At 50.8% G+C, this 83,548-nt stretch carries 74 protein-coding genes; 44 read left to right on the plus strand and 30 right to left on the minus strand.

The annotated features are described in order from the left end of the window. Positions 1-155 precede the first annotated feature (155 nt). The gene (locus JIN82_RS16680) at positions 156-815 is read right to left on the minus strand and encodes a hypothetical protein (RefSeq protein WP_200312809.1); all 660 of its coding nucleotides are present in this window, start codon (positions 813-815) and stop codon (positions 156-158) included. A 378-nt stretch (positions 816-1,193) separates the two neighbouring features. Here JIN82_RS16680 and tnpA (JIN82_RS16685) point away from each other — a divergent pair, with 378 nt between their 5' ends. Further along, the gene (tnpA, locus tag JIN82_RS16685) at positions 1,194-1,640 is read left to right on the plus strand and encodes an IS200/IS605 family transposase (protein WP_200312810.1); all 447 of its coding nucleotides are present in this window, start codon (positions 1,194-1,196) and stop codon (positions 1,638-1,640) included. Positions 1,641-2,269: 629 nt separating this feature from the next. Here tnpA (JIN82_RS16685) and leuD read toward each other — a convergent pair. The 7 genes from leuD to JIN82_RS16720 all read right to left on the minus strand — a co-directional run bounded on the left by leuD (position 2,270) and on the right by JIN82_RS16720 (position 10,840). Further along, entirely contained in the window at positions 2,270-2,869 is a 600-nt protein-coding gene (gene leuD, locus JIN82_RS16690) for a 3-isopropylmalate dehydratase small subunit (protein ID WP_200312811.1), read from the minus strand. Between the two features lie 26 nt (positions 2,870-2,895). Beyond that, complete coding sequence (locus JIN82_RS16695; RefSeq protein ID WP_200312812.1) at positions 2,896-3,858, minus strand: TraB/GumN family protein; 963 nt, start codon at positions 3,856-3,858, stop codon at positions 2,896-2,898. 27 nt (positions 3,859-3,885) lie between these two features. Then, a complete protein-coding gene (gene leuC, locus JIN82_RS16700; RefSeq protein ID WP_200312813.1) occupies positions 3,886-5,295 on the minus strand; it encodes a 3-isopropylmalate dehydratase large subunit in 1,410 nt (469 codons plus the stop codon). A gap of 299 nt (positions 5,296-5,594) precedes the next feature. Further along, positions 5,595-5,984, minus strand: coding sequence for a type II toxin-antitoxin system VapC family toxin (locus JIN82_RS16705; protein WP_200312814.1), 390 nt, complete (start codon positions 5,982-5,984; stop codon positions 5,595-5,597). A gap of 8 nt (positions 5,985-5,992) precedes the next feature. Beyond that, positions 5,993-6,277: a type II toxin-antitoxin system Phd/YefM family antitoxin gene (locus JIN82_RS16710; protein WP_200312815.1), complete on the minus strand. Its 285-nt coding sequence runs from the start codon at positions 6,275-6,277 to the stop codon at positions 5,993-5,995. 1,204 nt (positions 6,278-7,481) lie between these two features. Beyond that, positions 7,482-9,128 carry an FAD-dependent oxidoreductase gene (locus JIN82_RS16715; RefSeq protein ID WP_200312816.1) on the minus strand — a complete coding sequence of 549 codons (1,647 nt, stop codon included), beginning with the start codon at positions 9,126-9,128 and terminating at the stop codon, positions 7,482-7,484. A gap of 164 nt (positions 9,129-9,292) precedes the next feature. Beyond that, a complete protein-coding gene (locus tag JIN82_RS16720) occupies positions 9,293-10,840 on the minus strand; it encodes a sulfatase family protein (protein WP_234042134.1) in 1,548 nt (515 codons plus the stop codon). Between the two features lie 156 nt (positions 10,841-10,996). Here JIN82_RS16720 and JIN82_RS16725 point away from each other — a divergent pair, with 156 nt between their 5' ends. Both JIN82_RS16725 and JIN82_RS16730 read left to right on the plus strand, forming a co-directional pair. Then, complete coding sequence (locus JIN82_RS16725) at positions 10,997-11,941, plus strand: homocysteine S-methyltransferase family protein (protein ID WP_200312817.1); 945 nt, start codon at positions 10,997-10,999, stop codon at positions 11,939-11,941. Further along, positions 11,922-12,455: a lipocalin family protein gene (locus tag JIN82_RS16730; protein ID WP_200312818.1), complete on the plus strand. Its 534-nt coding sequence runs from the start codon at positions 11,922-11,924 to the stop codon at positions 12,453-12,455. Before JIN82_RS16725 ends, JIN82_RS16730 begins: the two co-directional genes overlap by 20 nt. 391 nt (positions 12,456-12,846) lie before the next feature. Here the strand turns inward: JIN82_RS16730 and JIN82_RS16735 are convergent, their stop codons facing one another. The 3 genes from JIN82_RS16735 to JIN82_RS16745 form a co-directional block, all read right to left on the minus strand. After that, positions 12,847-13,410 carry a hypothetical protein gene (locus tag JIN82_RS16735; protein ID WP_200312819.1) on the minus strand — a complete coding sequence of 188 codons (564 nt, stop codon included), beginning with the start codon at positions 13,408-13,410 and terminating at the stop codon, positions 12,847-12,849. Positions 13,411-13,766: 356 nt separating this feature from the next. Beyond that, on the minus strand, positions 13,767-14,906 hold the full coding sequence (locus JIN82_RS16740; protein ID WP_200312820.1) for a transposase: 1,140 nt from the start codon (positions 14,904-14,906) through the stop codon (positions 13,767-13,769). Between the two features lie 337 nt (positions 14,907-15,243). Beyond that, entirely contained in the window at positions 15,244-15,714 is a 471-nt protein-coding gene (locus tag JIN82_RS16745; protein ID WP_234042135.1) for a hypothetical protein, read from the minus strand. A gap of 756 nt (positions 15,715-16,470) precedes the next feature. Here JIN82_RS16745 and JIN82_RS16750 point away from each other — a divergent pair. From JIN82_RS16750 to JIN82_RS16760, 3 genes are all read left to right on the plus strand, one after another. Beyond that, positions 16,471-16,962, plus strand: a complete 492-nt coding sequence (locus JIN82_RS16750; protein ID WP_200312822.1) for a hypothetical protein — start codon at positions 16,471-16,473, stop codon at positions 16,960-16,962. A gap of 131 nt (positions 16,963-17,093) precedes the next feature. After that, complete coding sequence (locus tag JIN82_RS16755; RefSeq protein WP_200312823.1) at positions 17,094-18,911, plus strand: cation:proton antiporter; 1,818 nt, start codon at positions 17,094-17,096, stop codon at positions 18,909-18,911. 9 nt (positions 18,912-18,920) lie between these two features. Further along, a complete protein-coding gene (locus JIN82_RS16760) occupies positions 18,921-19,682 on the plus strand; it encodes a class I SAM-dependent methyltransferase (protein WP_200312824.1) in 762 nt (253 codons plus the stop codon). 19 nt (positions 19,683-19,701) lie between these two features. On the opposite strand, the gene JIN82_RS16765 is transcribed toward JIN82_RS16760, so the two are convergent. Genes JIN82_RS16765 through JIN82_RS16785 form a run of 5 tightly spaced genes read right to left on the minus strand, consistent with a single transcriptional unit; the run spans position 19,702 to position 25,621 of the window. Continuing rightward, positions 19,702-21,462: a transglutaminase-like domain-containing protein gene (locus JIN82_RS16765; RefSeq protein ID WP_234042136.1), complete on the minus strand. Its 1,761-nt coding sequence runs from the start codon at positions 21,460-21,462 to the stop codon at positions 19,702-19,704. Beyond that, on the minus strand, positions 21,463-22,602 hold the full coding sequence (locus tag JIN82_RS17635; protein WP_200312826.1) for a DUF58 domain-containing protein: 1,140 nt from the start codon (positions 22,600-22,602) through the stop codon (positions 21,463-21,465). A gap of 21 nt (positions 22,603-22,623) precedes the next feature. Continuing rightward, entirely contained in the window at positions 22,624-23,535 is a 912-nt protein-coding gene (locus tag JIN82_RS16775; RefSeq protein ID WP_200312827.1) for an AAA family ATPase, read from the minus strand. A gap of 1 nt (position 23,536) precedes the next feature. After that, positions 23,537-24,124 carry a phosphoribosylglycinamide formyltransferase gene (gene purN / locus JIN82_RS16780; RefSeq protein ID WP_200312828.1) on the minus strand — a complete coding sequence of 196 codons (588 nt, stop codon included), beginning with the start codon at positions 24,122-24,124 and terminating at the stop codon, positions 23,537-23,539. Between the two features lie 60 nt (positions 24,125-24,184). Next, positions 24,185-25,621: a sulfatase family protein gene (locus JIN82_RS16785; protein WP_200312829.1), complete on the minus strand. Its 1,437-nt coding sequence runs from the start codon at positions 25,619-25,621 to the stop codon at positions 24,185-24,187. Positions 25,622-25,910: 289 nt separating this feature from the next. Here JIN82_RS16785 and msrA point away from each other — a divergent pair, with 289 nt between their 5' ends. The 3 genes from msrA (at position 25,911) to JIN82_RS16800 (ending at position 28,700) form a co-directional block, all read left to right on the plus strand. Continuing rightward, a complete protein-coding gene (gene msrA / locus JIN82_RS16790) occupies positions 25,911-26,471 on the plus strand; it encodes a peptide-methionine (S)-S-oxide reductase MsrA (RefSeq protein WP_234042137.1) in 561 nt (186 codons plus the stop codon). Positions 26,472-26,718: 247 nt separating this feature from the next. Next, positions 26,719-27,780, plus strand: coding sequence for a hypothetical protein (locus JIN82_RS16795; RefSeq protein WP_200312830.1), 1,062 nt, complete (start codon positions 26,719-26,721; stop codon positions 27,778-27,780). Between the two features lie 98 nt (positions 27,781-27,878). Further along, a complete protein-coding gene (locus tag JIN82_RS16800) occupies positions 27,879-28,700 on the plus strand; it encodes an ion transporter (protein WP_200312831.1) in 822 nt (273 codons plus the stop codon). A 53-nt stretch (positions 28,701-28,753) separates the two neighbouring features. Here the strand turns inward: JIN82_RS16800 and JIN82_RS16805 are convergent, their stop codons facing one another. Continuing rightward, the gene (locus tag JIN82_RS16805) at positions 28,754-29,176 is read right to left on the minus strand and encodes an acyl-CoA thioesterase (RefSeq protein ID WP_200312832.1); all 423 of its coding nucleotides are present in this window, start codon (positions 29,174-29,176) and stop codon (positions 28,754-28,756) included. Positions 29,177-29,551: 375 nt separating this feature from the next. Here JIN82_RS16805 and tnpA (JIN82_RS16810) point away from each other — a divergent pair, with 375 nt between their 5' ends. The 11 genes from tnpA (JIN82_RS16810) to JIN82_RS16860 all read left to right on the plus strand — a co-directional run bounded on the left by tnpA (JIN82_RS16810) (position 29,552) and on the right by JIN82_RS16860 (position 38,071). After that, positions 29,552-30,001, plus strand: coding sequence for an IS200/IS605 family transposase (tnpA, locus tag JIN82_RS16810; protein ID WP_200312833.1), 450 nt, complete (start codon positions 29,552-29,554; stop codon positions 29,999-30,001). 144 nt (positions 30,002-30,145) lie between these two features. Further along, the gene (locus JIN82_RS16815) at positions 30,146-30,358 is read left to right on the plus strand and encodes a hypothetical protein (RefSeq protein ID WP_200312834.1); all 213 of its coding nucleotides are present in this window, start codon (positions 30,146-30,148) and stop codon (positions 30,356-30,358) included. 216 nt (positions 30,359-30,574) lie between these two features. Continuing rightward, positions 30,575-31,246: a MotA/TolQ/ExbB proton channel family protein gene (locus JIN82_RS16820; protein ID WP_200312835.1), complete on the plus strand. Its 672-nt coding sequence runs from the start codon at positions 30,575-30,577 to the stop codon at positions 31,244-31,246. Beyond that, positions 31,243-31,662 (plus strand): ExbD/TolR family protein, encoded by a 420-nt coding sequence (locus JIN82_RS16825; RefSeq protein WP_200312836.1) that lies wholly within the window; start codon positions 31,243-31,245, stop codon positions 31,660-31,662. The genes JIN82_RS16820 and JIN82_RS16825 overlap by 4 nt, the downstream gene beginning before the upstream one ends. Before the next feature lie 17 nt (positions 31,663-31,679). Then, a complete protein-coding gene (locus JIN82_RS16830) occupies positions 31,680-32,504 on the plus strand; it encodes a hypothetical protein (protein ID WP_200312837.1) in 825 nt (274 codons plus the stop codon). Then, positions 32,501-32,743, plus strand: a complete 243-nt coding sequence (locus tag JIN82_RS16835) for a hypothetical protein (protein ID WP_200312838.1) — start codon at positions 32,501-32,503, stop codon at positions 32,741-32,743. Before JIN82_RS16830 ends, JIN82_RS16835 begins: the two co-directional genes overlap by 4 nt. Positions 32,744-32,834: 91 nt before the next feature. Then, positions 32,835-34,082: a beta-ketoacyl-ACP synthase II gene (gene fabF / locus JIN82_RS16840; RefSeq protein WP_200312839.1), complete on the plus strand. Its 1,248-nt coding sequence runs from the start codon at positions 32,835-32,837 to the stop codon at positions 34,080-34,082. Positions 34,083-34,223: 141 nt separating this feature from the next. Beyond that, a complete protein-coding gene (locus JIN82_RS16845) occupies positions 34,224-35,381 on the plus strand; it encodes a glycoside hydrolase family 43 protein (protein ID WP_343221755.1) in 1,158 nt (385 codons plus the stop codon). Between the two features lie 277 nt (positions 35,382-35,658). Further along, a complete protein-coding gene (locus tag JIN82_RS16850; protein WP_200312841.1) occupies positions 35,659-36,027 on the plus strand; it encodes an acyl-CoA thioesterase in 369 nt (122 codons plus the stop codon). Between the two features lie 27 nt (positions 36,028-36,054). Further along, positions 36,055-36,726 (plus strand): metallophosphoesterase family protein, encoded by a 672-nt coding sequence (locus JIN82_RS16855; protein ID WP_200312842.1) that lies wholly within the window; start codon positions 36,055-36,057, stop codon positions 36,724-36,726. Between the two features lie 73 nt (positions 36,727-36,799). Then, positions 36,800-38,071: a hypothetical protein gene (locus JIN82_RS16860; protein WP_200312843.1), complete on the plus strand. Its 1,272-nt coding sequence runs from the start codon at positions 36,800-36,802 to the stop codon at positions 38,069-38,071. 745 nt (positions 38,072-38,816) lie between these two features. Here the strand turns inward: JIN82_RS16860 and JIN82_RS16865 are convergent. Then, positions 38,817-39,245 (minus strand): hypothetical protein, encoded by a 429-nt coding sequence (locus tag JIN82_RS16865; RefSeq protein WP_200312844.1) that lies wholly within the window; start codon positions 39,243-39,245, stop codon positions 38,817-38,819. Between the two features lie 231 nt (positions 39,246-39,476). On the opposite strand from JIN82_RS16865, the gene JIN82_RS16870 reads away from it, so the two are divergent. Then, on the plus strand, positions 39,477-40,079 hold the full coding sequence (locus JIN82_RS16870) for a hypothetical protein (RefSeq protein WP_234042138.1): 603 nt from the start codon (positions 39,477-39,479) through the stop codon (positions 40,077-40,079). 657 nt (positions 40,080-40,736) lie between these two features. On the opposite strand, the gene JIN82_RS16875 is transcribed toward JIN82_RS16870, so the two are convergent. Further along, complete coding sequence (locus JIN82_RS16875) at positions 40,737-41,066, minus strand: DsrE family protein (protein WP_200312846.1); 330 nt, start codon at positions 41,064-41,066, stop codon at positions 40,737-40,739. Positions 41,067-41,323: 257 nt separating this feature from the next. Between JIN82_RS16875 and JIN82_RS16880 the strand changes: the two genes are divergently transcribed. From JIN82_RS16880 to JIN82_RS16905, 6 genes are all read left to right on the plus strand, one after another. Next, positions 41,324-41,731, plus strand: a complete 408-nt coding sequence (locus tag JIN82_RS16880; RefSeq protein ID WP_200312847.1) for a BUD32 family EKC/KEOPS complex subunit — start codon at positions 41,324-41,326, stop codon at positions 41,729-41,731. A gap of 18 nt (positions 41,732-41,749) precedes the next feature. Further along, positions 41,750-42,607 (plus strand): PP2C family protein-serine/threonine phosphatase, encoded by an 858-nt coding sequence (locus JIN82_RS16885; RefSeq protein WP_200312848.1) that lies wholly within the window; start codon positions 41,750-41,752, stop codon positions 42,605-42,607. Positions 42,608-42,733: 126 nt separating this feature from the next. Continuing rightward, entirely contained in the window at positions 42,734-43,744 is a 1,011-nt protein-coding gene (locus tag JIN82_RS16890; protein WP_200312849.1) for a glutamine synthetase beta-grasp domain-containing protein, read from the plus strand. A 208-nt stretch (positions 43,745-43,952) separates the two neighbouring features. Then, positions 43,953-44,243 (plus strand): putative quinol monooxygenase, encoded by a 291-nt coding sequence (locus tag JIN82_RS16895; RefSeq protein WP_200312850.1) that lies wholly within the window; start codon positions 43,953-43,955, stop codon positions 44,241-44,243. Between the two features lie 106 nt (positions 44,244-44,349). After that, positions 44,350-46,065, plus strand: coding sequence for a hypothetical protein (locus JIN82_RS16900; RefSeq protein ID WP_200312851.1), 1,716 nt, complete (start codon positions 44,350-44,352; stop codon positions 46,063-46,065). A 259-nt stretch (positions 46,066-46,324) separates the two neighbouring features. Then, complete coding sequence (locus tag JIN82_RS16905) at positions 46,325-46,933, plus strand: PEP-CTERM sorting domain-containing protein (protein WP_200312852.1); 609 nt, start codon at positions 46,325-46,327, stop codon at positions 46,931-46,933. Positions 46,934-47,201: 268 nt separating this feature from the next. Here JIN82_RS16905 and JIN82_RS16910 read toward each other — a convergent pair whose 3' ends face one another. After that, the gene (locus tag JIN82_RS16910; protein ID WP_200312853.1) at positions 47,202-47,585 is read right to left on the minus strand and encodes an ApaG domain-containing protein; all 384 of its coding nucleotides are present in this window, start codon (positions 47,583-47,585) and stop codon (positions 47,202-47,204) included. Between the two features lie 271 nt (positions 47,586-47,856). On the opposite strand from JIN82_RS16910, the gene JIN82_RS16915 reads away from it, so the two are divergent. The 3 genes from JIN82_RS16915 (at position 47,857) to JIN82_RS16925 (ending at position 53,189) form a co-directional block, all read left to right on the plus strand. Next, the gene (locus JIN82_RS16915) at positions 47,857-49,233 is read left to right on the plus strand and encodes a sulfatase-like hydrolase/transferase (protein WP_200312854.1); all 1,377 of its coding nucleotides are present in this window, start codon (positions 47,857-47,859) and stop codon (positions 49,231-49,233) included. A gap of 250 nt (positions 49,234-49,483) precedes the next feature. Beyond that, complete coding sequence (locus JIN82_RS16920; RefSeq protein ID WP_200312855.1) at positions 49,484-51,715, plus strand: NADP-dependent isocitrate dehydrogenase; 2,232 nt, start codon at positions 49,484-49,486, stop codon at positions 51,713-51,715. A gap of 208 nt (positions 51,716-51,923) precedes the next feature. Further along, positions 51,924-53,189: a serine/threonine protein kinase gene (locus JIN82_RS16925; RefSeq protein ID WP_200312856.1), complete on the plus strand. Its 1,266-nt coding sequence runs from the start codon at positions 51,924-51,926 to the stop codon at positions 53,187-53,189. A 62-nt stretch (positions 53,190-53,251) separates the two neighbouring features. Here the strand turns inward: JIN82_RS16925 and JIN82_RS16930 are convergent, their stop codons facing one another. Beyond that, on the minus strand, positions 53,252-54,622 hold the full coding sequence (locus JIN82_RS16930) for a voltage-gated chloride channel family protein (protein ID WP_200312857.1): 1,371 nt from the start codon (positions 54,620-54,622) through the stop codon (positions 53,252-53,254). A gap of 90 nt (positions 54,623-54,712) precedes the next feature. Beyond that, positions 54,713-55,213 (minus strand): hypothetical protein, encoded by a 501-nt coding sequence (locus tag JIN82_RS16935; protein WP_200312858.1) that lies wholly within the window; start codon positions 55,211-55,213, stop codon positions 54,713-54,715. A 464-nt stretch (positions 55,214-55,677) separates the two neighbouring features. Here JIN82_RS16935 and tnpA (JIN82_RS16940) point away from each other — a divergent pair, with 464 nt between their 5' ends. Together tnpA (JIN82_RS16940) and JIN82_RS16945 are read left to right on the plus strand one after the other, a co-directional pair. Beyond that, positions 55,678-56,121 (plus strand): IS200/IS605 family transposase, encoded by a 444-nt coding sequence (tnpA, locus tag JIN82_RS16940; protein WP_200312859.1) that lies wholly within the window; start codon positions 55,678-55,680, stop codon positions 56,119-56,121. 278 nt (positions 56,122-56,399) lie between these two features. Further along, positions 56,400-56,663, plus strand: a complete 264-nt coding sequence (locus tag JIN82_RS16945; RefSeq protein ID WP_200312860.1) for a hypothetical protein — start codon at positions 56,400-56,402, stop codon at positions 56,661-56,663. Here JIN82_RS16945 and JIN82_RS16950 read toward each other — a convergent pair. Further along, positions 56,660-57,055, minus strand: coding sequence for a type II toxin-antitoxin system VapC family toxin (locus JIN82_RS16950; RefSeq protein WP_200312861.1), 396 nt, complete (start codon positions 57,053-57,055; stop codon positions 56,660-56,662). The two genes, JIN82_RS16945 and JIN82_RS16950, sit on opposite strands and share 4 nt — an antisense overlap. Next, positions 57,052-57,300: a type II toxin-antitoxin system Phd/YefM family antitoxin gene (locus tag JIN82_RS16955; RefSeq protein ID WP_234042139.1), complete on the minus strand. Its 249-nt coding sequence runs from the start codon at positions 57,298-57,300 to the stop codon at positions 57,052-57,054. The genes JIN82_RS16950 and JIN82_RS16955 overlap by 4 nt, the downstream gene beginning before the upstream one ends. Positions 57,301-57,549: 249 nt before the next feature. Here JIN82_RS16955 and JIN82_RS16960 point away from each other — a divergent pair, with 249 nt between their 5' ends. Further along, positions 57,550-58,173: a DUF2760 domain-containing protein gene (locus JIN82_RS16960; protein ID WP_200312863.1), complete on the plus strand. Its 624-nt coding sequence runs from the start codon at positions 57,550-57,552 to the stop codon at positions 58,171-58,173. Between the two features lie 20 nt (positions 58,174-58,193). Then, the gene (locus tag JIN82_RS16965; RefSeq protein ID WP_200312864.1) at positions 58,194-60,035 is read left to right on the plus strand and encodes an Hsp70 family protein; all 1,842 of its coding nucleotides are present in this window, start codon (positions 58,194-58,196) and stop codon (positions 60,033-60,035) included. 62 nt (positions 60,036-60,097) lie between these two features. On the opposite strand, the gene JIN82_RS16970 is transcribed toward JIN82_RS16965, so the two are convergent. Next, positions 60,098-60,772 (minus strand): hypothetical protein, encoded by a 675-nt coding sequence (locus tag JIN82_RS16970; RefSeq protein ID WP_200312865.1) that lies wholly within the window; start codon positions 60,770-60,772, stop codon positions 60,098-60,100. 171 nt (positions 60,773-60,943) lie between these two features. Between JIN82_RS16970 and JIN82_RS16975 the strand changes: the two genes are divergently transcribed. From JIN82_RS16975 to JIN82_RS16995, 6 genes are all read left to right on the plus strand, one after another. Continuing rightward, the gene (locus tag JIN82_RS16975; RefSeq protein WP_200312866.1) at positions 60,944-63,733 is read left to right on the plus strand and encodes a hsp70 family protein; all 2,790 of its coding nucleotides are present in this window, start codon (positions 60,944-60,946) and stop codon (positions 63,731-63,733) included. Between the two features lie 79 nt (positions 63,734-63,812). Continuing rightward, positions 63,813-64,292 carry a hypothetical protein gene (locus tag JIN82_RS16980; protein ID WP_200312867.1) on the plus strand — a complete coding sequence of 160 codons (480 nt, stop codon included), beginning with the start codon at positions 63,813-63,815 and terminating at the stop codon, positions 64,290-64,292. A gap of 99 nt (positions 64,293-64,391) precedes the next feature. Then, on the plus strand, positions 64,392-64,874 hold the full coding sequence (locus tag JIN82_RS16985) for a hypothetical protein (protein WP_200312868.1): 483 nt from the start codon (positions 64,392-64,394) through the stop codon (positions 64,872-64,874). 342 nt (positions 64,875-65,216) lie between these two features. After that, positions 65,217-66,605 (plus strand): YjiH family protein, encoded by a 1,389-nt coding sequence (locus JIN82_RS16990; protein ID WP_343221756.1) that lies wholly within the window; start codon positions 65,217-65,219, stop codon positions 66,603-66,605. A 27-nt stretch (positions 66,606-66,632) separates the two neighbouring features. Further along, positions 66,633-66,773, plus strand: a complete 141-nt coding sequence (locus tag JIN82_RS17410; RefSeq protein WP_234042141.1) for a hypothetical protein — start codon at positions 66,633-66,635, stop codon at positions 66,771-66,773. Positions 66,774-66,785: 12 nt separating this feature from the next. After that, positions 66,786-68,198 (plus strand): sulfatase-like hydrolase/transferase, encoded by a 1,413-nt coding sequence (locus JIN82_RS16995; RefSeq protein WP_200312870.1) that lies wholly within the window; start codon positions 66,786-66,788, stop codon positions 68,196-68,198. 130 nt (positions 68,199-68,328) lie between these two features. Here JIN82_RS16995 and JIN82_RS17000 read toward each other — a convergent pair whose 3' ends face one another. Beyond that, the gene (locus JIN82_RS17000; RefSeq protein ID WP_200312871.1) at positions 68,329-69,117 is read right to left on the minus strand and encodes a PEP-CTERM sorting domain-containing protein; all 789 of its coding nucleotides are present in this window, start codon (positions 69,115-69,117) and stop codon (positions 68,329-68,331) included. 658 nt (positions 69,118-69,775) lie between these two features. Here JIN82_RS17000 and JIN82_RS17005 point away from each other — a divergent pair. From JIN82_RS17005 to JIN82_RS17020, 4 genes are all read left to right on the plus strand, one after another. Beyond that, on the plus strand, positions 69,776-73,930 hold the full coding sequence (locus JIN82_RS17005) for a sulfatase-like hydrolase/transferase (protein ID WP_200312872.1): 4,155 nt from the start codon (positions 69,776-69,778) through the stop codon (positions 73,928-73,930). 126 nt (positions 73,931-74,056) lie between these two features. Further along, positions 74,057-75,403: an exodeoxyribonuclease VII large subunit gene (xseA, locus tag JIN82_RS17010; protein ID WP_200312873.1), complete on the plus strand. Its 1,347-nt coding sequence runs from the start codon at positions 74,057-74,059 to the stop codon at positions 75,401-75,403. A 64-nt stretch (positions 75,404-75,467) separates the two neighbouring features. Next, complete coding sequence (locus JIN82_RS17015; RefSeq protein ID WP_200312874.1) at positions 75,468-77,243, plus strand: 4-alpha-glucanotransferase; 1,776 nt, start codon at positions 75,468-75,470, stop codon at positions 77,241-77,243. A gap of 56 nt (positions 77,244-77,299) precedes the next feature. Continuing rightward, complete coding sequence (locus tag JIN82_RS17020; RefSeq protein WP_200312875.1) at positions 77,300-78,559, plus strand: hypothetical protein; 1,260 nt, start codon at positions 77,300-77,302, stop codon at positions 78,557-78,559. Positions 78,560-78,582: 23 nt separating this feature from the next. Here JIN82_RS17020 and JIN82_RS17025 read toward each other — a convergent pair whose 3' ends face one another. The 4 genes from JIN82_RS17025 to acs all read right to left on the minus strand — a co-directional run bounded on the left by JIN82_RS17025 (position 78,583) and on the right by acs (position 82,958). Beyond that, complete coding sequence (locus JIN82_RS17025) at positions 78,583-79,026, minus strand: GNAT family N-acetyltransferase (RefSeq protein ID WP_200312876.1); 444 nt, start codon at positions 79,024-79,026, stop codon at positions 78,583-78,585. After that, entirely contained in the window at positions 79,023-79,778 is a 756-nt protein-coding gene (locus JIN82_RS17030; protein ID WP_200312877.1) for a hypothetical protein, read from the minus strand. The genes JIN82_RS17025 and JIN82_RS17030 overlap by 4 nt, the downstream gene beginning before the upstream one ends. A gap of 302 nt (positions 79,779-80,080) precedes the next feature. Then, positions 80,081-80,953, minus strand: coding sequence for a hypothetical protein (locus JIN82_RS17035; RefSeq protein WP_200312878.1), 873 nt, complete (start codon positions 80,951-80,953; stop codon positions 80,081-80,083). A gap of 55 nt (positions 80,954-81,008) precedes the next feature. Continuing rightward, the gene (gene acs, locus JIN82_RS17040; protein WP_200312879.1) at positions 81,009-82,958 is read right to left on the minus strand and encodes an acetate--CoA ligase; all 1,950 of its coding nucleotides are present in this window, start codon (positions 82,956-82,958) and stop codon (positions 81,009-81,011) included. Between the last annotated feature and the right edge of the window lie 590 nt (positions 82,959-83,548).

Genomic DNA, 83,548 nt, shown 5'->3' on the forward strand with positions numbered 1-83,548 from the left:
AAACTAGTCATCATCGATACAACTCAACATTTACACAGCTAAAACCATGGGCTGAAAGCCCCTAAGAACAAAGCCTAGGGCTTCAGCCCTAGGTCAATGCACACGAAGAGTACGCGCCCTGAAAGGGCGCCAGAAAATCTAGCCAAGAGTAGAAATCAAAGCCATCCGAGTTCTTCTGAGCGTTCACGATAGATCACCCCTAGCAGGCGAGCACTGGTCATCAAGGCATACATCGCAACAAATGAGGAAATCACACTGCCCAATATGAAGATACCATCTAATACAGCAGACAACTGGATTTCTATCAACTTGAGCCCAACTAACATCCCTACACAACACAGGTAGACTTTACCACCTCGCCACAATGAAGGCAGAACGATATGCGGACTGGCTGCGCTCAACTGGCCAAGGATAACCACAGCCAACATAGCCATGGGAAAATAAAATGCGCCAACGACATACAGCGCGTAGACGCCAATGCTAGGTAGACTCTCAGTGTATAGCGCCCAAAAGTAGGCGCCAAACGCTAGCAAATAAACCAAGGCTAACTGGAATGCTGGAGAAATCACATCAGCCATCAAGTTAGATATATCAGCGAAGGCTGGAGCATCCAGATCCCTAGTAGCCGAGCGCTGAATGAGCTCCACGTAAGTAGCCGCTAGATAACAGGCCAACAAGAAAATGGCGATGGCTCCAAATAAGGGAGCTAATACAGCCAAATCCATCATCAGAAAAAGCCCCGCGCCGATGACAAATAAGTAACGGCCCGACGGCCTCAAAGCATAACCAAATACATCCTTAACAATCTCTATCACACCAACACAGATATGCTAACAAAGCAGCTAGAGCCATTACAAAAACATCGCAATTTCACACAACAAGTAAACCAATATGGCCACCAGATTCATCTCTCTAGGCAGTTAAGGGCTACAGCCATCAAGCCCAGTAATTAACCAAGCGCTTGCACCTCGACAGTTCTACGCTCAGAGCTGACACTGTAAAGTCATGAGCTTGCCCCCAACAACTCTGAGCTCAAAGATCGCACTAAAGTAATGGGCTGAAAGCCCCTAAGAACAAAGCCTAGGGCTTCAGCCCTAGGTCAATGTATTCGAAGAATACGTGCCCTGAAAGGGCGCCAGAACACGCAGATCTACCTTGCAGCACTCACCTTCATCTGATAGATTATACATTCTATGCCTCAGTCACTCCATCAGGCCTATGCGCACATTATCTTTTCTACTAAAGAAAGGAGACCGTGGATTCAGCCTGAGTTAGAAACTAGACTCTACGAATACCTCGGCGGAATCTGCAATCACCTCGGCGCCAGCCCAATTCAAATCAACGGCATGCCCGATCACGTCCACCTGTTGATTAGAACTTCCAAAAGCATTGCCGACACCGACTTCATGCAGCATCTAAAAGGCGATTCATCTCATTGGCTTCACCAACAGGGACAACAAATCTTCGCTTGGCAATCTGGCTATGCATGGTTCAGCGTTGCCGCCAAAGACCTAGCAATAGCCAAAGAATACATCATCAAACAAAAATCTCACCATCAGACGATCACTTTCAAAGATGAACTGAGACGATTTCTCGAACAATATAACGTCCATCATGATGAGCGCTACCTGTGGGGATAAGCTATCCTTTCTAGCTCCCTTTCAGGGCGCGGGCTCTTTCCTAACCACCACCTAGGGCTGAAGCCCTAGGCTTGGTTCTTATCGGCTTTCAGCCGGCTGGACAACTAGCCAAATCACAATCCCTAAAGTTGATTACTTGCTGTGGGGGCAATCAACTTTTCTAGCTCCCTTTCAGGGCGCGGGCTCTTTACTAACTACACCTAGGGCTGAAGCCCTAGGCTTGGTTCTTATCGGCTTTCAGCCGGATGGACAACTAGCTGAATCATAATGCCTAAAATTGAGGGCTTGCAGAAGGGGCATCAACTTTTCCAGCTCCCTTTCAGGGCGCGGGCTCTTTTCCTAACTACACCTAGGGCTGAAGCCCTAGGCTTTGTTCTTATCGGCTTTCAGCCGGATGGACAACTAGCCGAATCATAATCCCTATAATTGATTGATTGCAGTGGGGGCATCAACTTTTCTAGCTCCCTTTCAGGGCGCGGGCTCTTTCCTAACCACCACCTAGGGCTGAAGCCCTAGGCTTGGTTCTTATCGGCTTTCAGCCCGTTAAATCTCTAGCTGATGAGCTTTAACAAAAAAATCCAGCTACCTTGCGGCAGCTGGATTTTTAAATTGATAATCAGCCAGTCTGATTAGACGTATGGCAGAGCTTCAGCAACAACGTCGATCTTGGCGTCGTTTTCGAGCAGTTCAGCGATAGAATCCCAGCGGCCAGCGAGCAGCGCTTCGCGAGCTGACTCAGGCATGCTGATGTCGTAGCTAGTGTCGCCACATGTAGCCTTGAGGTTCTCTAGGTCGATGTCGATCTGCACGCTAGGGTCAGCTTCAACAGCTGCGCCCATAGCTTCGATGTCAGCGCGGCTAGCACAAACACATGGCATGCCGAGGCCGGTTGAGTTACCGAAGAAGATCTCAGCAAAGCTTTCTGCGATGATGCCTTTGAAGCCGAAGCGCAGGATGGACTGAGGTGCGTGCTCACGGGATGAGCCACAGCCGAAGTTGATACCACTGAGCAGCACGGATGCGCCCTTGAATCGCTCGTCGTCAAGCGGGTGGTTAGTTGGCTCGCCAGTTTCTGGGTCGAAGCGAACGTCGTAGAACAGACCTTCTGCGAGATCGTCGAATGTCACGCATTTGAGGTAACGAGCTGGAATGATACGGTCAGTATCGATGTCGGCTCCAGGAACGTATACGCCAGTTCCCTTTACTGCTTTGATAGGTTCAATAGCCATAATAATTGGATGTCTTATTTAGATTGTTAATGAGTGATGCGAGTCACCGTGTAACCGGCCTCGATCAGGAATTTTTGGATTTTTTGATCACCGAGGAAATGTAATGTTCCAGCGGCAATGAAGTGACTCTTGGATGGATTTTTCTCTAGCTTGTTGATAATGCTCTGCGCCATTTGCTCATTGCGTTTATCTATCATTAGCTTGAGAAATTTCTCCTCTAGCGCGCGTTCTTGCGGGCTTAGCTTTTGCTCTGACCTCTGGGTATCAATGATAGCTAACAAACCTTCTGCCGATCCAACAAGATAGGCATCTCGCAGCTCACCTAGCACTTCCACTCCTTCTTCTCTAGCTTCTTTGAGCTGAGCCACGGTAATGGACAGCCACATTTGTTGTTCAGCTAGATTGAGGCTTTTGATACCACCCAGTTGTTGCTCGATGGTTTCTAATGCCCAGAGCTCTTTACCTGAGCGTCCGGCGTGTTCCCACAGTCGTGGGTCTAGGGCAGGTTTGCCTTTGAGTTGTTCCTCGAGCATGGGCAAGGTAATGGCCAATGCCCAAACTTGGAAGGTATCAAATGGCTTGAGGTCTAGCCCAGGGTTGATCGCCTTGAGCTCCACATTGACCGCGTCATAGAGGTCTTCGCCGATGAGCGACTTGAGTGGTTTTTTATCCTGACGGACAAAAACCTGCGACATCTTCAGCTGGTTTGCTAGACTGAGGTCAATTTCTGCAGCGAAGGTGTCGGCATCATCATAGGCAGTTTTGGCTGCTGGATGAAGTTTCACCACGCGCTCGTCAGACATGTGGATGGTGCCAAATAGATAGCTGGCTTTTTCTAACTCACCACCTGTGATTTCCCACAAGAATGGCTGAACTGGATGAGCTAACTGATCTAGATCTACCGCCTCAGGCTGGCCAATGGGCGCAGATTCCTCAGCCCATAGACCAAGCCATGGGAGCAGAAATGCTATGAGGAACCAGCGCATCATTTTAGAGTCAATTGATTCAGCTAGAAATTAAGCTGAGAGAACTTCGCGAGCATCAGCGATAGTGCCTGTCACTGCAGCTGCTACCACCATCACTGGTGACATGAGTACAGTACGGCCAGTAGCTGAGCCCTGACGTCCTTTGAAGTTACGGTTAGAAGATGATGCACAGAGCTGGTCACCTACTAACTTATCTGGGTTCATAGCCAGACACATGGAGCAGCCAGCGGCGCGCCATTCGAAACCAGCTTCGGTGAACACCTTGTCGAGACCTTCTTTTTCACACATGATCGCAGTGATCTGTGAGCCAGGTACAGCGATGGCTTTCACACCTTCAGCTACCTTTTTACCTTTGAGGTATTTGGCGGCTTCGCGGAAGTCAGAGATACGACCGTTAGTACATGAGCCGATGAAGGCTACGTCGATTGGAGTACCTGCGATTGGCTGACCTTCTGGCAGCTTCATGTACTCGAGAGCTTCTTTGATAGATGCTTGCTCACCAGAATCAGCGCCGTCAGCAATGCTAGGAATGCTTTCAGAGATCGCGATGCCTTGGTCTGGAGAAATACCCCAGGTTACGGTTGGCTCGATGTCAGCTGCGTTGATGTTTACCACGTCGTCGTACTCAGCATCTTCGTCAGATGCGTAGCCGAGCCAGCGCTCAACAGCAGTGTCCCACTCAGCGTCAGCTGGTGCGTATGGACGTCCCTTAAGGAACTCAAATGTAGTTTCGTCTGGGTTTACATAACCACAGCGAGCACCACCTTCGATAGACATGTTACAAACAGTCATGCGCTCTTCCATAGTAGAGTTCTTGAACCAGCTACCATTGTATTCGTATGCATAACCGATGCCACCTTTAGCACCGAGCAGACGGATGATGTGCAGCGCTACGTCCTTGGCATAGACACCAGGGCGAAGCTCGCCGTCCACGTTGATGCGGCGCACTTTCAGTGATTCGATCGCCATGGTCTGTGTGGCCAAAACGTCGCGTACCTGTGTGGTGCCGATGCCGAAAGCAATCGCACCAAAAGCACCGTGTGTCGCTGTGTGTGAATCACCACATACAATCGTTGTGCCTGGCTGAGTGATGCCCTGCTCTGGTCCTACCACGTGAACGATGCCCTGCTTACCAGAGCTGATATCGAAGTAAGTTACTCCGAACTCATCCGCATTTTTGCGGATCTCGCGCAACATCGCGTCAGCCAGTGAATCCTTCAATGGCAGTGACTGGTCATCTGTTGGCACGATGTGATCAACCGTGGCAAAAGTACGATGTGGAAACTTCACGGTCAGATCTAGATCGCGCAGCATTCCAAATGCCTGCGGGCTAGTTACTTCGTGAATCATGTGTGTCCCAATAAACAACTGGGTGCGTCCATCAGCTAACGTGCTCACGCGGTGAGCATCCCAAACTTTTTGATAAAGATTTTTCCCCATAATTTTTCGCCTTGAAATTTTTGCGGACAGCGCTTTTAGCGCAATTTTGCGCAATGTAAACCCTATTGCAGGGCTCTTTGGCCGTACCACAGCGCTATTTGCAATGAATCGTCCACAAGGTCAAATGCTTATTATCTCCAGCAATTCAATATCAATCAGATATCAGCTATCTTTATAATCAGTACTCGTTAAGCGTCTGCCGTCCAACCACCGTTTTATCTACCGTGATCTGAATCATTTCCCACCAGCCACATCCACCCAGCCAGCTGGAAAAAAATCACCACTCATGAACCCATTTGCTACCGCCACAGCCGCTCGATGCCATAGCCGTCCAGCTTGCTATCGGCAGAAATAATGGGCAACTGGCGCAGCTGACACTCAGCTACCAGCAACCTGTCAAATGGATCTCCATGCAACCGCGGCAACGACGAAGCCCTGCGCATTGCTGGCCAGCTGATAGGTAAAATCTCAAACCCCAGCGAACTCAATAATCCCGGCAAATCCGGGTGGTCGCCGTAATCAACCTGCAATTTCCCCAAACTGAATTTTAGCGAAATCTCCCACAAGCTAGCCAGCGAGACATAATTCACAGCCTCGTCCCGCTCTATCATTTCAGCCAGCTCATTATGCAGCCGCGGCGAGTCCTGCAAAAAGAAAACCAGCGCGTTGGTATCTAGTAAATAGTCCATCTCCTCAGCTAGTCATAACGAGCCGGTCCCTCAGCCACCATGCCCACCGGCAAATCATCCGCGAGTTGCGAATAATCCGCAAAACCAACGTCGATATCATCAAAATCCTCAGCCATCGCAAATGCGCTAGATTTCAGCGCGCCACGCGTTGGTTTCACCTGAACTTTAGGCAGCGAAAGCTGCGCCACCGCCTTGCCATGCCGTGTCAGCAAAATATCACCTCCTCCTGCCTCCAGCTCTGCCACCAGCGCCGAAAGATTGGTCTTGGCTTCATATAATCCCACCTTTTTCATAGTCAGACTAGTCTAGTCCAATTTTACCATTCGTCAAGCAAACCCAAAACCCCAAACCCTTAACCATAAGGCACATAGGCGAGCCCCATCAGCAAATCTATAGCCTCAAAGGGGAAAAACAGCCCCCAACATCCCAGCTCCGAAGGAGCGAAACAGCCTAGCCTAGGGCGCAGCCCTAGGAATCAAACCACCACCAACCCAAAGCCCTGAAAGGGCGAAACAGCACCCGACATCCCAGCTCCAAAGGAGCAAAATAGCCTAGCCTAGGGCGCAGCCCTAGGAATCAAACCACCACCAACCCAAAGCCCTGAAAGGGCGAAACAGCACCATACATTCCAGCTCCGAAGGAGCAAAACAGCCTAGCCTAGGGCGCAGCCCTAGGAATCAAACCACCACCAATCCAAAGCCCTGAAAGGGCGAAACAGCCCCATACATCCCAGCTCCAAAGGAGCGAAACAGCCTAGCCTAGGGCGCAGCCCTAGGAATCAAACCACCACCAACCCAAAGCCCTGAAAGGGCGAAACAGCCCCCGACATCCCAGCTCCGAAGGAGCGAAACAGCCTAGCCTAGGGCGCAGCCCTAGGAATCAAACCACCACCAANCCAAAGCCCTGAAAGGGCGAAACAGCACCCGACATCCCAGCTCCAAAGGAGCAAAATAGCCTAGCCTAGGGCGCAGCCCTAGGAATCAAACCACCACCAATCCAAAGCCCTGAAAGGGCGAAACAGCACCCGACATCCCAGCTCCAAAGGAGCAAAACAGCCTAGCCTAGGGCGCAGCCCTAGGAACCAAACCACCACCAATCCAAAGCCCTGAAAGGGCAAAACAGCACCCGACATCCCAGCTCCAAAGGAGCAAAACAGCCTAGCCTAGGGCGCAGCCCTAGGAATCAAACCACCACCAACCCAAAGCCCTGAAAGGGCGAAACAGCACCAGACATCCCAGCTCCAAAGGAGCGAAACAGCCTAGCCTAGGGCGCAGCCCTAGGAATCAAACCACCACCAAACCAAAGCCCTGAAAGGGCAAAACAGCACCCCACAATCCAGCAAACCTATCAAGCCAACTCCAACAATCAGGCTCGAAAACTGAAAACTGAAAACTGAAAACTGAAAACTGAAAACAAAAAACAAGGGAGAAAACCATCGGCCCTCCCCCTCGCTCAATGAATGAAAAAACTCACTCTTCTCTAATCTCCATTCACTCTTCAAAGCGCCTGCGTCACGCCGCCCATGATGCTGGCGGCATCAAATCCATTCTGGCTGAGCACACGCGCCGCCATGTAGCTGGTTTTGCCAATCACACAAATCGTCGCCACCGGACGGTTGACATCTAACTCACCAAGCCGGCTTCTCAGCTCAACCATAGGGATGTTAATCGCATTCGCCACCGGTCTAGCAGCAGCCATCGCAGCCGGCCTCACGTCTACAATCTGCACACTCTCATCAGTAGGGATGCTAGCGAGAGTTTTCACATGCCCAGCCATCACATTACCTGCGGCAAATCCTGCAATGTTCACTGGATCTTTAGCACTGCCAAATGGCGGTGCGTAGGCCAGCTCCAGATGAGTGAGATCGTCAATCGTTAGCTTCCCGCGCAGCGCAGTAGCTAGCACATCCAGCCGCTTATCCACACCTTCTTTACCATACGCTTCACCACCTAGCAGACGGCCAGATTCTGGATCCCACATGATTTTCACCGTCAAGCGCTCTGCTCCTGGATAATAGCCAGCGTGATGGTCCGCGTGCACCAGCACAGATTTGAAATCCACACCCAGCTGGCTGAGACGTTTTTCAGACAGTCCTGTAATGCCAGCTGCCTGATCAAACACTCTAACGATAGCGGTGCCGATAGTTCCTGGATAAGCCTGTGCTTTTTCCCCCAGCACAATGTGATCTGCAGCTGTGCGACCTTGTCGGTTAGCTGGTCCACCAAGCGGCACCGCATTGTACGCATCAGAGCCTGCGGCATCAGCTGATAGAGGATTGGCTGACTCAATCACATCACCAACCGCGTAGATATTCGCATCGCTCGTCTGCATGTAGTCATTCACCCGGATATGTCCGCGTGGGCCTAACTCTAGCCCTGCATTTGCAGCCAGCTCACTCTCCGGACGCACACCGATAGATAGCAAAGCCAGCTCCGTGCGCACTTCTTTTCCTGAGTTCAGTTTCACAACCAACTCATTAGCTTGCGGGTCAAAGGAGGCAATCCCATCACCTAGGATCAACTCCACGCCATTCGCTAACATCGTCTCTTCAATGCCCTTGGTCATCTCACCATCCAGCAGTGGTAAGACTTGCTCCTGCAGCTCCACCACCGTCACTTTTTTACCAATGTGCACCAACTGCTCGGCCACCTCTAAGCCAATAAATCCAGCACCAATGATCGTCACGTGATCCAGCTGCGCTACATGATCAATCAGCCTGTCCATATCTTGCAGGTTGCGCAATGTTAGGACGCGAGCGTCATCTATGCCAGCTAGCGGCGGACGCAGCGGTGATGCACCCGGCGCCAGAACTAACTTATCATAGCTGAGCTCATACTCGCCTTCTAGCGTTCTCACGGTCACTGATTTTTCAGCTGGCTGCACATTCACCACCTCGCTGCCCGTGCGCACATCCAGATTCAACAGCGCTTTGAGTTTTGCTGGCGTTTGCACCGCCAGCGCATCTCTATCTTCAATCTCACCTCCCACGTGATAGGGCAATCCACAGTTTGCAAAGGACACATCTGGCCCGCGCTCAAGCATGATGATCTCTGCATCTTCCGCTAACCTGCGTGCGCGCGCTGCTACTGAAGCTCCTCCGGCGACGCCGCCAACAATCACAATTTTCTGCTTTTCTTGATTCATAATCGTTTCGTTGATGGAATGTATATATAATCAATTGCGAATACATGCAAATAAAAAAAATCCCCACCCTCGCTCAGAGAGATGAAAATCACCATTCCCTCCAAGCTGGCTGGGGCTCAAAAACAAGAACCAGAGCGCAAACTTACGCCCTAAAAACCTAGACCTTATTCTTTTTCGGCTTTGGACTTCTTACTTTTTTTGGCTTTTTTCACCGGTATGTTTTCTGCGCGCTCTTTGTAGATCACCACCTCGATATCATTAGTCAATGGCTCACCCGCCGTACTGCGGCCCGATGTGATTTGCTTCTCTATCAAATCTACCAGCTGCTTCACCACTTCTGGATTCTGGCTAACTACATTATTTTCCTCTTTGAAATCAGCCTCCATATCGTAGAGCTGAAACTCTGGCGCCCCAGCATCTGGATGCGCTGATTTTCCGTCATAAGCACACAGCGCGAGCTTCCATTTCCCTTTGCGAATCGCAAATCGCCCACTAGATGAATGGTGAATCAAATCCTGCCTGCTAGAATGACCGCCAGTTAGCGACGGCAACATGCTGATAGAATCAGGACCTGCGCCAGCTGGCATTGCCACTCCAGTGATCTCAGCGCAAGTCGCCATCAGATCGTTTAAGCCTATCAGGTCGCTAGAAGTACTTCCAGCTGCCACCTTGGCTGGCCAGCGCACGATGAACGGTACGCGGTGGCCCCCCTCCCAGATATGCCTTTTATAGCCACGGAATGGGCCGCTAGAATAATGACCAAACTCTGATTCTAACTTCGACGAGTTAGCTGGCGCAGCCGAGCAGCCATTGTCAGCAGTGAATACAACGATGGTATTTTCGCGCAGGCCATTATCGTCCACAGCCTGGATGATTCTGCCAGCCACCGCATCAGTATGCATGACAAAATCCGCATACGGAGAAATCCCTTTTTCCTGCCACACATCTGAAGGCACAATAGGCGAATGCGGCGCGCCTAAAGCCACATATAAGAAAAATGGTGTCTCTTTATCACTCCCCCTATCAGCTAAGTAACTCACCGCTTTATCAGCACAAAGATCGAGCACCTTTGCATGTGATGTTTCTTCTACCACTTTGTTATTTTCTATCAGAGTGTCCATGCTCTTGGCATGGTGGAAGCCATAAAAATAATCGAACCCACGGCTCGTCGGCCCATTAGGGATAATCGTGCCCACTGGCACGCCAAGAGAAAAAGTCGTTCTATCATCTGCGGTCCTTACAGCATTGCCTTCAGCGTCTTCATATCTAATGCCTAGGTGCCACTTACCTACCGCAGCTGTGGTATAGCCAGCTTGTTTCAACAGCTGGGGAACGGTCAGAATATCCTCTTTAATTAGGCTATCATGGCCACCTTTGTTTGAGCTAAAGACCCCAGCTTGCAGTTTTGTGCGCCAAGAATATCGCCCCGTTAGTAAGGCGTAACGTGACGGCGTGCAAACCGCAGAGGCGGAGTGAGCATCGGTAAAGGTCATGCCATTCTTAGCCAGCGCATCTACCTGCGGCGTGGCGATTTTCCCCCGCTCTGGGTTCAGGCACTGGATGTCGCCGTAGCCAAGGTCATCACACATGATGTACACAAAGTTTGGTTTATCAGCCGCCTGCGCTGCCATCGTTGCTACTGCCGCAACCATCCCGAGTGAAGATTTGAAGCGGCTCAGAGCGAAGGTCTCAACAGCTTTTTTTATTCTCATTTTCATACTGGAGTAAAACTTTTACACGATCAGTTTAATATGCAATGAATTTGCGAGCCTAGTTATACAAATTTTGGCATTACCCAAGCAAGCCGAGCAAATACATCCCCCTCAATAAATCGTTGAGAAGCTATCAATCCGTGCCATCTTCAGCCCATGCAGACATTTCTAACGAGCTATCCGCTCATCCTTGGCGAAGCCGCCATTGCCGAACGACTGCGGCGTCTTGATGGCATCCAGCTAGATCCCATGGTCTTTAATACCCCATTCATCTACGACGACAATCTCGCCGAGCTCATGGCAGACATCCATCGCCAATACTACCAGGTCGCTAGAGATTTCCTGCTGCCTATCATGAGCACCGCTCCCACCTGGCGCATCGATGCCCAGCGCATCCAGCTGGCTGGTCTGCCAGAATCCGTCAACCGCGATGCGGTTGACTTCCTCATCCAGCTGCGTGAACGCACGCGTACCGAGTTCCCTGCTCAGCCAGAAATTAAAATCGGCGCGCTGATAGGTCCGCAGAATGATTGTTATCAACCGCAAGATGCTCCCGCCGCCGCAGATGCGGAAAAATTCCACCGCTGGCAGGTTGAGCAGCTCGCCACCACTCAGGCGGACTACCTCATGGCTCAAACATTGCCCGCAGTGAGCGAGGCTCTTGGCCTTGCCCACGCCATCAGCCAGACAGACAAACCCTACATCCTCAGCTTCTGCATCGGCCCCAATGGACGCATCCTCGATGGCCATTCTTTAGCTGACGCCATCGATCAAATCGACAACTCTGTTAGCCGACCACCGCTAGCGTATTTTGTCAATTGCGCCTACCCTAGCTTTCTCCAGCAAGCCCTAGCAGACCACCAAACTGAAAACCCAAGCTCCCCGCTTTCCCACCGCCTGATAGGCATGCAGGCCAATTCATCCTCGCTAGACCAAAGCCAGCTAGATGGCGCCAAACAAACCCAACAAGACAGCCTATCAGACTGGGGTGAGCAAATGCTCGACCTCCACCGTGCTGGCCTGCGCGTCCTCGGTGGATGCTGCGGCACCACTGACGCCCACCTCAACTACATTGCCCGTCATGCAAAAAATCACTCGTAAACTCACCCTATTGTTAGCCTCAGCTATCAGCCTGACTGCCCTTAGCCAGTGCACCACCAAATCCCCAGCGGACATCCAGCCAGTCAGCCAGTTCCAGCTCGACCGCTACCTTGGCACTTGGTACGAAATCGCCCGCCTCGACCATTCATTCGAGCGTGGTTTAGAAAACATCAGCGCCAACTATAGCCAAAACCCTGACGGCACTGTCAAAGTCATCAACCGAGGGTTCAAAACCGCAACCCAACAATGGCAAGAAGCTGAAGGCAAAGCCAAGTTTGTCGCCGACCCCACCACCGGTCACCTCAAAGTTTCTTTCTTTGGCCCTTTCTACGGTTCATACATCATCTTCGAGTTAGATCACAAAGGCTACCAATACGCATTGATCAGCGGCCCCAACAAAAACTACTTCTGGCTGCTAGCTCGCACACCCGAACTCGACGCCAAGCTGCAAAGCGAACTCATCAACCTAGCCAAAGCCAAAGGGTTTGCCACCGACCAACTCATCTTCCCCTAACAAGACCAAGCAAAAGCTGACAACTAAAAACACCTAACCTCCCCCGCGCACCATCGTAATTTGAAATAAAAAAGCCCCACTCCATCCATGATGAAGTGAGGCTTGTCAGATGAACTGTGGTTTATTGACCTGAGTTAGCTAGCTCTGATCAGATCCTAACTCGTCGACATTGCTCTCCTAACTTCCGCAGGGAAAAGTCCCACTCCTCATAAGAGAAGTGGAACGGAGTCAAATGCAATGCCAAACCGCCGAGCGATGTTTTCGATATGGTGAGAGATATCTAGCTGTAGCCATAACCCCTACAGATAACTCAGGTTGAGCTATTTGCAAAAATTACTCACCACAGTTTGTATGTCTAATGATATATATCTAGTGATATAGGTGATTTACTTTATTCTTTTTGACCGTCAGCTTTAAAAATAACCGTACTCACTTTCAACTCTTGCCAATGTTCTGTTTTATCACTCGAAATCATCCACTTAATGGTTACATGGCAGAAATCTACATCATCAACTAGGTCCTTATGATCATTTTCAAACGGAACAAAATCTATTCTATAAACCAATTCTTGACCTGAACGAAGCTGTCTGTATTTCTGTGCTGAAGCAAGATTGACATCTTTCAAACTCCACCATCTATTCTGCCTGAGTTCGTAGACTCCATCTGATCCACTATACAAAGTTTTTCTAATACTGTATGTATATGGATTATGGATTACTGGACTGATCCTACCTAGTGCGTCAAATCGAAATTCACCTTTAGGGAGACGCCCTATCACATCATCACCTTCATTTTTTATTTTTATGTACAGAGCGACACTTTCCCCTATTAGGACAGGCTTTTTAGGAGGAATAGCTACAATATCAATTGAGTCCGTTATTTTCCTCTCAGCCAAAACTGAAGAGCTGTTGACAAATAAGATTAGCCCACATCCGCAAATAGGTATCAACTTCATTTTTTATAATGTTCCTGTAGTTAAAAACTAACATATCACAAGACAGATTTATCAATAGACTAGCGGCTCATGCAAGATTTAATCGCATCTATTTGTTAGCCAAAATTACTGAATTTAGATAGCAATTCAAAATTTAACATTCCAGCTGGCTGGATTACTGGCCAACTGGGCTTCAAGACGTTACTAAATTTTATAACTGGGATCATTGAACGTCATTTCAGTCAGTTTCAAGCTGACTTTGCTGCCAACAAAAACACAGTTCTCCAGCGACAGGCGGATAGAACTGCTTTTCTTAATGTCGATTTGTTGGGCCAGTCGGATTTATCAAATGAGGCTGAGAAATCCAGCTAGCTGGCTCACTCCAGTTCGTTTGGCAGTGGCGGTTCCTGCTGGAGATCGCGCATGGCGCAGACCTCTTTGGGTGATTGGCTCCAGTGCTTTGACTTCATCTTACGAGCGCCAGATTTACGTTTTTCACCGAACCATTCCTTCGTCTGTTGGAACACCTCATTGAGAAATGATTGACTCCCTATCGCCATGCCATCGCTGAAGTGGCGGACTTTGTGCCGCAGCAGATAGGCCATGTTCACCTGGCCGTTAGCTTCAGCCACTTTCTCGATTTCGTCTTTCCTGATTCCCTTTCTAACTTGAGATTTCACCCACTGGCCATCGCGGGTCATGATGTCTTTGAATGTCTGCTCAGCATCGGTATATAACAGCACGCGGTAACGTTCAGCGCAGCCATCCGTCCAGTAATGCCGGGCATTTTCTTCATCCCACGGCTGGTTTTCTGCCGCTGAGTTAGGCATTTCATCTTTCAGCCAGAGCACACGACATAACCCACGGCGCGCGCGTTTATCTCCAGCTAGAGCGGCGCCATAACTACACCATCGATAGTCCTCTGGTTTCTCTACCATGCCCGCTCTAACGGGATTAAGATCAATGTAGGTCGACATGATTCTAGCTACATAACCGGCTTGCACGAGCACGCTGGTATATCGACCGCTCCACAGGTAGCCGTCTCGGTTGTTATGCCTATTGTACCAGCGACTGAACCGCTGCTTTAGGCTCTTCATGAAGTTGCCCAAATCGTGCATCCGGTTGGTATATTGGCGCTTGAAGTTATCCGCCGCAACCCGACTAGTGTTCCCTTCAGCATCTTGGCTAGCAGTCTCTAGCAAGTTATAAAATATCTGCTTCACCTCGGCGTAGTAGCTGGGTGAATACAGCGCCTTCACGCGTCGTAAAAACTCATCATCGCTAATTTCCACCTCACCTTCCTTGGGCACTTCGACCAGCAGATGAAAATGGTTCGACATCACACAATAGCTGAGGATTTTGACGCCATAGAAGGCCTCACAATTACGCATGAGTCCAACAAATAGCTCACGCTCAGTATCACCCAAAATAAATCGCCGATCCACCACACGCGAAATGCAATGGTAAACCGCCGAGCGGTGTTTTCGATATGGAGAGAGATATCTAGCTGTAGCCATAATCCCTACAGATAACTCAAATTGAGCTATTTGCAAAAATTATTGGCCACAGTTTGTATGTCTAGTGATATGCAATAGCTGAGAATTTTGACGCCATAGAAGGTCTCACAATTACGCATGAGTCCAACAAATAGCTCACGCTCAGTATCACCTAAAATAAATCGCCGATCCACCACACGCGAAATGCAATGGTACACCGCCGATCGGTGTTTTCGATATGGAGAGAGATATCTAGCTGTAGCCATAATCCCTACAGATAACTCAAATTGAGCTATTTGCAAAAATTATCCACCACAGTTTGTATGTCTAGTGATATGCGAGTAAGCAAGCTAGATGCCTAGAATTCATAACTCCATACTCCAACTCCTTTGACCCTATCGTTATCTATTGTTACAAAAACACCTTCAAAAAGGTATAGCGGAGTACCAACATACAACTCTCCCTCAGAATCAAATCTACCTTTGCCAAATCTTTCTTTAACACTCTTAAAAGAATGGCCTATAGGGGTATAGTCGTCACTAAAATGAAACGCTTCGTTTTCCGTGTATAATGCTCTAATCATATCACGGCGGCCCACGTCTATACGGACAGACTCTTCTGTATAAAAGAAAAACTCCGTCTGGCCGGATACTTTATCCCCTAAGCAATAAGGGCCTATAGAAGTACCGGAGATTATAAGCATATCTTTATCAAGATCCTCAATAGGATTGTTCTCACACCCCTGAACAGCGATCAGGAAAATGACAAATAACACCTGTAATCCAAATTTCAACATCACCTTTATTAGATTGTCTGTCTTTATATCCACTCCTAACGATAATTCGAATTCAGATAATTGAAGGCCTTCTTAAGCGCTTTAGAACTAAGTTGATTTCCGAATTCTAGCTTTTTATCTCCTTCTTGAACATCTAGAAAACGATTACTTCTATACCCAGGACTGCAAGTAGTAACGAGCTCCACCACAGCTTGAGAAGTAAAGTTGTACTCTTTTGATATTATGAACTTCTTCTTAAGGAGAAATCCATTATCGATTTTTGTAATTTCCATCTTAAGGAAAAAAAGATAACAAGATACAGAGAGCGTCCATATCGCAACTGGCAGCATAAACATATACGGTATGATGCTTTGAGCTCGTGCCGTACCTGTATGTGTTACCTGATAAGACAGGTAGGCTATAAAAACAGACACTATAAGTACGTTTGACCAATCCATGTCAAATCGATTAAATTTCATAATATCTCTATATTCATTTATTAAAGGGTGAAGTTGAACAGCTCAGGTCCTCCCTATTGTGCCCCACTTAGTCCACCGAGTTTTCTGCAGCATATTACAAGACAGTGTTTAGCATCGGCCTAGCAGGATGGACAACATCAAATCGCATCATATTGTTAGCTTAAATAACTGAATTTTGATAGCAAATCAGGATTCAAGCTTCCGGTTCGTTTGGCGCCAGAGCTTCAGCTTTATCATGCGTCTAGCTAGATTAGACGCAGTGGTCTGAGGGAGATGGTTTTGGCTGAAATATCATCCTTGGCATTTAAAACGGTGGAACTATGCTTTGGGCATGGATCTATTTTTACAAATCATGTCTCAGCCATTTGTCTGGGGCCTATTGGTTGGCCTTGGGCTGGTGGTGATGGTTTGGCGCTTGCAGCGCAAAGACGTCAAGATGCTGAAATCTGAGCTGAAGCGTGTGGAAACCGACAATAAAGAGCTGCAGACACATCTCAATACGCAGCTGAAAATCAATGCTAAAGGCAACGAACAGCTGCAGAGCCAGCTCGACGAGATGCGCGAGCAGAATGAAACCCTAAAGTCTAACTTGAACGTCGCACAGCAGAAACCAGGCCGCGCCGAAATGCGCCAGCTGCAGCTGATAGAATCAGCACTGCGCGCGATGCGTGAAGATGCGCCGGGATTTGCTCCCGCATGGGAAAAGGCAATGCGTGAGGCTGAAAGCGAGCAAGAAGCCGCTGAAGGCGGGCTAAAAAAACTAATGCGCCGTGTGATGCCAGCAACTAGCGCGCCGAAGCTAACGGACAGTAGCGAAAGTTAATGGCTAATGCTTAATACCAGCGCGGGTGTCAGCTAGGCAATCAAACAATGCCTTGCTAGGAAGTTGACAAAATTGACACCTAACGACAGCTCACATACCAGCTGGCTAGCCAATATACTCCCACTGTAATTATGGCACCACTCACCTATCTCACGCTCATTTTGGGCATTGGCATCCTCGCTCAATGGCTAGCCTGGCGGTTTCGATTTCCGTCTATCTTGCTATTGCTCATCTCTGGCTTCGCGCTGGAGTTTTTCTCAGGGGTATCTATCGATGCCTACCTGCGCGAAGACGTGCTGCTCGCTGGCATCGGCTTGTGTGTCTCGTTGATTTTGTTTGAAGGCGGACTAACGCTGAAATTTGCCGACCTAAGGGAAAGCGGCACACCGGTACTGCGGTTGTGCACCATTGCCGTCGTCGTTAGCTTCATTCTAACGGGAGCTGTTACTCATTACATTCTCGGCTACGACTGGCGAGTTGCCGGCTTGCTAGGGGCGATCTTAGTGGTCACTGGCCCGACGGTGATAGCGCCCTTGCTGCGCCACATCAAACCCTCACGTAAGGTGGGTAACATCGTCAAATGGGAAGGCATCGTGGTGGATCCTATTGGCGCGATTCTTGCGGTTTTGATCTTCCAAGCGGCGATCGCTGGCGATGCGGACCAAGCGCAAAAAGTCATCCTCATCTCGCTAGGAAAAACCATTCTGGTAGGCGGTGTGATGGCTGTCATTTTGGCCAAACTTATCGAGCAGATGCTCAAGCGTCACTTGATCCCAGACTTCCTCCACTCGGTAGTTCTACTGGCTATAAATGCGGTGGCCTTCTCTGCATCTAATGAAATCCAGCCAGAATCTGGCCTGCTCACCAGCACCGTGTTAGGCATTGCTTTGGCCAACCAAAAATCGGTCTCGGTAAAACACATTCTCGAGTTCAAAGAGAACCTGCGTGTGCTGATTATTTCCCTGCTCTTTGTAGTTCTATCAGGGCGCATTGCTCCAGCTAGTATCTATGCCGTACTTGTCCCGGGTTTGATCCTGCTATTTTTCCTCATCGTTATCATTCGTCCAGCTTCGGTCTTTATCGCCAACATCTTTTCTAAAAAGGTCAGCTTGCCAGAAAAGGCATTTCTAGCGGCGCTGGCGCCACGCGGCATCGTCGCCGCAGCGGTGACCTCCGTATTTGCCCTCGAGATGGAGCACGCGGCTAAGGCTGGCCATCTATCACCTCACATCGCTGAGCAGGCTAACCACATGGTAGCGCTGATCTTCATCGTCATCATCGGCACCGTGACCTTCTACGGGCTACTAGCTGCGCCCATTGCTAGACGGCTTGGTTTGGCGGCGAAAAATCCACGTGGTGTTTTGTTTGCCGGCGCTGCTCACTGGACACGTTTGATAGCCAAAGCACTGCAAGACGACGGCCATTCAGTCCTCCTGCTAGATACCAACTACGATCGTGTTGCCCGTGCTCGCGTCCATGGCCTGAATGCCAAACGCGCTAACATCCTCTCCGAATACGTCGAAGAAGAACTCGACCTCACTGGCCTCGGGCAGTTGATAGCCTGTACACCTAACGACGAGGTAAACTCGCTAGCTAGCCAGGAATTTATACACATCTTTGGCAGCGAAAACATCTGGCAAGTAGCGCCACGCGATGACAACCGCAGCACCGCCACCGCTGTGGCCTCACGTATGCGCAGCCGGATTTCATTTCCTGGTAGACCCCAGCACTTGCAGCTAGAATCTCTAGCAAAAAATGGCGCAACGATTGAGAAATCGATCTTAAACGAGGCTCTGAACTACGCCAGCTATGTTGAGCAAAACCCCGAGCACATCGTTTTGTTTGTCGACAACCCCGAGAAGGGTGGGCTCAAGGCGGCGTCTGAAGATACCAAAGCTCCAGGTGCCGGCACGATAATTTACTCGCTCGTGCCCGCCACCTCAGCCTAAACTGCGGCCATGTACGCCTCACTCGAAGCCACCTTGCACGACGCCTTCTGGGCAGCCGAAGATGAAAACTCAGAGCTCGCGCTGATCGAGCAATTTCTAGCTAGCCGCCCGGGCTCGACGCTCGAGCTTGGCTGCGGGTCTGGTCGTCTGCTGCTGCCATTGATAGAGTCGGGCATCGACATCGAAGGGCTAGACTCGTCAGCTGATATGCTCAGACTGTGCAAAGCGGCGGCAAAAAAACAAAAACTCACACCAAAGCTACACCGCGGAAAAATTGAAACGTTAGATCTGAAGAAAAAGTATACTAACGTCTTGATTCCAGCGTTCACCTTGCAGCTGGTAGATTTGCCATCCATCCCTAGCGCCTTGGAAACTATCCGCGAGCACATGGAAGAAGGCGGCGGCCTCTACCTAACCACATTCATCCCTTGGGCTGAGCTCACCGATGACGTGGAAGAGGGAAAATGGTTCACCGACAAAGAAATCAACTTTGACGAAAAGCACAAAGCGACATGTCAGACGCGCCATTTCATCCAGCGCATTCCACAGATTCTCGAGCGCGAGCACCGCTACGAAATCAAAAATGACAAAGGCAAAGTGATCGAATCTCACGACAGCCTGCAAACACTAACATGGTTCTGGCAACGTGAGCTGCACCTGCTGCTAGCTAGCGCAGGATTCCGTGTTGAGGAAACCATTGGCGACTTCCAGCCAAATACGCCGCTAGACAATGACGCGTCTATCCTGACCACCATTGCCTACGCCGTGTAATACCAGACCGTTCTATCAGCTAGGATTTTGCAGCTCGTTCACGCGCCCATTTGGCGATGCGCTTGGCTAGCTGCTTTTCGTAGCTGGCATCGCGCTCGCGGCCAGCGTAATTCGTCTCATAGTGGTAGGCTAACAAATCACTGGCAAATTCAATTTTAATCCCCGCGCGTTCTATCAGCTCGAGCTGGCGGCGCAATGTGCGCCCCCGATCCATCGGCATACCGAGCTTAGCACACTCGGCGGCAAAGCGGTGAAGGTAGCTACGTTCAGCTGGTCGGCCCGAGATAAATGCTGGCATCACGGCGATTCTAATATCCTTGCGCCGGTGGATCACAATCACTAATGCCAATAGCAAAACCACCCCAGCTAACACTAGCACCAGGTCCACTGTGGGTTCGCTAGGTAGATAGTCGTCGTCAGCTGGCTCCGCATCTTCATCCGCTTCGTTATAGTCAAATTCCTCTGGTTCCGGTGCCTGCTCACCCTCTGGGGCCACCGACGGAGTGGGCACGTTTTCACTACTAACTGGCGTGGTATCAAAGCTCACCCAGCCGTATCCCTCAAACCATAACTCAGTCCACGCATGGGCATCGCGTGCGCGGAATAACCACAAATCTTGCTCTGGGTAATAAGTGCCACCAGACCAGCCGTAAGCCACTCTGCTAGGGATACCTAGACGACGGCAAATCAATGCTGTGGCTGAAGCAAAATGCTCGCAGTAACCAGATTTTTCGTAAAACAGGAAATTCTCTATCGGCTCTCTATCATCGACATTTTCGGTCCGCAGTGAGTATTGGTAATCGCGCTGCAACATCTCCTTGAGATTCATCAATGCCTCACCCAATGGCAAATGTCGCCACTGCGCGACTAGGTAGTCGATATCTTCATGAAACACTGCCGGCACCTCAGTGATCCATGGTTCAGCTGCGGCTGGCACCTTCATTTCTAGCTGAGCTTCGAGCAAATCGTCGACATCTAGCGGCTTGGCACTTTGTCTATAAGAGTAGCGGTTTTCCGTGATTGTCGGCAGCTGATAGACATCATTTGCCAGCTGGGTCAAACTAGGCAACCAGACACGTGTTAGCCCGTTCATGCTGATCATCGCATTGCGGCCCGTGTCATTCACTGAGTGGTAAATGCGGTAGTCCAGCGCGGCAAACTGGGCCCTATTTGCAGGCGTTTTATTGAGGGTAATCGACTCCCGTCCGGCCTCTGGCTGGAACTGTTTGTGATTGGCTAACGGGATCATGCTCCAGCGCCCTTCACGGTATTGTTCTAACGCGTAGCTGCGCAGGTAGATGCGTTTATCATCTGGCCACTCGGCGCCATTTTTGAAACGCAAAAATACTTCTGGGTGCCCCTTTGGGTTGATGTTGCTGCGTTTCGGAAGTTCGCGCGACACATCATCGGTTAGCAAATTAGAGCCGCCCGACTCCATCAATTCATTACTCTTTTCACCGTCCTCATTGCCCTGCAGCTGCGGCAGCATATCGCCAGCTCTGGCGTACACGACCTTGTGCATACGCATGGCAATAAACTGGCTAGGTTTTTGAAATAACAGCAGAGCCGACGCTAACAAAACACCGCCAACTAAGATGCCGTAATAACATGATGATTTAGAAATATGCCCATGGGTACGCAACTTCGACCAGACAAAGAGGCCAAATACCATGACCCAGCTGGCGACAATCACCCAGAGGCTTGACGACAAGTTGCCCGCTGATGATTTCAGGCACCAATAGCCGACCAGCAGGCTCAGGATAAAGACCATCAGGCGCATTTAGGCTGCCCCCTTTCCTGTTGATAGAAAGGCCACTTCTGGCAAATTGAATTGGCGAATATCAATAGCTAACACGTTAGACTTTTTGTCACAGACATGCTGCCAGCTAGGCAATGGCACATCTGAGATGACCACTGCTGCTGCGGCGGGTGGCAGCGCACTCAATGCCTGCTCTAGCTCGTGAAGCTCGGTGCCTTGCGGCCGCTTGGCCATGGCTAGGCGATCGAGAAAGCTAAGCAATTCGCTAGGCGACGAGCAGCTAGACACTCTCCAGCCAAACAAATCGGCACACATCTCGACCTTTACTCCGCTAGAGACTAGATGTTTCACCGCGCCGGCAAAAAGAGAGATGGCGAGTTCAAAGCGGTCGCCGCGCAATAGCTCACCGCCCACAGCGTAGCTATGGAAAATCACACGACACTTGCTAGGGTGAAATCCTGGCGGGTCGCTTTCGCGAACTCTAAGTTCACGGCCACGGGCAAGCGCACGCACACTGCTAGGCCAATGAACATCTCTAGCAAAATCACCATTTTGCCATGGACGCAGACCTCTCGGCTCGCCGGATTCGTGACCTAAACGCACGCCGATCTCAGCATAGTCACCTTGATTGTTTCCTTGGCCGAACATCTCGACAGGCACGATGAGCCGCGGGTGAACGAGGAGTCGATGGGTGACTTTCACCTGCTGGCAGCGGTCAAACAGAGCAAAAGGAAACGAGCTCTGCTGATAGAACTGAAACTCTTCTACCACCATGCGCCGCTGGATATGCATGGCTACCAATTGGCTGAATGTTGAGCTCGATGCCACCTTGATAGGATCCAGCTTGAGATGCAGCTCGAAGCTCATGGGGATGTGGCAATTGATTCCCCAGCTAGGCAGCCATTTTTTCTCATTTTGCAGGGAAATACGCAGGTCGAATGGTTTGCCCACTTCAACGCGCATGGGCACTAACATCTCCACATGAAGCCCAGCTAGATTGATGCGATTCCACAGATAGGCAAGGGCTACTAGCATCAAACCGCAGCCAGCTAAAAGGATAAACGCGCCGTCAGCTAGAAGGATACCAACCATTAACAAGGCCACCGAGCCACCTGCGACGGCAGCTCCTTTGCTTTGGATGGTTGTTTTTGCTCGGTTCACATTTATCTAACTACATGTATATTATGGTACCGGAGTTTGCTCGAGGGCTGCTTGCAGAACGGTTTCGGGCGAACTTTGCGAGTCTGTGATCAGCCGGTGGCTGAGCACGTGTGGGTAAACTAACTGGATGTGGTCTGGATGCAGCTCAGAATGGCCAGAAAACTTGGCATAAGCTTGAGCGGCGCGCATGATTGCTAGAGAGGCGCGCACTGAGACCGACTCACGCGAGCCGAGCACCACCCTAACTGACTCACACAGATCCACAATGTACTGGCTGAGTTTTCCGGCAACTGGCAGTTGCATGGTTTCAGCTTGCAGCTGGCGCCAGTCGGCTAGGCTGAGATCACTGTCGTGTAGGCTCTCGCGCGTGCTATTCGTTAGGTGTGAGCGCAAAATATTCACCTGCACTTGGGCATCTGGCAGGTGCATGGGGATGGAGAGAAGGAAGCGGTCTAGCTGGGCTTCAGGCAATGGGAAAGTTCCGGTGGACGAGCTTACGTTCTGGGTGGCCACAACCATGAATGGTGCCTCCAGCTGGCGAGTGACGCCGTCGATACTAACTTGTCCTTCATTCATCGCCTCTAGCAGAGCTGACTGAACCCGCGGTGATGTGCGGTTAATTTCATCTGCTAGAAGGAGGTTGGTAAAGATTGGTCCGGGGATGAATTCAAACTCATCTCTCTGCTGGCGGTACATTTGGTAGCCGAGAATATCTGATGGCAGCAGGTCAGGAGTGAACTGGATGCGCTTAAACACACCGCTCATGCCCGAGGCTAGCGATTGGGCTAAAGATGTTTTGCCCACACCGGGAGCGCCTTCAATCAACGCGTGACCTTTGGCCAACAGAGCTGTGATCAGCAAGGTAGCTGGCAGCTCAGATCCTAACACCACTGAGTTGAGCTCCGAGTGCAGAGATTTGAGTTTCTCTATCATCTTAGCGGAGTTGCTCGGAAATATGATTGATGGCAGCTGGATAGAGGCGGTGCTCTTCCACCTGAATGCGCTGGTGCAGTGAGCTAGCGGTGTCATCACCCATCACTGGCACCATGGCCTGCATGATGATAGGGCCAGTATCCATACCGGCATCTACGTAGTGAACGGTGCAGCCAGACTCACGCGCACCGGCTTCTACTGCCTGCACCCACGCTTCTAGTCCGGGGAAGTTAGGCAGCAATGATGGATGGATGTTGATGATGCGATTTGGAAATGCTTCTAGCAATGGCGCTTTGACTAAGCGCATGAACCCAGCGAGACAGACGAGCTCGACGCCAGCGTCTTTGAGCTGCTGGCCAATGGCTGCCTGCGCGGCATCTGGGAATTTGGTTTTAAACCCGTGGCAATCGATCACAGCGTTAGGAATGCCTGCTTTTTGGGCACGCTCGAGGATGAACCCGTCTGGATTATCCGAGAGCACGAGGGCGATTTCAGCATTCAACTCTCCACTGTCGATGGCATCGACGATGGCCTGCATGTTGGATCCTGATCCAGACCCTAAAATTCCTAGACGAATTGGTTTCGACATGCCAACAAGCTAAGCAGGATAATCTCGTGGCGCAAGCTATCATCGGGTCTGGCTAGCAGATCATTCACCGCGAACATGTTTCAACTCAGCGAGAACCTCTGATCGCCAAGCGACAAGGCCTTTTTTCATCTGAGTGGTCACTTCTGGCAAATCGTCAGCTAGGTTATTTTTTTCAGCTGGATCCGCAGGGATGTCGTAGAGGAAGAACTCACCTTGACGGTCAATGAGTTTGTATTGGTCGTCCATCCACACGGTCTCTTTGCCATCGCGGTTGAGGAAACCGATTGGCTTTGAGCGAGCTTGGGATTTCCCCTGTAGTAATGGCAGCAGGCTGATGCCGTCGTAGGTGCGGTCAGCTGGCAGATCCACGCCGATGGCATCTAGGATGGTGGGAAAATAATCTGAGGTGACACAAGGGACGTCGATGACTTGTCCGCCCTTCACGCCAGCTGGCCAGACCATCAGCCCTGGCACGCGGATACCACCCTCGTTGATAGATAATTTCACCCCTGAGAGACCTGCGGTGCGGCCTAGTTCACGCGGTGACCCTTGGCGAGCTGGGCCATTATCACTGCAGAACCACAGCATGGTATTGTCCTCCACGCCGAGGGATTTGAGCTCGGCTCTGAGGCGACCTACTTGCTCGTCCATGGCGGTGATCGATGCGTAATAATGTTGTTCATCTTCGCTGAGCTCTGGGTACATTTTGCGGTATTCAGGCCCGCCAACGATGGGCGAGTGAGGCGCGTGGAACCAAACGACAGCAAGGAATGGCTGCTCTTTAGCCACGGCGTCCTGGATGAATGGCACGGCTCGATCCATCACCACACGGGAGGCACAGCCGCTGAGGTTTTCCGTTTCTATCTGCCCGGGCCCGGTGAAAAAATCATTACCGTAAGGCTTGCCCTTCATATTGCTCGCCGCTTTGGCTTTTTTGTTTTTCCTGATCGGCCCAGGGTGCAAAGTTGGATCCCATGTCGGCACTTTCGACTCAGTGACAAAACTCACATCAACATCGCGCTCCCACGGCGGGCAGAAATACTTAGCTGGGTTCCTAGCGTATTGCCCCCAGCGGCTTTGATCACCTTTGTTTTTGGTCAATGTGCCCATGTGCCATTTGCCAAAGTGGCCGGTGGTGTAGCCATTTTCTTTGAGCACGGTGGTGATGGGAATTTCTGAATCTTCAAGCATGCCCTGCATGGCAAAGGTGATGCCAAAGCGATATGGATTGCGGCCAGTGTAACAACTCCCGCGAGTTGGCGAGCACATGGCAGCGGCTGAGTAGAAACGATTGAATGTCACGCCCTGCTGGCTAAGTGCATCGAGATGGGGAGTTTTCAGGTCTGGGTGGCCATTGTAGCCAGAGTCACCCCAGCCTTGGTCATCGGTCATCACCAGCACGATGTTGGGTTTCGCATCAGCGGCGGCAGATGGCAAAATAGCGGCTCCAGCCAGCGTGGCTGATACTGCCAACATCGGGCATAATTTAAAATTCATGACCGCAATTTATACTAAATGACCCATCCAGCAAAACCCATTTAGCTAACTGACATTCATTTACTCTATCAGCCTGCGCAGTTCCTCTAGCCTGAATGATTTCCAGCTGGCTGAAATTTCCGCCATGACGGCTGAGTAGAATTCTCGGGAATAAATAGAGCGCCCAATCAATCGTATGATAAAGTAAACCCAATGATACTACGCTATGAAACTCACCCGCATTATACCTATTTCCCTAAGCCTACTGGCTCTAACGGCCACATTAATCCACCTCACTACCTCTAACGCCATGTCTGAAGAACAAATGAAACCAGCAGCGATGCCAGAAGTTCCAGCTGGCCATGAAGTCGCCATCTTTGGCGCTGGCTGCTTCTGGTGTGTTGAGCCCGTTTTTGAACAACAAGCTGGCGTGAAATCCGTAGTTTCTGGCTACACCGGCGGGCATACTAAAAACCCAAGCTATGCAGAAATTTGCAGCAAAACCACCGGCCACGCAGAAGTGGTGCATGTGGTCTTTGATCCCAAAGTGATCAGCTACGCCAAGCTTGTCGATTGGTTCTGGAAATTGCACGATCCCACCCAAGTCAACCGCCAAGGCAATGACATTGGCCCACAATACCGCAGCTGCATCTTCTATACTAACGAAGCTCAGAAAAAAACCGCCAGCGCATCAAAAGCCAAAGCTCAGGAGAAATTCAACCGTCCTATTGCCACCGAGATCACCGCAGCTAGCACATTCTATCCAGCTGAAATTGGCCACCAAGATTATTACAAGCTGAACAAAAACCGCAATCCATACTGCCGCGCCATCATCACTCCTAAGCTGAAAAAACTCGAGCTCGACCACTAGCCGACCCCTTGGGAAGTGGTTTCGCCATGATGCCCTCAGCTCCTGCTTTTGCTAACAAGTAAGCCAGCAGGCTTGCTGAGCGCATGAATTTGCAATTATTTTTCGCTAACGAACACAGCGAAACTATAGCCTATAGAACGCTTGAATCAATATAGTTACACGATTAAACGGCCATTTATGCATATTTGAACACGTATTATTTCCTGTAAAAACCACCCAGAAAACCTATCATACGATTCATCTGGTCATGGTAAAACTACATTATCTCTTAATCGTATTATTGGCCCCCTCACTCGTCGTTATGTTCTGGGCAGCTCAATCGGGCGCGCTGGAAGATGCGGGCATGACGCACGCTTACAACAACTACCGCAAAGAAACTGCTAGACTCGTTGAAGAAAACCGTCACGACGAACTCGCTTACGCCTATCAGAAGTGGTTGAGCAAGTTTGAACAACTCATGGCGGAATCTGATCCAGACTCAGAAAAAAGGCTGCAGATCATGAGTGAAATGACGGCCCTCTATTCTGCGCTGGGCCAAGATGAACGCTCAGCCGACCTATCCATTACCGTTAGAGATGAGGCAAAAAAACGTGGTTATAGCCACTTGGCCGATGTGCATACGGTTTCCGCTGTTGGAAATATCTATTACGCCAAAGGCCGCGGCAATGCCCAAGATTTGCTAGAGCTAATTGAAAAGATCAACATAAGCATGCCCGCAGCTGAAAGGTTAGGCCCGCTAGATCACCTATGCCTGCTGCAGAACAAAATAGAAATTCAAACCAGGTCTGCTGACTACCGTGGAGCGTTAGACTCATTGGATGAATTCATTGCTCACCTCCAAAGCTATACAGAGGCAGGTTTCTCTCCTTCCATGTCGATGAGCAGCTTATGTCTAACGTGGGCGACGCAGAAACAAGCTGAACTGCAAATCGTCGCCGCAGCCAAAGACGCCTATCTGGCCACAGGCCACGGCAGCAAAGAGCAGCTCGTAGAACTGCTAGGCCAGCTAGATGCAAGCATGCAAGCGGCCCAGTGCCTAGACGCCACGGTGCCTCTCTACCTCCTGCAGGCGAAAATGGAAATCCAGATTAGAAACGGCACCTATCAGGACGCGTTAGAAACTTGTCACGAGTTGAAGAGCCGCCACCAACTTTATAATAGCCTAGTCTATTCGGAGGAAAAATGCCGCGCGCTCTTCAGCTACCAATTGGAGCCATCATGGTGGTGGCGGCAGATGCAAATTTTCCAGCCAGCTGGAGTGCTCAGTGATGCAGGAAATTCCAGCTGGCACGCGCGTCTATCCAACTAACTGCAGAGGCTCTAGAGCAAGCTGCTGACACACATAATTTCATCTTAACGAGCTGTGAGTTGACAAGCACGTGGTCTCTGCGACATGTCTGGCAAAACATGACTCACATGGAAACTATCAGCTGGAAAGATAAGCTTACTAACTGGATCAAATCTGACCGCACCGAGCGCTTTGTCATGGTGGCCATTGTCATCAATGCCGCGGTGTTAGGTCTGCAAACCTACCCTGCTATCACCGCTCGTGCTGGCGGCCTCTTGCATGCCATCGACCTCGCCTGCCTGGCGGTCTTCATCGTCGAGCTGCTAGCCAAGATGATCGTCTACGGTCGCCAGTTCTGGAAAACTGGCTGGAATTGGTTCGACTTCATCGTCGTGATGATTGCCATCGTCCCCGCAAGCGGACCATTTTCCGTCCTCCGCGCCCTGCGAGTTTTGCGTGTGCTGCGGCTGGTCTCCTCCGCACCTAGCTTGCGCCGAGTGATCGAGGCATTTTTACACGCCATCCCAGGCCTCAGCGGAGTACTCGTTATCATGACTGTCTTTTTCTACGTCATGGCCGTACTCGCCACTAACCTATTTAGCGCCACCCACCCGCAGTGGTTTGGTTCCATTGGCGACAGCCTGTATTCACTGTTCCAGATCATGACGCTGGAGAGCTGGTCGATGGGCATCGTTAGGCCGGTGATGGAAGTTCACCCGTGGGCGTGGATCTTTTTCATCAGCTTCATCGTCATCGCCACCTTCACCATTCTCAACCTGTTTATCGGCATCATCGTCTCCACCATGCAGGAGCTTGCCATGGTGCCAGATACTCACGAGCAACATTTAGAATCGCTAGAGGTGCTCGAGCGCATTGAAAATGATCTTGTCACCCTGCGACAACAGCTGGCTAACAAATCCAAAGCTGGCAAAAAATCCTAGCTAGAAGTGGGCGACCAGCTGGCGTGATTCTCCAGCTGCTAGCCCGCTATTTTTCAGTCATCAAATGTCCAGCGGTCGCGCCAGTCCGCTGGCAATCGCTGAATTTTAGCGCCAGGCATTTCCACCAGCGCTAGCGTATGCTGGCTGGTGATGAGCAAGTCGTTATTGCTCTGACGGCGCATTTCAAAATCAAAATAAAACCTCACGCGGTCCAGCTTGCTGAGCCGGCCAGTGGTGACGATAGTATCACCATACAGCGCAGACATCTTGTAGTTGACGTTAATATTGACCACCACAGGAAACAAACTCTGCTCCGCCATCGCCGCCAAATCCATGCCCATTTTCTCCGCCGCCAGCTTGGTACGGCAGCGCTCCAACATCCTCAAGTAGGCAAGGTTGTGCACGACCTGTCCGCAGTCGGTATCGTAGAACATCACTTCATCCTCGGTAATCAATGTAGGCGCTGGCTCAGACATGCACGCAGGCTAGCTAGCTAGCCGCAGAATGAAAAGAGCGAAGTCAGCGCGAGCCATGGTGGCTAGAAATTCTAGCCGTTTTTGCCCTGAAAGATGTCAGGCATTTTTCCCATCAGATGGCTAGAAATTCTAGCCGTTTTTGCCCTGAAAGATGTCAGGCATTTTTCCCATCAAATCAGCCATAACCCTTATAGTTGCGTTAACAACTAGCTATTGCCGCAGAATTTGGGGGTGCAATACGCCGAAGGCGTGCAACAGCCTAGCCTATGGTAAGGCAACCCCAAAGGGGTAACGCAACCATAGGTCAGCTCAGCCGTGAAATAGGAGCTCTGTAAGAGCGAGACAGCCGAGTGATGATGTGTTAGTATTAAGGCTATGTCTCAGTCTTTATCGCAGATATACCTGCATATTATTTTCAGCACCAAAGATAGAATGCCTCATATCAACGAGGAGACAAAAGCGCACCTCTGGGCGTATTTGGCGAAGGTTGCCAATGAACTCGATCATGACGCCGTCGAGGTTGGCGGTGTGGCTGATCATGTCCACCTTCTCTGTCATGGCTCGCGCACGATGACAGTGAGCGATTTTTTAAAGGATTTAAAAATATCTTCCAGCAAGTGGATGAAGGGCCAAGGCGGCGTGAGTCAGTTTGCGTGGCAGAGAGGCTACGGAGCATTTTCTGTCAGCGCATCCAATGCAGCAGCCGTACGCGAGTATATTTTAGGCCAAGAAAAACATCACCAGCAGCAAAGTTTCAAAGATGAATATCGTGAGTTTTTGCGCAAACATGGGGTCGGCTGGGATGAGAAGTATGTTTGGGGGTAAGCGACGCATCAGGAGCTGTATCGCTCTTTCAGAGCTAGCTGTTTGGTGGCGCCGGCACCTAGGGGTGCGTTGTGCCTTCGGCACGGCCTTCCCCTAGGCTAGGCTGTTAAACGCCTTTGGCGTAAGATCATTCGGCTGACTCACTTGGCTAAGCACATTCCAGCCACCACATTCCAGCCACCACATTCCAGCCACCACATTCCAGCCACCACATTCCAGCCACCACATTCCAGCCACCACATTCCAGCCACCACATTCCAGCCACCACATTCCAGCTACCACATTCCAGCCACCACATTCCAACCACCACATTCCAGCCACCACATTCCAGCTAAGCACATTTTGGCCACCTTCTAGCTGGGCATTTTTCTGATTCTGCGACTTCGGCTGGTGGGTGGGCTGTCTGCGTGTCGGCCTTGGCGCTAGGTGGGTATTTTTGTTCTTCTAAGTGCTTGAGCGTCGGTTGATTGATTCTAGCTGGCGGAAATGGCTGGGCTGGGTGTCGGTTACTGTTGGCAAGATTTTACAATCTGGGCTTGGGTAATTGAAAGTTCAGCGCTAGGCTGGCTGGCAATGATCGAATTGCTTCAACAAGGTGGCCCCTTTGTGATGGTCTTAGCAGCGCTGGCGTTTGTCGCGGTGTTTTTGATCTTCGAGCGAATTTTCTTTTTCCAACGCGTACGCATCAACGTTGGCGACCTGTTATTAGGTCTGGCCAATCACGTTCGCAACAAGGCCTATGCTGAGGCTCTGCACGAGGCATCTCGCGCACCTGGGCCAGTGGCTCGTGTCTGCCATGCGGTCTTGATGCGTCGTCAGGTTCCGCGCAGCGACTTACGCGACATCGCCCAAGAAGCTGGCCAGATGGAAGTACCTATCCTCGAGCGCAACTTGCGCCCGCTGTATTCGATTGCCATGGTGGCGCCACTGATTGGTATGCTGGGCACGATTAGCGGGCTGACGGAAACATTTATGCTACAGAGCATGGATGATGGATTTGCCTCTAGCTCGGAGATGAATATGGGCATTTATAAAAGCCTGATCACTTCAGCGATTGGCCTGACCATTGCGGTGCCAGCGTACCTGTTTTACATCTATTTTTATAGTAAAGTGAAGCGCATGGCTCACAGCATCGAGCGCGGAGGCATTGAAATGATCAACATCATTTGCGACGCCCGCGATCAAACTGAGATTGTATCCTTCCGCGAGGAAGCCGACGAGCTCGGCAAGAAGCAAGGTTCATGAAGCTGCAAATTACATTGCCGTCCAAACCTGGCTTGCTGCACTTCATCCCTGGGCTGGATCTGCTAGCGCTGATTTTGGTGATTCCTCTGATGGGGGCTAGCTTCAGCCAGCAGAGTGGCGTGGCGGTGAATTTGCCCGAGTCGTCATTTCGCCTGCAGCGAATCGATAACCCAGTGCTCATCACCGTGAGCGGCGGCAATCCACCGCGCATCTGGGTGAATAAAAAAAGCGTGCCTATGCACCTGCTGGAGCGTGAGCTGGAAGAAATGCGCAACAATACCCAGCAAGAACTCATCACCACAGCTCTGATTCAGGCCGACGGCGAGGTGCCGCACCGCGTCATCATGCAGCTGGAAGATCGCATCCTGCGCATAGGGCTCAACTGCGCTCGCATCGGCAGAATTTCTGGCCAATAAGCCAACTCACACCACGCATGGGTTATTTCCGTAAAAAGAAAGCAAAGCGCGACTGCTCAGCCGGTCTGGTCTTTCCGTGGCGCCGTGTACCGGGCAACAAACTTGGAGTGATTGGTGCCTTTTCCATCACCACCTTCCTCTTTGTTTTTCTCGCCACCGCGGTGAAAATTGACATCCGTCAGCCATTCAGCGTGCCCAATCGCAGCGGCGAAATCCTCATCTTGGGTGAGCGAGATCCCATCGCCGCCACCCTGCTGCAGCGCGCAGAAAACCTCTCGCCATTTCCCATCCGCTGGGATCCAGCTAGCGATCCAGATACCTGGGAGCGCATCCGCAGCCAGCAGGCACTGGCCACCACCCAGAGCGATCTGATTTACCATGGAAACCTGCAACCGCTGCCAGATTTCCGCCTCAAGCCCACCCTGTCCAACGTCTACCGCAAAGGCCAACGACCGATGCCCGAGCTCGACGCCAGCTGGAAAAATTCACCTCCAGCTAGCGCAAACGAGCCGCTGCAGATTGCCGCCAAACTGAGCGTTTCTAAAGAACTCACCGCACGCCTGCAAGACTCCACCATCCAGCTCTCTGGCGCCATCCCGCGCGAGTGGTACGGGCTGAGCTTCAACTACCTGATCAGCATCAACGCCAACGGAGACGTGGTCAATTTCCTGCCCATCGACAGCTCCATCCCAGACGCCACAGATAAAAATGCCAGCCGCGCACAAAGCGCTCTCAACCTGTGGATCCAGGCACTCAAATTCACCAGCCAGCCAGCTGAAAAATCCACCAGCCAGCCGACATTTGGCACCCTCAACGTCGAGCTCGTCGCCAGCCAGCCATGATCAACCTCACGCTAGAACAATTCTCGCTTTACGCCGTGATTCTCTCCTGCGCGGTGATTTTTCTGGGCGGCACAATCAGACGTCTGCGCCACCGCCAACTGCGTAGATCTAGGCGCAGAAAGTTCATCCGCTGCCGGATTTGTGGCCTCGCCTACACTGACTATTCAGCCGCTCGCGACCCCGAGTGCCCACACTGCGGTCGCCTCAATGACAGAGGGCGTACGCGCAGGCTGGGATAATGAACGCAGGAACAAGCTTGCACTCTAGTAATTTAGCACGATAATGCCGCGCGAAAAGTAATCCGCTTTCGCACAAGAATCAGTAACCATCATGAACGACCGCAGAGTAGTAATCACCGGAATCGGTACCGTCAGCCCGCTTGGTAATGACCTTGCCACCACTTGGGAAAACCTAAAAGCAGGCAAGAGCGGCATCGGCCGTATCACCCAGATGGACACTTCTGACTACACCGTGCACATCGCCGGTGAAGTGAAAGATTTCGACCCGAAACCATATTTCAAGAACCCTAAAGACGCGCGTCGTGCAGACCGCTACGCCCAGCTCGGGGTAGCCGCATCCGCCATGGCTATTGCAGATGCAGGCCTTGACGATGAAGGCATCGACAAAGACCGCGTAGGCGTCATGGTTGGCTCCGGCATCGGTGGCCTCGGTACCCTTGAAAAAGAACACCGCAACCTGATGCAAAAATCACCAGGTCGTGTATCACCTTTCGTCATCCCAATGATGATCGCCAACATCGCTAGTGGCATGGTCTCCATGGACTACGGATTTGGTGGACCAAACATGTCCATCGTTACCGCATGTGCCACATCCAACCACAACATCGGTGAAGCATGGCGCATGATCAAATTTGGCGATGCAGACGCATTTGTAGCTGGCGGCGCTGAAGCCACCATCCTGCCAATGGGCCTCGCTGGATTCAGCAACATGAAAGCTCTCAGCACCCGCAACGACGACCCAGAAGCTGCCTCACGTCCATTCGACACTGGCCGCGACGGATTTGTCATGGGTGAAGGCGCTGGCGTACTCGTCATCGAAGAATACGAACACGCCAAAAAGCGTGGTGCCAAAATCTACGCAGAACTCGTAGGTTACGGTGTATCAGGCGACGCCTACCACATCACCTCACCACATCCAGAAGGTGTCGGCGCTAGCCGCTGTATGGACATGGCGCTCAAGCACGCCAAGATGAACCCAGAAGACGTCGACTACGTCAACGCTCACGGTACATCCACACCACTCGGTGATATTTGTGAAACCAAAGCGATCAAGCGCAGCTTCGGCGACCACGCCAAAGACAAACTTCTCGTCAGCTCAACTAAGTCCATGACTGGTCACCTTCTCGGTGCCGCTGGTGGTATCGAAATCGCCGCCTGTATCATGTCTCTTCAGGAAGGTGTCATCGCACCAACCATCAACATCGAAGACCAAGACCCTGAGTGTGACCTCGACTACTGCGCAAACGTAGCTCGCGAAGCCAAAGTGAAATCTGCCCTCAGCAACTCATTTGGTTTTGGTGGCCACAACTCCAGCTTGCTCATCAAGACACTGGACTAAGCTTCAGTCACTTCTGTGATAGCTAGCTGAAACCATCAGCTAGCTGGCACACCATTCTCTATCTTGGCGACCGTGTTAGCACGGTCGCCTTTTTTTATTTCGTGGCTGACAAATCAAAATCTAGCTGGCCTAATCATGAATATGAAAAAGGCCATCGTCGCAATTTCCCTAGCTCTAACGTCACTATGCCTCAACGCCCAAGCCCAGCCAGCCAGCTCATTCAAGCCCGGAGAAATCTGGCCAGATAACAATGGCGTTCACATCAACGCCCACGGCGGCGGACTGCTCTATCATGACGGCAGCTACTACTGGTACGGCGAACACAAAATCGCCGGCGTCGCAGGCAACAAAGCCGAAGTAGGCGTGCACGTCTATTCGTCTAACGACCTGTACAACTGGACCGACCGCGGCATCGCCCTCAAAGTAGAAGGCGACGACAGCGACATCGCCAAAGGATGTATCCTCGAGCGGCCAAAAGTCATCTACAACCCAAAGACAAAAAAGTTTGTCATGTGGTTCCACCTCGAACTCAAAGGCAAAAAATACGACAGCGCTAGATCTGGTGTCGCCACCGCAGACACACCAGAAGGGCCATTCACCTTCATCCGCAGCCAGCGCCATAACGCCGGACATTGGCCACAAAACGTCCAGCCAGAACAAAAAGACCCAGAGTCTATCAAACTCACCCTAGCAGAGAATAACAAGTTCGGTGGCGGCCCGTCAAAAAAACACGCCAAGTTCAACATCCTCGGCTCACACTTCGAAGGTGGCCAAATGGCGCGCGACATGAACCTCTTTGTCGACGACGACGGCACCGCCTATCACATCTATTCATCTGAGCATAACAGCACACTACACATCTCCCAGCTCAGCGAGGATTTCCTCAGCCACACCGGCCACTACACACGCAACTTCCCATTCCGCTGGATGGAAGCACCAGCCGTATTCAAGCACGACGGCAAATACTACCTCATCGCCTCCGGCTGTACTGGCTGGAAACCTAACGCCGCTAGATCAGCCGTCGCCGATAACATCCTCGGACCGTGGACAGAACTCAAAAACCCATGCACCGGCACCAACCCTAGCAACAAGCTCGGAGCCGCCAAAACCTTCGGCGGACAAAGCACCTACGTGCTGCCCGTTCACGGCAAAAAAGACGCCTACATCGCCATGTTTGACCAATGGAATCCCAAAGACGCCATCGACGGTCGCTACCTCTGGCTACCTATCAACTTCACCGCCGATGGCTTCGAAATCCCATGGATAAGCGAATGGGACCTCAGCCATTTCGATAAATAATCCACCATCCTAGCAGCCAGCATCCTAGCGGGTCGGGCTCTCCCCCTAACGCTAGGATATTAAACTTTCAGCGCTCACCTCTACCTTCCAACACCTTTTTTCCTTCAATCCTCCATCGTGCCGGTCTGAAAACTGAAAACTGAAAACTTCCAACTTCTTTCCTTCTCCCCTCCATCGTGCAGGTCTGAAAACTGAAAACTTTCAACTTCTTTCCTTCTCCCCTCCATCGTGCTGGTCTGAAAACTGAACACTGAAAACTTCCCACTTCTTTCCTTCCATGCCCTCTCTAACAGTCACCCGCAAAGTCGCCTTCTCAGATACCGATGCCGCCGGCGTCGTCCACTTTAGCAAAATCCTCTGCTACGCCGAAGACGCCGAGCACGAACTGCTAGAATCACTCGGTCTCGCCGTATTCCAGAACTGCGGCTGGCCACGTGTGCATATCGACTGCGACTACCGCGCCCCGCTCGTCTTTGGCGACATCGCCAGCATCGACATCGAGCTGGCTGAAACTGGCAGAACCTCCGTCAGCTGGAAATTTTCTATCAAAAAGGGCGGCCAACTCATCGCCACCGGTACCAGCAAAAACGTCTACCTCGACGCCAAAGGCATCCCCCAGCCCATCCCCGCCGCGCTACTTAGTTAGCTAGAATAACAGATTCTTTCAGTACCCATGCGTACCTTAGTCATTGGCGACATTCATGGTTGTCTAGCAGCTCTCAAAACTCTGTGGAGGCAAGTCGACCCTCAGCTGGACGATCGCCTTATTTTCCTCGGTGACTACATCGACCGCGGCCCCGACTCCAAGGGCGTTATCGACTTCCTCATCGAAGTCAAAAAGACCTATGCAAAAGCCATCTTCCTCATGGGCAACCATGAAGAAAAACTATGCCTAGCAACTCACGGCGGCTCCGAGCTCGCCATCTGGCTGAGCAACTGGGGAGGCCAAGCCACGCTACAATCCTACACGACTGACAACCCTAACGACATCCCTGCAGCTCACTGGGAATTTCTGCGAGCCACCCGCCCGTACTACGAAACCTCCAGCCACATCTTTGTGCACGCAAATCTCTCGGCTAACATCCCTCTATCACTCCAGCTACCGTACACCCTGCTGCACAAAAAATTCGGTCAGCCCAAACCGCACATCTCTGGCAAAACCATGATCTGCGGCCACACCGCCATTGCCGATCACAAACCTATCAACCTCGGCCACGCCATCTGCATCGATACCGACCCTGGCCGCGGCGGTTGGCTCACCTGCCTACACGTCGAAACCGGCCAATACTATCAGGCTAACATGAACGGCGAATCTCGCGCTAGCCAGCTGGCACGACCTAGCTAGAACAACTGTTATTTAATCTAATTATCATTGAACTCGTCTGCGCTACTCTGAGTTGCTAGCTTTGCATTTCCTTATGGCTATCAAGATACGTCGCCCAGCACTGCAGTCATCTCCAGCTTTTTTATTTGGTTTGGCGCTGTTTGTCGGCGGCTCGGCATTGATCAGCTGGAAAATGTCGCCACCTGATAGAAGTAGTAAAAGGAATTCCAGCCAGCTAGAAAATTCTAGCAACAATGCGCGGGCGAGCAAAAGAGACCTCAGCGATCGTCTTGAGCCAGCTATGATAGATGTCGATGCCCGCTTGCTGTCTCTTTACCAAAGATACCCTAACCTACGGCCGTCACTCATCGAGGGACACCATCAATCTCTAGCAACCTACATGGAACTGATCACTCCAGCGGAAGCCGAGCGCATCAATGCTGCAGCCAAACCGATCAGAGAGATGATAGAAAACAAAGCCGATTGGGATCCCGAGCTAGCTTGGCAGTTTTTAATCAACGAACATGACTTGATAGCGAAGCTCATCCACCTAGGCACCATCCCTGATACCGATTACGAAAAATTTACTAACAAGCAAGCGATGACTGTTAACGAGTTGCTTTGTGTAGGCTTTGCCTGCCAGCTGAAATTAGGCCGACAAGAAGCAGCTGCTGTCATCCATCGCGCACTGAGAGCTAACAACCAGCACTTGGCCAATGGCAGCTTTTTCGCCCAACCCGTAGCGATTTTATCCAATCTATCACTCACAGCAACCAGCCAGCATTTAATAGCTGACAAGCCCGAGCTAATTGAACAACTCACGATAGAATCACAACTGCAGCCAAAGCTCGTCACACAAATGGTCAACGAAACATCCGCTGGCCTAACCATGTCCTACAGCATGATGAAAAAATCCGCTGATGGCACAGTTGGCCACTTCTACCCAGATGGGATAATGACCATTGACGAAACCGAAAAGTATTTCGCTGGCGTTAGGAGTGAGATCATCGATGGGCTCGAAAAACTCGAATCTACTCAAGATGACATGATTCACCCTGATCAGCTCGCCGAGATCACCAAACAAGTCGTTAATCGCTATCCAGATGACGAGCGCACGCAGGCACTTATTTCTCACGCCACGAATTCGTTAGACATTTATACTCATTATTGGCAGGCCATTGAGGAGCAGAAGTATCAACTCACAGCAATGCAAATAGCCATCGCCACAGCTCGTGGAGAAAACTTCACTGGAGAACTGCCAGTGAACACCATAACCGGTGAAGTTGCTATTTGGGATAAAGAAAATAACCAGCTCATCTATCACAATGGTGAAACCAAGCGGACAATAAAAATCCCCACGCCATAGCTGAGAGCCAGAGATAGCTGGCTCAAACTAGCAGATCGACCTCATTAAATAATAGCCACTCTCAAGTATCTGTATTATACAGATACTTTTTAAACCATCTAACTAAGCATCTGCTCTATGCACTATGCTGGCATTCTCTGGATTCCAAAACTAGCCACGCTTAGGTACCTGTATTGCACAGATACTTACCAAACCATCTAACTAAGTATAAGCATCTTCACTATGCAGACATTCTCTGGCTTTCAACACTAGTCGACCCAAGTACCTGTATTCCACAGCTACTTTTCAAACCTCCTGAGCGACCAAGCCTAAGAACCTGGATTGCACAGGTTCTCTCCAATTTCCAAAACTAACCACGACTAGATACCTGTATTGTACAGCTACTCACCAAACCATCTAACTAAGCATAAGTAGCTGCACTATGCTGGCATTCTCTGGCTTCCAAAACTAGTCGACCCAAGTACCTGTACTATACAGCTAATTTTTAGACCTCCTGAGCGGCCCAGCCCAAGAATCTGTATTGCACAGGTTCTCTCCAATTCCCAAAACTAGCCACGCCTATGTACCTGTATTATACAGATACTTACCAAGCTATCTAACTAAGGTGTAAGTATCAGTCTTGCTCTGACATTCTCAAATTTCCGCCACTGGCTGGAGATTTCCGATACGCGCACACCTAACAAAACAAAAAAATGATTAGCAGCGGCAAGGTCTTACAGGACGAGGTTATGGATGATTAACTTGCTCAGATTTCTTTACCGTCGATGTCTGTGATTTCCAGCTGCGGCTGGGTGGCTTGCAGTTTCTCGGCGATGGCGGGAAATTCTTTGGCGGGTACTTCGAAATAGATTTCATCGTCAGCCACAGTGGCGCAAAGCATGAGCGCGTCACCATTTTGACCAAATACGCTGACCGATTTCAGCTGGCTGATAGGTACTTTTTTTAGCTGGTCAGATTTGACTAACATCAAATTTCTAGTGATCAGATTGTCATCATCTAGCTGGACCTCGCTGAGATAGTTTTGAGATCTATCAGTGAGGCCGCGATAGGCGTAGGTAAATAACCAGCCGCACCAGATTAACATGATTGGATGAGCTAGAGAAATTGGCCACAGCGGCACGCTGAGTACGGCCCACAAGCCAGCCATGCCCATGAGTGAACAGATCACTGGCATGATGGCCGATTTTTCCTGCTTTTGTGAACTTCGATAGATCATTAGAAAATAATCTCGCAGGTGGATTGGATAGATGGAAGAGAAAACCGTTGGATGGTGGATAGATAGGGGCTAATTCCGTAGATAGGGGGAATTCCGGCTCTTCTATATCCACACGCATTCAGGGGCTAGTGGCTTGCGACGGTTTATAGCACACTTTCAGCGTGCGCCATTCTGGCTGACTCTCTCCCCATGGCTGAAGCCATGGGCTTTGTTCTGACGCGCTTTCAGCGCAGTTCAAATAGATCCACGTTCATGTGGAGTCTATCAACTGTGACGGTTTCTAGCACACTTTCAGCGTGCGATATTCTGGCTGACTCTCTCCCCATGGCTGAAGCCATGGGCTTTGTTCTGGTGCGCTTTCAGCGCAGTGTGGATAGATCCACGTTCATGCGAAGTCTAGCAACGGCGACGGTTTCTAGCACACTTTCAGCGTGCGATATTCTGGCTGACTCTCTCCCCATGGCTGAAGCCATGGGCTTTGTTCTGGTGCGCTTTCAGCGCAGTTCAGATAGATCCACGTTCATGCGGAGTCTAGCAACGGCGACGATTTCTAGCACACTTTCAGCGTGCGCCATTCTGGCTGACTCTCTCCCCATGGCTGAAGCTATGGGCTTCGTTCTGACGCGCTTTAAGCGCAGTGTGAATAGATCCACGTTCATGCGGAGTCTAGCAACTGTGACGGTTTCTAGCACACTTTCAGCGTGCGCCATTCTGGCTGACTCTCTCCCTATGGCTGAAGTTCTGACGCGCTTTCAGCGCAGTGTGAATGAATCCGCACGGGTAGACATGTAAATGGCTGGTTCAGCTTCGACGGCCGATAGCTCAGAGCGGTGCTAAAGCACCAGCAGTCTAGAAGTCACAGCTGAAACCTCGTCTGATAGAATTTATCTACCTTCAGGACGCAGTCCGAACCTTAGGGCGAAGCCCAACCTTAGGGCCCAGCCCGTCCCCCAGACCGGAGGCTGAACCTACAGAGCGGTGCTGAAGCACCGGCAGTCTAGAAGTCACAGCTGAAACCTCGTCTGATAGAATTTTTCTACCTTCAGGACGCAGTCCGAACCTTAGGGCGAAGTCCGAACCTTAGGGCGCAGCCCGTCCCCCAGACCGGAGGCTGAACCTACAGAGCGGTGCTGAAGCACCAGCAGTCTAGAAGTCACAGCTGAAACCTCGTCTGATAGAATTTTTCTACCCTCAGGACGAAGTCCGAACCTTAGCGCGAAGTCCGAACCTTAGCGCGAAGTCCGAACCTTAGCGCGAAGCCCGAACCTTAGGACGAAGTCCGTACCTTAGCGCGAAGTCCGTACCTTAGCGCGAAGTCCGTACCTTAGGAGGAAGCCCGAACCTTAGCGCGAAGCCCGTACCTTAGGACGAAGCCCGCACCTTAGGGCGCAGCCCGCACCTTAGCCCGCAGGGCGTACTTGCAGGGCGCAGCCCGCACCTTTTTACAGCTTAGAGGAAATCACATCGATAGGCATTCATGATGTGGCGAATGTCGTTGATGCAGGCGACGCGGCCGACATTGAGCTGTTTGGCGATGCCGTAGTATTCTAGGCAGGTGCCGCAGAAATACAGCTGGGCGCCGGCGGCTTCTAGCTGGACGAGCAGCGGCTGAATTCTGTCGTCGGTGAGCACTTGCACGCCGCGATTATAGAATGCGTAGACGATTTTGACGTCGTCATTTTCCAGTGAACTTTTCAGATATTTTTCCAGCAAGATGAGTGACAGCTCGGGCACGCCATCCCCCATTCCTAAACGCGATACAACAACAGCTCTTTCCATTGCGGTAAAATAGATTGGCGATGGCTGAGATCAACCACAGAGAAAGATCTTCTCACACTAACATGTAAACCTTTGTTCCAATTATTCTCTCAAGGCGGGTCCCGTTCTAACGATCCAAACCAGCTATGGTAGAGAATTTTTACTTTTTAGCTGCGAAATCTGAGTTCTCTGCTTTGATATTTGTATGGTTCGCTTCAGCTAGCTGGGCGGGTCTAATTAATTAACTTCATCAACTGGCGGCTAAGCGCTAAACGATCATGAGAAATCTCAAAGATGGAATTCGTTCACTGGTTCGCATTGACTACTATGGTCACGTGCACAAATACTTTCGCGGCACGGATGCTGAGGCTCGCTTCGCTAACGAAGTGAAGATTCTAAAATTGCTAGAAGAGCGCGGCTGTGACTACGTGCCAAAGATGCTAGAAGCCCATGCTGATGAGCTGCATCTGGTAACGACTAACTGCGGCAGCCCAGCGCCAAAGATTTCTAAGAAGAAGAGCGACGGCATGTTTCAGGAGCTGGAGGACGTCTATGGTGTGCGCCACGATGATCCATTCGCGCGCAATATCACCTACTCAGAGCAGCTAGGCAGGTTTTGCATTATCGACTTTGAGCTGGCTACTGAGCTACCGATGCCTGAGCACCGAGCGACGCCAGAAGGCTAACGAATGATTTCATCACCCATGTCTAATCCTTTTCTACCAGGAGCCCCGAAGGAATTTGATATGCTGCCCAAGCATACCTTTGAGTGGTCAGCCCGCTCCGTTTCCGGCAGCCGCAAAGAGATCAATGATGATTCGTGGATTGCCTTTGCCACTGGCGGCCAGCACGGCACAGTGATGCTGGCTACTGACGACGAGCGTACGATGGTCACGAGTGACCTGATCTACGCGGTGTCTGATGGTATGGGCGGCGGCAATGCTGGCAATGTGGCCTCGGCGCTGATTCTGGAATACCTCAGCGAGCACATCCCGGAGACGTTTCGAGCGGCGGCAGCTGGATTTTATCCAGACTATCTAGCGCGGCTGGAAGATATCATTACCAAGATCCACCACGCCATTAACGAAAAGGGCGAGGCTGACGAAAACCGCAAAGGCATGGCTGCCACGCTGACGCTGGCGTGGTTCACGCCGGATAACATGTATTTTGCCCACGTGGGAGACAGCCGACTGTATCGCTACCGTGACGGTGAGCTCCAGCAGCTCAGCCAGGACCATACCTTTGTGTGGAAACAATTCCAGCGCGGCGAGATCAGCGAGCTGCAGTTCCGCAACCATCCACGGCGCTCAGCGCTGTATAATGTGATGGGCGGTGGCCATTTTTCCACCACCCCGCAGGTGGATGTGGTGGACTACAAACCTGGCGATAGATTCATGCTCTGCAGCGATGGTATCGTCGACGGATTGGGACAAAAAAGCATCGCTGGGGAATTTTCAGAAAACCTAGACTCGACAAGCTCACTGGCAGACGCTTGCATCTCACGTGCTATTGAGAATGATGGCACGGACGATACGACATTGATAACAATCTGCGTAAAATAAATTGTCACACTAAGACAAAAGTTGGCACGCTAATTGCTGGATTTCGCATCATCTAAAGCTACCGATGTAGCTTGCATCAATGGCCCTACCAGCCATCACAACACTATTATCAACAAATAAGAGACCATGGCAAAATATAGACTCGATTACCTCTGGTTAGACGGTTACACACCAACTCAGAACATCCGCACAAAATGCATGCTCAAGGAGTTTGACGAATTTCCAACTCTCGAAGACCTCCCAGAATGGGGCTTTGACGGTTCATCCACTCAGCAAGCTGACGGCGGCGACTCTGACTGCGTACTTAAGCCAGTAGCTCTCTATCCTGACGGCACACGCCACAACGGCATCATCGTTATGTGTGAAGTAATGCTTCCAGACGGCACTGCACACCCAACTAACGCACGTGCCTCAATCATCGACGATCCAGACACATGGTTCGGCTTTGAGCAGGAGTACTTCCTCTACGAAGACGGTGCACCACTCGGTTTCCCGAAAGACGGATACCCAGCACCACAAGGCCCTTACTACTGTGGCGTAGGCTACAAAAACGTAGGCAGCATCGCTCGCCAGATCGTTGACGAGCACCTTGAGCTTTGCCTTGAGGCAGGCATCAACCACGAAGGCATCAACGCCGAGGTTGCTAAAGGTCAGTGGGAATTCCAAGTATTCGCCAAAGGCTCCAAGAAAGCTGCTGACGATATCTGGGTAGCTCGCTTCCTCCTTCTCCGTCTCTGCGAACAGTTCGCACTCGACGTTGAGTGGCACTGTAAGCCAGTTAAAGGTGACTGGAACGGCTCAGGCATGCACTGTAACTTCTCTACTAAGCACCTCCGTGAAGTTGGTGGTAAAGAGTACTTCGAGAAGCTCATGGCAGCATTCGAGAAATACACAGAAGAGCACATCGCTGTTTACGGTCCTTACAACGACCAGCGTCTCACAGGTCTTCACGAAACTCAGTCAATCGACATGTTCTCATGGGGCATCGCTGACCGTGGCGCATCTATCCGCGTACCACACAGCTTTCCTAAGAACGACTGGAAGGGTTACCTCGAAGATCGTCGTCCTAACTCAGAAGGCGACCCATACAAGATCGCTTCACGCGTTCTCCAGACTATCGCCACTGTGCCAGTCTAATTTCCCACTCGCTGCCTAGCGCAGCGAATGTAGATTTAGCCAGCCGCCCGCAGCTCCAGCTGCGGGCGGCTTTTGTTTGTGGGTCAGCTAGAAATATTTCACCACCCCGCTGGCACATCTCAGTGATGCGGCTATAGTGATAGATCGTCGGCTAAAAATATTCGTTAGCCACTGAGACCAAAACCAACCATCTAGCTAGAAAACCATCATGTCCAAGTTAACCATCGTGGCCAACATCCACGCCAAAGCTGATAAAATCGACTTCGTCGAAGCCGAGCTGCTCAAGCTCATCGACATCACCCGTGCCGAAAAAGGCTGCATCAACTACGACCTTCATCAAGACAATGAAAACCCAGCTCATTTCATGTTTTACGAAAACTGGAAGTCGCGCGAGCTGTGGCAAACACACATGCAAAACCAACATCTAGCAGACTACCTAGCCAATACCGAAGGCTGCGTTGATGAATTTATCCTCAACGAAATGAGCCACATCGCCTGAGTTAGCTGAAACGCTTACCAGCCTAACATCACGCTCTGTCACAACTCCGTGACACCGCCCACCTTGCGCCTACAGCCATGGCCAGCCAGCTTCTACGGCTACAACCATGAAGCTGTTTCTCATCGATGCCCTCGGCCCATTCTGTGGCCAACTTCCGCGCGGTCGCCAGAACTGGTCGAAGATTCCATTCAGCCAGCTGGCGGGCCCAGCTGACGCCCACTGCGATTCCAGCTGGCAGGCGATCACCGCGGACATGCACACCTTTGTCCAGCGCGTGCGCAGCGCTGGCTACAATGCCATCACCCTCGATGACCTCGCCCACCTAACGAATCATCCACTGCACGATGCCACCACTAACCAGCTGATAGACTTCTATCGTGAGAAATTCCGCCCACTCATCCAGCTAGCCATTGACGCTGGGCTGAAAGTTTTCCTCACCTCAGACATCATCACCTTGAGTGAATCTGCTAGGATCCAGCTAGAAAACCAGCCAGCTAGGATTGAGGAATTTTACATCGACCAGCTAGAAAGCTGCCTAGCAGATTTCCCCGAGCTCAGCGGCATCATCTTGCGCATTGGCGAGAGCGACGGGCTCGACGTCAAAGACCCGCTGAAAAGCCAGCTACATCTAAAATCCGCCAAACAGACAAACCGTTTTCTCAAAGCCATTTTGCCCAGCTTTGAAAAACATAACAAACAACTCATCCTGCGCACATGGACCGTAGGCGCCCATCGCATTGGCGACCTCATCTGGCACCGCGGCACACTCAACAAAGCGCTGCTAGGCATCAGCTCACCGCAATTCATTCTATCGATGAAATACGCTGAGAGCGACTTCTTCCGCTACCTCTCTATCAACCAAGCATTTACTCAATCACCACTAGCCAAGATCGTGGAATTTCAAGCGCGCCGCGAGTACGAAGGCGCCGGAGAATTCCCCTCATTCATCGGCTGGGACTGTCAGCGCTACCGCGAACAACTCGCCCACGTAGAAAACCTCATCGGCCTATCCGTCTGGTGCCAGACTGGTGGCTGGCACGCATTTCGCCGCCGCGCATTCCTCGAGCCAGCTGGTATTTGGACGGAAATTAACGCCAAAACCATCATCGATATCTTCCGTCATGAAAGCAGCGCAGAGGAGTCGTTAGAGCGGCAGTTTGGTCAGGAAAAATCAGCCAGCGTCATTGAGCTCATGCGGCTAACAAACCAGCTCATCCTCAAGCTCTATTACATTGAACCCTTTGCCCGCCAGCCCCTATATTTCCGTCGCGTGCGCATTCCGCCACTGCTGCACATCTACTGGGACAGCCTGCTCATCACCGTGCCCGTGCGCAAGCTCATGCGCCATTTTGTTAGCAACCACAGCGAGACACTGCGTGATGGTCAGCTAGCGTTAGAGCTGGCGGAAGAAACTCCCACCCTAGCTAACGACGCTGGCCTCCCAGCTGAAGACATCGAGTTTATGCTAGATACCTGTCGGCTCATCCAGCTAGCTAGGCAGTTCTATTTCAGTGAACTTAATGATGGCTTAAACCAACAAATCCAGCTGGCAAAAAAAGCCTACAAGAAAAAATACCCGCGCAAGCAGCGTCAGCGATTTCGCATCAATACCGACTTCTCTCCCAGCCAGCTGAAATCGCGCCACCTCGCCATGGCCTCGCGCTACCTGCTGCGTTCACAGCGCAAATACCGCTGGCTCGACCACCTGTTCACACTTCACCTGCTCTCTATCGGCTACCAATTACTCAAGCCTAGCAGTCAAGAAAAGCTACCCAAAGCACTGCGCGACTCCGCCATGGGAGTGGATAGTCTTTTCAAATAAAATAGCCCAACCAGCTATAGATAAGCAGGCAAATTGCCCCCCCACTGAAAAGTTAATCTGGGAATACGCACATCTGGCCACGCCAAAAAATAATCAAGCGTGAAACTTTTTTTTATTGATGACCCGTAAGATCTATCTTCATTATGACCCTCGTTAGGGAGCTTCCTCCTATGCTCTGCATAAAAACGTGAAGCGCCCACTAGCAAATACTACAGTAATGAAAATAAAACTCTTAACAACACTATTGACGGCAGCGGCAATGAGCGCATCTCAGGCAGCAGTCACATTTGTATCGGTCGCCGATGACCTTAGTAATGTCAGCACAACTAGCAATATTACGACCGATCGAAAAAATAACGATAATTTGTGGGCTCAACGTGATGGCTATGGCGAAGGATCTGTCACCATTTTAGAAGGCTGGGATGTTAATGAAAATGTTCCCGTGCTCACCTTAACACTCTCAGACCTAACTGTTGGTCAAACTTATGACGTCTACGTGAACTATATTCGTTTCACAAGTAATAATAATCCTCGAGGCGGTATCCGAGGATCCTTAGACGGCACAAGCTTCTCAACCTTCAATGGTGCCGGAGGAACAGAAGGGACTGTAGGCTTTGCCGAGGAAACTGGACATACAGCTAATGGTGATCAAGTAGGCCTACGAGGTTACTTGGGCACAGCTATAGCCGATGGCTCTGGCCAAATTCAAATCTTCGTTGATGATGACGGACTTGACGGCGGCATTGAGGAGCGCGTTTGGTTTGATGGAGCTTCTTATGAAGCTTCTTATGAAGCCATTCCTGAGCCTTCTGCTGTAGCCTTACTGGCTCTCGGTGGAGTTGCCCTAACTCTTCGCCGTCGTAAATAACATTCCACGATAGTTTACAGAGGGTATCGGCGATCTAGCAGGTACCCTCTTCACGCTTTATCGGCCACGCTGGGTTTCCGCTAGAACTCTAAAAGACAGCTACTGCCGTTAAATACAAATTCCCTCTACGAGATTTGCTAAGGCGTCATTACTTCTAGCAACCCGGATGTGATGATAACGGAAACCTTACTGCAAATATTATCCAGCTGGTCCACACCTTGATGATCTAGCTAGACGACAGCGGGCAGGCACTATTCCGCTGAGCGGATCACACCCAGTCAGGCACCACCATGTCGAACTTAGGAATATCGACACGAATATTGCGACCATCTTCGGTCACCCCAAAGAAGCTGCCGCTGGCTTCGCCGTCGCCAGAGAGCACATGATAGCTGTTATAGGCAAATGGCTGAGTTTTGCTAACGATGGGGGTTTGCCCCACCACACCATCGCCTTCGACGACAACTAATTCGCCTTTTTCGCGAACTACCCATTTGCGCGCGAGGATTTTCACCGGCACCTCAGATTCATTGTGAATAGTTAAGAAATAGATAAATGGGTGAGGTTTGTGGTCAGGCGCATCCAATGTGGGCATATAAACCACATCGTCTACCTCGACCCACAGGCCGCCTATCTCTTCAAAATGTTCTGACACTCGGCGAAGTTGTACATAGATGGTGCAACTGGCAAGTCGTGAGCAAAATCCAGTTACTTAATCGACTAAAAATACCAGTCTTTCGGCGGCACACAACTCAGATCATAACAAATAGCAAGCGTCGCTAGTCGGCTGAATATCAGCTATTAAAAGAAATTGTCGCAAACTATAATTTGCACCATCAACCATTACATTTTCCGCCTTTTAGCCGACTACCGAAACATTGGCTCGATCATTAGACTATTTATAGTATCAATTATTTTCATCTAAAATGAATCTCATTTCGAAATTACTACACACCACAGCCATTGGCCTGGGCCTCGTGGCAGCTGCGACCGCTGATACTCAGAAACCTAACGTTGTGCTGATTTTCACCGACGACTTGGGCTATGCGCAACTCAGCATCACTGGCAACGAAGACTACCAGACGCCGCACATTGATAGCATTGCACAGCAAGGCATGATGTTTAACAACGGCTACGTCACCGCTGCCATCTGTGGGCCCAGCCGCACCGGCATGCTCACTGGGCGATATCAGCAAAAACTCGGCCGCGAAGGTAATGGCAAGGGCACTCAGCTCGGGGTGAAAACCATTGCCAACTACCTTGGCGAGCTCGGCTACAAAAGCACTGCCATCGGCAAGTGGCACGATACTAAAGAAGACGCCTACATGCCCACTAACCGTGGCTTTGACGAGTTCTATGGATTCAATAATGGCGCGTCAAAATTCATTGGCCTCACCTCACTCACACGCGGCTTAGAAAAAGAAGAAGTTGACCCCGAGGCCTACGCCACGGAGCTATTTGGCGACGAAGCGCTGAAGTTTATCGATCGCAACCACAAGGAGCCATTTTTCCTCTACCTCGCCTTCAATGCGCCCCACGGGCCATTTCAAGCACCGCAAAAAGACCTCGATCGCGTCGCCCATCTAGACAAGGGAATCGACGGCGACATCCGCCAGGCAGTAGCAGCGATGGTGGTGAATATGGACGACCAAGTAGGCCGCGTGCTCGCCAAACTCAAAGAATACGACATCGATGACAATACGATCATTTTCTTCCTCAGCGACAATGGCGGCGTGTACGTGGATAACGATTGTGTGCCTAATGCTGAGCACAAGCGCATGAATAATGGCAAATTCAGAATGGGCAAAAGCACCCTGTATGAAGGCGGTGTGCACGTACCCTTTTTCATCCGCTGGCCAGCCAAGATCCAACCCGCCACCACTGATGTGCCCGTGATTTCGCTCGATATCATCCCCACCGTTATCGCAGCTGCAGGTGGAGAAATTCCAGCTGAAGCGCAACTCGATGGCGTCGATCTGAACACCCTCCTGAATGGCAGCGCAAGCGACCTCGCGCCGCGCTCACTATTCTGGAAAATGGACAAATACCGCTACGCCATCCGCACTCATGACGGCTGGAAACTCGGCCAAATGCCCTTCAAAAAGATTCCTCGAAACCAGCTCAATGACATCAAAGATATGCCGGCTGAACTCTACAACCTCAACGAGGACATTGGCGAAATGAACAACCTCATCGACCAACAACCAGAGCGCGCTCAGGCAATGTGGAAAGAGCTCAAAGCCTGGCTGGATACCACCGACCCGCAGCTCAGCCCAGTAATCCCAGACAGCCGCTTTAAATAAGTTAGCTAGATTTTTACCCCGTACATTTCTTCACCATGGTCGCCCAGCACAGTTCGGCGGCCATGTCATATTTGAGCATCTATCCAAGAGCACTCTTGACCTGCCTAGCCTGCTCATTTACACCCCTGTTGACAATGAAGCTAGATCTCGTTGAGCCATTGCCTGAGATCAAATTTCAACCGCGCCCAACCACCCTTGCACCATCGGCAATGGCAGGGCACCACTCTCACCTACTAGCTTTAAATTAATTATGAGTAAGGATACACCAAAAATCATCTACACCTACACAGATGAAGCACCGGCTCTCGCCACCCATTCATTTCTCCCTATCATCGAGGCATTTTCCAAGCCAGCTGAGGTAGAGATTGAAACTCGCGACATCTCACTTTCCGGCCGCCTCATTGCCAATTTCCCAGAATTTCTCAGCGAAGACCAGCGCATTGGTGACGCACTCACCGAGCTCGGTGAACTAGCCAAAACACCAGAGGCTAACATCATCAAACTGCCAAACATCTCCGCATCTATTCCTCAGCTGATCGCCGCTATCAAAGAGCTGCAATCTCAAGGGTACGCGCTGCCAGATTATCCTGAAGAGCCAGCTAACGAGCAGGAAAAAGAAATCCAAAGCCGCTACGACAAGATCAAAGGATCTGCTGTGAACCCAGTGCTGCGCGAAGGTAACTCAGATCGCCGTGCTCCTAACGCCGTTAAAGCCTACGCCAAAAATAACCCACACTCAATGGGTGCGTGGTCAGCTGACTCCAAGTCTACCGTGGCGCACATGCCAGCTGGTGATTTCTTCTCTAACGAGCAGTCAGTAACTATCGAGGAAGCCACTACATTCACCATCGAACACGAAGCGGCTGACGGCACCAAGACTGAACTCAAAGGCGCTGCACCACTGCTAGCTGGCGAGATCATCGATGCCACCGTGATGAGCAAAAATGCACTGGTTGCCTTCCTCGAAGAGCAAGTAGCTGCGGCCAAAGAACAAGACGTACTTTTCTCACTGCACATGAAAGCCACCATGATGAAGGTCTCAGACCCAATCATCTTCGGCCACGCGGTGAAGGTATTTTTCAAAGACCTCTTCAACAAATACGCCGAGCTGTTTGACTCACTCGGTGTGGATGTGAAAAATGGTTTTGGTGACGTTGTTAGCAAAATCCAATCACTGCCAGCTGAGCAGCGCGCTGAGATCGAAGCTGACATCCAAGCATGCATCGCTAACGGCCCAGCACTCGCTATGGTCGACTCCGATAAAGGCATCACCAACCTGCACGTGCCTAGTGACATCATCATCGATGCCTCCATGCCAGCCATGATCCGCAACTCTGGTAAAATGTGGAATAACGACGGCAAAACTCAGGACACCCTAGCCGTCATCCCTGACAACAGCTACGCTGGCGTCTACCAAGCCACTATCGATTTCTGTAAAGCTAATGGCGCATTCGACCCAACAACGATGGGCACCGTGCCTAACGTTGGCCTCATGGCGCAGAAAGCCGAAGAGTACGGCTCGCACGATAAGACATTCGAAGTCCCAGCTAACGGCACCGTTCGCATCGTCGACGCCGCTGGCAATGTGCTCACCGAGCACGCTGTGGAAGAAGGCGACATCTGGCGTGCCTGTCAGGTCAAAGACGCTCCAATCCGCGACTGGGTGAAACTTGCCGTTAACCGCGCTCGCGCCACTGGATCACCAGCCGTATTCTGGTTAGACGAAGACCGCGCTCACGACGCTCAGCTCATCGCTAAAGTTGGCGAATACCTCGGCGAACACGATACCGACGGCCTCGAGCTGCACATCATGTCACCAGTAGAAGCCACTCTATTCTCCATGGAGCGCATCAAGCGTGGTGAAGATACTATCTCCGTAACTGGCAACGTGCTGCGTGATTACCTCACCGATCTGTTCCCAATCCTCGAGCTTGGCACCAGCGCCAAAATGCTCTCTATCGTTCCTCTAATGAACGGTGGCGGTCTGTTCGAAACTGGTGCTGGCGGATCAGCTCCTAAGCACGTCCAACAGTTCACTAAAGAAAACCACCTGCGCTGGGATTCACTCGGTGAGTTCCTCGCCCTCGCGGTTTCCTACGAGCACCTCGCAGAAAACTTTGCTAACCCAAAAGCCAAAGTTCTCTCAGAAACACTCGACGCCGCTACTGGCCAGTTCCTGCTCAACGATAAGTCACCATCACGCAAAGTCGGCGAACTCGACAACCGCGGCAGCCACTTCTACCTGTGCCTGTACTGGGCTCAAGCGCTCGCCGCTCAAGATGCCGATGCTGACCTGAAAGCTACATTTGGCCCTATCGCTGAGAAATTGGCCGCCAACGAAGAAACTATCATCAAACAACTCAACGACGTGCAAGGCGTCGCAGTCGAGCTCAATGGCTACTACAAGCCTGACTGCTCAATCACCGACAAAGCAATGCGCCCTAGCAGCACATTAAACGATATTCTAGCAGAGCTTAGCTAGATTATAAATATCAACCAAGCCCCAAACTAAAACGATCCCGAGCTGACGCCAGCTCGGGATTTTTATTTCACCGCGAGATTTGATAGAAATATCGGTCGCCGCACACCATTGAGTTTCAGCACCTCCAAACAAAGTCTGAACATTCATTAGATTGAGAATTGCCATCGCAGAACGGCTGCCCTAGCTTATATCACAGACTCAATCTCCTATGTTCGAAACGGAAGACATTCACTTCACCCCACCAAGTCCTGAAGAACTAAACCAACACTTTCCTGGCCATGAAATCATTAGGTTCATCGCCAAAGGAGGCATGGGTGCTGTTTATCTAGCAAAGCAAACTTCATTAGACCGCAAAGTTTGCATCAAAATCCTGCCTAAGGAATTTGCTCAGGATAAAAATTACCTCGCTTCATTTGAAACCGAAGCCAAATCACTAGCTCGGCTCAACCACGGCAACCTCGTTGGCATCTACGACTTCGGTCGCATCGACGACATGCTCTTCATCATCATGGAGTATGTGCCCGGCAAAAACCTCTACGAGCTAGCCAGCGGAAAGGCCGTCGACCAACTCCAAGCTGCTAAGATCATTGCGGAAATTTGCCACGGCCTAGCACACGCCCACGAAGTAGGCACACTACACCGTGACATCAAACCAGCTAACATCCTCATCGATAGTGAGGCGCAACCCAAGGTCGTTGACTTTGGTCTAGCCAAACCCTTAGGAGAAAAGCAAACCTCCGGCGTGATCTTTGGTACCGAGCATTACACCGCGCCAGAAGTCGTCAATCACCCAGACAAAGTCGACCAACGTTCAGACATCTACTCAGTTGGCGTCATGCTCTACGAGCTCCTAACTGGCCATGTCCCAGAAGAGCCATTCATCGCCGCCTCTGAAGATAACGATACGGATAGGCGCTTTGATTCCATCATCTACAAATCAGCCCACCCAGACCCTAGCAAGCGCTACAAGAGCGCTAAAAAGATGGCTGAAGACTTGGAGGACATCCTTGTTAACTGGGACGACAAACCTACTGACAACCCGCTGGCACGGTTCAATGCGCCTATCACGCCAACAACCACCATCACCCCGCCAGCGCAGTCAGCTCAAATCACCACGCCACTAGCAGGCGCCTATCCTACATACCGACAGGCCAAACCTAGCAATGCTGGCAACATCGTCATGTGGGGCATCATGGCTGCAGGTCTAGCCATCGCTGGCTACTTCTTCATGCAAAGCCTCAACGCCCCTGACGAACATGCTCAGCGCATGAAAGACATTGCTAACGAAGATCCCATGATCTTTGCCGCACCTTCAGACGCTCCAACAGCCACCACCCCTGAAGGCTACGACAGTATGAGCAAACTCGACGCCGCGGGCCGTCCATCTAGCAAAAATCAAGAGCGCAAAGAGCGCGCTAACGAAGAAATTCGCAACTTCATGGATGCTAACGGTGGCTCCAGCTCACCCAAATAATACCATTTTACCATCGCAATAAAACTCAGCTAGCCCACTAGGCTAACAGCAAACCCTATCAATCAGCTGCGCCAGCGCTTCAGCCAGGACTTCAGCAATGAAGAATGCGTCTCGCGCAGCTCACCTAACTTGTGTGGAATTTCCGCGCCACCTCGTAGATCAAACAACTTGGGCACCGCCACCCGCTGCGAGCTGTAAATGCCCGTGTGACCGCTGAAATAATAGGCAACAAAACAAGCGACCGCAAAGTACAGCATGTGCTCGGCACCAAACAACTCCACCCCCATAATCGTACAAGCCAGCGGCGTATTGGTTGCCGCCGCAAATACCGCTAGAAAACCAATCGCCGCAAATAAATCTACCGGCGCGCCAAATACCCAAGCCAGCGTATTGCCTAAAGTCGCCCCAACAAAAAACAAGGGCGTCACCTCTCCTCCCTTGAAGCCAGCTGCTAGCGTGATCGCCGTGAGCAGCAATTTCAAAAACCAGCTATACCACTCAGCACCACCCGGCTGAAAGGCACTTAAAATACTAACACCACCATCGCGCGTGGCATACACTCCCAGGCCAATGTAGTCGCGGTTGCCTATCAGCTGGACCAATAAAATCACCAATATCCCACCTACAACCACCGTCACGTATGGGTTCTTTGTAGTTACCTTGAAGAGGTCTTTCAGCGAGTGTGTTAGCTCGCCAAATAAATATCCAGCCAGACCAAATAAAATCCCCGCCCCAGCCACCTTGCCCAGCAATAGCAAATCCACTTTCACCTCGTGGCTAAATAAAACCGCAGATTCGAGAAAATCTATCCGGTAATGGGTATGATGCGCGCCCCAAGCCGAACATACCACGTCAGCTAGAATCGCCGCTAACAGCGCTGGAATGATCGCGTTGTATTTAATCCGACCAATCGCCAAAACCTCCAGCGCAAATATCGCCCCCGTCAGAGGCGTGCCAAAAACCGCACCGAAGCCAGCCGCCACCCCAGCTGTTAGCATCAACTTCCTATCTTCGTCATGCAGCTTAAACCACCGCGCCATCGTGTCCGTCGCCGCACCACCAATCTGCACAGCCGTGCCTTCGCGACCAGCTGAACCACCAAATAAATGCGTGATCACCGTAGTTAGCAAAACTAACGGACCCATCCTAGCTGGCACTCCCGCCCCCGGCTCATGGATCTCGTCCATGATCAAATTATTGCCAGCCTCTGAGTTTTTTCCCAGCTGACGGTAAAGATAAACAATCACCAATCCCGCCACCGGCAACAAATACAATAACCATGGATGCGCCACGCGGCTCGCTGTCGCCTCAGCTAACACCCATAAAAAAAAGGCATTCAAACTACCCACAACCACCGCCACAGGCACAATCATCAAACACCAGCGAAGGATCTGGTAGAACAACTTGTGATTAGACTGAAGTGGGTGAGCCATAATAAAAAATCGCCCCGCCAGCTTACACAGCTCCCCCCAATCAACAAGCCTTGCCTCCAGCCAGCTGGATTCCACACATCTCCCTCTCGACTAGGGTTTATCTAGCACCAGCTGATATTCGACAACCGCACCAGCAGTATCCTCCACCTTCACCGTCTGCAGCACATCACCTAACTCATACGGCGAACCTTCCTTAAGAGGCCCGCTATGAGCTCGCCCCACGATCTTAAATTGGCTGGCAGACCCAGCTAGCTTTGCGCTACCAGAGCTAATCACATAGCGCTGCTGCTCGTCGGCTTGCGGAAACGAGTAAACCGCAACCTCACTCAGCGGCTCTACCATTTTTAAACAACCCACAACCAGATGGCGATCGCTACCTTTGATCAAATATAGCGCCAGACCATCGCTATGCTCTGGATCATTTTCGTCATAACGAAAATTGCCAGGAATGCTAATACGAAAATAACTTCCCCCCATCGCAGTTAGCAATTCCTCCGCGCTCAGCTCACCACCACCGTCGCTCGACTTCGCCTCATGTCGTTCACACGAAACCATCACCACACTAGCTAACAAACACACTAAAACTCTCATCCCCAACAAATAACAAAACATCAACTAGTCCACAACACCTATCAACAAAAACATCTCATCAGTAAAATTCACCTCCCATGCCGGAGGCATGAACAGAAAGTTCATGCTAGCTCCTCCCTACCATCCCATGCCGGAGGCATGAAAAGACTTTAGCCACGGGTAAGCGAGCCCAGCGAGCGCAACCCGTGGTTAGCCAGCCAGTGATAGGTCTGCCGGAGGCAGAATGGAACCATGCCGCTAATAGGATGACGCTCCCACGTAAACCCTCACCTCTCATGCCTGAGACATGAAAAGAAAGTCCATGCTAGCCCCCACGCTCCCCCTCCATGCCGGAGGCATGAAAAGACTTTAGCCGCGGGTAAGCGAGTCCAGCGAGCGCAACTCGTGGTTAGCCAGCCAGTGATAGGTCTGCCGAAGGCAGAATGGAAATTTGATAGGTGTCGAAAATGAGATAATTTAGATCTATGTCTAGCTACACAGATTTGCACTACCACCTAGTCTTCGGTACAAAAAACCGCACGCCGTGGATAGAAATTGAATGGCGAGACCGATTTCATCAATACCTAGGCGGTATGGTTCGCCAGTTGGACGGAGTAGCCGAATCGGTTGGCGGCGTAAAAGATCATGTTCATTTGTTAGTCCATCTCAAACAAAGCCACCGCATACAAGATTTTATGAGAGAGCTCAAACGTGGATCCTCGGTCTGGGTACATCAAACCATTAAGATCAGTGAATTTGAGTGGCAACAAGGATACGGAGCCTTTTCGGTTAGCTCCAGCCAGCGACCAACCATTAGCCGCTACATCCAAAACCAAGAAGATCATCATACAAAAATCAGTTTCAAAGAAGAGCTAGAACAACTGCTGAAGAAAATGGGCATCACCTACAAACCAAAATACCTTCCTTGATCCCTCAGCCATCTCACTCATCCATTCTGCCTTCGGCAGACCAAGGCGGGGCCAACCTAACCACGGGTTGCACTCGCTGAGCTCGTTGACCCGCGGCTACAATCTTTAATGCCTCCGGCATTGCCAGCCTGTTACAAGCTCGCTGCCAGATAAAAACTCATCCACTCCAGCTTCACCAATACTTAAACCCCACGCGGAATCACAAGCCTAAGCACCTCACAACACCTATCAACAAAAACCATTGCAGTCTAATGGTGAGGGAGATAATAATCTCTATCATGTCCGCAGAAAAACATTATTGGTTCAAACGCAAAACCTATGGATGGGGGTGGACTCCAGCTAACTGGCAAGGGTGGGTCAGCACCCTAACATTCATTTTTGCTATCATCGGCTACCGCCAAGTTTTCAACTTCACCGGCATTGCGCTCAGCCAAACTAACTTCCTCTGCTACGTCGCCGGCTGGACTATTGCCCTCATCGCGCTTTGTTTCCTCAAAGGTGAAAAACCAAAATGGCAATGGGGCAAAGATAAAGACAATTAGAATAGCTTTAATCCAGCTGAGGCATAACGAGAAAAGGAACGGTCTCTCGACATGAGAACAAAGTCATTCTGAATAGCTTGCCAGATTAACAACCTGTCAAAAGGATCCTTATGTTCACCACGCTCCAACTGATAGAAACTAGCGTAAATATCAGCATCCGATTCTTGAATCAGAAAACCCGCTGATTTCATCAAACCAGGTAACTGATCTGGCTGCACGCCTTGTAGCCTAAGTTTGCCCAATGAAAATTTCAGACTGATTTCAAAGAAGGAAATCGAGCTACAATACACGTTATTATCTCTATCAAGCAACGCAGCTCGCTCAGCTGAATTCAGCCTTTGACTGTCGGCCAAGACCCACAAAATAAAATGAGTATCTAGAAGAATATTCATAAGCCTAGCAGCTCATCGTCAGTCATCTTAAAATCATCATTAATTTCGACACTAGCGACCTTGTCTAGCACCCCTAGCTGGCGCTCAGCTTGGTAGTACTTGTCATAGGGGACAATCACGCCCACCTTCTCGTGCATTTTACCAAACTCAATAACAACCTCCTCACCAAGGCGCACGGCATCTAGCACTTCAGAAAACTGTGCCTTCAAATTCGCTACCGTCATCGTCTTCATAATCATAGTCATACGCCAAACATGACAACTTGTCAACTTGCCATCCAGCATACGCCCATGGCTGACTTTTAACCATAGCTAGACTTAAAGGCTAAATAGCTGATCTCCATCCACCCGCTCTATCCTATTTCTCCTAAAAATGCCGTGCTAAGGTCTTGTTTTCTGGCGATTTGAGGTTATGAAGACGCTACAGGCATCAGCCAATGTTGTCTGCTCAGCGGAGCTACCGAGCTCCGAGAATTTACTAACAACCATTTCACCATGAAAGCTTATACCAAAATCGCCGCAGTCCTTCTGCTTGTAGCCATTGCGCTTCTGTTTGTTCCAGCCCTCAGCGACCAATCCGTCGCCATTGCAGGCATCGCACTTGCGCTCGCGCTGATCACCACCGCAGGCATCTTCACTGCCAAACCAGCCGCTGCTCCAGCTGAGATCAAACCAGCTGAAGTCGAAGCCGTAAAACCTGCTGCTCCAAAAGCAGCGCCAGCTAAAGCCGACGACCACAGCGAAGTCATCACTCTGCTAGGCATCATGCAGGAAAAAGGTCGCCTGATTGATTTCCTCATGGACGACATCACCGCCTATCAGGACGGTCAAGTCGGCGCCGCCGCTCGTATCGTTCATCAGGGGTGCAAAGCCGCCCTGCACGAGCATTTTGAAATCGTACCCGTTAGCGAAACCGTCGAAGGTCAGGCGATCACGGTGCCAGCTGGCTATGCGGCCGATGAATTCCGCCTCGTTGGCAAACTCAGCGGCGAAGCACCATTCAATGGCAAGCTCGTGCACAAAGGGTGGAAGACTAACAAAGTCAAACTCCCACGCGCCCTCAATGCTGATAGCGACAAACTAGCAGCGATCACTCCAGCTGAAGTGGAAATCAACTAACACCCCATACATCCAGCACCATGGACACCAAGTTTACCCTAGGTATCGACCTCGGTACCAGCAACAGCGCCGCCGCGCTCACAGACCTCAGCAACGACCAATGCCACATTGTCGAGCTCAGCCAGATTGTTGCTCCTAACCAGATCAGCGAAAAGCTCGGTCTACCATCCGCGCTCTATATCCCCAACGCGTCTGAATTTCCAGCGGAAGCTATCCAGCTCCCGTGGCAGCAGCAAAATGCCAGCCATATTATTGGTGAGTTCGCCCACAACCACGGCGCGCTCATTCCTGATAGGCTGATCACCTCTGCAAAATCGTGGCTATCTAACGACCACATCGACGCCCGCCAGCCAGTACTGCCGTGGAACTCAGAAATCGATGAGCCTAAGCTTTCAGCCTACGACTGCACCGCGGCCTACCTCCAGCACATCAAGGAATCATTCCTGCACAGCGAAGCCTGCCTTGACCGCCACTGGAATCTAGCTGACGGCCAGGTAGTACTCACCGTGCCAGCCTCCTTTGATGAAGTAGCGCGCAACCTAACGGCCGAAGCAGCTGAGGCAGCTGGCCTGCACAACGTCACCCTGCTAGAAGAGCCGCAAGCAGCCTTCTACGCGTGGACAGCTCAATCAGGCAACGACTGGCGCAAGCAAGTTTCCGCTGGCGACATCATCCTCGTCTGCGACATCGGCGGTGGTACTGCTGACTTTTCACTCATTGCTGTTAGCGAGCACGAGGGCAACTTAGCTGTCGAACGCATCAGTGTGGGCGAGCACTTGCTGCTCGGCGGTGACAACATGGACCTCGCGCTGGCTTACACCATGCGCGCCCAGCTGGATGCCGAAGGGACTGATCTAGACGACTGGCAGTTCCTCTCGCTCATTCACGCCGCCCGTCAGGCTAAAGTTAGACTGTTTGCAGATAGCTCAGTAGACGAAGTTCCTATCAGCATTCCTTCACGTGGCTCCAGCTTGTTTGCCGGCACTATCTCCACCAGCCTCAACCGCGCTACGCTAGAGGCCGTTGTGGTCGAAGGATTCTTCCCTATCACCTCAGCTGACGATCTTCCAGCTGAAGGCAATGCCGCCGCGCTGCAAGAATTTGGTCTGCCATACGCCAGCGATCCAGTGATCAGCAAGCATATTGCTAGATTCCTAACTCGTAGCTTGCAAAACGTGCTCGCCAGCGAAGATCTGCGCCAGCTAGTTGGCTCAGACGATGCGCTAGCGGGATCATTCCTCAAGCCTAACGCCATCCTCTTTAATGGTGGTGTATTCAAAGCTGAACCCGTGCGCCGCCGCGTGCTAGAGCTACTCAGCTCATGGTCTGGTGGCAGCGAAGTTAGAGAGCTGCAAGGATACGAACCAGATCTCGCTGTGGCTCGCGGAGCCTCATACTACGGTCGCAACCGCACCACTGGCGAAGGACTGCGCATCAAATCAGGCACTGCTCGTTCCTACTACATCGGCCTCGAATCATCCATGCCAGCTGTGCCTGGATTCAAGCCGCCAGTCAAAGCACTCTGCGTCGTGCCACAAGGCATGGAAGAAGGCACCGAGGTGCTTATCGATCAAAAAGAATTTGGCCTGCTTACCGGTAAACCATCCCACTTCCGCTTCTTCTCATCGGAGATCCGCAGTGGCGACCAAGCGGGTGAGATTCTACCTAACGCCGAGCGAGAACTCGACGAAACCAGCCGCCTAGAAGCCACCCTAACGGCAGCTGAAGGGTTCCCAGAAGGTCAGCCAATTCCTGTGGTCATCAATGCCGTGGTCACCGAGCTTGGCCAGCTAGAGCTGTGGCTCAAGCATAGCAAGAGCGATCAGCGTTGGAAAGTTGAGCTGCAAGTTAGAATGGACTAAGTCAGCCACTTAAAACTCCTCCTTTTAAGCTAGGCTCACGACGGTGGGCCTAGTTTGCTCTATTAATATGAGCGGCAATAAGTATAGACTGTAGGATAAACCTTTCTGAAGGATCCTATGTATTCGCTCACGCCTTCATATGGGTCAGCTTTTGGGGCTTTATAAATCCTCACCCCATGATGCCCTACCAAACCATTCCCACGGAATATATTTAAAGCATCGTCCTCTATTTTGTATCGAACATCTTCTTGTTCGAAAGAATAGTGATCAGGAAATAGCTCACCTAGCCGTGGATATTTTTCATAAATTTCAGCTGGCATTGTTATCTCGTCATGCCTGCTTGAAGACTTATCAACAGTCTGGTCAGCTAAAAGAACTTCCTCTCTTAAGGCCTGATAAAAAGCTTGGTCATTTTCAGCGACCGCCTGCTCGATGCCATCAAAATATGTCGGCACAGGTATGTATTTCATCCCAAGAGAGATCGCTAACATCACAGTACAAATCACAGCTGGCTGGTATTTCTTTTGAGTAAAAACACGAAACAAGCCAACAAACCAGCATACTAACATAACTATAAAAAAACAGAATTTAAGTAGGTCCCCATAAATGGCATTTCCAGCAATCAAACTCTTAATTTGTAAACCTGCCTGATAATATTGATCCGCAGTATAAAAATGAAGCACTGCATATCCTATGGTAGCCAATAAGCTAACCCACACTACTTTGGGAAAGTTCATACATCAGTTTTGATGCAAGCATTTGCTAATTAACAGATTTTTCTATCCCCATTATTCATTATATTTTCGCGCCTTCTTCGGCCAATGGACCTAGATTACCAAGTCGCTATTTTCCCCATTTGACATTGCGGGCATACGGCTAGAGAATCTGGCGAATTTACTTCCTCTGACATGGCAAAATTTTCTATCGGCATCGACCTCGGCACCAGCAACTGCGCACTTTCATTTGTTCGCCTCGACGACCCCGGTGCGATCACCGAGGTCTTTGAAATTCCCCAGTGGGACAGCCTCAACGGGCTGGCATCGCTGACCACCCTGCCGTCGTTTCTCTATCTACCCACAGCAGCCGAAGCCAGCCAGCTAGGAGGAGCTGATACTAATGGTTCCGCTGATTGGATTTCAGGATTGTTAGCTCGCAAGCGCTCCGGTGAAACACCGGGTCGCGTCGCCCTATCTGCTAAGTCGTGGTTATGTCACCACAGTGTGGACCGCAATGCTGAGTTCCTCCCTTGGGGCAGTGACGAGATTGATCACGAGGAAAAAATCTCACCTATCAAAGCGTCTGCGCTGTTGCTCAACTACCTGCGCGGCGCGTGGAATAACCACTTTGCTGCCATGGGGGCAGGGTTCAGTTTTGACGAGCAGGAGATCACGGTGACCGTGCCAGCTAGCTTTGATGCCGTCGCTCAAGGGCTAACGATAGAAGCTGCTAAGCTGGCTGGATTTCCTGAATCTATGCGCCTGCTAGAAGAGCCACAAGCAGCCTTTTACCGCTGGCTGGAAAAGTACAGCCAAGATCCAAAACACCTCTGGGAGCAGCTGCCCGAGCAGCCAAAAGCGGGAGAAAACCATCACGTCTTAGTCGTCGACATCGGCGGCGGCACCTCAGATTTCAGCTTATTTGAAATCAACCGTCAGTCTGGTGCGGCACTGCCAGTGATCAAACGCCTCGCGGTGAGCGACCACATTCTGCTAGGTGGTGATAACATCGACTTAGCCATTGCTCACCTCGCTGAACCAAAGCTAGCAGGAGAAGGCCAACAGCTTTCTGGCAGTCAGTGGTCATTCCTAACATCACGCTGTCGTGAGCTGAAGGAACACGTGCTCGGCCAAGACGGCGGTGGCGAAGAAGCATTCACCGTTTCGCTGCCGGGACGAGGCTCCAGCTTGCTGGCGTCGACCATCAGCACGGAGATCTCACGCACCGAGTTAGAGACTTTGCTGCTCGACGGATTTTTCCCTGACTGTCCAGCTGACGCCAAAGTTCAACAAGCCGACGCAGGTTTAAAAGAATGGGGGCTGCCATACGCGGCTGACAGCGCCATCACCCGCCATCTAGCTGAGTTCCTAGCTGGCCGCCCCGCCATCGACGCGGTATTATTTAATGGTGGCTCGCTGTATCCAGAAAAACTACGTCTGCGCCTGCAGGGGCAAATTGCTAGCTGGCAGAATGGCTATCAGCCGACCATGCTATCTAACCCAGAGCCAGATCTAGCCGTTGCTCGCGGTGCGGCGCGCTACGGGTCTGTGCTCAACAAGCGTAGCCAGCGCATTGAAGCGGGGGCCGCGCGCTCGGTCTACCTCGAGGTGCTGAACAAAGAAAAAGACAGCACACCTCAGCTGGTTTGTATTTTACCGCGTGGCGCAGAGCCTGAGCAGGCCTACGACATTGAAAGTCTCAAGCTCGAGCTGCGCATCAACCGACCAATTGAATTTCGCAGTTACTACTCTACTCGCCACAGCAAACATACAGCTGGCGAGATGTTAGCGCTAAAGGGCAAAGATTACCACAAGCTGCCGCCACTACAGACTATTGCTAGACTGAGCAACAAACCTGAAGAGTTAGAAGGTAATAGCATTCCGGTGAAACTGCGAGCCAAGCTCAACGAGCTGGGACTGCTACAGATCGAGTGCATTTCCACCGTCGAAGAAGTGGAGCAAACGTGGCCGCTAGAATTTAACCTACGCGTTGGTGAGCTGGAAGCGGAGACTGACCATACGCCTATCGACGTCGACCCTGGGGTTGAGCAATCAGCCATCGATGAAGCCGCTAGCTACCTAGAAAGTGCGCTGCAAAAACCAGCTGGCAAAGGACGCAAAGACAAACTCACTGCGCAACGATTGCTCAAAGAGTTAGAGCAGATTTTTGGTCTAGCGAAAGCTGACTGGAACTGGGTATTGATTCGCTCACTATGGCCAAGCATGGTGAAGACGATGGACTGCCGCAGTCTATCACCTGACCACGAAGAAGCGTGGTTGATTCTAGCTGGATTTTTCTTACGTCCGGGATACGGCACCGACCTCGACCCACACCGCATCGATGAACTTTGGCCGCTATTTGACGCTGGTCTAGCTAACAAAGGTAAAGGGATCAAACTGCAGGAATACATTCTCTGGCGTCGCATTGCCGGTGGACTGAGCGCCGAGCGCCAGACCGCCATCATCGGTCGCGAGATAGAAAAACTTCGCCTGCAGAAAAACCCACCAGCTGAGCTCGTTAGGTTAGCTGGATCATTTGAGCGCATCAGCCCGAGCATCAAATCTGAGCTGGTAGAGAATTTCCTCGGCAAGGCTGAGACCTTTGCTAGAGATGGCAAATACTGCGCGCCGTATTTGGTTTCGCTCAGCTTGCTACTCAACCGTACGCCAATGTATGCTGGCCAAGAAACCGTGGTTAGCCCGGAATTTGTCGACAAAGCGTACGATGCCTTCTGCGATCTCGACTGGACAAAAACCGAGCTGATAGAATTGCAAAACCTGTTCCTCAGAGCAGCCCGTGTGGTGGACAACCGCAGCCTCGATGTGGATGAAAAAATCCGCCTGAAGATTGCTAAGCAGCTGGATAAGGCAAAAGCGACGCCGCTGAAAGTCCAACGCGTTAGAGAGTTCATCCCAATGGAGCAGGCAGACAAAGCCAGCCTGTACGGCGAATCACTGCCTCCTGGCTTGGTGCTGAAATAATCTAGGCCAGAGCGCAGGCCAAACCACTGGCTGATTCTGCGCCTTTGACAGAGTCGGCCAGCCAAGGCATGGTATCCGCATGAGAGGAAAAATCATTCTAGTCATCAGCGTCATTTCACTGCTAGCCGCTGGCTATTTCTGGTGGTTTAATCCAGCAAAGGTGCTGGAGCGCCAAACTAACAAACTCGTAAACTCGCTCAACATTGCCGCTGACGACGGCCAAGTGGTGCGCGGCTATCAGAGCCAGAAATTCTCCTCTCTGCTCGACGATAACATTCTCATCCTGATTCCTTATTACGAGGCGAACAACGATTACGATAGAGATAAGTTAGTCACCAGCCAGCAAGCATTTTCCTATGGAGTGAAATCGTGCCAGCTGGAATACCAAATCCTCAGCGTCGAATTTCACAACGAAGAAGAAGCCAGCGTGAATGCCGAGTTCTCCGCTGAGGTCGTTAGAAAAAATGGCAAATCGCAGACCGAAGCATTTGCCGCTGAGCTGAAGTGGACTAAACGTGGATCCAGCTGGAAGCTCAGCTCCGTCAGATGGGAAAGATAGGAAGAGTGAATGGTGAAGAGAGAAGAGAGAATTGCTGGCTGATGGGTACGGGTCAGGACATCCTTTACACTTTGCTATTGCTCGCTATAATTTCCAACCATGAGCTCGGTTAGGGAACTTCCACTTATTGTGCCAAATAGGCACTTTAAGAAGATTCGGCGCAACATGCGCATCACGGCAGTGGTTAGTCCAATTCTCGAGGCGCTGGCTGGCATCACCTTTCTAGCTGGCTACGACATTTTCATTCCGCTGGTCTTATTTTGCATTTCCCAGCTGCTCAACAAGGCCTTTTTGCTAGACATCGATTCAGTGGAAAACAAAACAGAGCTAGCTGGCAAATTTGCTAAATTCCAACAGCTCTGCATCATGTTGCCGGTTTTCTTGATAATCATCTGGCTGTATATAGAGACAAAAGCACTCGCAGTTATTGATTACCTAGCAGAGCTACGTACGGACGGGCAATTTTTCCACTGGATGCCAATTTTAGCGGTCATCATTTACTTTATTGGTGAGTCGCTAACGCAGCTTAAATCTGAGTCTCAGCTGGACGATATGTATTTGTATCAAAGCCTCGCAGAGTGATTGGCTAGGCTGTGCATGGCGTTAAGCTATTCTCGATGCTAACTAGCGCTCAAGCGCAATCGTTAGGTAGTGGTGCTTCCAGCTACTTCCCAGCTACATGAGGCGGTGAAAGTCTGGCTAATTTTTTTGCTTAGCGCGGTGCTGGCTGGCAAAAATGCCTGATTTTAGCGATTGAGCTTTATCGATTTAAGCTGGTGCGCATACGTTTCGGAGTTCACCGCAGCTTGAGATCTGAGGAATTTGGTGTCAATGTACCCTTTAAGACACAAATCACTCATGCTGAAACGCTCTGATGATAAATACCGTGCTGGCGAGACAATCCAGCCAGCCCCAAACGAAACGATGGAATCACCTGACCAACCAACTCGCAAGTTCACCCGCCGCCACCTACTTACCTTTCTGATTCCGTCTCTGATTGGTATTTTTCTTTTTATGGCGCCAGTGCCGTATACCGATGGCGATAATGAAGGGCTATCGATTCCTATTGCCGTTTTGGCCAAAACAATGCTCGCTCTGCTGGGTGATCACGCGGTGACGCTGGCTGTATTGATGGTTTCTATCAGCGCCATTTTCTCCTCTATCTATATCTTTTGCAAACCGAGCTGGCTGGTGAATAATCGCTTTCTGGCTAGCTTGTTTCGCGTCACTGTCGGCTGGTACGCCACGCGCATGCTCGGCTTTGTCTTCATCTTGCTAGCCTACTTTGAAGTCGGCCCGGCGGCGATTTACCACGAGGATACTGGCGGATTGATTTTGCACGACCTGCTGCCGACGCTGCTGTGTGTGTTTACTTTTGCGGGCATGTTGCTGCCGCTGTTATTAAATTACGGATTGCTGGAATTCATCGGCACCATGCTGACGAAGATCATGCGTCCGGTTTTCCGTTTACCTGGCCGCTGTACGGTGGATAGTTTGGCATCATGGCTAGGTGACGGCAGCGTAGGTGTGCTGCTTACTAGCAAACAATACGAAGAGAAATTTTACACCAAACGTGAGGCGGCAGTGATAGCGACGAGCTTCTCTGCGGTTTCTATTACCTTTGCGCTGGTGGTGCTGGCTGAGGTGAGGCTCGAGCACATGTTTGTGCCCTTCTACCTGACCGTGTGTGTGGCTGGCTTTGTAGCCGCTATCATTACACCACGTATTCCACCGCTTTCTTTGATTAAAAATGAATTCATCGACGGCTCTACTGAAGCCGCTGATCGCGAGAAAATTCCAGCTGGCCACAGCCTGTTCAGCTGGAGCAAGCATCTCGCGCTGACTCGCGCAAGCAAGGCTAACTCCGTACGCACGCAGTTGAAAGAAGGTCTGCAAAACGTCTGCGACATGATTCTGGGTGTGCTGCCTGTGATCATGGCGGTGGGCACTGTGGCGCTGGTGATCAGCGAGAATACGCCAATCTTTGATTATTTGGGCAAGCCATTCATCCCGCTGCTCGAGCTGATGCGTCTGCCAGAAGCTGAGGCGGCCTCACGCACCTTGGTGGTTGGATTTGCCGACATGTTTGTGCCAGCTATCATTGCCGGCGGATCTATTGAAAGCGATATGACTCGTTTTGTCATCGCCGCGCTCTCCGTGACCCAGCTGATCTACTTGTCAGAAGTGGGTGCGCTGATCCTGGGCAGCAAGATTCCACTCAAGCTGTGGCAGCTGTTCATCATCTTCATCACCCGCACGCTGATTACCTTGCCGGTGATTATTCTCATGGCTCATCTGATTTTCAGAAATTAGCCACGCGCTGGCTGATCGTGCCAGCTGATGACCATATCCATTTTTACCACTCAGCCGTATTCGCTAGAATACGGCTGTTTTTCTTATAAAAAATTTGTTATCCAGACGAATAACCACAGCGGCGTGCGTATCTATGGGCACAACCACTGTCTCAGTCCATCAAACTAGCTCATCCTAAATATGCTTAAAAAACTACTCACTAGTATTTTTCTGACGATTTCCCTGCCAGCTCTGGCAGAAAAACCGCCAAACATCATCATCATCCTAGCTGACGATATGGCCTATGGCGCTCTCAGCTATACAGGCAACAAAGAGGTCACCACACCCAATATCGACATGCTCTGTGAGCAAGGCTTATTCTGCCCAGATGGCTACGCTACTCACGGTGTTTGTGCTCCATCTCGCGCTGGCCTGATGACTGGCCGCTACCAAGCTCGATTTGGCTACGAAACTCTCAGTGGACCTACTGAGCATGCCAAGGCGGTAAAGCACGGCGTGGATACCAATGAGCTATTCATTTCTGAGCTACTGCAGAAAAATGGTTACGCTACGGCTACCTACGGCAAGTGGCACCTCGGCGTGAATGAAGAATTTCAGCCGCTGCAACGTGGCTTTGACCACCAGTACGGATTTGCTGGCGGCGGTGGTCCATACTGGAACCGCGCAAACCACGGTCTCCTGTTCGACGGCAAACCAGTCGATTGGCCAGAAGGTGAAACGGAAAAAGGTGCCTACCAGCCAGATTTCCTCACCGATGATGCCATCAGCTGGATGAAGGAAGTTTCTCCAGCCAAGCCATTTTTCATCTACTTCGCGCCATACTCTGTACACGGTCCATTCCACGCGCCAGAGGAGCTGATCCCAGAGGGCAAACACCCAATGGTGGGCATGATGAAGGCCTTTGACAACAACATCGGCCGCATAGTGCAGGCAGTGAAAGATATGGGTGAATATGAAAATACTATCTTCATTTTCCTCAGCGATAATGGTGGCATTCCTAAGCTCTTTGAACATGGATTCACCAACGAGCCATACAGCGGTGGTAAAGCAGCTGTGGTAGAAGGTGGCATCCGCGTGCCATTCACATGGCTGTGGCCAGGAAAAATCGAAGGTGACCAATTTCCAGGTATCGTTTCCAGCCTAGACATTATGCCTACTCTAGCTGCGGTAGCTGGCGCTGATCTACCTACTGACCGCGAATACGACGGCATCAACCTGCTGCCAGCTCTCACCGGCAAATCTGAGCCAATAAGCGAGCGCACACTCTGCTGGCGCTGGCGCAATGGCCACGCCGTGCGTCAAGGAAAGTGGAAGCTGACATGGGAGCTCGATTGGGGGGAATTCCACAGACTCCGCAGAGAACAAGGGCTGGATGAGCCATCACCAACAGCACGCCCGAACCCAAATGATCGCTTCTCCTCACTGTATACCAAACCACGTCTTTACGACCTCAGCAAAGACCCAGGTGAAACCACAGATCTCTCCGCTCAGTTCCCTGAGATCGCCGAGCAGCTGAAAAAAGAGCTCGTCAAATTCGACAACCTCGCCAAACCAATCAGCCAAGAAGACATCGACGCGTGGCCAAAGCCATAAGCCTTACTATTAAGAATCAAAAAAAGGTGCACCCAGATTTTCTGAGTGCACCTTTTTTATTCTCCATCGAATACTTAGAATTGGCAAACCATCACAAGAAAGGCGGTTTGCAGCCGCGTATTGCTACGACTTATGATTTGGAGCGTCGGCGGCGGCAGACAAATACGCCGATAGTTAAAGCGAACATGCTTATCGAAGATGGCTCAGGAATCACAACTAAGCCCAGCTGTTCAAGTGCATTAGTCAACACCAACTCACCATCAGAAGTGAGGCTATCGACCCCAGCGCCCATGCCAAAATAAATACGATCACCGCCAAAACTCTCATCAGTTCTAGCTGGCACGGCATCCCCTGAACTCCAGCTGGTTAGCATAGCGAAGCCATTAGCGTCTTCGTGATTCAGTACCATATCTCCAGCTCCAACGTCGCTATTTGCAATCTGCCCAGTAGCAACCCCGTCGTTGAACAAATTAGCCATACCATTGGTCACTGTAACCCCAGCGAGAAGTGGGCTTGAGCTATTTTTCACGAATGTTTCAGCTCCGGCAGCTAACTCATCTGTCGACATCACTTCTGTATTCATCCAATCCCAGCGCGTATTTCGAACCAGGTAGGCAGATGTATTCAATAAACCAGCTGCCAAATTATTCCAATCGTCAGTCTCTGTCCCATCATCGTATTTACCACTGTTTACAGAGCCCATCATGATCACGACATCGCCCGCACCTGCAGTTGGAGGCCCCCCAAGATAGGTACCATAAACGATCTCCCCCAGAGATTCTGCTGTGAAAGTTGCCTCCAAATAGCTTTCCCATCTTGATTCAGGACCCGAGGCTCCAACAAGGTAGGTGGCTGCATGAGCTGAACAATTTACGATTAGCGATATCGCTAATGTTGCGGTGATCTTCTTAATTTTCATATTATAGAGTTGATTTACTATTAAAATAATAGACCGATCGGCTGCAAATCTTACAACCGGAATAAGTTACATTTTTCACGCTGAGCAAATTAACTCCAGCCGTCAATTAATTTTTAGAAAATAATATTTACCCGCAAAAATAATCACGCCAATCCATATACCGTAAAGCTCTTCCAGAGCAGCTGAAAAAAGAGCTCGCCAAATTCGACAAGCTCGCCAAACCAATCAGCCAAGAAGACCTCCACGCGTGGCCAAAACCATAGCCGATTGCTCTAATCTCAGATGAGCATCAGAAGAAGAAATCAGCGGGCTGAACCAGTCTTCTACTTAGCTTAAAATCAAAACCATTCCGGCTCGTTAGCGGGCTGAATGGGCTTAATTATCATCTAAATTTAATATTGTATGAGGCCGTCGACATCGACAGCTCCATATTTTTGCTTATACACGCGTTTACCTTACCGCCATTGACAGACGGCAGCTGTTATCTCCTGCAGCTAGCCGCATTTAGCTCTACCGAAGTCCAAAATCCTCTCAGCTGCATTCAGTTACAGATATTCATACGCTTATATAATTCATTGCCTTAGCTCGTCATACACGTCATATTGTCGTCCACCTAATTTCTATAGGTGGACACCAACCAATAAAAAAATTCACACACATGAGCAAATTGACGCGTCTTTCTAGCTGGTCGCACAGCCAGCTGATTCGGGGCGGAACACTAGCCGTGGCTTTGGCCATGACCGCTGGCGTTCATGCCGACACACCCATGAATGTTCTCTTCATCACCATTGATGATTTGAGCCGCGAAAGCATGGGAATTCACGGCAACCCCATTCCTAATATCACGCCTAATATGGACCGTATTGGTCACTCTGGACTGCGTTTCGAACACGCTCACGTTCAGACCGCCAACTGCACGCCATCGCGTAATATCATGCAGTCCGGCCAGTATGCTCATAAAAATGGCATCTACACGGTTTCCAATGTTGGCTCCGGCAACCAAGAGATCAAAAATACCATCGCGCACACATTCCAGCTGGCTGGCTACCACACCGGCATCATGGGCAAAAACAGCCACATGTCGCCATTCGATCCGTACACTGGATTTGATGTGGAATACGGTGGCTACGGCAGCACCAAAAGCCCGTCACTCATTTACCCCGCGCTAGATCTAGCATTTACTGATGCGGAAAATGCCGGCAAACCGCTGTATTTTAACCTCAACATCTTCGATCCACACGTCTCGTGGTTTGGCTGGCAAGACAACGCTCCAGACGGCACCGACAACGAAGAAGCGCCAAGCTTTATTTACACCCCAACCGGCAATGAATACGACGCCGGTGATGGCCAGGGGCCGCAAACATTTGATATCCCCTACCCAAGCTGGTTCCCAACGCTGACCACCGCTGAGCAAACTGCTCCAGGGGAAACTTATGGCATCATCGATGAGGTGACCGCCTACTACAATACCGTCAAACGCGCCGATGATTCCATTGGCGAAGTGCTGCGCGTACTCGACGATCGCCAAGCGTGGGACAATACCATCATTGTCTTTTACTCCGACCACGGCACCGAGCTGCCCGGCGCTAAAACCCAGCTGTACCAGCACTCTACCGTCTCGCCATGTTTTGTTTACTGGCCAGGTGTGACCGCCGCTGATTCGGAAAATACCAGCCACGTCATCGCCTCAATGGACCTCTACCCATCGCTCTGCGACATGGCAGGGATCCCTATTCCAGCTGGCCTCGACGGTCGCTCATTCGCCCCCATTGTCAAAGGCGAAACCGTGAGCAACTGGCCAGATCACGTTTACAAACAATCGCTGTCAAACTCACGCATGCGCGCCGTGCAGACCACCCAATTCCTGTACATTTTCAACCCGTGGTCCAATGGCACAAGCTCCGTCTCAACCGTCAGCACCGGCACACTTTCCTGGGAGCTCATCGAAGCGGCCTCCTCACAAGAAGCGCAAGACTGGGCGCAAAAATTCAAGCACCGTGTAGTAGAAGAACTCTACGACATCTCCACGGATCCAGATTGTAAAATCAACCTCATCGACGATGCCAACCACTCCGCCACGCTCGACCAACTGCGAGCAGCTATGGAGCAGTCCATGATCGATACCGACGACGAGCTCATCCTCCAGTATTATCAGACACGTGATGATGATTTTAACTTCACCCTAGACACACTCAACGCGTACATTTCGGCGCAGCAAGCAGTCACCAAAGCCAACAAAAACATCCCAGAAAAGGCACGTCATATCAACCACGACCCCTACGACGACTGGGTGGTTTTTGACTACACCATCCTAGAGCCAGCTGGCGAATGGGGCATCTGGGGCAGCTCTGATGGAAACTACACCATCGATGAAGACCTCGGCGAAAGCCAATCTGGCAAGTCCGCTATCAAGGTGACTGGCGATGTGGATGTTTCCCAGCTGGAAACTAACGATTTCCTCAATACCAGCAATCTCAGCTTGCTCAAGCTGGACGTCATGATTGCCGCTAACAACGTCAAAGCCAACGACGCTGACTTTGCCATTACCTTCCTCTACAATGACGGAACTAACGGGTGGTTAGAACTCACCGGCATCGACCAATCGTCCCTCGATAAAAATGATCTGCGCGATTTTAACAACAACGGAAAAACCGTCTACAGCTACTTCAACCTCGAATTCGAAACTCCTGATGGCGGGCTACCAGAAGAGTGTAAATTTGCCATCAAAGTCGACTTCGGCGGCAATACCTCAGGAGAAATTTACCTCGACTCGCTGCGCCTAACTGGCTGGGCGGATTGGACATCTGTGGCCAACGACGACTTCGAATCCGATACCGGCAGCTGGACTGGCGGCAACCTCGACAGCTCCAGCCAGATCAATGGAACTGGCAGTCTAAAAATCACCGGCGGCAACTCCGCTCAGCTGACCCCATCCATCGACGCCAGCGAGCTAGGATTCATCCGCTACGAAGGCCTATTCAGAACCACTAATTTTACTACCAGCTCAGCGGTCATCGTCGAATATTATACCGGAACCAGCTGGGACGTCGTCGAATCTATCGACTACGTGCTCGTCCAGCAAAATGGCTTCAACTACAGCTTCTGCGTCGACCTCAATAACATCGATCATATCTTCACGGATCAATTCCAGCTCAGGCTGCGCAGTGATGCAAGCAGCTCAGAAATCCTCTACCTAGACGAGTTAGCTGTCACGAGCAGACCAGTTGTCTTCATCCCAGAAGCAACCGCCCCAGACGGCCAAAACCTAGACTACAATACCGATATAAATGTGCCGCTCAACGTCACCGCCCCGGGCCTACTCAGCGGCCTCAGCGCAGACGAGCAAAGCACCTACTATCCGCAAATCATCACCGACCCAAGCTCAGGCGCGGTGTCTAACTTGCAGGCAGATGGATCATTCACCTTCACACCTGATAGCAACTTCATCGGCACGGATAGTTTCACATTCAACTTCACCGACGGCGAACTAACTGGTGACACCTACACAGCCACCATCGTCGTCTCAAACACTCTATCACCAGACCTGCAGATGGAGACTGGCGTCGTCCAGCTAGGAACCAGCTGGAGCACCATTAACCTAACCAATACCTACAGCTCGCCAATCATTGTCTGCACACCTACCCTGCCAGGTACCGATGAGCTGGCTAGAATCGTGCGCGTACGCAATACCTCAGCCAGCAGCTTCCAAGCCAAACTCCAACAACCAGACGGCGGCACCATCAGCACCAACAGCCCAGTCCACTACATCGTCGTCGAGGAAGGGCAATGGACACTAGCAGATGGCTCCAAGCTAGAAGCCCAACTTCTCACATCTAGCCAAACTGCTGGTAAAGGAAACTGGGATAATGTGGATGACTACAGCTACCAGCACAGCTTCACCAGCCCAGTAGTACTCGGCCAAGTCATGACAACAAATGGCGATGCATGGAGCACCTTCATCGCCAGAGCCAGCACTAACCGCGCTGATAATCCAACATTCGAAGACTGCCAGGTAGGCAAACATAACGGCAAACAATCAGGGGCTGCACGCGCCGATGAATTACTCGGTGTCATCGTTTTCGAAGCAGGCAGTGGAGCCGTTGGCGACGCCAACTTTGAAGCCAAAATCGGCGATAAAACCATCAAAGGCATAGAAAATGCATCTCCTCCATTTATCTATGATCTAGACGATGACCTACTAACACCCGCAGTGGCTATCTTATCCCAGTCAGCGATTCAGGTAAATGAAGGTTGCTGGCCAGCTCTCTTTGGCGCATCACCATTAGGCGCAAATTCTATCGACTTAATCGTTGATGAAGACTCACAATCTGGCACCGATGACGAACGCGTGCACAATGTTGAGCACGTTGCCTATCTCGTATTTGATAGCTCATTCAGCTACTCAGAACTAGAAGCTGATAGCAACAACGACGGCGTGCCAGACAGTTGGTACCAAGAGCACAACATTGATCCTAATACACCGGATCAAGCGGATACTGTCGGCGCTAACGGCCACACCTACGGTGACTCATACATTGCCGGCTTAGCCCCTAACGATCCTAGCTCACGTTTCATCATCAGTGATACCCAGCTGGAAAACAATGGCAGCGAGCACCAGCTGAAATGGCCAAGCGTAGACGGTCGTGTCTACTCGCTCTACAGCTCTACTGACTTGGTGGACTGGCAATTAAAACAAAGCAACATAGAAGCCACCGCGCCGGAGAACTCCACCACCGTAGCGGTTCCCGAGGGCGAAGATAAGGTTTTCTACAAACTCGAAGTCCAGATCGCTGGTTCAACAGCCGGTCCATAACCATTCATCAAACTATTTCATCGCGCGCGGCCCATGCCTCGCGCGATTTTTTTGCCCTCTACCAGCTAGAGATCTGCAGAAAATTCAGGCTGTCATTTCCAGCTGGACTTGGGCAAAATCCGCCACGTGAGCGCCGATCCAAATACCATCACCGTAACCCGCCTTGTACGCCGCATGCGCAACCTGCTCGAAATCGAGCTAGGCGAGCTCTGGGTGGAAGGTGAAATCAGCAACCTGCGCCGCCAAGCTAGCGGTCATTGTTATTTCACCCTCAAGGACGACGGTGCTCAGGTCTCCTGCGTGCTCTTTCGCGGCAATGCTCGCTATGCCAAAGTCCAGCCAGACAATGGCCTCAAGGTGAAAGTTTTTGGCGAGGTTTCTGTTTACGAGGCGCGTGGCCAGCTGCAGATGATCATCAAAAAAGTCGAGCCGTTAGGCGCTGGTGATCTGCAAGCACGCTTTGAAGCGCTCAAACAAAAGCTCAATGCCGAAGGGTTATTTGATGCCAGCCACAAAAAACCGCTGCCCAAATTTGCGCAAAAAATCGGCCTCATCACCTCACCTAGCGGAGCCGCGCTGCAAGACATGCTCAACGTACTCAGCCGCCGCGCCCCATGGGTGCAGCCCATTCTCTACCCAGTGCAAGTGCAAGGAGCTGGCGCAGAGCGTGGCATCGCCCGCGCCATCCACCAATGGTCTAACCCAGAAAAATTTAACCTGCCAGAAGTTGACCTCATCATCGTCGGTCGTGGAGGCGGATCGTTAGAAGACCTGTGGAACTTCAACGAGGAAATTGTCGCCCGCTGCATGCACGCGTGCCCCACCCCTATCATCTCAGCTGTTGGTCACGAGATTGATTTTACCATTGCGGATTTTGTAGCTGACCACAGAGCGCCCACTCCATCAGCCGCAGCAGAAATTGCCGTACCTAATGGTGCCGACCTCAGACATAAAGTAGAAGTACTACGCCAAGCCATGCGCCGCAGTGTGGCTAACAAGCTACGCCACCACGACACTCAGCTGGCATCCATACGCCGCACAGCCATCCCTAAAAACCCTGAAAGGCTACTCTCTCAGGCGATTCAAAAAGTCGACAACTCACGCGACCAGCTAGAATCCGCCGCTCACAAACATCTCGATCATCTCACTGCTAGATTAGAAAAAATCCAGCTGCGACACGAACATGTCCACCCAGAGAAAGTCATGCTGCGCCGTGCCGAAAAACTCGACCAGCTAGACAGATCGCTGAAAAACGCGCTCGACCACCAGCTGGACAACAAAGCCAAAAAGCTTAACCAGCTAGCCGGCATGCTGCGCACCCTTGGCCCAGAGTCAGTTCTATCAAGAGGTTACTCTATCACCCTCGATGCAGCTGGCAAAGTAGTCACCAAAGAAAGCGATGTTAGTTCGGGCGACATCCTCACCACCAAACTTCATCAAGGTGAGCTGAGCTCAACTGTTAATGACAAATAATCCTGCCCTCTAGCTACTTTTAAAGTTGAAGATTTCGGCTGAGCTGTCAGAAAATGATAGTGTTATGTCAGATCTGTCCAGACTTCGCCGCGCGGGCGTGCTCATCCCTGTATTCTCTCTTCGCAGAAGTGATTCCTCCCCACTCGCCCAGCTAGGAATTGGCGATACCGCAGCCCTGCGTGAAGCCATCGATTGGGCAGCCGAACACAAAGTTGGCTTCCTCCAGCTACTGCCTATCAACGAAACCGGCGCTGATAGTAGCCCGTACAATGCTATCAGCTCGTGCGCGCTCGATCCCGTCTTGCTAGATCTAGCCGCTATTCCGGAAATCACGGAACAAGATGCCGCTGACCTCCTAGCAGGTGAAAGCTACGCGCCTTCGGAAACCAAACTGGTAGACTACTCACGTGTCGGCGATCTCAAATGGGCACTGCTCCGTCAGGGTTTTGAGAGATTTTGGAAAGCTGATGCTAACAACCAAGAGCTAGCTAAATTCCGCCAACAAGAAGGTGTCTGGCTGAAAGAATATTGCGACTTCCGCTGGCTCATGTACCTCAGCGAAAACAACGAGCGCTGGGACGAATGGCCTGAAGAATACAATACCGCTACCAAAGCGAGAATTTACCTCAAAAAACGCCACGACAGCGAGCCTGAAGTCGTCGACAAAGCGCTCGCTTTCTACGCCTGGATCCAGTGGCACGCCTACACACAATGGCGAGACCTACACAATTACGGATCAAAGTTAGACGTCAAACTTATGGGCGACGTCCCTATCGGCATCTCCTACTACAGCTCTGATGTTTTCTTCGAGCCACAATGGTTCGAGCCCGAGTGGTTTGGCGGCGCCCCACCAGAAACAGTCTTCAAAGACGATCCGTTTGCCTGCAAATGGGGACAGAACTGGGGCATCCCCGCTTACCGATGGAATCACATGGCGGAAGATAATTTCAGCTGGTGGCGTAGACGCATCGAGAAACTAACGGATGTGTTCCACATCTTCCGCATCGACCACATCCTCGGGTTCTATCGCATCTTTTCATTCCCGTGGCATCCATCTAGAAATGATGAATTTCTGCCGCTAGACCATAAGGAGGCCGAAGAACTAACGGGTGGGTATTTGCCAAAATTCCTCCCCCACGACGACGACACAGAATATCACAGATCTATCAACCTGAAGGCTGGTGACCGCTATCTCAAAATGGTGTTAGAAGCAGCTGGTGGCAGCGAAGTCGTCGGCGAAGATCTCGGCATGGTGCCAGACTACGTGCGTCCACACCTCGCTAAGTTAGGCATTGCTGGGTTCAAGATTTGCCATTGGGAAATGAACTGGCACGGCCACTGCCTCAGCGGCAAACATTACCCAGAGTGCTCATTTGCCACCTTTGCTACTCATGATCATCCATCCATTCCCGCCATGTGGCGCGACTGGGTAGACATGGCTCACAGCCCCGACGGCAACGTGCGCCTCGGCGGAATCGCGGGGCTCCGTCTCGTCTGTGAATTCGCAGGCATGCCCACTGGAGAAAACTATCACGCCTACGGCAAGTACAACCAGCTGGTCAAATGGGCGATGCTGCGCGCGCTTTTCAAATCCAAAGCAAACTACGCAGCCATCATGATCACCGACCTGCTAGACAGCACTGAGCGCATCAATATCCCAGGTACTGTGGGCGGAGCTAACTGGCGCTACCGAATGCCTTGGCCAATCCAACAAATGCCAAAAGAATTCCGCGAAGAATCACGCACACTCAGCCGCACGATAGCCAAATGCAAGCGCTCAGCCGCCAAACCAAAACGCTATCAAGCATCAAAATTCGCCAAGTTTGAGGAAGATGAATAGTCACTAACAAGCTACTTCATCGACTCATCATTCAGCGAATACTAACAACTCTACATATGCTTAATCAAAAGCTAATTGCAATTGCCCTCCTCTTTCTCTTGTCCCATTTTTCTACTGCTGACGAGTATAGAACTTGGACATCGAAAGATGGTAGCAAGTCCATAGAAGCGAAGATGCTAGATCGCAAGCCCGACAGTTCTGAGATCAAAATTCAGTATAAAAACCATGATTGTGTCTGGGTAAAGGCCGACTTTTTCTCAACAGCAGACCAATCCTATATTTCTGAATGGACGAGCTATGATGTCAAACTATACGCACGGACAATAGCCATGGGCTCACAAAGGTTCCGCTGGTCACACACTTGGGGAAAATTCAATACAGATGGTTCAGCTACAATTATAAATTGGAACGGAAAGAGCAAAGACCAGTACAGAGTCATTGGCGTAGACATAGAAAACAGAGGCCACGCTTCCAGGCACTTAGTTGAGGTCTTTTGGTTTGGATTCCCTTTGGGTAACAAAGCAAAACGTTTTGTAACCAGCTACTCAGCTAATATGGTCGATATTTCTCCTAGAGAGAAAATAGCTCTCGGGATCGACTCGTCATACAATGTCACCGAATCGCATCTCACAGTTCTAACTAGAGAGTCTGCTTACGATAATTGGAAGGGTTTCCGAGAGTCTACATGGACAGGCCACAGCTATGCAGGTTGGGCTGTTCGCGTCAGTGACGGCTACGGCAACCTTCTTGAAGAGGTGGCAGCTCAGCCAGCATTCTTGTCCCACCTTGAAAGCTACCCTATTCCAGCTGATAAAAAACTGGTTCAGCAGAAGAAACTCGTCAGTACGAAAAAAGAAAATCCCTCAAGTCCAACAGTTGTCAAAAAAGCGAGTTCCACGAACTCAGCCGAACAAGAATATGAGTTAGCTAACTTCAAATGGGTAACTAGTGATGCTGAATTAGAAAAGAAAATCAGTGTAGCTGACTTCTACCCCATTCACGACAAAGTCAAAATTGAACTAGACTTCAAGGCCCCTTCAACTGAGTCAATTGATAGCAAATCTGATATTGAATTCAGCTTTAAAGTTGGCTCAAACAAGTACAGTCCAACGACATCAATCATCCGACTAAAACAAGGAGACAAGGTGATAGCCCAACGTAAAGGAGCCAAAAAATCGCAATGGGTAAATTTCAAAATCAACAAAGATCTAATCTCCAACAAAGAGCGGCTGAAATTTTCTATCGAATGCCGAGGCAACGCCGTACACATTCAAAAAAGTGGTAATGACCCTCTAGTAAAACTTGTAGCGAAGTAAATTTGTAAGCCACCCAGCCCACCCTAGCGGTGGTGCGTCATCGCTAGGTGCTCGATGCCGGCGTCGATGAAGGTTTCACCGTGGGCGACGAAGCCTAACTTCTCATAGAATTCCAGTGCCGACAGCTGGGCATTGAGATGGATCTCTGCCATTCCCAGCTGGCTGGCGCGCTCTATCAACGCGAGCATGATGGCTTGGCCGACACCTTGTCCACGAGCAGACTTGACCACGGCAACGCGGCCAATATGACCGTCTGGCAAGAGCCGGCCCGTGCCAATGGCTGAGTGGCCACTATAAGCTAATACATGATGGCAGCAGGCGTCGCGACCATCTACCTCCAGCTCGACGGGCACGTTTTGTTCATCGACAAATACCTCGTAGCGGATCGCTAGGATCTGCTCATGGTCCGCTAACCAGCTAGCTGGCTGAATCTTCCATTGTGGGCTAGCTTGATTTGAATCTATCATTCTTTGTTAGCCGCGCGGCTGAGCACTTCGTTGGCGTATTTTTGCACGCTGGCCTCGGTAGAGTTTTCACTGAGGTAGTTTAGCCACTCGCTGATAGCTGGATCAGGCAGCATCGGCTCCAGCGTGGATAGAACTTGGCTGGTCATCTTTGGCCCAGGCTCGTTGTCGAGAACCTCTAGCAGGTTGTTACGTAATCTTTCATCATTCACCCCGCGGAGATTTTCCATCAACATCCAGCGGTCGAACATGGTGCTTTTATCATCAGCTAGACCGTCCCAGAGGTCCATCATGGAGCTCACTACGGCTTCATCAATGCGCCCTTCTTCTTTCAGCAAAGCAAGTGCTTCGAGCCTATCTTTTTTGCTCATCTCTTCGTCTAGCGCTTTCTGATAGGCTTCGTCGACTTTGGCATTCATCGCTTCAAAATGCGCCAGCACGCCAAGGCTCTCTAGCCTCTGCTCTAGCTCGTTCTGGCGTACTGCTAGATCGGCCACTGAGCCACCAGCAGAATTGTCATTGATTGACTGTGAGCTCTGGCTGTTATCGGCTGTGGCTGCAGAACTGGCATATGATGTTTGCCCCATGCGGGCTTCCAGCCGGTTGATGTTGCGTTCCAGTTTATCTACCTGCTGCTGGATGCGCTGGAGTGTCTGTTGCTCACCAGCTGGCTCATCCTTTGGCCAAACGGCCACTACTACTGCTAGGCCAGCCAGCACAGCTGCTCCTGCGGAGAAAATTTCAGTGCGATTCATGTTTCCACTCTGCCTCAGATTCACGGTTCTGCAAGGATTCTCAGCTGGCTTTCTATGGAAACAAAAAAGCCCCTGTTTTGGTGAATCCAAAACAGGGGCTCGGCGGTTAAATTGTCTTTGGCTTAGCCGAACAGACAGCAGCATGAGCTGCTAATAGTTACGATCAGTGCGAGGATAGTTAGTTTGATTGCTGTTTTCATTAGGTTGTAATTAGAATTCACCACCCACTAAACAAATATTTGATTAGCTGGCAATACATGACATCAAAACCTACTAACAACTTCACCCACTAGCTAGCTAGATTAGTCGGCATTAGCAGCGAGTTTGTGATTGAGAGCGATCGAGCTACGCAGGCTCTGCATCTGCACAATCAATGCTTCATGCTCTTTGGCTATTTTAGCAATTTCCGCATCCGAGTAGAAATTTTGCCCAACGTAGTTGCCCACGCCGATGTAGTCATTGACCATATCATTTTCCAACAGCTGGATATCATTGGCAATTCTAGCCATGTCTTGGTTGGCTTTGCCGATGCTCTGATAGGCTGACGATGCCTGAGCTCTGAGTCGCTTGCGCTCTTCGGTGATGCGTTCTTCCAGCAAGGTAATCTCGGCATCTACATCGCCGATTTTACTGCCGTAGGATTCGCGCTCCTCTTTGAATTTGCTGAACTCAACTTTCAGCGACTTCATTTTTTCTAAATCTTCTGAGATATCAACGCTGTCGCCTTGCTCTTCTCTAAGCACGCGGATTTTCATCTGAATGCCCTCGTAGCTGCGCTTCACTTTCTGTGCATCTACGTAGATAGCTTCGCGCTTGCGCACCAGTTCTTCGGCCTTTTGGATCAAGTGATCACGCTGGCGCACAAGGTCGTGGCAGGCTTCATTAACTTGATGCACAATCGAGTTCCTATCATCGTGTGATGAATTTAGGTATTCCTCAGCGTCTTGCAGTTGTGTCTGCAGTTTTTTCTGATCGGCATGCATTTTACGCAGCCGCCAGTATTCAACGTGCAGTGGCTCAATATGTTCGACGTCCTGCCAAATATGCGCACCAAGGAACTCTTCAGCCTGCCTAAGCAGGTGAATCTCTTCACCTGCATCAGTCAACCTCTTGGTTTTGCGGTAAATGCCAAAGGACTGAAGAATCCTCGCGATGATATACTTGGTTGCGTTCATTTTGCTAATGCAGCCTGAAACTGTAGCGTCCTACAGGGGGCTGACGCAACCAGTCTTATGATTTTATTTTTTTCTGCAAGTCTTCAATTACAGTGAAATCTTCCAAGGTGGTTACATTGCCGGTAACTTCCCCTGTTGCAACGAGTTCTTTTAACAAACGTCGCATAATTTTACCCGAACGAGTTTTTGGTAATACAGGCGTGCAGTACACTTCATCGGGCTTAGCAATGGCTCCAATAACCTGGCCAACGTGATTTCTGAGCTCTTTTTCCAGCTCAGCTGTGGCCTCAATACCTTGCTTTAGAGTGACAAATGCCACCACGGCTTGACCTTTGATCTCGTGCGGACGACCAACTACGGCAGCTTCAGCTACAGTTGGGTGAGCGACAAGCGCACTTTCCACCTCAGCAGTGCCGAGTCGGTGACCAGAAACATTGAGCACATCATCGAGGCGCCCAACGATCCAGAAGTTGCCTTTTTCATCACGGCGAGCACCATCTCCCACGGTGTAAATTCCCTCAAAATCATTCCAGTAAGTTTCTTGGAAACGTTGCGGGTCACCGTAAATACCTCTCAGCATTGACGGCCACGGCTTGCGAATCATCAAGCGGCCACCTTCATTGGCGCCTACTTCCTCACCTTCTTCATCCAGAATAACGGCTTCTACACCAAAAAACGGCTGGGTACAGGTTCCCGGTTTGATCGGTGTACAGCCAGGCAGCGGCGCAATCATGATCGCGCCAGTTTCAGTCTGCCACCAAGTATCGACGATAGGACAGCGTCCGCCGCCGATTTTATTGTAATACCACATCCACGCCTCTGGGTTGATTGGCTCACCCACGGTGCCCAGCAGGCGCAGGGAGGATAAATCATTAGCTTCAGGGAAAGCGTCTCCAGCTTTGATGAAGGCACGGATGGCTGTTGGTGCCGTGTAGAAAATGCTCACTTTATACGCCTCAATCATTTGCCAGAAACGACCAAAGTCAGGGAAATTAGGCGCGCCTTCATACATCAGCTGGGTCGCTCCCATCGCTAATGGTCCGTAGGTGATGTAGGAGTGCCCAGTGATCCAGCCCACATCAGCGGTGCACCAATAAACATCCTCTTCACGCATATCAAAGATGTACTTACAAGTAGTATAAGCACCCGTGAGGTAACCGCCAGAGCTGTGTAAAATCCCCTTTGGTTTTCCTGTGGAGCCCGAAGTATAAAGGATAAACAGCGGAGTCTCGCTATCAAAAGATTTAGCTTCGTGTTCGTTAGATGCGACTGCTGCCATTTCGTGCCACCAGACATCGCGGCCAGCCACCATATCAATCTCATTTTCCGTGCGCTTGACTACCACGCAAGTTTTCACGCCTGCATATTTTTCCAATGCCGCATCGACACTAGCCTTCAAGGGGACGATAGATCCACGGCGCCAACCACCATCAGCAGTGATCACAGCTTCCGCTTTGCAGTCCTCTAGACGGTCGAGAATAGACTCTGCGGAAAACCCACCAAAAACCACTGAGTGGATGGCTCCAATACGCGCGCAGGCCAGCATCGCAATACTCGCTTCAGGAATCATCGGCATGTAAATCAATACCCGCTGGCCTTTTTCCACACCACGAGACTCCAGCACATTAGCCATTTTACAGACCTCGTCCTGCAGTTGTTTATAAGATAATGTCAGCTTATCGCCTGGTTCACCTTCCCAAATAATCGCAGCCTTATCGCCACGACCAGCTGCTACATGCCTATCTACGCAGTTTTCAGCCACGTTCAGCTCACCACCTACAAACCACTTGGCATTGGGCGGCTGCCAATCAAGCACCTCATCCCACGGCTTACTCCACTGCAACTCATTAGCCTCACGAGCCCAAAACACATCTGGCTGCTCAATAGACTCTTTGTACATCTCATTATATTGCTCCATGCTCGAGATGCGTGCCTTGCTGCGAAATTCTTCAGACGGCAAAAATTCTCTATCCTCAATCAAATGATTTTCAATATTCTGGCTCATAGGGTGAAACACTGGTTCGTATAATATGCGAAGATTATCAGCCAATATGCAGATGACAATTTTGTTTTCCCCGCAATTTTTAGTGATATTTGGCAATCATCAATGATTTTAAACATGAGCACACAACTTAACTCACTTATTTTAAGTCCAGCTAGCTAGATTTTCCAGATTAACTGGCTTATCTCAGGCTAGCCTAGACTCGCACCCTCGATGCCAAACATGAAACTAAGAGCGGTGCTAAAGCACACGCACTCAAAACGCCATTCGCCCAGCTATAAACCTCGGCGTACTCGCACCTGTAGCGAGCCTGCGAGCGCACGTTCTACCTGCAGCGCAGCGAACTTTAGGGCGCAGCCCGTTCTTTCAGGCAGCAAGCCGTACCTGCAGCGAGCTTGCGAGCGCACCTTAGGCCGAAGCCCGTACTTTCAGGCCGCAGGCCGTACTTGCACTGCTCACTGATCACTTATTCCCACTGATCACTCCCGCGCAGCGGGTCACAAAAAAGCCCTTACTAAGCTTTCACTTAGTAAGGGCATATAAACCTGGCAACGACCTACTCTCACATGGCCTATCGCCACACTACCATCGGC

The organism is Persicirhabdus sediminis, assembly GCF_016595495.1.
Taxonomy (GTDB): Bacteria; Verrucomicrobiota; Verrucomicrobiia; order Verrucomicrobiales; family Akkermansiaceae; genus Persicirhabdus; species Persicirhabdus sediminis.

Excerpts from the sequence above, each read along its gene's own strand:
- JIN82_RS16820 (WP_200312835.1), top strand. The coding sequence starts at position 30,575 with ATGATCGAATTGCTTCAACAAGGTGGCCCCTTTGTGATGGTCTTAGCA.
- JIN82_RS16945 (WP_200312860.1), top strand. The coding sequence starts at position 56,400 with ATGTCCGCAGAAAAACATTATTGGTTCAAACGCAAAACCTATGGATGG.
- JIN82_RS17000 (WP_200312871.1), bottom strand. The coding sequence starts at position 69,117 with ATGAAAATTAAGAAGATCACCGCAACATTAGCGATATCGCTAATCGTA.
- JIN82_RS16975 (WP_200312866.1), top strand. The coding sequence starts at position 60,944 with ATGGCAAAATTTTCTATCGGCATCGACCTCGGCACCAGCAACTGCGCA.
- JIN82_RS17015 (WP_200312874.1), top strand. The coding sequence starts at position 75,468 with ATGTCAGATCTGTCCAGACTTCGCCGCGCGGGCGTGCTCATCCCTGTA.
- JIN82_RS16930 (WP_200312857.1), bottom strand. The coding sequence starts at position 54,622 with ATGGCTCACCCACTTCAGTCTAATCACAAGTTGTTCTACCAGATCCTT.
- JIN82_RS16870 (WP_234042138.1), top strand. The coding sequence starts at position 39,477 with ATGGCTGAAGCCATGGGCTTTGTTCTGACGCGCTTTCAGCGCAGTTCA.
- JIN82_RS16920 (WP_200312855.1), top strand. The coding sequence starts at position 49,484 with ATGAGTAAGGATACACCAAAAATCATCTACACCTACACAGATGAAGCA.
- JIN82_RS17005 (WP_200312872.1), top strand. The coding sequence starts at position 69,776 with ATGAGCAAATTGACGCGTCTTTCTAGCTGGTCGCACAGCCAGCTGATT.
- JIN82_RS16795 (WP_200312830.1), top strand. The coding sequence starts at position 26,719 with ATGGTAAAACTACATTATCTCTTAATCGTATTATTGGCCCCCTCACTC.
- fabF (WP_200312839.1), top strand. The coding sequence starts at position 32,835 with ATGAACGACCGCAGAGTAGTAATCACCGGAATCGGTACCGTCAGCCCG.
- JIN82_RS16875 (WP_200312846.1), bottom strand. The coding sequence starts at position 41,066 with ATGGAAAGAGCTGTTGTTGTATCGCGTTTAGGAATGGGGGATGGCGTG.
- JIN82_RS16895 (WP_200312850.1), top strand. The coding sequence starts at position 43,953 with ATGTCCAAGTTAACCATCGTGGCCAACATCCACGCCAAAGCTGATAAA.
- tnpA (WP_200312859.1), top strand. The coding sequence starts at position 55,678 with ATGTCTAGCTACACAGATTTGCACTACCACCTAGTCTTCGGTACAAAA.
- JIN82_RS17025 (WP_200312876.1), bottom strand. The coding sequence starts at position 79,026 with ATGATAGATTCAAATCAAGCTAGCCCACAATGGAAGATTCAGCCAGCT.
- JIN82_RS16850 (WP_200312841.1), top strand. The coding sequence starts at position 35,659 with ATGCCCTCTCTAACAGTCACCCGCAAAGTCGCCTTCTCAGATACCGAT.
- JIN82_RS16995 (WP_200312870.1), top strand. The coding sequence starts at position 66,786 with ATGCTTAAAAAACTACTCACTAGTATTTTTCTGACGATTTCCCTGCCA.
- JIN82_RS16725 (WP_200312817.1), top strand. The coding sequence starts at position 10,997 with ATGCAGACATTTCTAACGAGCTATCCGCTCATCCTTGGCGAAGCCGCC.
- JIN82_RS16695 (WP_200312812.1), bottom strand. The coding sequence starts at position 3,858 with ATGATGCGCTGGTTCCTCATAGCATTTCTGCTCCCATGGCTTGGTCTA.
- JIN82_RS16885 (WP_200312848.1), top strand. The coding sequence starts at position 41,750 with ATGTCTAATCCTTTTCTACCAGGAGCCCCGAAGGAATTTGATATGCTG.
- leuD (WP_200312811.1), bottom strand. The coding sequence starts at position 2,869 with ATGGCTATTGAACCTATCAAAGCAGTAAAGGGAACTGGCGTATACGTT.
- acs (WP_200312879.1), bottom strand. The coding sequence starts at position 82,958 with ATGAGCCAGAATATTGAAAATCATTTGATTGAGGATAGAGAATTTTTG.
- JIN82_RS16935 (WP_200312858.1), bottom strand. The coding sequence starts at position 55,213 with ATGAGAGTTTTAGTGTGTTTGTTAGCTAGTGTGGTGATGGTTTCGTGT.
- JIN82_RS16860 (WP_200312843.1), top strand. The coding sequence starts at position 36,800 with ATGGCTATCAAGATACGTCGCCCAGCACTGCAGTCATCTCCAGCTTTT.
- JIN82_RS16730 (WP_200312818.1), top strand. The coding sequence starts at position 11,922 with ATGCAAAAAATCACTCGTAAACTCACCCTATTGTTAGCCTCAGCTATC.
- JIN82_RS16735 (WP_200312819.1), bottom strand. The coding sequence starts at position 13,410 with ATGAAGTTGATACCTATTTGCGGATGTGGGCTAATCTTATTTGTCAAC.
- JIN82_RS16990 (WP_343221756.1), top strand. The coding sequence starts at position 65,217 with ATGGAATCACCTGACCAACCAACTCGCAAGTTCACCCGCCGCCACCTA.
- JIN82_RS16765 (WP_234042136.1), bottom strand. The coding sequence starts at position 21,462 with ATGCGCCTGATGGTCTTTATCCTGAGCCTGCTGGTCGGCTATTGGTGC.
- JIN82_RS16750 (WP_200312822.1), top strand. The coding sequence starts at position 16,471 with ATGGATCTATTTTTACAAATCATGTCTCAGCCATTTGTCTGGGGCCTA.
- JIN82_RS16825 (WP_200312836.1), top strand. The coding sequence starts at position 31,243 with ATGAAGCTGCAAATTACATTGCCGTCCAAACCTGGCTTGCTGCACTTC.
- JIN82_RS16955 (WP_234042139.1), bottom strand. The coding sequence starts at position 57,300 with ATGACTATGATTATGAAGACGATGACGGTAGCGAATTTGAAGGCACAG.
- JIN82_RS16835 (WP_200312838.1), top strand. The coding sequence starts at position 32,501 with ATGATCAACCTCACGCTAGAACAATTCTCGCTTTACGCCGTGATTCTC.
- JIN82_RS16775 (WP_200312827.1), bottom strand. The coding sequence starts at position 23,535 with ATGATAGAGAAACTCAAATCTCTGCACTCGGAGCTCAACTCAGTGGTG.
- JIN82_RS16830 (WP_200312837.1), top strand. The coding sequence starts at position 31,680 with ATGGGTTATTTCCGTAAAAAGAAAGCAAAGCGCGACTGCTCAGCCGGT.
- JIN82_RS16960 (WP_200312863.1), top strand. The coding sequence starts at position 57,550 with ATGAAAGCTTATACCAAAATCGCCGCAGTCCTTCTGCTTGTAGCCATT.
- JIN82_RS16900 (WP_200312851.1), top strand. The coding sequence starts at position 44,350 with ATGAAGCTGTTTCTCATCGATGCCCTCGGCCCATTCTGTGGCCAACTT.
- JIN82_RS17410 (WP_234042141.1), top strand. The coding sequence starts at position 66,633 with ATGACCATATCCATTTTTACCACTCAGCCGTATTCGCTAGAATACGGC.
- tnpA (WP_200312810.1), top strand. The coding sequence starts at position 1,194 with ATGCCTCAGTCACTCCATCAGGCCTATGCGCACATTATCTTTTCTACT.
- JIN82_RS16865 (WP_200312844.1), bottom strand. The coding sequence starts at position 39,245 with ATGCCAGTGATCTGTTCACTCATGGGCATGGCTGGCTTGTGGGCCGTA.
- JIN82_RS16715 (WP_200312816.1), bottom strand. The coding sequence starts at position 9,128 with ATGAATCAAGAAAAGCAGAAAATTGTGATTGTTGGCGGCGTCGCCGGA.
- JIN82_RS16705 (WP_200312814.1), bottom strand. The coding sequence starts at position 5,984 with ATGGACTATTTACTAGATACCAACGCGCTGGTTTTCTTTTTGCAGGAC.
- JIN82_RS16925 (WP_200312856.1), top strand. The coding sequence starts at position 51,924 with ATGTTCGAAACGGAAGACATTCACTTCACCCCACCAAGTCCTGAAGAA.
- JIN82_RS16970 (WP_200312865.1), bottom strand. The coding sequence starts at position 60,772 with ATGAACTTTCCCAAAGTAGTGTGGGTTAGCTTATTGGCTACCATAGGA.
- tnpA (WP_200312833.1), top strand. The coding sequence starts at position 29,552 with ATGTCTCAGTCTTTATCGCAGATATACCTGCATATTATTTTCAGCACC.
- msrA (WP_234042137.1), top strand. The coding sequence starts at position 25,911 with ATGTCTGAAGAACAAATGAAACCAGCAGCGATGCCAGAAGTTCCAGCT.
- JIN82_RS16740 (WP_200312820.1), bottom strand. The coding sequence starts at position 14,906 with ATGGCTACAGCTAGATATCTCTCTCCATATCGAAAACACCGCTCGGCG.
- leuC (WP_200312813.1), bottom strand. The coding sequence starts at position 5,295 with ATGGGGAAAAATCTTTATCAAAAAGTTTGGGATGCTCACCGCGTGAGC.
- JIN82_RS16980 (WP_200312867.1), top strand. The coding sequence starts at position 63,813 with ATGAGAGGAAAAATCATTCTAGTCATCAGCGTCATTTCACTGCTAGCC.
- JIN82_RS16805 (WP_200312832.1), bottom strand. The coding sequence starts at position 29,176 with ATGTCTGAGCCAGCGCCTACATTGATTACCGAGGATGAAGTGATGTTC.
- JIN82_RS16720 (WP_234042134.1), bottom strand. The coding sequence starts at position 10,840 with ATGAGAATAAAAAAAGCTGTTGAGACCTTCGCTCTGAGCCGCTTCAAA.
- JIN82_RS16915 (WP_200312854.1), top strand. The coding sequence starts at position 47,857 with ATGAATCTCATTTCGAAATTACTACACACCACAGCCATTGGCCTGGGC.
- JIN82_RS16965 (WP_200312864.1), top strand. The coding sequence starts at position 58,194 with ATGGACACCAAGTTTACCCTAGGTATCGACCTCGGTACCAGCAACAGC.
- JIN82_RS16950 (WP_200312861.1), bottom strand. The coding sequence starts at position 57,055 with ATGAATATTCTTCTAGATACTCATTTTATTTTGTGGGTCTTGGCCGAC.
- JIN82_RS16905 (WP_200312852.1), top strand. The coding sequence starts at position 46,325 with ATGAGCGCATCTCAGGCAGCAGTCACATTTGTATCGGTCGCCGATGAC.
- JIN82_RS16785 (WP_200312829.1), bottom strand. The coding sequence starts at position 25,621 with ATGAATTTTAAATTATGCCCGATGTTGGCAGTATCAGCCACGCTGGCT.
- purN (WP_200312828.1), bottom strand. The coding sequence starts at position 24,124 with ATGTCGAAACCAATTCGTCTAGGAATTTTAGGGTCTGGATCAGGATCC.
- JIN82_RS16755 (WP_200312823.1), top strand. The coding sequence starts at position 17,094 with ATGGCACCACTCACCTATCTCACGCTCATTTTGGGCATTGGCATCCTC.
- JIN82_RS16710 (WP_200312815.1), bottom strand. The coding sequence starts at position 6,277 with ATGAAAAAGGTGGGATTATATGAAGCCAAGACCAATCTTTCGGCGCTG.
- JIN82_RS16760 (WP_200312824.1), top strand. The coding sequence starts at position 18,921 with ATGTACGCCTCACTCGAAGCCACCTTGCACGACGCCTTCTGGGCAGCC.
- JIN82_RS17035 (WP_200312878.1), bottom strand. The coding sequence starts at position 80,953 with ATGAACGCAACCAAGTATATCATCGCGAGGATTCTTCAGTCCTTTGGC.
- JIN82_RS16985 (WP_200312868.1), top strand. The coding sequence starts at position 64,392 with ATGAGCTCGGTTAGGGAACTTCCACTTATTGTGCCAAATAGGCACTTT.
- JIN82_RS16800 (WP_200312831.1), top strand. The coding sequence starts at position 27,879 with ATGACTCACATGGAAACTATCAGCTGGAAAGATAAGCTTACTAACTGG.
- JIN82_RS17030 (WP_200312877.1), bottom strand. The coding sequence starts at position 79,778 with ATGAATCGCACTGAAATTTTCTCCGCAGGAGCAGCTGTGCTGGCTGGC.
- JIN82_RS16890 (WP_200312849.1), top strand. The coding sequence starts at position 42,734 with ATGGCAAAATATAGACTCGATTACCTCTGGTTAGACGGTTACACACCA.
- JIN82_RS16845 (WP_343221755.1), top strand. The coding sequence starts at position 34,224 with ATGAAAAAGGCCATCGTCGCAATTTCCCTAGCTCTAACGTCACTATGC.
- JIN82_RS16855 (WP_200312842.1), top strand. The coding sequence starts at position 36,055 with ATGCGTACCTTAGTCATTGGCGACATTCATGGTTGTCTAGCAGCTCTC.
- JIN82_RS17020 (WP_200312875.1), top strand. The coding sequence starts at position 77,300 with ATGCTTAATCAAAAGCTAATTGCAATTGCCCTCCTCTTTCTCTTGTCC.
- JIN82_RS16880 (WP_200312847.1), top strand. The coding sequence starts at position 41,324 with ATGAGAAATCTCAAAGATGGAATTCGTTCACTGGTTCGCATTGACTAC.